Source organism: Streptomyces sp. T12, assembly GCF_028736035.1.
In the GTDB taxonomy this organism is placed as follows: Bacteria; Actinomycetota; Actinomycetes; order Streptomycetales; family Streptomycetaceae; genus Streptomyces.
This window is the reverse complement of the sequence record NZ_CP117866.1, coordinates 9,919,695-10,033,318: the sequence shown is the minus strand read 5'-3', so window position 1 is coordinate 10,033,318 and position 113,624 is coordinate 9,919,695. Positions and strand designations below refer to the sequence as shown.

Here is a 113,624-nt window from a genome sequence, read left to right as displayed (position 1 = left end):
GCTCGAACAGGACAGCGACGAGGGCCTGCTGACGGCGCTCCTCGACGAGGTCGTCTTCCGCCTCGACGTGGACGGCCGCGTGCCCGTCGACCTGGAGGCCGACCCCACGGACGGCGACCTCGACGTGCGCCTCGCACTCGTCGAACTGACGGACGTGGAGATCACCGGCGCCTCCCCGAAGGGCGTCTCCTGGCACGGGCTGCACATCGGGCCGGATCCGTACGGGTGGTCGTGCGCGGTGACTGTGGACGTGTGAGGCGGGGGGTGGCTCTGGCTGGTCGGCGTGGCCGGTCGCCATGGCCGGTCGCCGATCACCGTTGGCCGGTCGCCGCGGCCAGTGGCCGATCACCGTTGGCCGGTCGCCGCGGCCAGTGGCCGATCACCGTTGGCCGGTGGCCGCGGCCAGTGGCCGACCGCCATGGCCCGTGGCCGACCGCCGTGAGCCGGTAGCCATGGCCGGTCGCCGATCACCGTTGGCCGACCGCCGTGGCCGGTCGCCGACCGCCGTGGCCGGTCGCCGACCGCCGTCAGCCGGTAGCCGGTAGCCGTGGCCAGTGGCCCACCGCCGTCACCCGGTGACCGACGGCCATGGCCGGTCGCCGGTGGCGTGAGTCTGGGGGTGTGAGGCGTACGGGTCCACGGGCCGGTGCGCGAGGCTTACGGCCGTACGACCGCCCGCCGTCCCCTCCCCCTCAGCCCTTCACCACCCCCAGCGGCACCAGCCGAGCCACCGTCCGGCACAGCCGTGCCCCCTCGCTCGCGGCCACCACCTCGCTCACGTCCTTGTACGCCTCGGGCGTCTCCTCCGCGAGGCTGCGCAGCGACCGCGGGCGTACCGCTATGCCCGCCGACTCCAGCCGGGCCCGCAGTTCACGGCCGCCCACCGCGCGAGCGGCCCGGTGGCGGCTGAGGACGCGGCCCGCGCCGTGACAGGTGGAGGAGAACGCGTCTCCGCCCGCCACACCGACCAGGACGTAGGAGGCGGTGCCCATCGTCCCCGGGATCAGCACCGGCTGGCCGACCTCGCGCAGGTCGTCGGGCAGGTCAGGATGGCCGGGCGGGAAGGCGCGGGTGGCGCCCTTGCGGTGGACGCAGAGGGTGCGGCCTTTTCCGGCCACCTGGTGGGTCTCGATCTTGGCGAGGTTGTGGGAGACGTCGTACACCAGGGACAACCGGATGCCCGCGGCACGGCGGAAGACCTCGCGGGTCGCGTCGGACAGCAACTGGCGGTTGGCGCGACCATAGTTGGCCGCGGCCGCCATCGCGCCGAGGTACCTCTGGCCCTCCGGCGACTCGACCGGCGTGCAGGCCAGTTGGCGGTCGGGGACCTTGATGCCGTAGCGGGTCATCGCGCGGTCCATCAGCCGGACGTGATCGGTGCAGATCTGGTGACCGAGGCCGCGGGAACCGCAGTGGATCATCACGCACACCTGGCCGACGGCGATCCCGAACGCGGCGGCGGCCGTCTCGTCGTACACCTCGTCGACGCGCTGCACCTCCAGGAAGTGGTTGGCGGACCCGAGGCTTCCGACCTGCCCGAACCCGCGCTCTCGCGCCCGCGCGCTCACCTGGTCCACGTCGGCGTCGGCGACCGCCCCGCCGTCCTCGCAGCGCGTCAGATCGCGCCCCTCGCCGTGCCCCTCCCCCACCGCGTACCGCGAGCCGCCCCGCAGGATCCGCTCCAGCTGCCCGGGGCCGCTCAGGTGCCACACCCCGCCGGGCCCGGCGCCGCGCGGGATGGCCCGGTCGAGGCCGTCCATCACCTCGGTCAGCGCGGACTCCAGCCCCTGCTGATCGGTGTCGGCGGCGAGCAGCCGTACGCCGCAGGAGATGTCGAAGCCGACCCCGCCGGGCGAGACGACACCGCCGTCGGCCACGTCGGTCGCCGCGACGCCGCCGATGGGGAAGCCGTAGCCCCAGTGGATGTCGGGCATGGCGTACGACGCGCTGACGATGCCCGGCAGCGTGGCCACGTTGACCACCTGCTCCAGTGACTTCTCGGCGTCGTGCAGCAGCTTCCGGGACGCGAACACCACGCCCGGCACCCGCATCGGGCCGTGCGGGTCGATACGGAAGCGGTGGGGAGCTTCCTCGACCAGTTCCATGGCAGCCTCCCGCGCTTCGGCCGGCGGTCTCCCGCGCCCGGCATCGCAGGTGCGGGGTACCCGCGTGGGGGGCTCCGTATCGCGGCGGGCGCCGGGGACATCGGGTGCGCCTGCCGGGGCGGTGCGAGGTGGTGACCTGCGGGTCGACGGGTCCGGTCGCGGCCGGGAGGTCCGGCGCGCGGCACGCCCCGGGCACCACCGGCATCCCGGCGACACAGGCGACACAGGAGACACAGGAGAGCGACAGGCCCCGGGATCCCGGCCACCATGCCCGCGCCGGGCCTGGCGACCGGCTGCGCCTCGGCGGCGGCCCGCACAGCGCCCTCGCGCCCGAGGCGCCACCGACGCGCACCACGCGCCGCCACACCCCGCGACGAGATCTGCGGCCTGCACCACCACCGCTCGCCCCCCCCGCACGCCGAACGGCCCTGGCCGGCGACGCGATCCCCGCCCCACCACGACCTCGTACCGTTGAGACATGAGCGGCGGCACAGTGACGCTGTTCGTCTGTGGCGACGTGATGCTCGGACGCGGCGTCGACCAGATCCTGGCCCGGCCCGGTGACCCGGTGCTGCGGGAGGGATACGTCACGGACGCCCGGTCCTACGTGAGCATGGCGGAGGCGGTCAACGGCCCCATCCCGGCGCCGGTCGACCCGTCCTGGCCGTGGGGCGAGGCGCTGCGGCTGCTGGAGGCGAGCGCCCCGGACGTCCGGATCGTCAACCTGGAGACGGCCGTCACGCGCAGCGACGCGTTCGCGCCCGGCAAGGCGGTCCACTACCGCATGCATCCGGCCAACCTGCCCGCCCTCACGGTGGCCAGGCCCGATGTCTGCGTCCTGGCCAACAACCATGTGCAGGACTTCGGCCGCGCGGGCCTGCAGGAGACGCTCGACGTGCTGCACGGGGCGGGTCTGCGGACCGCGGGCGCGGGGCGGAACACCGAGGAGGCGTATGCGCCCGTGGCGCTCCCGCTCCCGCACGGCGGCCGCATGCTCGTGTTCGCCCTCGGTGCCGACGACAGCGGCATCCCCGCGGACTGGGCCGCGACGGCGGACCTGCCCGGCGTCGCCTACGTGCCCGAGCTGTCGCCCGCCACGGCCGCCGCCGCGGTACGGCACATACGGCGGGTGAAGCGGTCCGGCGACCTCGTAGTCGTATCCGTGCACTGGGGCTCCAACTGGGGCTACCTCGTCCCCCGTGAACAGCGCCGCTTCGCGCACGCCCTGGTCGACGGCGGCGCCGACGTCGTCCACGGCCACTCCTCGCACCACCCCCGGCCCATCGAGGTCTACCGGGACCGGCTGATCCTGCACGGCTGCGGCGACTTCGTCGACGACTACGAAGGCATCCCCGGATACGAGCAGTACCGCGACGATCTCCGCATCGCCCACCTCGTGACGGTCGCGGCGGACACGGGCGAACTCACCGAGCTGCGGATGGTGCCCCTGATCGCCCGCCGCATGCGCCTGGAGCCCGCCCCGCCCGAGGACCGCGGCTGGCTGCACAGCACCCTCGACCGCATCAGCCCCGGCGTCCACCTTGCCCTGGAGGCGGACGGCGCGCTCACCCTGACGAAGCCCGCCGCCCGAGCCACCCGATGACGGCTGCCCCTTCTCCCCCCCTCTCCCTCACTCGCCGCGCAACGCCTCCAGCACATCGGCGTCGGTCAGCTGGCCGAAGTCCTGGTACCACTCGCCGACCGCGCTGAACAGCCTCGGCTGGTGCAGGCAGACGAACTCGTCGACCAACCGGCGCAGTTCCTCGGCCGCCTCCGGTGCGCAGACCGGCACGGCGAGGACCAGACGCCCCGGCTCCTGCTGGCGCACGGCGCGCAGGGCGGCGCGTGCGGTCGAGCCGGTCGCGACACCGTCGTCGACGACGACGGCGGTACGGCCGCGCAGCTGGGGAGCCGGCCGGCCCCGCCGATAGCGTTCCTCGCGCCGCCGCAGCTCCTTGCGCTCCCGCTCCACCACCGGCGCCAGGTCGGCCTCGCTCAGCCCCAGCCGGTACAGCGTCGCCTCGTCGAAGAGCGGAGGGCCGTCGCCCGCGAGCGCGCCGACCCCGAACTCCTCGTGGAACGGGGCCCCGATCTTGCGTACGACGAGCACGTCCAGCGGGGCCTCCAGGGCCCGCGCGATCTCCCGGGCGACCGCGACGCCACCGCGCGGCAGCGCGAGGATCACGGGATGCGGAAGGGTGCCCTTGTCCTGCCGGATGCGCAGCTGCTCCGCCAGCTCCTGCCCGGCCTCCTTGCGGTCACGGAACTGCATGGGCTTCCCCTTCCGTCCGTCGCCGCGTACCCCGCCCTCCGGCAACGGACACACCAGGGGCCTCGCCCGGCTTCCGGCGCCGCAGGGGTCTGGACCGCCCGGACAGGACTGGCCTAGGGTTCCGGATGGCAAGCGCTTTCTAGCCCCTCCTCTCTAGCCCTTGCCTCCTGGCCTGGCCACGCAAACGCACGCACGCTCACGTTCGTCCCCTCGCACCACGCCCCGTTCAGTCATGTCCTGCCATGTCTGTCAGTCATGCGCGGAAAGGAAGCGTCTCGTGCCGCACCGCGAATCGCCCCGCCCGTCCCAGCCCTGGTCCCGCAAGGCGTTCCTGCGGGGGCTGGCCGCTGCCGGAGCGGCCCCGCTGCTGCCCGGCGTCCTCCCCGCGGCCGCCCCCGCCCGGGCCGCGTCGCAAAGGCCCGACTTCCCGCTGGTGCGGGGCGGAGGCGCCGTCGAGCTGTACGTCGACGCGGCGGACGACCCCGCGGTGATCCGCGCGGCCGGCGATCTCCAGGCGGACGTCGAACGGGTCAGCGGTGTCCGGCCCGAGCTGAGGCACACCCTCCCGGAGACGGGCGCCGCGGGCCTGGTCCTGGTGGGCACCCTCGGCGCCAGCCCGGTCCTCGACCGGCTCGTGGCACAGGGACGCCTGGACGTCTCGCGGGTGAAGGGCCGCTGGGAGGCGTCGGTGACGCAGGTGGTGGAGCGTCCGCTGCCCGGGGTGGAGCGGGCTCTGGTGATCGCGGGCAGCGACCGGCGCGGCACGGTCTACGGCATCTACGACACCTCGGAGCGCATCGGGGTCTCCCCCTGGTACTGGTGGGCCGACGTCCCCGTCCCCCGCCGTGACTCGGTGGCGGTGCCCGCGGGGCCGCTCAAGCGTTACGAGCCGTCGGTGCGTTACCGGGGCATCTTCATCAACGACGAGCAGAACCTGACCACTTGGTCCCACCGCACCCAGGAGCCGGACAAGAACATCGGCCCCGAGACCTACCAGCGCGTCTTCGAGCTGCTGCTGCGCCTCAAGGCCAACTACCTGTGGCCGGCGATGCATCCGTACTCCGACTTTTTCAACAAGCACCGCGAGAACCCCGAACTCGCCGACCGCTACGGCATCGTCGTCGGCTCCAGCCACCCCGAGGCACTGCTGCGCAACGGCGTCCACGAGTGGGCGCCGTGGGCGGAGGAGCATCGCGGCGCGGACGGAAGCCTGCCGGTGTACGACTACACGGTGAATCCCGGTGTCATCTCCGACTACTGGAGAGCCCGGGCGAGACAGAACGCCTCGTACGAGAGCAGTTGGACGATCGGCATGCGCGGCCTGCACGACAGCGCGCTGGAGACCAAGTACGCCACGACCGTTCCCGAGAAGGTCGCGGTGATGAACGACATCATCGCCGACCAGCGCCGCATCCTGGCCGAGGAGGTCGGCGCGGCCGTCGAGCCGCAGATCTTCATCCCGTACAAGGAGGTCCTGGAGCTGTACAACGCGGGCGTCCGGGTCCCCGAGGACGTCACGCTGATCTGGCCGGACGACAACCACGGCAACATGCGCCAACTGCCGAACGACGCCGAGCGCAGCCGTGCGGGCGGCAACGGCATCTACTACCACCTGTCCTACTGGGGCCGCCCGAAGAGCTATCTGTGGCTGGACACCACCCAACTCGCCAAGGTCTGGCAGGAGTTGCGGCGGGTGTACGAGCACGGCGTCGACCGCATGTGGATCTTCAACGTCGGTGACGTCAAGTCGATCGAGACCGGTCTGTCCTTCTCCATGGACATGGCCTGGGACGTGGACCGGTGGGACGCCGACGGCGTCGAGGACTTCCTCGCCGAGTGGGCCGGGCGGCAGTTCGGGCGGCGGTACGGCCGGGAGATCGCCGCGATCCGTACCGAGTACTACCGGCTCGCGGCGGAGCGGCGTCCGGAGTTCATCGACCGCGGGGTGTTCTCCGTGGTCCACCACGGTGACGAGGCGGGCCGGCGGACGGCCGCGTACGAGGAGTTGCTCACGCGGGTACGGGCGGTGCGGGCCGAGGTGCCCGAGCAGTACCGGGACGCCTTCTTCGAACTGGTCGAATACCCGGTGCACGGCGCGTACTTGATGAACCTGAAGTACTACTGGGCGGACCGCAACGCGCTCGCCGTCCGGCAGGGACGCGGGGCCGGGACCAACCGCTTCGCCGACCTGGCGGAGGCGGCCCATGCCGAGGAAGCGGCGCTCACCAAGCGGTACAACACCGAGGTGGCGGGCGGTAAGTGGGACGGCATCGTCAACCCGTATCCCTCCCAGATCCCGAAGGCGCCCGGCCGTCCCGCCGTCACCCGGGTCGCCCGGCAGGAGACCGCCGGGCTCGGTGTGGCTGCCGAGGGCAACGAGACCGGGACGGAGCGCCCGCTGTCCTTCTCCTCCTACACCCGGGACAGACGTTTCCTCGACGTCTTCAACACCGGCTTCCTGCCGCTGGACTGGTCGGCCGAGGCGAGCCACCCCTGGGTGCTGCTCAGCACGGCGGGCGGCTCTCTGACCGAGCAGACCCGGGTGTGGGTGGAGCTCGACTGGGCGCGGATGCCGGAGGGGACGCACGACGCCACGGTCGCCGTCAGCGGGGCGGGGCAGCGGGTCGAGGTGCTGTTGCGGGTGGTCAACGACGGGGAGCGGGCGCGCCGGCGGGCCCGTGGGTTCGTGGAGGCCCACGGGTACGTCTCGATCGACGCCGTACACACCGATCAGCGGGTGGCGCGCGGCGGGGCGCGCTGGCGTGTGGTGCGCGGGCTGGGCCGCCGTACGGGCGCCCTGGAGGCCGTGCCGTCGACGGCGGCCCCGGTCACCGCCGACTTCGCCACCAGGGCGCCTGAGTTGAGCTACCGGGTGCGCTTCGGCGGTGCGGGCACCTTCCCCGTCACCGTCTTCCGGCTGCCGTCCCTCGACGAGCGCGGCCACCGCCGGCTGGCCGTCGCGCTCGACGACCGGCCGGCCACCGTCCTCGCGGGCCAGGCCGTCGCCACCGGCAACCGGGGCGACGCCTGGGCCCGCAACGTGGAGGACGGCGTCGAGAAGCTGACCGCCATGGTGACGGTGGACGAGCCGGGTGAGCACGTCCTGCGGATCTTCATGGTCGACCCGGGCATCGCCGTCGACCAGATCGTCATCGACACCGGCGGGCTGCCCGTCAGCTATCTGGCGCCGCCGGAGAGCTACCACCCGGTGTTCCGTCCCGACCCGGATCGGGCACCGGGCCGGTAGCCGCTACTGGATGGTCCAGCCCACGCTGCCGACACCCGAGCTGTAGACGGCACAGACGCCCGAGGACTCGCTGTACTGCCCCGGCGCCAGCGTCACCCACTGGCCGGAGACGTCCGGCGCCCAGCCGCAGACGACCTCGGCGCGGAAGGTGACGGTGCGATCGGTGTTGTTCTGGCAGCCCGCGATGCCGTGGTCCGGGTTGTTGTTGTGCACCCAGCCGTCACAGTCGACGGTCCCCGCGGCCTGTGCGGGGGCGGCCATGCCGCCGAGGGTGAGGGCCAGGGCCGAGACGGTGGTGGCCAGGCCGGCTGCGAAGATGCTCTTCCTGCGGTTCATGTGTGTCCCCGTGATGTCGTGGTTCCGTTCGGACTTGCCGCTGCCAGTCAAGGTCAGCGGCGCTCCGACGGGAACCTCGGACATCCGAGGGTGGCGTCCGCGCCGTACGCGGGTGCCGCCTGCGTTCACCCGTTCGCCGCATCGGGTGTGTCGGGCGTGTCGGGTGCATCCGGCGTGCCGGGCGTGTCCGGGCCGTTCCAGTCGTACGGTCCGCCGCCGAGCCACTCGATCAGCTCGGGGTCGTCGACGGCCCGGTCCTCGCCGGGCAGGCCCGCGCGGTGCACCAGGTCCAGCACGTCGAACAGGCTGTACGCGATGCCGGTCGGCTCACCGCGGATCGTCACCTGACGCCCGCCGTCCGACGCGGGCGGCTGCACCACCACTGGGGGACGCGTGCTCATGCCACCACCATGCGCTCTGCGCGGCGCAAACGCAGCCCGGCGTACCGGCCGGACCGGCCAGTCCGTCGCGCGGCTCGTGACCGGCCGGGGTGCGGCGGCGTCAGCGTTGGTAGAGGCCTACAAGCGTTCCGGTGGCCAGCTGCTGCCGGTCGAGCACCTGGTGTGCCTCGTCCGACGTGGCCGCCTCCGGGACGGAGACGGGGCCCGGGAGAGCGTAGAGGCGGAAGTAGTACCGGTGCGCGTCGTCGCCGACCGGGGGCAGCGGACCGCCCCACCCGGATTCTCCGTAACCGTTCCTGTGCGGGTGGCTGCCCGGCGTCGTCTTGCCCGCCGCGAGCCCGTCCGCGTGCGGATCGATGCCGGTGACCAGCCAGTGGACGAAGGTCCCCGACGGCGCGTCCGGGTCCTCGCACAGCAGGGCCAGCTCCACCGCCTCGTCGGGCACGCCGGACCAGGTCAGGGGCGGAGAGACGTTCTGCCCCTCCAAGGCGTGACGACGCGGGATCATCGCGTGATCCTCGAACGCGGAGCTCGTGAGTTCGATGCCAGTCATGCGCGCCGCAGTACCCATCCGGGCGCGGGCCACACGCGATGCCGGCCCGGCGCGCGGGCACACCCCTGGTCGCCGACGGCCGTGGCCCGTTTCGCCCTGCCCCACGCCGGGAACTCGGCGGGCTGCGCCGACCTCGAGGGAGGACCGCCGTGTCATTCCGCGACCGTACTCACGCCGGACGGGAACTCGCCCTGCGGCTGGTCGAGTGGGCCGACTCCGGCGATCTGATCAATCCGCTCGTGCTGGCCCTGCCGAGCGGCGGCGTGCCCGTCGCCGCGGAGGTGGCCCGCGCGCTGCACGCTCCGCTGGACGTGCTGGTCGCACGCGAGATCAGCACCCCGATCCGTCCGGAGACGGCGATCGGCGCGATCGTCGCCGACGATCCGCCGCTGTACGACCGGCAGAGCCTGGCCATGATGCATCTGTCCGAGGACCGGCTCGGCGATGTCGTCGCGAGCGAACGGGGCGAGCTGCACCGCCGCGAGTACGTCTACCGCGGCCGCCGTCCGACCCCGTCCGTGGGCGGCCGCACGGTCGTCCTCGTCGACGACGGCCTGACCACCGGCCTCACCGTCACGGCGGCACTGCGCTACCTGCGCCGCCACGGTCCGGACCGGCTGATCCTGGCGGTCCCCGTCGGCAGCCCACGGACGACGGCCGCCCTGCGCACCGAGTGCGACGACCTCGTGTGCCTGGTGCAGCCGCCGTCCCTGCACGCGGTCGGTGAGTGGTACGAGGACTTCGGCCAGGTCTCCGATACCGAGGTCGCGGACACCCTGCACACGTTCCACGCCACGGCGTGACGGACGAACGACGGGGCGGTGCGCCCGGCCGCGTGACATCGTGGGGCCATGGCCATCGATGTGCGTCCGGCTTCGGTCTTCGAGGACGTCCGTGCGGTGCTGGGCCCGAAGTCGCCCCAGGCGAGCGTGTGTTACTGCCTGAGCTACCGGATCCCGTCCAAGGTGAACAAGGAGCTGCGCGGGCCGGCCCGCGGTGAGTACGTCGCCGACCTGTGCCGTGCCGATCCCCCGCCGGGGGTGCTCGCCTACGACGGGGACGAGCCGGTCGGCTGGGCCGCCGTGGCGCCGCGCTCGGCGACGTCCTTCGCGCGCAACCGGAAGATCCCGCACGTCGACGACCTGCCGGTCTGGTCGCTGTGGTGCGTCCGCGTACGCCCCGGCCACCGAAAGCAGGGGATCACCCACGCCCTCATCGCCGGCGCGGTCGACTTCGCCCGCGAGCGGGGCGCGCCGATGATCGAGGCGTACCCCCTCGACAACGGTGATGCCAGGGTCGATCTGACGATGGCGTACGCCGGGCTCCGGAAGAACTTCGAACGCGCCGGGTTCGTCCACGCGGCCGACACGACTTCGGTCCTGGCCGGCCATCCCCGCATCCTGATGCGGCTCGACCTGCGGGGCTGACGGATCGGCCGCGCCGGGCTAGGGCGTGTTGCGAAAGTCCCGTCGTCCGCCCGGAGGGCGGGCCGGGCGGCGTCTGGTGCGTACTCTCGGCGTGCCGGGCGGAAGCCCTCGTACTGGACGTACTTGGGCTTTCGCCCGGTGCGGCGAGTGGGGGCGCCCCCTCTGGGGGAGCGTGCCAGGCGTCGCCCGGCAGACGGGACTTTCGCAACACGCCCTAGTGCACGGAGAGCCCGCCGTCGACGAAGAGCGCCTGCCCGGTGACGTACGCGGAGGCGCCGCTCGCGAGGAACACCGCCGCGCCGGCGAAGTCCTCGGCCAGCCCGTTGCGCCCGACCATCGTGCGCGCGGCGAGCGCCGCCACCTTCTCGGGGTCGGACGACAGGCGTGCGTTCAGGGGCGTCATGACGAACCCCGGCACGAGCGTGTTGCAGGTGACGCCGTACGGCGACCATGCCTCGGCCTGTGAACGGGCCAGCGATTCCAGCGCCCCCTTGGAGACTCCGTAGGCGCCGCTCTGGACGAACGCCCGGTGCGCCTGCTGGGAGGTGATGTGGATGATCCGCCCGAAGCCCCGTTCGGCCATGCCGGGCCCGAACCGCTGACCCAGCAGGTAGGGCGCCTCCAGGTTCACGGCCATCGTGGTGTCCCACACGTCCTCGCCCAACTCGCCCATCGGGGGCCGCAGGTTGATCCCGGCGCAGTTGACGAGGATGTCGGGCTCCCCGAACGCCTCGACCGCCTCCTCGGCCGCCGCGCGCACGCCGTCGCGCGTGCTCAGGTCGGCGCTCACCCAGGCCGCTCGGCAGCCGTGGGCGGCCAGTTCGCCGACGGTCGCGGCCAACTCCGCCTCCTTGCGGGCCACGACGACGACGCTCGCTCCGGCGCGTGCGAGGGCTTCGGCGATGGCGCGGCCGATGCCGGAACTGCCGCCGGTCACCACGGCGACCCGGCCGTCCAGCGAGAAGAGTTCGGAGAGGTAGGGATGCGAGGTCATGCCCGCACCCTAGGCCGCGCGCTCACCTCGACAGCGCTCGGGGCGTCAAGTGCTCGGGGCCTCAAGTGCTGGGTACGTCAGCCGCGTTGCTGCACGGGTTCCCGGGGTTCCAGGCTCAGGTGGGCGCCCTGGCGCCGCAGCGCGCGCTGGACGAGGTGGTAGGGCACGTCGCGGGGACTGCGGCCGAGCCGTACGGACAGCGCGGCGCAGACCCCGGCTGCCTGGCCGGTCGCCATGGAGATGGGCATGACGCGGTAGGACGAGTGCGCCACGTGCGAGCCGGAGATGCAGCGCCCGGCGACCAGCAGGCGGTCGGTGTCCTTGGGCAGCAGACAGCGCAGCGGGATGTCGTAGAAGCGTCCGCGGGGCACGCGCTTGAGGACGGTGCCGCTGCCCCTGGGGTTGTGGATGTCGACGGGGTAGGCGCCGTGCGCGACGGCGTCCGGGAACGCGCGCGCCGCGAGGATGTCATGGCCGGTCAGGTGGTAGTCGCCGAGGATGCGGCGGGTCTCCCGTACGCCGATCTGGACGCCGCTCTGTGCCACGTACGACTTCTTGAAGCCGGGCACGTGTCCGCGCAGGAAGCGGTCGATCTGTTCCATCTGGCGGCGCGCGACGTACTCGGCGCGGCTCAGGTCCCACACATCGGTGCCGAGCACACGGGTGACCCGGGTGCTGTTGACGCTGACCTCGCGTGAGTGCGGGGTGCCGAAGAACAGCATGTCCTCGCGGGGCAGGCGCAGTTCGCCCGCCTCGGTGGCCTCCTGGACCAGGTCCCACAGCCCGTGCACGCCCCGCCACTGGTCGGGATGCTCGCCGACGTACTCGGAGAACTGCGGCTGCAGGAAGTCGACGACGCGGAACATGAGCGTCATCGGCTGCACCAGCCCGTCCTCCGGCCGCCCGATCTCGTACGGCGCCCCGCAGGCGGCGGCGATGTCGCCGTCCCCCGTGCCGTCGACGACGACACCGGCGTCGATCACCACCGGGCCGGACTTGGTCTCGAACACCACCCGCCAGCCGTCGTCGAGGGGCAGCGCGGTGGAGGCGAAGGAGTGGAACAGCATGCGCACGCCCGCCTCGTCGAGCAGGTCGAGGAGGACGAGTTTGTAGATCTCCGGGTCGAACGGCACGGTGTAGCCGGTGTCGGGGGACGGCGGGACGCAGCCGCCGCGGGCGGTGAGCCGGTCCAGCAGGAGCCACAGGAAGCCGGCCACCACCGGTTCGCCCTCCCCGTGGTCGGTGGGCAGCAGCCTGCTGTGGTGGCCGCTCTCGTCGAACACGGCCTGTTTCTGCTCGTTGTGGAACGACATCAGCGGCATGACCAGCGCCACGGTGGCGTTGCCGCCGAGGAAGCCGTAGCGCTCCACGAGCACGACGTCGGCGCCGGCCTCGGCCGCCGCACAGGCCGCGGCGGTGCCGGCCGGGCCGCCGCCGACGACCAGGACGTCCGTGCGGCCGCCGTGGCGGGCCTCCCGCGGTGGCAGGGTGACGGTCCGGACGGGGCGGGACGGTTCCAGGATCGGCATCGCTTCTCCCGTCGACTGGGTCGGTTGCGGACGGCGCGTTCCGTGACGGCCGACGCCCGCGGCGGAACCCGGCGTCACGCGCCGTGGTCCCTCAGGTCGGCCGTGGGCGTGCCCGGGGTCAGAATCAGGTCGGCGCCCTCCACCCGCCCCGCGGCGCGCGCGCCGCCGTCGATGCCGACGGAGTCCAGGAGGGCCCCGCAGCGGTCACAGGTCTCCCGGGCCAGCGCCCGCAGCCCCCGCACCCGGGCTTTCATGTCCTCCTGCCGCCGCGGGAACTCGTCCCAGAGCCGGTCCACCTCGGCGAGCAGCAGCCCGGCCTGCTCCCGCGCCACACCCACCAGCGCGGGCGCCCCCGTACGGCGGGCGAAGTCGAAGACCTTGCCCGAGTACGGCAGCGGCAGCACCGGCAGGCCGGAGAGCGCGGCGAAGATCACGACGTGCAGGCGCATGCCCACGACCAGGTCCAGGTGGCTCATGAAGCCGAGGACCTCGCCGGGGCTGTAGGTGTTGTGCAGGATGCGGCCCTGGTCCGGGGCGCTCATCCGGGACAGCACGCCGTGGGCCTGCCGGACGTCCTGGCGTTCCATCGGCACGAAGACCACGTGGGCGTCCAGGCGCCGGGCGAGGAAGTCCGCGACGTCGGCGAGCAGCCCGTGATAGTCCTCCTCGTCGAGTTTCTCCGCCGCCCGGCCGGGCTCGCGCACGGACATCCCGACCAGCCGGGCGTTCAGCGGAAGCCCCTCCTGCCGCATCATCTGCTCGGTGAAGGGTTCCGGCGTGAGCAGCAACGCCGGGTCGGCGGTGACGGTGAGCTCGCGCTCGACGCCGACCTCCTCCAGGACGAGGCGTGACTCCTCGTCGCGGACGACGACCTCGGTCATCTCCGGCAGCACGGTGCGCACGGCCTCCCGGTCGTCCGCATCGCGCAGCGGGCCCGCACCAACCGCGTAGGCGAACGTGGGGACGCCGCGCTCGTGCGCCGCCTTCACCAGCCGCAGATAGCGCCGCGCCTCCCCGTCGTAGAGGATCCCGCCGCCGCCCAGCACCAGCAGATCCAGTCCCGCGAGGGCGTCGAGGACGGGCTTTTGCGGTACGCCCTCCCAGTCGACCACCTCGTCGGCATCCCACTGATGGGTGCGGGTGTGGTCCGCGTTCCGGCTGAAGACGACGAGCCGGGCCTGCGGCCGATGGGCGCGCAGACAGCTCAGTACACACATCAGAATCGCTTCGTCGCCGATGTTGCACCCGCCGTACGAGCCGAGCAGGCCGATCCGCAGATCCGACGAGGCGGCCGGGACGGGCGACGGGTGCTGGTTGATCGTCATCCGGAACTCCCGTTCGAAGGAGGCGGGCGGGACCCACGGGGCGGTCCAGGACGGCTCGTCCGTCGGCGGGACCGCGAGCGGGGTCTTGGAGCGGTGGCAACACGCCGTCGTGGCGTCGGGCCCGAGTTGCCCGGGCCTTACGGAGGAAACCTCACCTGGGACTTTCCGGTGTCCGCCGGTCCGGAAAAGGCGGCGGGGCACGGGCGAGGAGACGTGCTCGTATGCGCCCGTAGAGCCAGTATGGGCGCTCACACACCGCCCGTCCTTCCGCCGCGGCTGCCGCTGAGCCCTGCTGCCCTGCTGCCCTGCTGCCCTGCTGCCCTGCTGCCCTGCTGCCCTGCTGCCCTGCTGCCCTGATGCGGGTACCCGCTGTCCGGCGGCGATGCCCGCGGACGGCACCGTGTCGCCGTCAGGGCCAAGGGGTACCCGGTCCTGTGCTCGACGGTGCCGGGTCCCTCCCCGCCCCGAGGAGGGCCGACCGACCCGTCCCGTGCGAGGAGGGACGACACGATGAGCGTGAGCCACCACACCCCGTCGCAGGCCGAGGGCGAGCGCGAGGACGCCGACGTCCCACGGGCCGACCATCCCACTCCTGAGTACACGACGCCCTCCCAGGCCGAGGGCGAGCGTGACGACGTCACCGAAACGACCACGGACACCGACCGCCCGGGTGGACGTGCCTGACCGTGTGAGCCCGGCGCCCGCGGGCACTCGGGGCCGCGGCGGGCCGTCCGTTCGATGCTGGAGGTGGAGGACATGGGTCATGGTGGGGACGTCATCGACGAGCTGGTGACCGATCACCGCGAGGTCGAGGAGTTCTTCGGTCGGATCGAGGCGCTTCCGTCCGGTGACAAGGACCGCAAGCTGTACGCCGACCAGGCCACGATCGAGCTGGTCCGCCACTCGGTCGCCGAGGAGGCCTACCTGTATCCGGCCGTGCGGGAGCACCTGGCGAACGGGGACGCGCTGGCCGACAAGGAGACCGACGACCACTCCAGGGCCGAGCAGACGATGAAGGATCTGGAGGCGTACGACGCCGACGATCCCGAGTTCGACCGGCTCATCGGGATGCTGATGACGGAGATCCGCTCGCACATCGCCGACGAGGAGCAGAACCTCTTCCCCCAGCTGAGCGCGGCGTGTCCCAAGAACACGCTGGACGCGCTGGGCAACAAGGTGCGCCAGGCGAAGAAGCTGGCACCGACCCGCCCGCACCCCTCCGCGCCGGACAAGCCGCCGGCCAACAAGCTGCTGGCCCCGGGTGTCGGCCTGATCGACCGGCTGCGCGACGCGCTGACGGGGCGCGGCAAGAAGGACTGACGTCGACGTCTCACGACTCAGGCGATGAGTGCCCGGCCCGGGTCGAGGCGCTCGTGGAGAGCGGGGCGGTGCAGGGCGGCCACCGGGGCGAGGAGGTCGGGGTGGCGCAGGAGGGCCGCCGCCTCACGGTCCCGCGTGTCGGGTGACACCAGGCGGCGGAACTCGACCGGCACACCGGTCGCGTGGCCGCCGTCGGCGAGCGCGGCGACCGCCAGCCGGGCCAGCTCGCAGTCGCTGAGCAGGCAGGCCGCCCAGCTCGCCACGACCTCGTCCACCCAGGTGCGCCAGGCGAAGTCGTCCGCCTCGTCGTGGGCGGTAGCATCCGCGCCGGTGATCCAGTCCAGGCCGGCCGAGCCGCCGGGGCCCGCCATCCCGACCAACGCGGCGTCCGTCTGCGTCGGGTAGCGCAGCCACGCCGCGACGGTGACGGCCTGCCGGGCCTGCACCTCGCCCAGGGCGGCGGCCAGCGCGCCGCCGCACGCCGGGTAGGAACGCGTGAGCCATTGGGTGGTCGCCGCGATGAGCGGGGAGAGATCTACGAGCACTGCCGGGCCGTCCGAGGTACTGGCGAGCAACGGGAATCCCTCGAACGGTAGCCCGCGGCACCGGGCCGCGAACATGCCCGCGGTCGCCTGAGCGGCGTGGCCTCGCCCACACCGGAACACACCGCGACGGCGCGTGCTCAGCCCGCATGGCCGCCCGAGGAGCCCGGGGCCGCGGCCGTCGCCGGCTCCGGTCCCGCAAGGTGGTAGACGTGGAACGCCCGGCCGATGACCGGCTGTGCGACGTTGCGCACTTTCACGCCGCCGCTGGTCATGCCGTGCTCCGTGCCCAGGTGTGCGTGCCCGTGGACCGCGAGGTCGGCGCCTGCCGAGTCGATCGCCTCGGCCAGCAGATAGCTGCCGAGGAACGGGTAGATCTCGGGTGCCTCGCCGGCCAGCGTGTCCGGGACCGGGGAGAAGTGGGTGAGGGCGATGCGTACGTCGCAGTCCTGCGCCCGCAGTTCCAGCAGGGAGTCCCGCAGGGTTTCGGCGCGCCAACGCGAGTACCTGACGAACTCCTTCATGATCGGCTCGCCGAACTCACCGGCGCAGCGGCCCACGAATCCGCCGCCGAACCCCTTCGTACCGGCCACGCCGATGCGCGCGTCGCCGTTGACCACCACGGTCGCCTGTCCTTCCAGGACGCGTACACCCGCGTCCCGCAGCACGGCGGCGACCTCGTCGGGGCAGTCGGCGTGGTGATCGTGGTTGCCCAGGACCGCGACCACCGGGACCGCCAGGCCCTCGACCTCGCGTGCGACCACCCGGGCCTCCTCCGGGGTGCCGTGGCGGGTGAGGTCCCCGGCGAGCAGCAGGACGTCGGCGCTGTCGGGCAGGGTCTCGAACGAGGGACGGAGCCGGCCCTTGCTCTCGGGCCCCATGTGGATGTCCCCGACGGCCGCTATCCGGATCATTCGACCTCCTCGGCGTGGTCGGGCGCGGAGGCGTCCGCGACCACGATGTCGCAGTGGACGGGGATTGACGGCAGCTCGTCCCGGGCCATGCGCAGGACGTCGTCACGACACTGCGCGGACGGCACGGTGCCGGTCAGCAGAACCGCCTCGCCGCGGATCTCGATCCGCACACCCAGCTCGCCGAGGTCCCCGGCGGCCAGGTGGTCGGCGAGATGGGCCACGCGGTAGTCCAGGTTCTGCGCTCCGCCGGCGCCGGGAGCGGGCCGGGCGGCGTATCCGCTCATCGGGGCTCCTTCCGTGGGGCGATGACGTTCAGTCGTTCCAGCAGGAAGAAGAACGCGGCGGGCATCGGTCTGTCCCCGCAGGAACTTCGTACGTCCTCCCAGTCGACCTTCTCGCGCAGGGCGCGGGCCGCGGCGAGCACCGGCCCGAAGTCGCAGTGGTGCTCCGAGAAGGGCTCGATCAGCGCCCGCATGAGATCCGTCGCCGCCAGGACGGGCATGTGCACCGAGTCGACCGGGAGGTCCTGGGCCCGGGCCAGCATGTCGGAGGTGACCGAGCGGTGCCCGAGCTCGAAGAGCAGGTCGACCTCCTGGCCGAGGCACGTGGTCTTCAGCAGCCAGTCCTCCGGCGGTGTACGCACCGTGAGGCCCGCTTCGGTCAGCGTGTCCGCCACTGCTTCGGCGTCTGCGCGGCGTACGCAGAAGTCGGCGTCGTGCTGCAGGTGACCGCTGCCGCCGTGGGCGTAGACGGCCACGCTTCCGGCCACGGCGAACGTGTGCCCGTTGCGTTTGAGGAGAGCGCCGACCTGCTTCGCCGCCTCGAGAATCGCCTGGCTGCGGTCACGGGGCGGTTCCTGGTTGTCGGGCGCGTGCGGTTCCCGCGACCCCGGCCGAATCGGGCTCTCCCCGACCGGGCGCAGCCGGGGAGCCCCGGCTCGCCGGGCGGGCGTCGCACTCTCCCGGTTCCGCGTCATGACGACTCCGTTCGCCGTCCGGCCGTCCGGCGCGGGCCCCTGCCGGGGCCCGGGGCGGGCTGGAAAGGCTCCGGGTACCCCGGCACGGTGACTTCGATACGGCACGCATGCGTGTACCGGCGTGCCGGGCCAGGGTCGGCACGCCCCGTCCCCTCACGCCGCTGTGTAGCCCAGCTGGCGTCGCATGTACGGGGTCATGAGGGTCTTCGCCTTGGCCATGGTCGTGGTGCGGCTGCCGAGGACCGCCGTCTCGCCGCCCGGCACGGGCAGCATCGTCACTCCGTCGGCCGGGCCGAACGGCACGATGAGCGGGGTGCGGTGCACCGGCCGGTAGAAGCGGGGCTCCTTGCGGTGCTTGCCGCCGCTGTTCAGGTAGGCGCGGATGTTGTGGGCGGCCAGGTCCGCCTGGGCCAGCGCGGCCGGGGTGATCTTGACCTCGGTGGCGTCGTTCACGTCGCCGACCGCGAACACGTCCAGCCATCCCTGGACCCGCAGTGCCTGGTCGACCTTCACGTGTCCCGTCTCGTTCAGCCAGTCCCCGTGCCCGGCCAGGCGCAGCCAGAGCGTGTTGGGCGTGGTGCCGGTCGCCCAGAAGGAGCGGTCGGCTTCGATGACGTTTCCGCCGGCGTCGCGGTAGGTGCCGAAGTCGTTGCCGGGGGACATGAAGGCGTCGAGCCACACGTTCACGTCGTGGGACTCCAGCCAGCTGCGCGCCTTGCGCCCGGCCCGCGCGCTGCCCGTGGAGTGCAGCAGCTCCGGTCCGGAGTGGGCGAGCGTGACGCGGGCGTCCGGCCGGGCGAGGCGGATCTCGGCGCTGAGCTCGACCCCGGAGGGCCCGCCGCCGACGACGAGGATGTGCTCCGCCGAGGCGATGTGCTGCTGGTGCGTGGCGAAGGACTTCACCGCCTCCTCGGTGGTGGTGCCGGAGAAGCGGGCCGGTTCGGGGTAGTCGGCGCCGGTGGCGATCACCAGCACGTCGTACGGGAGCCGCTCCCCCGTGGCGAGCATGACCTGCCGTTCGGCGGTGTCGATGCGGACCGCCTTGCCCACGACCACGCGGCCGTTGCGCAGCAGCCGGTCGTACGGGATGAACGGGCTGTGGGACCAGTCCGGACGCACCCCGGCGCGCAGGGAGGCGATGCGGTGGAAGAAGACCTCCTTGCGGTCCACCAGCGTGACCCGCGCCGTCGTGTCCAGTCGCTTCGCCAGACGGACGCCCGCATAGCCGCCGCCGATCACCACTACGTCGCCGTCATGCACGCCGAGTCTCCTGTGCTGGTGGGGGAGAGAAGGAGCGAGTGGCGCGGCGGGTGGGCGCCGTCGGCCACTCCCCTGTCGGCGAGCCTATCGTTTGAAAGTTAAAGAGTTAATGGAGCTCGGTGTGCGTTCTGTGAAAGGTGCGCCCTGTGAGGTGCCTGCGCGCAAACGACGACGTCCAGGCCGACCCGTGCGGGCCGGCCTGGACGTCATGCTCGGAACGGATCAGACGAGGTCGAACCGGTCCAGGTTCGAGACCTTGACCCACGCCGCGACGAAGTCGTTCACGAACTTCTCCTTGGCGTCGTCGCTCGCGTAGACCTCCGCGAGCGCGCGCAGCTCGGAGTTCGAGCCGAAGACCAGGTCGGCACGGGTGCCGGTCCACTTGACCTCGCCCGAGGCGTCACGGCCCTCGAAGACCGTCTGGTCCGCGGAGGTCGACTTCCACGTCGTGCCCAGGTCGAGCAGGTTGACGAAGAAGTCGTTGGTCAGCTTGCCCGGGGTGTCGGTGAAGACGCCGTGCGTCGAGCCGCCCTGGTTGGCGCCGAGGACGCGCAGGCCGCCGACGAGGACGGTCAGCTCGGGGGCGCTCAGGGTGAGCAGGTTGGCGCGGTCGAGCAGCAGGTACTCGGCCGGCAGGCGGTTGCCCTTGCCGAGGTAGTTGCGGAAGCCGTCCGAGGTCGGCTCCAGCGCGGCGAAGGACTCCGCGTCGGTGTGCTCCTCGGTCGCGTCCACACGGCCCGGCGTGAAGGGGACCTCCACGTCGACGCCGGCGTCCTTGGCGGCCTTCTCGACCCCGGCGGCACCGCCGAGCACGATCAGGTCGGCCAGGGAGACCTTCTTGGCGCCGGAGTTGAACTCGGCCTGGACGCCCTCGAGGACGCGCAGGACCTGGGCGAGCTCGTCCGGGTCGTTGACCTCCCAGCCGCGCTGCGGCTCCAGGCGGATACGGGCGCCGTTGGCACCGCCGCGCTTGTCGCTGCCGCGGAACGTCGAGGCCGACGCCCACGCGGTGGAGACCAGCTGCGAGACCGTCAGGCCCGACTCGAGGAGCTTGGCCTTCAGGGCCGTGACGTCGGCGGCGTCGATGGTCTCGCCCTCCGCCTGCGGCAGCGGGTCCTGCCACAGCAGCGTCTCCGCCGGGACCTCCGGGCCGAGGTACAGGGACTTCGGGCCCATGTCACGGTGGGTCAGCTTGTACCAGGCGCGGGCGAAGGCGTCCGCGAACTGGTCCGGGTTCTCGTGGAAGCGCTTGGAGATCTCGCCGTAGATCGGGTCGAAGCGCAGCGAGAGGTCGGTGGTGAGCATCGTGGGCCGACGCTTCTTCGACGCGTCGTGGGCGTCGGGGATGATCTCCTCGGAGTCCTTGGCCACCCACTGGTTGGCGCCGGCGGGGCTCTGGGTCAGCTCCCACTCGTAGCCGAAGAGGATGTCGAAGAAGTCGTTGCTCCACTGGGTGGGCTTGGTGGTCCAGGTGACCTCGAGACCGGAGGTGATGGCGTCGCCGCCCTTGCCGGTGCCGTAGGTGGACTTCCAGCCCAGGCCCTGCTCCTCCATGGAGGCGGCCTCGGGGTCGTTGCCCACGTGGTCGGCCGGGCCGGCGCCGTGGGTCTTGCCGAAGGTGTGACCACCGGCGATGAGGGCGACGGTCTCCTCGTCGTTCATCGCCATGCGGCGGAACGTCTCACGGATGTCGCGGGCCGCGGCCAGCGGGTCCGGGTTGCCGTTCGGGCCCTCGGGGTTGACGTAGATCAGGCCCATCTGGACGGCGCCGAGCGGGTTCTCCAGCTCGCGGTCGCCGGTGTAGCGCTGGTCGTCGAGCCAGGTGGTCTCGGGACCCCAGTAGACGTCCTCGTCGGCCTCCCAGACGTCGGCGCGGCCACCGCCGAAGCCGAAGGTCTCGAAGCCCATCTGCTCCAGCGCGACATTGCCCGTGAGGATCATGAGGTCGGCCCAGGAGATGGACTGGCCGTACTTCTTCTTGACCGGCCACAGCAGACGGCGGGCCTTGTCGAGGTTGCCGTTGTCCGGCCAGCTGTTCAGCGGCGCGAAGCGCTGCTGACCACGGCCGCCACCGCCGCGACCGTCGCTGATGCGGTAGGTGCCGGCGCTGTGCCAGGCCATCCGGACCATCAGCGGGCCGTAGTTGCCGAAGTCGGCGGGCCACCAGTCCTGCGAGGTGGTCAGCACCTCGGCGATGTCCTGTTTCACGGCCGCCAGGTCAAGGGCCTGGAACGCCTCGGCGTAGTCGAACTCCTCGCCGAGCGGGTTCGCGACGACCGGGTCCTTGGCCAGGATCTTCAGGTTGAGCCGCTCCGGCCACCACTGACGGTTGCCACCGCCCTGCGTCGGGTGGGGGGCACGATCGTGCGCGACGGGGCAGCCACCGGCGCCCTCCGTCTTCGCGTCAGTGACGATCGCATCGGGGTTCTCAGCCATGGGAAACCTTCCGAACTAGGTGGATCACAGTGCTCGGGGTGCACTGCTGGCGGTGGAACAGTCGGGGCACAGGCCCCAGTAGATGACCTCGGCCTCGTCGATGGCGAAGCCGTGGTCATCGGACGCGGTCAGACACGGCGCCTCGCCGACCTCGCAGTCGACGTCGGCGACGACACCGCACGACCGGCACACGACGTGGTGGTGGTTGTCGCCGATACGCCCCTCGAACCGGGCCGGACTGCCGGCCGGTTCGATACGGCGGATGAGTCCCGCCGCAGTGAGTGCGTGGAGGCCCTCGTACACGGCCTGCAGGGAGACATGGCCTACGCGATCACGCACCCCGGAGGCGATGGCCTCGACGCCGAGGTGGTCACCGGCCCGGACGGCCTCCAGCAGCGCGACACGCGCGGCGGTCACCCGCAGGCCGGCACCGCGCAGCTCCTCGGCGGGGGTCGGGGTCTGGGATGCGGTCATGGGAGACAACCTACCTCGCTAAACACGAATGATTCAAGAAAACGAGTGATGAAGGTTTGGTGATCCACACGGGACCGGGTGCCACGGCAGTGATGCACATGGCACCACTCGGAGCCCCCCAAAGCGCGAAAAAACGTCTCTTACGGCATCGGTGCACGCCTTTGCGTCAAGGCCTTGAGCTGGTCGACATCCCACTCGTACTCGATGGAGGTACATCGCATGCTCGGCAGACATACCGCGGCCGGTCGCCGCGGCGCCGCCCTGACCGCTCTCGGCGCCCTCGTCCTCACCGGGGTCACCTCGGCCGCCGCGGCCGAGCCGCCGCCCGCGTCCACCGCCGCACAGACGCTCGGCGCCGACCGGCCGCCGGCCGCGGTGCTGCGTGCCGTGGAGCGTGACCTGAAGCTGAAGCCCGGTCAGGCGGCCGAGCGGCTGGTCAACGAGGCGGAGGCGGGCGTCCGCGCGGGTCGCCTCCGCAACGCCCTGGGCGAGCACTTCGCGGGGGCCTGGCTGCGGGGGGCGACCTCCGCGGAGCTCACCGTCGCGACCACGCACGCCGCCGACGTGTCCGCCATCAAGGCCCAGGGCGCGAAGGCCGCGGTCGTCAAGCACCCGTTGGCCGAACTCCGGGCCGTCAAGAAGAAGTTGGACACGGCCGCCGCCCGCGTCAAGACGCGCGACACACCGGTCTGGTACGTCGACGTACCGACGAACCGGGTCGTCGTCCAGGCGACCAAGCGCTCGGCCGCCACCGCCTTCATCAAGGCCGCCGGCGTCCAGGGCAAGGGCGTCGGCGTCCGCCTGTCGGCGGACCGGCCCCGGCTGCTGGCCGACCTCGTGGGCGGCGACGCCTACTACATCGAGGGCACTGCCCGCTGCTCCATCGGGTTCTCCATCACCAAGGACCAGCAGCAGGGCTTCGCCTCGGCGGGCCACTGCGGGACCAAGGGCGACACGACCGCGGGCTCCAACATGGCCCAACAGGGCACGTTCCAGGCCTCCACGTTCCCCGGCAAGGACATGTCCTGGGTCGGCGTCAACAGCGACTGGACCGCCACGTCCGACGTGGAGGGTGAGGACGGCGAGCGGACGCAGGTCACCGGCTCGGTCCAGGCGCTCGTCGGGGCGTCGATCTGCCGCTCCGGTTCCACCACCGGTTGGCACTGCGGCACCATCGAGCAGCACGACACGAGTGTCAGCTACTCGCAGGGCACCGTGGACGGCGTGACCGAGACGACCGTGTGCGCCGAGCCGGGCGACTCCGGCGGCCCGTACATCTCGGGCTCTCAGGCACAGGGCGTGACCTCGGGCGGCTCGGGTGACTGCACGGACGGCGGGACCACCTTCTACCAGCCGATCAACCCGATCCTCAGCGAATTCGGCCTCGTGCTGAAGACCTCGTCCGGCCAGGCCGGAACTCCCGCTCCGGAGGACAACGACGCAGCGGAGACATGGGCCGCGGGCCGCGTCTACGAGGCCGGCACGACGGTGACCCACGCGGGCGTGCGCTACCAGTGCGTGCAGACCCACCAGGCGCAGGGCGCGTGGTCGCCGAGCTCCACTCCGGCCCTGTGGGAGCGGTTGTAGGAGCGTACGTCGCAGGAGTCGTACGTCGTGGAAGTCGTACGCCGTAGGACTCTTCCGGTGCGGGGCTCGGCTCCGCACCGGCCGCTCCGCGGGGACTACTCCTCCGCGAGGAGCGCGTACGCGGTGGCGATGAAGGAGTCGCGGGCGCGGAAGCGGCGGGTGCACAGGGCGACCAGGGCCGTGCCCGTGTCGGGCCTGAAGCCCAGGAAGGCCTGCTGACCGAGGGTCGCCCCGCTGTGGAAGTACATCGGGCCGCCGTTCGTGGGGTGCCGGAACCACGCCATCGTGTGCACGTGCCGGTGTCCCGGGCCGCGTCGGAGCACGGGGGTGCGCACCGCCCGCAGGGCGTCGGCCCACGGGGAGCCCTCCGGCGCGAGGTGGGCTTCGAGGAACGTCAGCAGGTCGTGCGGGGTGGCGCGGACGGCGCCCGCCGCCTGGAAGCCGCCCGCGTCGAAGGCGAGGGTGGGCGTACGGCCGTCCTTGCCGTGCCCGACGGCGTCGGTCTTCGGGTCCTCCGCCTGCAGTGCGGTGCCGCTCAGGCCGAGCGGCCGCAGCACGTGCGCGCCGAGCAGCTCCTCCCACGCCGTGCCGGTCACCGCCGCGACGGCGTGACCAAGCACGGCGACGCCGAAGTTGGAGTAGTGCCACCTGGTGCCGGGCCGGTGCCGGGGGCCGCGGCGGCGGAGAAAAGCGTCGGCCACCCGCTCGGCCGGATAGCGGCCGTAGGGGTTGGTGCGCCAGGCGGGCAGCGCCCGCGGGTAGAAGTCGGCCGGCAGGGCCGGCAGTCCGGCGGTGTGCGTGACGAGGTGAGCCAGCGTCACCGGGTCCGCGTCGGTCCGTCGGCCCGGGTCCAGGCAGGCGGCGGCCGACTCGCCCCCGGTCAGCAGGCCGCGCTGGATGAGCTGGGCCAGCAGCAGGCCGGCGAACGCCTTGGAGGCCGAACCGATCTCGTAGCGCAGGTCCTGCCGCGGGACGCGTGGGGGCGGGGCGGTGCCACCGCAGTGCAGGATGCGGCGGCCGGAGCGGGACACGGCGAAGACGGCGTCGGGCGCGTCGATGGCGCCGACGGCGCTCTCCAGCCGCTCCCGCAAGGTGTCGTCGGTGCCGAGGAAGCCGCCCGCAAGCAAGTGGTCCCTGTCGTCCTCGGCACCCGGCCAGGGCGTCGACGGGCCGGTCATGAGGGGGCGTGCGTCAGCTCGGTGAGGGCGCGGGAGGTGGCCAGCACCGAGGCGAAGGCGGCGACCAGCGTCGGGTGGTAGACCATGTCGAACACCTCGTCCGGTTCGCCCTCGGGCATCGTCCGCACGGCGGGCATGGCCCCGTCGGGCTGCTGTGCGGCGGCGAAGCCCTCCCAGGCCCGTTCGTCCAGGGTGGGGCGGGGCAGGCAGGCGTCGACGACCAGGAGTTCGCCGAGCAGGTCCCAGCGTTCGAGGTCCAGCCAGTCGTCGATCCAGACGGGCAGCCACATGGCGAGGTAGTCGGCGATGTCCGGCGGCAGGCCGTCGGGGTGCTCTCCCCAGTCGGTGAGGTGGAACACCGTGTGGGTGACGTCGTAGGCGATGTGCCCGCTGACCGTCCAGGGCTCGGGGGTGCGGGCCAGCCAGGTCGAACCGACGATGCCCGCCTCGGGCATGCGGGGCGTGAGGCCGAAGCGGCGCTGGAACGCGGACAGGCCGAGGCGGCGGGTCGGGTCCAGTTCGAGGGCCGCCCAGCTGTCGAGCCGGTGGTAGAGGACGGTGGCACGCTCCACCTCGGGCTCGCTGTACCCGAGTTCCTTGTACGGGAGGTACACCTCGAACGGGATGGGCGACAGCGGCTCGATGCGCTGGCCGCGCACCAGCATGCGACCGCCGTCCAGCGTGTGCCGCCACGTGTGGTCGAGGAGCTTGCGCGCCAGTTCGGCCTGCCGTGATCCGGCCACGCCCTCGCGGAACAACACCCTGCAGATCAGGGCCAGTTCGCCGACCGGTTTGAAGCGCTCCAGGAAGCCCACTTCCGGATCGACGTCGGGCTCCAGGCGGAATCCGTCGCGATGGGCCCACAGCCACTCCAGGGCGCGGACGCCGACGGTGTGCATCAGACGGGTGTCGGTCATCCGGGCACTCCTTGTCCCCTGTACCGGTTCTGCGTGCCGCCCACGTGCGCTGCGCGGTCCTCGGCACCGTCCTCGTGGCCTTCGCCGGCGAGGTACTTGACGGTCTGTGCCGCCGCGAAGGCCGCCATCAAAGTGGAGTGGTAGCACTGGAGGAAGTCCGGCTCCGGGTCCGCTGCGGCGTCGTCCCAGGAGTCGGCTCCGGCGTCGCCCCGGGCGCCCGGGGCCTGCTGCGGGAGCGCGCCGGAGTCGTGCTGTGCCCGGGCGATCCGGGTCCAGGCGTGCTGAAGGGTCGTGTGGTCGGGCCGGCACGGCAGGCTCGTGGCCACGACCAGCAGCTCGCAGCCGAGGTCCCACATCCCGGCGTCCAGGCAGGTGTCGAGCCAGGGCGGCAGCCAGTGGGCCAGGTAGGCCGCCAGGTCCGCGGGGACGCCCGCGGGGGTGCGGCCCCAGTCGGTGAGGTGGAAGACGACGTGGGTGAGCGCGTACCCGGAGGAGCGCTCGAACGTCCATGGTTCCGGCAGTCCGCCCAGCCAGGTGCGCCGCAGCACCTCCGCGTCCCGCTCCGGGCGCCGGATGCCGCTGCGCCGCTCGGCTTTCAGGACGCCGAGCCGGCGGGTCGGATCCTGCTCGGTGAGCCGCCAGCCCCGGGTGCGGGCCGTCGTGGCGGCCGCGGCCTCGTATCCGGGATGCCGCAGCCCGGCCGAGGCGAAGACGGAGTAGATCTCCAGGGGGTACGTCGCGAACGGCTCCGACTGCTGGAGCCGCAGGAAGAGCTCGCCCCGGCCGGTCTGCTGCCAGGCGAAACGCAGCAGGTCCTGCGCACACGCGTGCAGCGGATCGGACGGCGGGGTGTGCGCGCGTACGCTCGCACAGGTCTGCGCCAGTTCGCCGAGCGGTTTCCAGGTGGCGTCCACGTGGCCGTCCGCGGTGAGTGCGTCCTCGCCCAACGCGAAGTCGCCCCGGTGCGCGGACAGCCAGGCGAACGCGGCGGCTCCCACCTCTCGGACCTCGCCGACTCGGATCTCGCCGGCTCGGATCTCCCTGGCGCCCAGGGCGGTCATACGAGCGCTCCGGCCGCCCGCATGACCCGTGCCGCCTGGACCTGCAGGGCCACCCGGGGGTCGCTGCCGCCCATCAGTTCCACGAAGTCCAGCCCCGCCTCCAGGCCGAGTGTGTCCGGGACCCCGTCGAGCAGGGTCAGCCAGCGTCCCGCCCCGGCCGCCTGCTGCCAGTCCCTGCGGCGGACGGCCCGTACGAAGCCCCGGGCCACGTCGACCGGGCGGCGCTGGGCGGCGCGGACCACCGCGCAGTCCTCACCGGGCACCGCGAGCGGGGCCAGGACGGCGAGTTGGTGCGTCAGCACCTGCCACGTCGCCTCGTCGAGCCAGCCGGCGGCGTCCGGTTCCGCGGCCGGGTCCCCGGCGGGTGCTCCGGTCAGGGGTGTGTCGAGCCGCCGCAGGGTCCGACTCATCGCCCAGTGGCTCCACTTGACGGTGGGTGCCGCGTCGGCGCGCGGCGGGAAGGCCTCCACCGTCCTGCGGAACACGGCAAGTACCTCTGGGGCGGGCGGAGTCGGAAAGAGTACGTGCGGCAGCAGCAGGTCTGCTCCCAACACGCGTACCGCCGCGAGGGCGAAGTTGCCCTCGAGGTCGTCCGTCGCCCCCGTGCCGGACATGCGCACGTGGTCCCCACCCCGAAGGGCGGAGACCACGTCGGCCGCAAGGTCCTGCACCGCGCCCTGCAAGAGGGCCGAAGTGCCTGACTGCTCCATTCAGCTGCTCCCGTCGGTCCGCTAGCCCTTCTTGGGGCGAGGGGTCGGCGGGGACAGCAGCAGCTTGGTGTCTGCGGAGAGCAGCGCCAGCGCGGCACACTCCCGGCTGTCGCGGTAGACACCGTCGGGCTCGGCGGGGTCAAGTGCCGCCTCTAGGTCACTCCGGACGCCCTTGATGTCCTCGATCGCCTTGTCAATGGAAGGCATATCACCATCTCCTCTGGGGTCAGCCATAGCCTCCACAACCAAGGTCACCACACGGCCACAAAGCACGCATCTTTTCCCAGAAGGCGCGTTACCTACGTCGTCATCCGATCAGTGGTGCGTACTCCCTGAAGAGCTGCTCCTGGACGCCTTCTCCCCAGAGTTTGCCTGTGAGCTCGCCGTAGGTGGAGAGGTTGGGCAGCTCGGCCGGGGCTGCGGCGACCTTGGTGAACTGTTCGCCGAAGCTGAGGACTTCCTGCACATTGACCAGCTCCTGATCCGGTCCGGCGGCCAGCTGCAGGAGGTCGTCGGCCACGGCCTGCACGCCGCGGCCACCATGGGCGGGCTGTAAGCTCCCCGGCGCTGGGGCTGGGCGGCGGCCTGCCCTTCGAGAGCGCCGAGTTGGCCGACGGCAGCAGCACCTCACCGCACCTGCGCCGGCGGCCGACACCGACGAGGGCGGGCGGGGCCTGTTCCTCGTCGCCCCTTCACGCAGCGCTGAGGCACCCGCTACCTCGCCCGCGGCAAGGTGATCTGGACCGAGCAGGCGCTCCACAGCACGACGGCCGGGCCCGACGCAGACATGTCCGAAGCGCTGCTGGACCAATGGAGCGACGCGGACCGGTGATCACATACGCGCGTCAGGTCCGAGCCTGACCGGCGCCCGCGCTGTGGGGCTCAGAACGCCGTGTAGCCTCCGTCCACGGGCAGGACGGCACCGGTGACGTACGCCGACTCCGGGCAGGCGAGGAAGAGAACCGCGTCGGCGACCTCCTCGGGTGTGGCGAGCCTGCGGAGCGGGATGGAGTCCTCTCTGGCGCGCCGGTAGGCAGCGGGGTCGGGGCGTCGCTGGAACGAGTCCTCGATGATCGGCGTCATGGTCAGACCGGGCGCGACCACGTTGACGCGGATGCTTCGGGGCACCCATTCGATGGCGGCGCCGCGCGCGAGCGCGATGAGGCCGCCCTTGGCGGCGGAGTACAGGGTCTGGTTCGGCATGCCGACCATGCCGAGGCGAGAGCTGACGCACACCATCGACGCTCCCGACACGGGAGCCAGCGGCATCAGGTGCTTCATGACCAGGAACGCGCTCAGCAGGTTGCTGTGGAGCAGATCGCGTGCGTCGTCGGCAGTCGTCTCCGCGAGCGGGCCGGACTTCTGAAGTCCGTGGCACAGGACGACCACTCCCACGTCTCCGAGGTGATCCGCCGCTCTGGCGGCGAGCTCGGAGGCGAAGGCCTCGTCGTTGAGGTCGCCCGCGAGGTAGAGATCGTCCGGATGGCTCTCGCGCAGCTCGGGTCGCCGTCCGGTGAGCAGGAGGTTGGCGCCCTCGCGGCGGAAGTGGGAGGCGACCGCCTGACCGATGCCGCTCGATGCTCCGGTGATCACGGCGTTGACGTCCTGCAGTCTCATATGCGTTCCTCGTCTGTCGCGGGCGAGCCGGAGCTCCGGGCCGGTACTGGTCTCGGCTGCCGTCAGGCCAGTGCCTGACCCCTGCCGGCCACGACCTCGGGCCGCAGCAGGTCGGTAAGGGTCTCGGCGGGCAACAGGCCCTTCTCCAGGACGAGTTCGGCCACGCCACGGCCGCTGACGAGGGCCTCCTTGGCGATGTCGGTGGCGGCCGTGTATCCGATGTGCGGGTTCAGGGCGGTCACCAGGCCGATGGAGTTCTCCACGGTCCGGCGCAGGGCCTCGGTGTTGGCGGTAATGCCGTCCACGCAGCGCTCGGCGAGGGTCACGCAGGCGCTCTGCAGGTGCGTGATGGACTCCGACAGGGAGTGCAGGATGATCGGCTCGAACGCGTTGAGCTGGAGCTGTCCGGCCTCGGCGGCCATGGTGATGGCGACGTCGTTGCCGATCACCTCGAAGGCCACCTGGTTGACGACCTCGGGGATCACCGGGTTGACCTTGCCCGGCATGATCGACGAACCGGCCTGCACCGGCGGCAGGTTGATCTCGCCGAGCCCCGCACGCGGCCCGGACGACAGCAGCCGCAGGTCGTTGCAGCTCTTGCTGAGCTTGACGGCGATGCGCTTGAGCACGCCGGACATCTGCACGAACGCCCCGCAGTCCTGGGTCGCCTCGACCAGGTTGGCGGCGGTGACCAGCGGCAGCCCGGTGATCTCGGCGAGATGGCGACGGGCCGACTCCGCGTATCCGGCGGGAGCGTTGAGGCCGGTACCGATGGCCGTGGCACCCAGGTTGATCTCATGGATCAACTCCACCGCTTCCGCGAGTCGGCTGCGGTCCTCCTCGATCATCACGGCGTATGCGGAGAACTCCTGCCCGAGCGTCATCGGCACGGCGTCCTGGAGCTGGGTGCGGCCCATTTTCAGTACATCGCGGAACTCGACGGCCTTGCCGGCGAAGGAGTCCTGGAGGACGAACATCGCCTTGAGCAGACCGCGCACCGCGAACACCGTCGCGATCTTCACGGCGGTCGGGTACACGTCGTTCGTCGACTGACCGAGGTTCACGTCCTCGTTGGGGTGCAGGTGCTGGTACTCGCCCTTGGCGTGACCCAGCAACTCCAACGCCCGGTTGGCGACGACCTCGTTGGCGTTCATGTTGGTCGAGGTGCCCGCGCCGCCCTGGATGACATCGACGACGAACTGCTCGTGCAGCTTGCCGGCGCGGATCTCCCGGCACGCGGCGACGATCGCGGCGGCCTTCTCAGGATCCAGCAGCCCGAGCTCCTCGTTCGCGAGGGCAGCGGCCTCCTTGACCGCGGCGAGAGCGTCGATCAGGTGCGGGTACGCGGAGATCGACATCCCGGTGATCGGGAAGTTCTCCGTGGCACGCAGGGTGTGAACACCCCAGTAGGCGTCGGCGGGAACGTCCCGGTCGCCGAGCAGATCGTGCTCAATGCGGGTGACGGCGGTCATGGAGCTGGGGCCCTCTCGGGAGGCATGGTGGGGGGCCTTCCGCACCGCTGCGCGGAAGGCCCCCGCGGTGTCACCGGTGTCGGTACCTGCTCAGAGCAGGCGGTCCTTCGCCTTGTAATAGGCGCCGCCGAACGGCAGAAACCAGGCGGTGCCGTTGTAGAAGGGGACGGGCACCTTCGGGAAGCCGAAGCCGCGCATCGGGTTGGCCTCGGGGTTGCCGTCCATCATCTCGGCGACCGCGCGGCCCATGTAGGTGGCCATCTGGACGCCATGGCCGCAGTAACCCATGGAGTAGTACAGGCCGTTGACCTCGCCCGCGTGCGGAATGCGGTCCCAGGAGAAGCCGACCATGCCGCCCCACACGTAGTCGATGCGCACCCCCGCCAGCTGCGGGAAGATCTCGGTCATCTCCCGCTTGAGGATGTCACCGCTCTTGATGTCGGAGGCCGGGTTGGAGGGGGCGAAGCGGGCCCGGCCGCCGAAGGCGAGGCGGTTGTCCGGGGTGAGACGGACGTAGTGGCCGACGTTCTTGTGGGCGACGAGCAGGCGGCCGTTCGGGATGAGCTCCTTGGCGCGCGCCTCCCCGAGCGGCTCGGTGACGATGATGAAGCTGCCGACGTTGATCAGCCGCTTGCGGAACCACGGCATCGCCTTGTCGGTGTAGGCGTCCGTCGCTGCCATGACCTGCTTGGCGCGAATGGTGCCGTGCAGGGTCTCCACCACGAAGCCGCCGCCGGGGAGGCGGGTGAGGCCGGTGGCGGCGTTGCGCTCGTGGATGTCGGCGCCGGCCCGCTCGGCGGCGTCCGCCAGGCCGCCGACGAACTTGCCCACGTGCAGGCCCGCGCTGAGCGGGTCGAGCAGGGCGCCGTGGTAGTAGTCCGTACCGAGCTCAGCGCGAAGTTCGCTCTTGCTCAGCACGATCGTCTCGTGGCCGAAATTGTCGGCCAGGTCGCGCTGTTTGGCCCGCAGACCGTCGAAGTGGCCGGGCTTGCAGACCGCGCCGAGGCGTCCGGAGCGGTTGAAGTCGCAGTCGATGTTCTCGGTCCGGGTGAGCTCCTCGACGACGTCGACCGCCTCGCGGAAGGCGTCGTACAGCTCACGGGCCCGCTCCTGCCCGTAACGCTTGCGCGCCTCGGCGGGGCTGATGGTGATGCCCTGCGTACACATGCTGCCGTTGCGCCCTGAGGCGCCCGAGCCGACCTTGTCCTTCTCGACGAGGACGACCCGGGCGCCCTTGCGGGCGACGTGATAGGCGGTGGACAGCCCGGTGAGGCCGCCGCCGATCACCACCACGTCCGCCTCGTCGGGCAGGTCTTTGCCGGAACGGTCGGGCAGGGCGGGAGCGGTGTCCAGCCAGTAGGGGATCTGCTTCATGGCGTGCGTCCTCTGTCTTTCTCAGTCCTGTGTCGCCGGTGCGCCGTAGGTCAGCAGCCGAGCAGCTTCGGCAGGCCGGACAGGTCGGGCAGCTCGTCGTAGGGCTGGTAGTCGGCGCTGCCCGGGCGGCCGTAGCGGTTGATCCACACACGGCGCTTCAGGCCGAGGTCGCGGGTCGGGATGTGGTCGTACTCCCAGCCCTGGGCGGTGTGGATGACCTGCGACGGCTCGACGCCCATGGTCCTGAAGGCGTGCTTGAAGGTCTGGCGGTCCGGCTTGTAGGCGCCGGCCTGCTGGGCGGTGATGACGTAGTCGAACTCGACGCCGATGTTCTCGACGTTCCGCGCGATCAGGTTGTCGTCGGTGTTGGAGATGATGGCGATCTCGTACTTGGTCTTCAGCTGCCGCAGGGCCTCCGGGACCTCCGGGAAGGGGCCGAAGGTGGGGACGGCGTCCACGAGGGCCTCGCCGTCGGAGTCGCGGTACTCCAGGCCGTGCAGGCGCATGGCGTTCCGCAGGCTGGAGGGCAGGATCTCGTGGTAAGGGCGGTAGGCCTCCAGAACGGCCTGGAAGCGCATGACGCGGAAGTCGTCGAGGAACTCGTCGACGTCCAGGTTGTCCAGGTCCAGCCGGCCGGAGTCGGAAAGGATCTTCAGGGTGGTGGGGCCGAGCTGGAAGTCGACCAGGGTTCCATAGGCGTCGAAGGTGACGATCTCTCGCATGGTGTTCAGCCTCGATCTCGCGGGTTCACGGATTTTCCAGGGGGTGGGGGTTTCAGACGACGCGTTCGCCTGGGGTGACGATTGCGTCGAGTGCAGCCAGGTCGGCCGGGCTCGGTATCCAGTCGGCCGCCGCCGCGTTGGCGGTGACCTGCTCGGGGGTCATGGCTCCGCAGATCACGGAGCCGACGGCGGGCAGGGCTGCCAGTGCGCCGACCGCGACCTGGAGGAGGGTCAGGCCGCGTTCGGCGCCGTACGCGGTGAGCGCCTCGACCTTGTCGAGGGCCGCGTCAGTGAGCCAGCCCTGCCGCCAGGACAGCCGGCTGCCGGGCGGGGGCTCCTGGCCGCGCCGGTACTTGCCGCTGAGCAGGCCGTTGGCCAGCGGGTAGTACGGCAGCAGGCCGACGCCATGGCGCAGGCAGGCCGGGATCAGGTCCCGCTCCACGGTTCGGTCGAGCAGGTGGTAGCGGGCCTGGGTGGAGACGAATGCGTCGGTGAGATCCTCGGCCGGGAGGTTGGAGCAGCCGATGTACCGGATCTTGCCCTCGTCGACCAGCTCTCGGAGCGCGGCCACCGTCTCCTCCAGCGGGGTGACGCCGTCCGGCTCGTGGTACTGGTACAGGTCGATCCGGTCGGTGCCGAGCCGGGTCAGCGATGCCTCGACCGCGTACCGGATGTAGGCCCGGGCCCCGCGCGGCCCGTACAGGTCCGCGTCCCGGCCCATCTCCATGCCGAACTTGGTGGCCAGCACGACCTCGTCACGTCTGCCCTTGAGGGCCGCGCCCAGCAGCCGTTCACCGTCGCCGCGCGAGCCGCCCCGTTCCCCGAACCCGCCGTACATGTCGGCGGTGTCGAACAGGGTGATCCCCGCATCGAGGGCGGCGTGGACGACGGCCTTCGTGCCGTCCTCGTCGAGGCGGGCGCCGAAGTTGTTGCCGCCGACGCCGACCGTCGAGACGGTCGGGCCGCCCTCTCCGAGCGTGCGGTATCTCATGACCGGTTCCCGAATCCGATGCAGACGTTCTTGGTCTGCAGGTAGCTGGCCAGGCCTTCGAGGCCCTTCTCCCGGCCCCAGCCGCTGTGCTTGTAGCCACCGAAGGGCAGTTCGACGCCGGTGCCGATGCCGGTGGCGTTGACGTAGACCTGGCCGGCCCGGATGCCCTCGGCCATCCGCATCGCCTTGTCGATGTCGCGGGTCCACACGTACGAGGCGAGGCCGTACGGGCTGTCGTTGGCGATCTCCAGCGCCTCGGCCGCGTCGTCGAACTCGATGACCGTGACGACGGGGCCGAAGATCTCCTCGCGGGCGCACCGGGCTTGGTTGTCCAGTCCGGTGAGGACGGTTGGCTGGACGTAGTAGCCGTCGGCCAGTTCGGGGTCGGCGGGGGCGCCTCCGCCGGCCCGTGCCATGGCGCCTTCCTCCCGGGCCAGTTCCAGGTAGCCGAGGACCCGGTCCCGCTGCCGTGCGGCGACGAGGGGGCCGACGTCCGGGTCGCTGAGACCGGGGCCGAGGCTGAGGGAGGCGGCGTGCGCGACGAGCTTGTCCAGGAACTCCTCGGCGCCGCGCTGGAGCAGCAGCCGGGTGCCGGCCGAGCAGGTCTGCCCGGCGTTGCCGAACGCGGAGGCGGCTACCGCGCCGAGCGCCAGGTCGAAGTCGGCGTCCGAGAAGACGACGACCGGCGACTTGCCGCCCAGTTCGGTGACGGAGGGCACCACGTTGGCGGCGGCCGCCTGGGCGACCTTGATACCGGTGGGCACGGACCCGGTGAAGGTGACCTGGTCGATGTCCGGGTGGCCGGCGAGGGCCGCGCCGGTCTCGCCGTCGCCGGGGACGACGTTCAGAACGCCCGGCGGAAGGCCGCACTCCAGGGCGATCCTGCCGATCTCCAGCGGGGTGAGCGGCGCCTCGGGGGACGGTTTGAGCACCACCGTGCAGCCGGCGGCCAGCGCCGGGGCGGAGCCCCTCGCGGTGTTCTGCAGCGGGTAGTTGAACGGGATGATCTGGCCGGAGACGCCGATCGGCTCGCGGACGGTGTAGTCGAGCAGGCCGGGGCCTAGCGGGATCGTCGAGCCGCCGAGCTTGTCGGCGACGCCCGCGTAGAACTCGAAGTAGCGGGCGGCCGCTTCGACATCCGCCTTCGCCTGGCGCAGCGGCTTGCCGACGTCCTGGCTCTCCAGGCGGGCCAGACGTTCGCCCTGGTAGCGGATGGCCTGCGCGATCCGGTACAGGATGCGCCCCCGGTCGGCGGCACGCATCCGGGCCCACTCGGGAGCGGTGAAGGCCGCGCGCGCGGCGGCCACCGCCTGGTCCACGTCCGCCTTGCCGCCCAACGCCACCTGGGCAATGGCCGTGCCGTTCGACGGGTCGAGGACGGTGAAGGAGCGACCGTCGGCGGCGGGGACCTGCTTGCCGTCGATCAGCAGCTCGCTCAGCTGCAGTTCGTCGCTCATGACCGGATCTCCCCCAGCACCTCGCCGAAGATGACGACCTCGTCGCCAGGGCGGACCGTACGGATCCGGCGGACCCAGAGCACGATGCCGTCCTGCGGCGCGGTGACCTCTTCCAGCGTGTTGCCGTAGTGGTCGGTGATGGTGGCGATCAGATCGCCTTCCTTGCAGGTCTCTCCCGGCTCGGCGCGGGCGACGAAGAAGCCGCCGGCGGCAGAGCGGGCGAAGGTCCCGGAGACGGTGGTGTAGGTGTCCCGCAGCTCCGCCTCGCCGTCGGTCATGCCGAGGCTGCGCAGGACGTTGCGGACCGAGTTCATGTGCGTCTCGACATTGGCCTCGCGGTAGGTGCCGCCGCCGACCTCGATGGTGATGGCGGGCTTGCCCGCCGTGAGAGCGGGGTGGCGGACCGTGCCTCCCCACTTGCCGCCCTTCCAGACCAGCTCGTGCCCGGCCGCCAGCGCCAGGTCGGTGGCCAGGTCCTCGTAGCCGCCCTGGAGGATGACCAGCGGGGCGATCTCGCCGTAGGCACCGCCGGTGTGCAGGTCGACCAGGGCGTCGACGGCCGGCACGACCTGCTCGACGAAGGTGGCGGCCAGCCGCTGGGAGTACGAGCCCTCCGCGTCGCCGGGGAAGATGCGGTTGAGGTTGAGGTGGTCGATGCCGCTGGCGCGGGCGGCCGCCTCGAAGGCGGGGGTGTTCAGGCAGGGGATGCCGACGACGGTGCCGCGCAGGGTGGCCGGGTCGATCTCGGCGAGCACGCGCCGGACGGCCTCCTGGCCGTCGTACTCGTCGCCGTGCACGCCCGCGTCCACACACAGGACCGGGCCGTCCTGCACGCCGTTGACGACGATCAGCGGAATGCCGAGCTCCACACCGTAGGTGCTTGTGCCGACCGGGATGAGGCCCTGTGCGCGCTCGCCGGGGGCGACGGTCAGCGTACCGATGGAGTACATGTGGTTCCTTCCCAATACGTGGATCAGATGCGGGCGGACGCCTCGGCGAGAGTGCCGGCGACGATCGCGGCGATACGGTCGAGCAGAGCGCGGTCGCTGATCAGCGGGGGCGCGATCTGCACCAGCGGCGCGGACCGGTTGTAGACACGGGCCAGCAGGCCGGCCTCACGCAGCCGGCGCGGGATCAGGTCGACGATCAGATCGGCCCGGGCGCGGTCGCTGAAGCCGCCGCCGTCGAGGTCGCCGACGAGTTCGCAGGAGTAGAAGAACCCGGTGCCGCGGACATCGCCGACGATCGGCAGGTCCGTGAGGGACGCCATGTGTTTCGCCAGGTCGTCCTGGAGACCGCGGACGTTGTCCAGGATCCGGTCCCGCTCCATGATCTCCAGGTTGCGCAGGGCGATGGCCGTGCTCAGCGGGTGCCCGGCGAAGGTGTAGCCGTGGTTGAGGACCGCGCCGGGCCGGTTGATGACCTCGGTGACCTTGGTGCCGACCAGGGTCGCGCCCAGGGGGGCGTATCCGGCGGTGATGCCCTTGGCGACGGTGACCATGTCCGGACGGGCGCCGTAGCGGTCTGCGCCGAACCACTCACCGACCCGGCCGAACGCCGTGATGACCTCGTCGGCGACGAGCAGGAAGCCGTACCGGTCGGCCAGCGCCCGCAACCCCTGCCAGTAACCCTGGGGCGGGGTGATGCAGCCGCCCCGGTTCTGCACCGGCTCGGCGATCAGCATGGCGATCGTCTCCGGGCCCTCGGCCAGGATCTCGGCCTCCAGCTCGGCCAGCAGGTGCGCGGTGAAGGCGGTGTCGTCGGCGAACTCCGGTGCGAGGCCGAAGCGGTTGGTGTTCGACACGAACCGGGTGTCGATCGCCGGCGGGCCGTACGGCTCCGTCAGGCCGGGGTCGTCGGTGAGCGAGAGGGCGCCGACGGTCAGGCCGTGGTAGGCGCCGCGCCGGGCGATCGCCTTGGTGCGGCCCGGCTCGCCGCGCAGGGCGTGGTAACGGCGGGCTATCTTCCAGGCGGTCTCGACAGCTTCGGCGCCACCGCTCGAGAAGAAGGTGTGCTCGATGTCGACGGGGGCGATCCGGGACAGCCGCTCGGCGAGTTCGATGGCCGAGGGGTGCGCGGAGCCGCTCCACAGCGGGCTGTAGCACAGCTCGCGCAGTTGCCGTTCGGCGGCCTCGGCGAACTCGGGGCCGTAGGAGTAGCCGAGCTGGCAGCAGTACAGCCCTGACAGGCCGTCGATGTAGCGGTTGCCGTCCGCGTCGTCGACGTACGGGCCCTCGCCGCGGCGGACGACGAACAGTTCCTGACCCGGCATCGCGAGCGAGCCGTTGTCGGTCATGTGCAGCAGCAGGTGCCGCTGAGCGGTGGCGGTGGTCATACGGCTTCGCCTCCGGGGTTGGCGACGCCGACGGTGTTCTCGACGGAGAGCAGGGAGTCCTGTTGTCCGGAGCCGAGCCAGCGCACCAGGGCGACGAGGCCGAGGGCGAGGATGGCGAAGGCGATGAGGATGGCGCTGACGGCGGTCACGCTGGGGTCGATCTCGAAGGTGAGGGAGTTGTAGACCTGGACGGGGAGGGTGACGGTGTCGACGGAGGAGAGGAATTGGGAGATGTAGAACTCGTCGAAGCTGGTGATGAAGGAGAAGATCGCTGCGGCGATCATGCCGGGGGCGGCGAGGGGGAAGGTGATGCGCCGGGCGATGGTCAGGCGGCCGGCGCCCATGCTGGCGGCGGCGTCTTCGAAACGTTCGTCGATGCCGCGCAGGGTGGCGATCAGGATGAGTACCGCGATGGGTGAGGCGAGCACGGTGTGGCCGAGGGCGATGGCGATGGGGCTGCCGAGCATGGCGGCGGGTTCGAAGAGGAGGAACAGGCCGAGTGCGGTGACGATCTGGGGGATGACCAGGGGGCCGAGGACCAGGGCGTAGACCGCGGAGCGCAGGGGGAGTTCGCTGCGGGTCAGGGCGGTTGCCGCGGTGACGCCGATGATGAGGGAGAAGACGGTGCTCAGGGCGGCGACCAGGGCGCTCAGGGAGAGCGCGGCCGGCCACTTGCTGCCGTCGGCGAACAGCGCCTTGTACCAGTTCAGTGTCCACGCCTCCGGCGGGAACTGTGCGAAGGCGTTGTTGCTGAAGGAGGTGACGAGGATGACGACGATCGGCAGCGCCAGGAAGAGCAGGATGACGGTGGCGACTGCTGTGAGGGCGATCCGTCCGGCGAGGGTCTTGCGTAGTTCCATCATGTGGCGCTCCTCTTCTTACGGCTGGCGCCGAGCGAGGTCACGGCCTTGACCAGCAGCAGTCCGGCGAGGGTGAGGACCAGCAGGATGACGCCCTGGGCGGCGGCCCCGTTCCACTGGTTCTCCTTGGTCACCTGCTGGTTGATGAGGGTGGCGATCATGGTCTGGTTGGGTCCGCCCATCAGGGCCGGGGTGATGTAGTAGCCCAGCGAGAGGATGAAGCTGAGCAGTCCGGCGCTGGCCAGGCCGGGGGCGACCAGTGGCAGGTAGATGCGGCGGAAGATGGTCACGCGTCCCGCGCCCATGCTGGACGCGGCCGCAAGCAGGCGGCGGTCCACCCCGCGCATCACCCCGTACAGCAGGAGCACGGTGTAGGGGAGCATCATGGAGGTGGTGCCGATGACCACGCCGAGTTCGTTGTAGAGCAGTGAGTACGGGGCTCCGGGGACCGACATGGCGGTGAGGGTCTCGTTCACCAGGCCCTTGTCACCGAGCAGGATGATCCAGCCGTAGGTGCGTACCAGGGCGCTGATGAAGTGCGGGACGACCACGACGAGCATCGCCAGGCCCGCCAGGATGGGCCTGAGCCGGGAGATCGCGTTCGCCAGAATGAACCCGAAGACCAGGCTGAGCACGGCTGTCTCGGCGGAGATCCGCAGCGTGGTGATCAGCACGGAGAGGTTGACGCCCGTGAGCGCGTCGGCGTACCAGTGCAGGGTGAACGATCCGTCGGCGTCCTTCAGGCTGAGCAGCAGCGTGGAGAAGATCGGGTAGACGAACAGCACCAGCAGATAGACGACGACCGGCAGCGCGTACAGGATCCCGACCCGGGTCTTGCGCGAGGCCAGGAGCTTGCGGGGACGGGCGGGAGGGTTGGCGGTGAGGGTGGCGGCCATGGCTCACCCCGCCTGTTCGGTCGGGAAGAGGTTGACGTCCTCGGGGTCCGCGCTGATGCCGATTCGCTCCCCGGCGACGGGGCCCCGGCCGGCGGGTACTTCCAGGCGCAGCAACGGCCCGTCACCGCCGTCGATCCGCACCCCGGCGCGGACCAGGGTGCCCACGTAGGTGGCGGTTTCCACCGTGCCGGTACAGAACCCGTCATCGGTTGCACAGGCCCGCAGCCGGCCCGGCTGCACGGCGACCTTGACCTGACTGCCGGAGGGCAGCTGGTGACGGCGCGCCTTGATCAGACCACCGGCCTTGTCGAGGCGGACGAGGGTGTGCTCGCCGTCATGCTTGTCGATGCGGCCGGGGAGGAAGTTGGCCGCGCCGAGGAAGTCCGCGACGAAGGGGGTCTTCGGCCGCTCGAACAGCTCCCTGGGGGTGTCGAACTGCTCGATCAGGCCGTTGCGCATCACCGCGATGCGGTCCGACATGACCAGCGCCTCTTCCTGATCATGTGTCACATAGATGACGGTCAGGCCGAGTTCCTGCTGAATGGACTTGATCTCGACCTGCAGCTGGTCACGCAGCTTCTTGTCCAGGGCACCGAGCGGCTCGTCCATGAGGATGACCGGCGGGCGGTAGACCAGCGCCCGGCACAACGCGACCCGCTGCTGCTGACCACCGGACAGCTCACGCGGCTTACGGCCGCCGAACCCGGACAGGCCCGCGATCTCCAGCGTCTCCCCCACCCGCCGGCGGATCTCGTCCTTCGGCACCCCGCGCAGCGTGAGCGGGAACGCGACGTTCTCACTGACCGTCATGTGCGGGAAGAGCAGGTACTGCTGGAAGACGAAGCCCAGGCCCCGCTTCTGCGGCGCCAGCCGCGTCACGTCACGGCTTCCGACGGTGATGGTGCCGGAGTCGGGTTCGCAGAAACCGGCGATCATCATCAACGTCGTGGTCTTGCCCGACCCCGAGGAGCCCAGGAAAGTGACGAACTCACCCGCCGCGATCTCCATCGACGCCTCGTCAACGGCGACGACATCACCGTAGGTCTTACGCAGGGCCACTACCGACAGCGCTTTGCCGGTCGCGGTGGCCGGCTTGCCGCCGGCCACCTTCACCGACGGTGCGGCGATACCGAATTCAGCCACGAGCCCACTCCAACCAGCGCTTGGTGACGGCCGATTCGTTCTTCAGCCACCAGTCGATGTCCGTGTCGAAACCCTTGTCGTAGTACTCCGGCGCACCCGCTAGCGTGGATCGCTCCTCGTTGGTGAGCTTCGTGTAGGCCAGCGGGGACGACGGGTTCGACGGGAAGGCCTTGGCCAGGGCGGCCTGGCTCTCCGCCCGCAGCGAGAAGTCCATCAGCTGGTAGGCGGCGTCCACGTTGGCCGCGCCCTTGGCGATGGCATAACCCTGGAACTGGCGGCGCATACCGTTGAGCTGCCGCTCCACCGGGACGCCCTGCTTCTGCAGATCGGCGATCCGGCCGTCCCACACGGTGGACATCGTCACTTCCTGGCGGCTGAGCAGCACACCGGGGAGCGGGCCGCTGTCCCAGAACTTCTTGATGTCCGACCGCAGCCGCGTCAGTACCTTGAAGGCACGGTCCACATCCAGCGGGTACAGCTTGTCCATGGGGACGCCGTCGGCCAGCAGCGCGAACTCCAGCTCCGGCAGGTCACCATCCGGGTTGCACATCGAACGCTCGCCCTGGAACGCCCTGGTGTCCCAGAAGTCCGCCCACGACTCCGGCTTCTTACCCCCGAAGGCGTCCGTGCGGTACGCCATACACGCGCCGTAGAAGCTGCTGCCGATGGCATGGTCGGTGATCTGGTTGTCCGGGATCTTCGCGCTCTCAAGGCTCTTGATCCGGTCGCGGTCCAGCGCCTCCAGGGCGTCCTGGGCCACGTACTTGGTGTGCGACATCATCGAGTTGTTGATGAGGTCACACTGCGGGCGGCCCTGCTTGATCTGCGCCAGCAGCGGGGCATCGTCCAGGTTCAGCACCTTGACGCTGATGCCGGTCTCCTGCGTGAACGGCGTGTAGATCGCCTTCTGCAGAGCCGCACCATAGGAACCGCCACTGTCACGGACGACCACCGTCTTCCCGCCCTTGCCACCGCTGCCGGCGCCGGACCGGCTGGTGCCGGTACCACAGGCGGAGAGGGCGGTCGCGGCGGCGACACCCGCCGTGACACCTCCTATTCCGCGCAGGAACAGTCTGCGGTCTATTCGGGCATCTTTCATTTGGTGCCTCCTGGTGGTGCTGGCCGTGAGAAGGGGCGGCTGGGGACGTGGAAAGGGGGGCGGCTGAAATGGGGTTTAGGGGCGGGGATCCGCCTCGTCGGATCCGGCGCCCAGACCGGGAGCCCGGAGGGTGTCGGCCCGCGCGGCCGTGTCGGGGTCCCACGGGATGGCGAGGGCGGCGAGCTCGGCGCCGGGGGCGACGGTGAGGCCGTGCATGCCGTAGAAGATCCGGCCGTCGGCCGGGGCGTGGACGGTGTACTCCGTGCCGTCGGTCGGGTCGACGATGCGGCCGAGGAGGTCGCCCTCGGCGACTTCGCCGATGACGTCGGCGTCGAAGGAGAACTCCGGGTACCACAGGCCGGTGGCCTCGGCGGTGACGCCGGCGGACCAGACCCATGCGCGGATCGGCGCCGGGGCGGAACCGTCCTGGTCGAGGACGCCCAGATGGCGAAGTGCCTTCAGCAGGCCGTGGACGCGGCGGAGGGCAGTGGCCTCGTCCCGCTGGCCGAGCTGGCCGACCTCGACGAGGACCGCCGAGACGCCCCGGCGGGCGGCGGCCGCATGACTGTTGCCGCCCTCGGGCGTCAGCCCGAGGATGACGTCCTCGATACCGAAGGAGCCTGCAAGTTCGGCCGTCGCCTTGTCCAGGTCCGGTTCACCGGTGAGGCGGTAGCCGACGAAGTCCCGCAGGACCTGGTCGATGCCGCCGCAGTGCAGGTCGATGTAGACGTCGGCGGCGTCGACCAGGTGGGTGAAGAGCCAGGCGGCCAGCCGCTCGGTGGGGCCGCCGACCGGATCGCCGGGGAAGACGCGGTTGAGGTTCACGCCGTCGACCGGGGAAATGTTGAGCCGCCCCTGGTACACGGCGGGAGGGTTGGCGACCGGACAGATGATCAGCTGTCCGTGCACCTCGCCGGGTTCCAGCCCGTCCGCCAGTCGCACGACGGCGTCGATGGGAGGGAACTCGCCGCCGTGCACACCCGCGGTGATGACGACCCGGGGGCCGGGGCGGGCGCCGTTGACGAGGGTCAGCGGGATGTCCACGGTGAGGGTGCCCAGGTCGGCGCGGACGGTGCCGCGTGCCTTGGTGCCCGGCTCGGCGACCAGGGTGCCGACGGAGAGCGTGGTGTCGTGCATGGTCATGCCTCCGTACGGCCGACGGTGGAGAGGAAGTCGATGGGCTGGGGCGAGGCGCCGTCCAGCGCGAGGTCCGCGGCGATGTCACCGAAGGCGGGCGAGAGCTTGAAGCCGTGGCCGGAGAAGCCGGCGAGCAGGATGACGTTCTCGGCGCCGGGCAGCGGGCCGACCAGTGGGCGGCTGCTCTCGGTGTAGCCCTCCATGTAGACGGAGAGGCGCGTCGGGTCCGGATGCAGGTCGGGCATGTGACGCCCGATCAGCTCGGAGAAGATCTCCAGCTCATCCGGCCGCACGGTGCGGTCCAGCTGGTTGGGGTCGCCGGCGAGCCGGTGCAGCGCGCGGGACAGTCCGAGCTTGACCGAGATGCCGTCCGGGGAGGGCAGGCCGTAGCAGTGGGTGGGTGCCGTACGGATGAACGCCGGGCGCTCCTCGCCGAACCAGGCGTCGGGGGCGGTGGGCACGTACCAGGCGCTGACGAGGCGGCGGACTTCCACCTCCCACGGCAGGTCGGGCAACAGGTCGTTGACCCAGGGGCCGGGCGTGACGACGGCGGTGTCGAAGCGCTCACTGCCGGAGTCGGTGCGGATCTCCACGCCGTCGCCGACGGGGACGATCTCCCGGACCGTGCTGTAACGGTGGATCACGGCGCCCAACTGCTCGGCGCGGCGGGCGGCGGTCTGGATCGTCAGCTCCGGGCGGATGAACCCGGCACGGCGGTCGAGAACGGCCGCGTCGCCGTCCTCGATCCGGTACTGCGGGAACCGCTTGGCCAGGTCGTCGGTGTCCAGCACCTCGTGGTCCAGGTCGTGCTCGGCGATGGACTGAAGAACGGTGGCCATCTGTTGGTGCTCGGTGGGCCCCATCAGGAGGCATCCGGTCAGGCGGCGCAGCTCGCGGCCGGTCTCCTGTTGGAGCTGCTCCCAGAGGGCATCGGCGTGCTTGAGGAGCGGGACGTACCGGGAGTCCTCGAAGTGCGCGCTGCGGAAGATCCGGGACTCGCCGCCGGCGGCGCTGCGGTCATGGCCGGGTGCGTAGCGGTCGTATCCGACGACCTCGGCGCCGCGGGCCGCCAGCCGCCAGGCGGCCTGGCTGCCCATCGTTCCGACGCCGACCACCGCGACGCGCTTCCTGGCAGCTGACACAGGACTTTCCTTTCGTATCGCCGAGGCGCATGCTGGGCCGTCGACGTGAGGCTGTTCGATTCGAGATGGTTTGGGCGGGAGCCAGGCTCTTCTTGTGGGCCTGCGGCTCGCTGACCGCCGCGTCTCTCGCAGTCCGGCTCGCTTCGGGGGGATCCCTCGGAGGGCCGTGCCACTATGTGGAACGCTGTGCTAGAATCTGGCACAGAGAATGGCAGTGGCTCAGACGGGAGTCAAGAGGGTGTCCGGCAACAATATTGAGGATTAACAGGGGGAAATCGGATGGAAATGAAGAGCGTCACCAGATCGCTGCGGATCCTGGAGGCGGTCGCCCAGCATCAGCCCGTGACCGTGGGAGAGTTGACGAAGCTCTTCGGACTGCCGAAGTCCACCGTGCAGCGCACCCTGGTCACGCTGGCGGAGGCCGGCTGGCTGCGCGCCAACCGCAGGGACACCACCCGATGGGAGATCGGCGCCCGCGTCCTGGCCGTACGACCGGCCGCCCTGCAGGGCTCCAGCCTGTTCGCCGCCGCGCGCGAACCCATGATCCGGCTCCGCGACGCACTGAACGAGACCATCCACCTGTCGGTACCGGACGCCCTGCAGTGCATGGTCGTGGTGGACCGCGTCGACTCCGATCAGGCGGTACGCACCTTCCACACGATCGGCGACACCTCACCTCTGCACGCCACCGCCGTCGGACGGGCCATCCTCACCCACCTGCCGAGGCGGGACGTCGAAGAGCTCATCGCGGCGGGTCTGGAGCGGTTCAGCGACTCCACGCCCGTCGAGCCCGACGAGCTGCGTGCCGAGCTGGACCGGATCCGCACCGACGGCTATGCGGTCAACCGCAACCAGTACCGGCCGGGAGTCTGCGCCGTCGCCGCCGCCGTGCTCGACGAGGACGGCACCCCCCTGGCCGCCATCGCCGCCTCGATGCCCGAGGCACGGTACGACAGTGAACGTGCACCCAGCTGGGGCCGCCTCGTCGCCGACACAGCCGCGGAGATCGCACAGCGCCGCCTGGGCGCCTGAACGCAGACGACGGCCCGCAAGCCGTCGACCGAGGGCCGGCTCGCACGCATCAGCGCGCGAGCCGGCCCTCGGCTTTGCATCACTGCAGCCACCGCCCTGTGCCCGGCCGGGGCCCACCTCAAGGCCGGTCCGCTGATCGGCCGAATCCAAGCATCGTGCCGTATTGTGGCACGCTATGCTAGAATCCGGCACGGATCATGACCGTGACTCCGTGCTGGAGTCAAGAAGTGAGAACCAGGTCCACAGGTCTGAGGGGGCACCGAATGGAAATGAAGAGCGTGACCAGGTCGCTACGGGTTCTGGAGGCGGTCGCCCGACATCAACCCGTGACTGTCGGGGAGTTGACGAAGCTCTTCGGGCTGCCGAAGTCCACCGTGCAGCGCACCCTGGTCACACTCAACGAGGCGGGCTGGCTGCGCGCCAACCGCAGGGACACCACCCGATGGGAGATCGGCGCCCGCGTCCTGGCCGTACGACCGGCCGCCCTGCAGGGCTCCAGCCTGTTCGCCGCCGCGCGCGAACCCATGATCCGGCTCCGCGACGCACTGAACGAGACCATCCACCTGTCCGTGCCGGACGCCCTGCACGGCATGGTCGTCGTCGACCGCGTCGACTGCGACCACGCCGTACGCACCTTCCACGCCATCGGCGACACCTCGCCCCTGCACGCCACCGCCACCGGGAACGCCGTCCTCGCCCACCTGCGGAAGTCCGAGATAGACGAGGTCGCCGCGGGAACGCTGGAGGGCTACGGCGAGGAGACCATCACCGACCCGGGGCAACTACGCGCGGAGCTCCACCGCGTGAGAGAGCGTGGCTACGCCGTCAACCACAACCAGTACCTGCAGGGTGTCTGCGCGATCGCGGCACCCGTGCTCGACGGTGAGGACACACCGCTGGCCGCCGTGGCCGTCTCCCTGCCCGACTCCCGCTTCGAGCCCGGCCGGCTGCCCGAGCTGGGTCGGCTGGTCGCCGAGGCGGCGGCGGAGATCACCGCCCGGCACCTGGCCTGACGACGGCCCCGGCTCCGGGTCCTCACCCCGGCTGACGGCCGCACTCCCAACCCGACCCGGTCCCGCTCCCTCCCCGCTCTGGACGCGGTTGAGCAAGCTCAACCCGCCAGCGGCTGTCACCGGGCAGATCGCCGACGCGGAGGCGGGCGTCGCCCATCGGCATCACTTCACGATCACGTAGATCTTGCGCACGGTTTCGATGGTCTTCCAGACACCGACGAAGCCCGGCTTCATGACGAAGCTGTCGCCCACGCGGGCGGCCCGTCACGGTGCGTGATGCGGAGCAGCCAGGGCATGACCACCTTCATCGCACGGGCACCGCGAGGTACTGGTACTCCAGGAACTCGTCGATCCCCACCCGGCCCCCCTCACGGCCCAGCCCCGACTGCTTGACGCCGCCGAAGGGTGCGGCCGGGTTGGACACGAGACCCGTGTTCAGCCCCACCATGCCCACCTCCAGCCGCTCGCTCACCCGCAGGGCACGGTCGAGGCCCTCGGTGAAGACGTAGCCGACCAGGCCCCAGGGGGTGTCGTTGGCCCGGCGGATCACCTCGTCCTCGTCGTCGAAGGTGAGGATCGCGGCGACGGGGCCGAAGATCTCCGTGTCCATCAGGCGGCTTGCGGGATCGACGTCGGCCAGCACGGTCGGCGGGTAGAAGCAGCCGGGGCCTTCGGGCGTCCTGCCGCCGACGAGCACCCGGGCGCCGCGCTGCACCGCGTCGGCGACCAGCTCCTCGACCTTGGCGCGCCCCGTCCTGTCGATCAGCGGGCCGACGTCGACGCCGTCCCGGGTGCCCGGGCCGACGACCAGCGCGCCCATCCGCTCGGCCAGCCGGCGCCCGAACTCCTGCGCCACCGAGCCGTGCACGAAGAAGCGGTTGGCGGCCGTGCACGCCTCGCCCATGTTGCGCATCTTGGCGACCATCGCCCCGTCCACCGCCTTGTCCAGGTCGGCGTCCTCGAAGACGACGAACGGCGCGTTGCCGCCCAGCTCCATCGACGTCCGGACCACCGCCTGAGCGCTCTGGGCGAGCAGCAGCTGCCCGACGCCCGTGGAACCGGTGAAGGAAAGCTTGCGAATCCGCCCGCCGCGCAGGAGCGGTTCGCACACCTCCCCCGCACGGGAGGTCGTGACGACGTTCAGCACGCCGTCCGGCAGCCCGGCCTCCTTGAGGATCGCGGCGAGAGCCAGGCTGGACAGAGGGGTCTGCGGGGCAGGCTTGAGCACCATCGTGCAGCCCGCGGCGACCGCCGGGCCGATCTTGCGGGTGCCCATGGCCAGGGGGAAGTTCCAGGGGGTGATGAGGAGGGAGGGGCCGACCGGACGGCGGGAGAGCAACATCCGGTTGCGGCCGTCCGGCAGGGTGCTGAGGCCGCCGTCGATACGGACGGCCTCCTCGGAGAACCAGCGGAAGAACTCGGCCGCGTACGCCACCTCTCCCCTGGCCTCGGCGAGCGGCTTGCCCATCTCGGACGTCATCAGGTGGGCGAGCTCGTCGGTGCGCTCGATGATGATCTCGTAGGCGCGGCGCAGGATCTCGCTGCGCACCCGGGGTGCCGTACGCGCCCACTCCCCCTGCGCCTGCACGGCCGCTTCCTCGGCGAGCTTGGCCTCTTTCGGGCCCGCGTCGGCCACGTGGCAGAGGACCTCGCCGGTGGCAGGGTCGTCGACGGGCATGGTGGCGCCGTCCGCGGCGTCCACCCAGTCGCCACCGATGAACAACTGCGTGGGTGTGTCGGTCATGAGTTCTCTCCTGGTTGTCCGGGTCGGTGGGCGGCGGGGTCGAGCAGTTCCGCGAGGTGCAGGGCGCGGATGCCCCGGTCTCCGGCGAGGTGGTCGATCTGGGTGGCGCAGCTGAAGCCGTCGGCGACGACGACGGCCGGTGTCCGCGGGTCGATGTCGTCGAGGCGTGGCCTCAGAGCGAGGTCGGCGACAGCCATCGAGGTGTCGTAGTGCTGTTCCTCGAAGCCGAAGTTGCCGGCGAGTCCGCAGCAGCCCTCGGCCTCGTCGACCTTCCGTACGCCGAGGCGGCCGAGCAGGTCGCGGGGGTGGTGGCCCTTGAAGGTGGCGTACTCGTGGCAGTGGGTCTGCAGGACGACGTCGTCCGGCAGCGCGGGCGGGCGCCAGCCGGGTGTGGCGAGGTCGGTCAGGGCTCCGGTGAGGGTGTGGACGCGGGCCGCGACGCGCCGGGCGGCGTCGGTGCCGAGGAGTTCGGGCACGTCACGCTTGAGGGCTGCGGCGCAGCTGGGTTCGGCCACGACGATGGGCCGGTCGTCGCCGTTGTCCAGGCGGGCGACCGTGCGGGCCATGATGCGGCGCGCGAGCGACAGCTGGCCGGTGCTCACCCAGGTCAGGCCACAGCACAGGTCGTCCTCCGCCGTGCAGGCAATGCCGGCGTCGGCGAGTACGCGGCTCGCCGCCCCGGCCACCTCGGGGCGGAAGGCGCGGGTGAAGCTGTCCACGAACAGCAGCGTCTTCGCCGGTTCGCCGGTCCTCGCCGTGCGCAGGGCCCGGCGCAGTGCCTGCCGGGAGGCGAAGGCAGGAATCCGGCGTTTCGTGGTCACGCCGCCGAGGCGTGCGAGCAGGTTCCCGAGGGGGCCGCGCAGCAGCACGTTCACCGGGCGGGCCGCGTATCCGACGAGCTTGGACGTCAGGGGCAGCCAGCCCAAGGAGTAGTGGGAGCGGGGTCTGACTCTGCCCTTGTAGTGCTGGTGCAGGAACTCCGCCTTGTACGTGGCCATGTCGACGCCGACCGGACAGTCGCTGGAGCAGGCCTTGCAGGACAGGCACAGGTCGAGGGCGTCACGGACCTCGGTGGAGCGCCAGCCGTCCTGGACGGTTCCGCCCCGCACCATCTCCTGGAGCAGGCGGGCGCGGCCGCGGGTGGAGTCGTTCTCCTCCCCCGTGGCCCGGTAGCTGGGACACATCACGCCGCCGGCGTCGCTGCGGCAGCGGCCGACACCGACGCAGCGGCGTACCGCTCCCGCGAAGCCGTCCTCGTCATGCGGGAAGGAGAACAGCGTGTCGACGGGCAGCACCTCGGAGGGCGTGTGCAGCGCCAGGTCGGCGTCGAGGGGGGCCGGGGCCACGATGACGCCGGGGTTGAGCAGCCCCTCGGGGTCGAAGATCTCCTTGAAGTCGGCGAACGCCCGGATCAGCCGGTGGCTGTACATGACCTCCAGCAGCTCGCCCCGGGCCCGCCCGTCGCCGTGCTCGCCCGACAGGCTTCCGCCGTGCTCGACGACCAGGGCGGCGGCCTCCGTCAGGAACCGGCGGGTGGTGTCCCGGCCGGTGTCCGTGGCGAGGTCGAAGTCGATGCGTACGTGGACGCATCCCGCGCCGAAGTGGCCGTACAGCACGCCTGTCAGGCCGTGCGCGGCCAGCAGCTTGCGGAAGTCGCGCAGGTAGGCGGCCAAATCCTCGGGCGCGACGGCCGCGTCCTCCCAGCCGGGCCAGGACTCCGAGCCGTCGACGAGCCGGGCGGCGAGCCCGGCCCCGTCCTCGCGGACCCGCCACAGCGAGCGCCGCTCGGCCGGACCGTGCACGACCCGCCCACCGGTCATCCGGCCCTGCGCCTTGAGCACGTCCAGCAGTTCGTCGGCGCGGGCGTCGACGGCCGCCTGGTCGTCGCCGTCGAGCTCGACGTACAGCCAGGCACGCCCCTCGGGGAGGCCGGTGACGGAGTCCGGGCCACGCCGGGCACGCATGGTGGCGACGATCGCCTCGTCCATGCCCTCCACGGCGGTGGGGTTCCAGCGCAGGATCTCGGGGACGTCCTCGGCGGCGTCGACCACGTCGTCGTAGCCGAGGGTGAGCAGGGTGGAAGCCTGTGCGGTCGCCACCAGGCGGACCGTCGCTGCGGTGACGACCGCACAGGAGCCCTCGGTGCCCACCAGGGCGCGGGCCATGTCGAAGCCGTGCTCGGGCAGCAGGTGGTGCAGCTGGTAGCCGGAGACCTGGCGCGGTACCCGGCCCAGCTCGGTGCGGATCGACGCCAGATTGCCGTCGATCAGGCGGCGCACGTCCGCTTCCAGAGCGGCGACCCGCCGGACGGCGTCCGTGTCGTCCGGGTCGGCGGCCCGCAGTCCGGTGCGGTCGGCGACGGCCCGCACGCCGTCGGCCGTCACGATCTCCAGTGCCTCGACGTGGCCGCTGGTGCGCCCGTGCCGCACGGATCGGTTGCCGCACGCGTCGTTGCCGATCATGCCGCCGATGGTGCAGCGGCTGTGCGAGGAGGGGTCGGGGCCGAAGGTGAGCCCGTGCAGGGCGGTCGCGGACCGCAGCGCGTCCAGGATCACTCCGGCCTCGACGCGCGCGGTGCGGTCCACCGGGTCGATGTCCAGGATGCGGTTCATGTACCGGGAGAAGTCCAGCACGACGCCGGGCCCGACGGCGTTGCCCGCCATGCTGGTGCCGCCACCGCGTGCGGTGACGGGAACGTGTGCCTCGCGGCAGGCCCGCAGCACCGCGACGACGTCGTCGGCGCTGCGGGGGAAGACCACGGCCCTCGGCGGGACCCGGTAGTTGGAGGCGTCGTAGGCGTAGAGACCGGTGGAGCCGGGGCCGGTCTCCACCCGCAGGCCGGGAGCGGTCTCGGCGAGCCGCGCGACCAGCGGCTCCAGGGCCGTGGTGGTGCCCGTCATCGCCGTGCCGCTCCCGATGTGCCGGCCTCGACCGCGGTCGCCCACGCCTGCAGGCCCTCGTCCACCGCCGTCTCGTCGATGACGAGCGCCGGGATCATGCGGACGACCTGGTTCCAGGCGCCGCACAGCAGCAGGAGCAGGCCCTCCTCGACGGCGGCGCGCTGGACGCGGGCGGCGGTCTCGGGGTCGGGGCTGCCGTCCTCGGTGACGAACTCGGTGGCGAGCATGAGGCCGAGGCCGCGCACGTCGCCGATGCCCGGCGTCCGGTCGGCGACCGCCTCCAGGCCCTGGCGCAGCCGCTTGCCCATCGCCTCGGCGTTCTCGACGAGCTTCTCATCGCGTACGACGTCGAGCGTGGCGCAGGCCGCGGCGCAGGCCACGGCGTTGGCGCCGTAGGTGCCGCCCTGCGAGCCGGGCCAGGCCTTGGTCATCAGCTCCTCGGAGGCGGCAATGCCCGACAGCGGGAAGCCGCTGGCCAGGCCCTTGGCGGTGACGAGGATGTCGGGTGTGACGCCGAAGTGGTCGTGGCCCCAGAAGCGGCCGGTGCGTCCGACGCCGGTCTGCACCTCGTCGGCGATCAGCAGGAAGCCGTGCCGATCGGCCCGCTCCCGCAGTCCTTCCATGAACGCGGAGTTGGCGGGCACGTACCCGCCCTCGCCGAGCACCGGCTCGACGATGATCGCGGCCGTGTCGGCGGGCGAGGAGATCGTCTGCAGCGTGTAGTCGAGCTCCTGCAGGGCGAAGCGGGTGGCGGTCTCCTCGTCCCAGCCGTACCGGTAGGCGGACGGGAAGGGAGTGACGACCACGCCGCTCATCAGCGGGGAGAAACCGGAGCGGAAGCGGGTGCCGGAGGTCGTCATAGAGGCGGCGGCGACGGTACGGCCGTGGAAGCCGCCGTGGCAGACGATGACGTTCGGCCGGCCGGTGGCCTGGCGGGCCAGCCGCAGCGCCGCCTCGACGGCCTCACTGCCGGAGTTGGTGAAGAACAGGCTGTCCAGGCCGGTCGGCAGCACCTCGCCGAGCTTGTCGACGAGGCGGCGCAGCGGCTCGTGCATGACTGTCGTGTACTGGCCGTGGATCAGCGTGCCCACCTGCTCCTGGGCCGCAGCGACGACCTTGGGGTGGCAGTGCCCGGTGCTGGTGACGCCGATGCCGGCGGTGAAGTCGAGGTAGCGGCGGCCGTCCTGGTCGAAGAGGTGGACGCCCTCGCCCCGGGCCGCCACCACGGGCGTGGCCTGGCGAAGGTGCGGCGACAGTGCGGTCATGTTCGTCTCCCGGCCTCGGTGTTCGGTCTCCTGTGGTATCCCGAGCATGTCCGCGGGCTGGGGGTGCGCCAATGTGCGATCTGTCCGGCCGGGACGCGACATCCGGACGATGTGTCAGCCTCCCCGGGACATGCCGGGCCCCCGCTCACGGACCCCTCTTGCGCTGGTCAGCGCCGCTTGTCAAAGTGGCCGGGTACTCCCGGGCGCTGGGCCCGTGCTCGGCAGGGAACCCATGGAGACGCCGTGAACGACAACCACCCGGCCGGCCATGGGCCCACCCGTGCGCTCACCGTGGCCGACGTCCTGGCCCTTCCGGTCCTGGCCGCGGGACAACCCCAGGTCGTGACCGGCGTGCCCCACCTGGACCGGCCGGTCAGATGGGTCCACATCACCGAACTGACCGACCCCGCGTCCTTCCTCAAGGGCGGCGAACTCGTCCTCACGACCGGCATGCCGCTTCCGGAGGATGCGGCCGGTGTGCGCCGGTACGTCGACGAACTCGCCGACGTCGGGGCCGCGGCGCTGGTCATCGAACTCGTACGCCGCTACCACCGCCCGCCGGACGGACTCGTCGACGCCTGCCGCCTGCGCGGCCTCCCCCTGGTCACCCTCGCCAAGGATGTCAACTTCCTGGAGGTCACCCAGGTCGTGCACGCCCTGCTGCTCGGCAACCAGACGGACGCTATGCGCCGCACCCACCGCATCCACGAGGCATTCACCGCCCTGACCCTGCGCGGCGCCGGCCCGGAGGACGTGCTGCGTGCGGCGGCGGAGATGAGCGGCCGCACGGTCGTCCTGGAGAACCTGGTGCACCAGGCCCTGATCTGTGAACCGTCCGGGCTCACCGTCGAGGAGGCACTCGCCGACTGGGAACAGCGCTCCAGGGCAACCGAGCCCGGCGACAGCGCAGCGACCCGCGGGCCGGAGGGCTGGCTCACCGCCTCCGTCGAGTACCAGGGCGAGCGCTGGGGTCGCGTGGCCATGCTCCCGGCACGCACCGACGGACCGGCGTTCGGGCCGGAGGACGTCACCCTGTTGGAGAGGACCGCGATGGCACTGACCGTCGCGCGCCTCATCCACCCCACCCCATGGGAACGCACCGCACACCGGAACGCCCTGCTCGACCTCGTGGAACAGCGCCACCGTTCCGCGGATGACGCCCTCGCCCGCTGCTCGGCGCTGGGCCTGCCGGCCGATCGAAGCCGCTTCGTCGCCACCCTGGCGGACCTGCGCGCCGGGAAGGGGGGAGCCGAGACGGAGTCCCGTCTGCTGCAGGAACTGAGGACGGCAGGCATCCCGGCCCTCGTCGGCGAACTGACCCCCGACCGCCTCGGCATCCTGCTGGCTCTGCGCACCTCCCAGCCCTCGCGTCCCATCGTCGAGCGCCTGTCGGGCATAGTGCTGAGCCTGGCCCCGGGAGCAGTCGTGAGTGCCGGCTCCGAGGTCACGGACCTCACCGACACCGCCCGCTCCTTCCGCGAGGCGGCCCGCGTCGCCGAGGCCACCCCACCCGGCCAGCCCCTCCCCCCGGACCGCTCCTTCCACGAACTGTCCGACATCGGCCTGCGCCGCCTGCTGTACGCCCTCCGCGAGGACACCCGGATCCAGGACTACACCGAACGCCGGCTACGGCGCCTCATCGACCACGACACCCAGCACGGCACCGACCTGCTGACGACCCTGCGCCACTACCTCGACGCGGCCGGCAACAAAACCACCGCCGCCCGCCGTGGCGGCCTCTCCCGCGAGACGATGTACCAACGCCTGCGCACCATCGAGCGCCTCCTCGCCCGCGACCTCGAATCGGGCGACCAGCGCACCGAACTCCACGTCGCCCTCACCGCCCTCGACGTGATGCGAGCCAACTGACGCAGAACCCCGGGGAGATGTGCGTCCGGCAGTCGGGGGCAGCTGTGGTGCTCGCCGCGGCGGTCGCGGCCCTGGTCTCGTTGGCGGCGATGCTCGTCGCCACCCCGGCTCAGGCGGCCACCACCAGCGCCGTGCGCGGCATTGGTTCCGGCCGGTGTCTCGACGTGCCGGGCGCCGACCAGACCGACGGCACGAACCTGCAGATCTGGGACCGCAACGGCGGGACCAACCAGCAGTGGACGTTGACGGACAGCAACCAGCTGACCGTGTACGGCAACAAGTGCCTGGATGTCCCGGGCCACGCCACCACGGCCGGGACCCGGGTGGCGATCTGGTCCTGTAACGGCGGTACGAACCAGCAGTGGCGGGTGAACTCCGACGGCACGATCGTCGGCGTGGAGTCCGGGCTGTGCCTGGACGTGTCGGGCGGCGCCACGGCCAACGGCACGGCGGTGCAGCTCTGGTCGTGCAACGGCGGCAACAACCAGAAGTGGACCGGCCTGTCCGGGGCGGGCAACTCGTGTGCTCTTCCGTCGACGTACCGGTGGACCTCGACGGCTCCGCTGGCGCAGCCGTCGAACGGCTGGGTCGCGCTGAAGGACTTCACCACCGTGACGTACAACGGCAAGCACCTGGTCTACGCGACCACCTCTGACGGATCGTCGTGGGGCACGATGGCGTTCAGTCCCTTCACGAACTGGTCGGACATGGCGACGACCACCCAGACCGGGATGAGCCAGGGCGCGGTGGCGCCCAAACTGTTCTACTTCGCGCCCAAGAACATCTGGGTGCTGACCTCAAATGGGTGGGGCACCGCCTGGCCCTTCACCTACCGCACGTCCAGCGACCCCACCAACCCCAACAGCTGGTCCGCCCCGCAGCCGCTGTTCAGCAGGCCGACACCGAGAGCAACCCCATCGCGGGCAAGGCCAACAGCGGTGCCACCTGGACCAACGACATCAGCCACGGTGACCTGGTCCGCAACAACCCCGACCAGACCATGACCGTCGACCCCTGCAACCTGCAGTTCCTCTACCAGGGCAGGACCCCCACATCGGACGGCTCCCCCTACCTGGAACTGCCGTACCGGCCGGGCGTGCTCACCCTGCAGCGCTGACCCGCGCCCACATGATCAAAAGCTCGTGACCATGCCCATAAGGCCCGCCATGGTTCCCATACACAGACGACTGATGCGTACGCCCCTGTCTCCCGCTGCTTCACGCTGGCGAGCGCCGGCCATCCCCTGCCGCTGATCGCCCTCTACACCGACGGGCTGGCAGGCCACCACGTCGCCGAGTGGGACATCGAGCCCGAGATATGGCGAGCCGCCGATCAGCTGCGGCTGATTCGCGATACCTCCCTGATCTGCGAGGTCTCCGACGCCAGCAACATCGCTGCGCACCTGCGCCGGGCCCGCGCCTTCGACGAGGGCGGCCGGGGCCTGTTGCTCGTCGCCCAGCTCACCCAGGGGTGGGGCACCCGGCACACCACCAACGGCGAGACGATCTGGTGCGCGCAGACCCTCCCCCAGCCTGAGCCGCACTGAGATCCAAGCCCGCGGACCGTCGCCCGCCGCGCGGCAGGGAACGGCAACGGCACCGCATGTCGGTGCGGGAGCCCGCCGCCTCGCGAGGGCGGGCACCACAATCCGGCCGACGGGGCCTGGTACGCCTTACCGAAGCGGCCCGAGCACGGTGGCAGGGGTCGGCATTCTCCACCGTCGGGGTGAGCCGCGCGGTTTCAGGAATCGGATGTTCCCGGTCGGATCCATGATGCTCTTGGTCGGTCGTGCCGTCACCAGCCTGTCGGCAGACCGGCGATGAACGAGGTGAGCCGGTCGGCGATGAGTCGGTCGTCCTGGGCCGAGCAGTGCCAGTCGCAGCCGAGGAAGTCCAGGCCCGAGTCGTCGAGGAACCAGTAGCGGACTCGGCTGTCGCCGGCGTCGTTGCGCGGTCCTACTCAGGACGGCCGACGGCCGACGGCCGGACACAGGCCGCTCGCCACCCGCCTGGGAGACAGGACGTCACTTCGGCCATCCGTCGATCGTCGGGGCCCCCGCCAAGTGGCTGGAGAAGATCGCCGTGCTGCCTGAAGGGAGGCCGGGGGCGCCTCACGAATAGGGCAGGACCGCCTCCCCGGTGCCGGCCGGACTGACGTGCAGGGAGCTGTCCGGGCCGCCGATCCGCACCTGCCAGGCGTGGGCGCTGTCGGTGGTGACCCGCAGGCGGTCGCCCGTACGACGCAGGTGGAAGCGGGCCGTCTCACCGGGGCCGTCGCTGCGCGGGATCACGACGGTGCGCTCGGCGCCGTCGGCGAAGGCGTGGACGCGCAGCTCGACGCCCTCGGCCCAGGCGGAGACCGGGCGCTGGTCGTCCGCACCGAGCGGGATGACGGAGTCGGGGCGGGCGAGCAGCGGCAGGGTGTGCAAGCCGTGCTGTTCGCGCACCCAGCGCGGGCCGGTGACCTGGCCGCCGGTGAGGATGTTGGTCCACGTACCCTCGGGCACGTAGTACTCGACCGTGCCGTCCTCGGTGAAGACCGGAGCGACGAGCAGATCGTCGCCGAGCATGTACTGCCTCTCGAGCGTGGCGGCGGCCGGGTCGTCCGGGAACTCCAGCACCATCGCGCGCATCACGGGGACGCCGGTGGCATGCGCCTGCTGGGCCGCGTGCTGGAAGTAGGGCGCCAGGCGGTGCTTGAGCAGGGTGAACTCGCGGGTCACGTCGACGGCTTCCTCGCCGAAGTCCCACGGCACGCGGTACGACTTGCTGCCGTGCAGCCGGCTGTGCGAGGACAGCAGGCCGAACTGCGTCCAGCGCTTGAAGACGGCCGGGGTCGGCGTGCCCTCGAAGCCGCCGATGTCGTGGCTCCAGAAGCCGAAGCCGGACAGGCCGAGGGAGAGACCGCCGCGCAGCGACTCCGCCATGGCGTTGAAGTGCGACTCGCAGTCGCCGCCCCAGTGCACGGGGTACTGCTGGCCGCCCGCGGTGGCGGACCGGGCGAAGAGCAGGGCCTCCCCCTCCCCGCGCTCCTCGCGGAGCAGCTCGAACACCGCCTGGTTGTACAGATGGGTGTAGTAGTTGTGCATGCGCTCCGGGTCGGAGCCGTCGTGCCAGACCACGTCGGTGGGGATGCGCTCGCCGAAGTCCGTCTTGAAGCAGTCGACGCCGACGTCCAGCAGGGTGCGCAGCTTCCCGGTGTACCAGTCGCGGGCCGCGAGGTTGGTGAAGTCCACCAGGGCCATGCCTGGCTGCCACAGGTCCCACTGCCAGACGCTGCCGTCCGGTCACCGCACCAGGTAGCCCTCGCGCATGCCCTCGGCGAACAGTTCCGACTTCTGCGCGATGTAGGGGTTGATCCAGGCTGAGATGCGCAATCCCTGCTGCTTGAGCCGGGCCAGCATGCCGGCCGGGTCGGGGAAGGCGTCCGGGTCCCACACGAAGTCGCACCACTGGTACTCGCGCATCCAGAAGCAGTCGAGGTGAAAGACGCTCAGCGGGATGCCGCGCTCGGCCATGCCGCCGACGAAGCGGTTGACGGTGGCCTCGTCGTAGTCGGTGGTGAAGGAGGTGGTCAGCCATAGGCCGAGCGCCCAGGCCGGGGGCAGTGCCGGGCGGCCGGTGAGGGCGGTGTAACGCTCCAGAATCTGCTTGGGGGTCGGACCGTGGACGACGAAGTACTCGATGGACTGGTCCTCGACGCTGAACTGGACCTGGCCGACGGACTCGGAGCCGACCTCGTAGCCGACTTTGCCGGGGTGGTTGACGAAGACGCCGTAGCCCCGGTTGGTCAGGTGGAACGGGACGTTCTTGTAGGCCTGTTCGCTGCTGGTGCCGCCGTCCGCCTGCCAGATGTCCACCGCCTGGCCGTTGCGGACGAGCGGGGTGAACCGCTCTCCCAGGCCGTAGACCAACTCACCTACGTCGAGGGAGAGTTGCCCCAGCATGTGGTGGCGTCCTTCGCCGTCGGTGACGAATCCGGTGCCGCGCTCGCCGACGGAGGTCAGCATCCGGCCGTCGGCGGTGAACTCCAGGCGCCATGGCCGGGAGGTATCCACGCGCAGCGTCGTCCGCCTGCGCTCAGCTCCACCACCTCGCCGTCCCGGCGCACTTTGCCGGCACCCGGCTCTGCGCCGGGCAGCACGAACTCCGGCCCGCGACGCACCGAACCGGCGCCACCTGATCGGCCTCGGCCACCGGCGCATCGCCATGATCAGCGGCCCCGATCACGCGTTCTGCCTGGCGCGGATGGCCGGTTACCGCTCGGCCCTGGAGGCGGCCGGGCTTCCGGTGGACCCGGAGCTGATCGTCAGCATGCAGCTGACCCGGGAGGATGGGCACGCCGCGGCGGCCGAACTGCTGGCCCGCCCCGACCGGCCGACCGCGATCTTCACCGCGAACGACATGCAGGCGCTCGGCGTCTACCAGGCCGCACGCGAGGCCGGCCTGCGCATCCCGGAGGACCTGAGCGTGGTCGGCTACGACGACGTACCGGTCACGGCCTGGGTGGACCCGCCACTGACGACCGTGCACCAGCCGCTGAACGAAATGGCCGCCGCCGCGACGGAGTTGGCCCTGCCCCTCGGCCGCGGCGAGAAGATCCCTCAGCTCGGCCTCGAGATCGCCACCCACCTCGTGGTCCGCGAGAGCACGGCCCCGCCGCCGCAGGACTGAGCCTCCGGGGACGGGAGGAGTGCCCTCCGGGGACGGGAGCAGTGCTCCGCAGCACCGCCGGCGCAGAGTCATCTTGTCGGTCACGGCCGAGTGACCCCCGAGCCCGGCCGGACAGGGCGGGGCCTTCATCGGCCCCCTGCTCGCCGTTGACTCCAGTACCGCCTGCCTCGCCGGAGCCGCTGTTTTCGTCCTCGTCCTGGCCGGGCACGTATGGCTGATGCCGCAGTAGATCCCCGGCCGGGTCCGCACCCGGCAGCAGGCCGGCATGCGCGCGCGGCCGGGTCCCAGGCGGCTGTGTGAGAGGCAGCTGGGCGGAGACGACCAGCAGCGAGGAGAGGGCGAACAGCCAGGCCGACTTCTCGGTCATGACTGCTGCCCGACCCGCCGACTGGACGGGCATGGCGAGGCTGCGGCCCGCTGCCGGGTACGTCGTCCTGCTCACACTCGGTCAGATGCTGGTCGTTCCGGCCGCCCACGCCTGGGTTCCTGACCTCGCCGACGCCGGTCGCGACGGCCTCCACACCGGCGCGCTGTCCTCGGTCTTCGGTCTGATCGTTCCAGTCGGCAGCTCGGTCACCGGCTCCCTGCTCGACCCAGGCCTGCCTGCCGCAGTGCCTGGCTGATCCTCGCCGCAGTGCCGACCCTAGCGGTGGCGCTGCCACCCGAGGGCAGGTCTACGGATCCGCTTGGCGCATCCGGGTACTGGCTGCCTTCCCGCTCCGACGTCCATGAGGCGGCGACGGTGATCAGAGCTGCAGGTGTGCGTCCAGGCCCGCGAAATCATCCACGAACACCACGAACTCCTTCGCGATCTGTGCGCCGAGTACCGGGTGGGCCTGCTGCGGCCGCGCCGTCAGCTCCGCCGGACCGCCCCGAGCTGGGCCCGGTGCAGGTCCGGGGCGGTGAATCGTTGCGCAACCGTGCGCAGGACGCGGGCCATCGCCTGGGCGGGTGGGGTGGCGGGGCGTGCCGCGGCGCGTGCGAGGAGGATGCGGCGGGTGGGGGCCGGGACGTCGGAGGCGAACGGCAGGAGGCGTACGTCGCTGCGTCGGCTGGTGAGGGCCAGACGGGGGGCGAGCGCGACGCCGAGACCGGCGGCGACCATGGCCTGCGCCTCCTGGTAGTCGTGCGATGAGTAGGCGATGCGCGGCTCGAATCCCGCCTGGCGACAGCTTCGGCGCAGGACGTCGGCGACGGGGTGGTTGTCGGCACGGATGATCCACTCCTGGTCGGCGAGGTCGCCCAGGCGCACGGAGGGATGTGTGCGCAGGGGTGAGTCGGCGGGGACGACCAGCACCGTGGGGTCGTCCAGCAGGTGGGTGAGGGCGAGCGCCGGATCGTCGAGGCGGTTCCATTCGTAGTCCCAGAGCAGCCCCTGCTCCACCTCGCCGCTGTGCAGCATCTCCCGGAGCTCCGCGAGGACCCCGGCGCGTACCTCGATGCGGATTCCTGTGTGGCGGCGGCGGAAGCGGGTGAGCGCGAGCGGCAGCAGGGACGCGCTCGCAGTAGGGAAGGAACCGAGCCGCAAGGTGCCCTGGTCGAGGGCCGTGAACGAGTCCAAGTCGGCTTGCGCTGCGCGCAGTTCACGGCGGATCGCCTGACCTCGCTCGGCCAGCGCGGCACCCGCCGGGGTGGGGCGGATACCACGTGGCAGCCGCTCGATCAGGGGCTGCCCTGCCTCCTGCTCCAGCAGCGACATCTGCTGGGAGGCGGCGGACGTGGTCATACCGAGGGCTTCCGCCGCGGCAGTGAGTGAACCGCGTTCGGTGGCCTCGGTGAGCAGCAGCAGACGGCGCACGTTGAGCATGCCGTCGACTTTAGCTGAGCTAAACCCAGGTGAAGCGAACTGCGATTGTTCCGAAGTCATGCCTCTGCGAAGGTCTGCGCAATCGCCGAGCGGTTCACCGGCCCGCAATGCGCCCGTAACCGCTGCCTCGGCGCTTCTCCCTATCTCCGTTGATCCAGGAAGAGCCTCAGACGTGCACATTCCCGCGACATTGGTGCGTGGCGGCACAAGCAAGTGCTGGCTGTTCAACCAGGTCGAAGTCCCTTCCGACCGTGGCGACCTCGAAAGGCTGCTGGTCGCCGCGTACGGCGCCACCGACCCCGTGGAGCTGGACGGGGTGGGCGGCGCAACCCCCACCACCTCGAAAGCGGCCGTGGTCAGCGCCTCAGCCCAGCCCGGCGTCGACGTCGACTACCTGTTCGCTCAAGTCGGCATCGGAACGGGCTCGGTGGAATGGACGAGCAACTGCGGCAACTGCGCCACCGGCGTCGCCCTGTACGCGGTGACCAAAGGAATGGTTCCGGTCACCGGCGACCGGACGCGCGTGGTGATGCGCAACACCAATACCGGCGCGGTCCTCGAAGGGACCGTCGACACCCCCGGCGGCGTGGTGCACCACTTCGGCCGCCAGACGGTACCCGGCACGCGTGCCGGCGGCGTCGCGGTCGGCCTCACCTTCCGCGACCCGGCCGGTGGCACCACCGGATCGCTGCTCCCCACCGGCCAGGCCGCCCAGGACCTGCGGGTCGGCGCCGCCGAGCCGGTTCGCGTGAGCATGGTGACCGCAGGAGCTCCGGTCGTCTTGGTCGACGCCGCCAGTGCAGGGCGTACCGGTGCCGAGTCACTGGAGCGGATGAGCGCAGACGTCCCCTGGCTGCGCACCGTCCGTCATACCGCCGCACCCCTGATGGGTCTGGACCAGCCGGGCGAGGAACCGGGCGACGCGGTGCCCAAGGTGGGCCTGGTCGGCCCGCCGGTGCCGTACAGCACCACCCTCGGCGAACCGGTCGGTGCCGAGGACTACGACGTCTCGGTGCGCATGCTCACCATGAACGCCCCGCACCCCGCGATCGGCCTGACCTCTGCCGTCGCCGTCGCGGCGGCCGGGCTCCTGGAGGGGTCCGTGGTCTCCCGGGCCACGGGCGGCCCGACCGACGAGTGGTTGCGCCTCGGCACGCCCGCCGGCGTCGTCGCGGTCCGCTGCACCGATGTGAGGGACGGCCTGCCGCACCGGGTCACCGTGCAGCGCGCGGCCCGACTGCTCGCCGACGCCCGAATCTACGTACCGGAAGCAGGCAGCCCGCAAGCCGCCTGAGCCGCGACGAACATCACCTCGGTCAGGCCGGCTCCCAGCCGTCCGCACCGGGATACCCTCGCGCCCCCGGGGCGCGCCACCCCGTCCCCACCGCACCAAGGACAAAGATGTCTGCTGAAGTGATCTCCATAGGCGCCCTGCTGGTGATGTTCGTGGTCGGCACCGTGCTGCCGATCAACCTGGGCATCCTCGCCTTCGTCGCCACCTTCGCCGTCGGCACGGCCTCGCTCGGCCTCACCGAGGACGAGATCTTCGAGGGGTTCCCGGCGAAGCTCTTCGTCACCATCGTCGGAGTCACCTACCTGTTCTCCGTCGCCCGCCGCAACGGCACCATCGACTGGCTCGTCGCGGCCGGGGTGCGGCTGGTACGCGGCAAGGTCGCGCTGATCCCCTGGGTGCTGTTCCTGGTGGCCGCCCTGCTGACGGCGTTCGGTACGTTCACCCCGGCCGCGGTCGCGATCCTCGCGCCGATCGGCATGAACTTCGCCTACCGCTACAAGCTCAATCCGCTGGTCGTCGGCATGATGGTGATCAGTGGCGGGCACGCGGGCGCCTTCTCCCCGCTGGCCGTCTCCGGTGCGCTGGTGCTCGGCCTCGTCGACAAGACCGATCTGCAGGTCTCCGCCGTGGCGCTGTTCAGCGCCAGCTTCGTGATCAACCTGGTGCTCTCGATCCTCACCTACGCCCTGCTCGCCAAGCGTCCCGCACCCCTGGCCGAGGGCGCCGCACAGGCAGCCGACGACGAGGACCTCGCCGTCTCCGGCAGGCCCGATTGGCGGCAGTGGCTCACCCTCGCCTCTCTGGCGGCCCTCGTCGTCGGCGCGCTCGGCTTCCACCTGGAGATCGGCTTCCTTGCGCTGGCTGCCGGCGCCCTGCTGGCCCTGGTGGACATGAAGCGGCAGGAGAAGGCCGTGGACGGCGTCAGCTGGTCCACCCTGCTTCTGGTCGCGGGCATGATGACGTACATCGCGATGCTGGAGAAGGCCGGCATCATCGAGGAGATCTCCGAACACGCGGCGGGCCTCGGCGCCCCGGTCGTCGTCGCCCTGCTGCTGTGCTTCACCGTGGCCATCACCTCCGCCTTCGCCTCCTCCACCGCGATCCTCACCGCGATCATCCCCATCGCCGTACCGCTGCTGCTCTCCAGCCACCTCAGCGCCGCCGGACTGATCGCCGCGCTCGCCGTCTCCACGACGATCGTCGACACCTCTCCTTTCTCGACCAACGGAGCACTCGTCCTCAGCAACGCTCGCGGGGTGGAACCCCGCCGCTTCTACCGCCAGGTCATCGGCTACACCGGTGGAATCGTCGCTCTCGGTCCTGTCGTCGCCTGGGGCGCGCTGGTCCTGCCCTGGTCGTAGCGCGATAGGGAACTGCGGACGTCGGGCTGGCGTGGGCACGGGGGCTCCAAAGGACTCGGGAGGATTCTGTAACGGCACAGCGGTTGGGCGCCCCGGCTACTCCGGGCGGACGGAGAGGCGCAGCAGCACCGCCGACGGGGCCGACGGGACAGAGACGTCGAGGGCCGAGGCCTTCGCGTCCCAGGCGGCCTGGACCTTGGTGATGGAGGGGTACAGGGCGTCGATGTCGACCCGCGCACCGCGAAGGGTCGGGAACGGAAGGACGGCCGACTCCTCGGAGCCGTCGCCGGGGCGCCGCCAGACCGTGACGTATGTGGTGCCCGGGGTGTGCAGGGCCAGGGCGATCCACGGGTCGTACCAGCCGGGGAGGCCCAGCGGCCAGGCGGGGGTGGCGGTGGCCAGGTCGGCGCGGATCGACTTGTGGACGGTGATCGCCTCGTGCACCAAGGCAAGGGCGTCGGGGGCGAGTTCGGGGAGGAGGCCGGAGAGGTGGACGCGGCCGAGGAGGGCGCCGGCCATGGTGAAGGCGACCTCGTCTAGGGAGTTGTCGGGCACCGGGTAGGCCCACACCGCCCCCTGCTCCGGGGTGACCGCGGTGGGCGCCGCCGCCGCGATCGGGGCGTACAGCTCCAGGTTCTGTTGGTCGGTGGTGGAGTGCAGTTGGACGCGGGAGAGGAGGGCGTAGTCGGAGCGCATGCCGCCGGAGGCGCAGCTCTCCAGGACGAGGTCCGGGTGACGGTCGAGGACGCCGTCCAGCCAGTCGAGGTAGGCGCGGTTGTGGCCGAGCAGGCCGTCCGCCGGGGACTCGCCGGGGTGGCTGCTGGTGCCGGGACCGGCGTCGACGTTGTAGTCGAGCTTGAAGTAGCCGATGCCCAGGTCGGCGACGAGCCGGTCCACCACCTGGTCCAGGTGGGCGCGGGCGGCGGGGTGGCGCAGGTCGAGGTGGTAGCGGCCGTTCGCGTTGACGCGGGCGCCGTGACGGCGGAAGAACGCCTCTTCGGGCAGGGTGGTGGCGATCGGGCTGTGCACTCCCACCACCTCCGGTTCCAGCCACAGTCCCGGGACCATGCCGCGCTGCCGTATCCGGTCCATGACGTCCCCCAGGCCGCCCTTCCCGGGGAATCGGGAGGTGGAGGGCTCCCACGCGCCGACGGTGGTCCACCAGCCGCCGTCCTCGTCGTCGTACCAGCCGGCGTCGATGACGAAGTACTCGGCGCCGGCCTCGGCGGCGGCGTCGATGTGCGGCAGCAGGCGGGCCGTGGTGGGGTCGCCCATCAGGCAGTTCATGTAGTCGTTGAAGATGACGGGGAGGTGCTGGTGGTCGGAGTGCGGGCGGCGGATCGCCCGCCGGTAGCGGGTCAGGGCGGCGAACGCCTTGTCGATGCCGCCGGTCTCGGTGAGGGCGAGGGCCACCGGTACGGTCGTGAAGCCCGCCCCCGGCTCCAGCCGGTGCGACCAGCCGTGACGGACATTGCTGGGGCCGGACAGGGACAAGAACCCCGTGTCCGCGTTCTCCCCGCACTCCCACTGCCAGCCGCCCCCGCTGGTCTCCAGCTGCCACAGCCAGGTCCGCCCCGTGGTGCGATCGCTGAGGGCTCCCAGAGGCAGGTGACCGGCGCTGGACCAGGAGCCCTTCCCGGCCAGGGTGAAGACGCTCTTGCGGTAGGGCTGGTGGACGAGGCGGCCGTTGATGTCCGGGACGGCCTGGCGCAACGGGCGCCGCTGCCAGCGGTACTCGCCCATCCACTCGTTCTCCGCCCACAGCAGGTCCGCGGTCTCCAGCTGTGCGGGGTCCGTGGTCAGCACGCCGAGGACGAGGGAGGTGACCGACTCCAGGTCGATCGGGTGGCCACCCCCGTTGCGCAGCTCCACATGGCTGCGCAGGACCGGGATGCCGTCGGGCGAGCGATAGACCACGTCCACGGCAAGGTCCGTCTCGGGGTCGTGCAGGCAGACGGTCAACTGGTGCCACTCCCCGTCGCGCCGGGCGTCGTGGCCGAGGTAGCGCAGTCGCGCGCCGACGCTGTCAACCTGGCGCCGACTCGACGCGTCCCGGCCCTGCCCGCTCACGACGGACTCGACCAGCGGCTGCGCCCCCCTCGCACCGGCCGGCCTGGGCGCGGTGTCGGAGGTGCCGAGGTGGCGGAGGCGTGGACGGCCGTCCTGGTCGGCATCGATGACGAGGCTCAGGGCGTCGTGGCCCCAGGAGACGAGACTGCGGATGTCACTCATGTTCAGGTGCTCCTTCAATTCTGCGGTGTCAGCGGGCAGCTACTTCGGGTTGAAGGTGACCCGCATGTGGTTGTCGAACCTGACGTCCCGGACGAGGTAGCCGTCGCCGGGGTTGATGGCGATGCAGTCGAGGTGCTCGGTGAGCTCGGAGTTGCTCAGGAAGCAGCCGTCGATGGTGGCGTTCTGCGCGCAGGGGGACGGTCGGGAGGAACGAGTTCGAGTAGGGCTGCCCCACGTCGTACCGGTCGCTGTCTTCGCATGCCGTCGGGGCCCCCGTAGGTGGATCAGGTCCCTGCGGTTGACGCCCGCGGCCCGTCCCCGTCGCCGACGCGGAAGCAGACCTTGAGGGTCGCCGAGTGGGGGTGAAGACGGTGCTGCGGGAAGGTGTCCGGGCCGCAGGAGGCACTGCCGAGCCCGTAGTGGGCCAGATCAAGGGTCAGCCAGAGGATGCCGTCCGGGACGAGATCGCTGGTGTGCCGTGCGGCCTCCATCGCCTCGGCCGTCCACGGCCGCAGGGACACGTCGATGCCAGTGGGTGCGGAGAGGCCCAGGACCTGGCCGTCGGCCCAGCGGATCGCCGCATCACGCACTCCGCTGCGGTTGCCGTTCTCCTGCGGCCGCACGTAGGGCGTCTGCAACTGTTCCACGGTGGCCCGGAACCTGCCGAGACGGGCGGCCCGCCCGCTGTCCCGGTAGGACTCGCCGGGCCCGTACCCGTACCAGTCGAGGCTTGCGGCGCCGCCGGGCAGACCGAGCCGGATCCCGAGTTTGGGCAGGGTGGCCGGCTGCGGCGGCCCGTCTGCGTGGCGGCGGTCCTCGTAGTCGGTGGCGAGCCGGCCGACCGGCGTGAGGTCCAGCTTCAGCTCGAGGGCTCCTGAGTCGTAGGCGCTCCAGGTCCAGCGGCCCGACATGCCTGCGTCCTGGCCGACGGCCCGGCTGACGGTGTCGACGACCAACTGCTCACCTTGAACGGTGCAATCGACGGTGCGGTGCACCAGCCGGTGCAGCCCCAGCTCCCGCCACATCCGTTCCTGTCCCTCGCCCCCGCGGTCGTTGTCCGTGAGGGCTCGCCAGAGGTCGAGCCGGGGAGCTGCCAGCGCCAGGTTACCGAGTCGGCGGAGTTCGCCGTGGGCGGTGAACTCGGCCTCACCCAATGACCATCCCCCTGCCGTCCGCTCCGGGCGGACGGGGACCGGGTCGTGGCGCGGCTCCTCGTGCGTCGGCAGCACCAGTTGCGTGAAGGCGATCTCGTGCCCGGCCGGGACCCCGTTGTGGTCCTTGGCGAACAGGGCGCGCACGGTCAACACGTGTTCGCCGCCGGCCGACGGGGCCGTGGTCACAGGTTCGTCGAGGCTCACCTCATGGCTGGTACGGGCCGCTATCGGCGGCAGGTCCAGGACGCCGTCCGCGACCAGGACCCCGTCAACCTCCAGGCGCCAGTCGAAGGCGAGGCAGGAGGTGTCGAGGAAGTCGAAGTCGTTGCGGATCCGCAGCGCAAGCCGATCGGACACTCGCTCAAGTCGCATACGTACGGGGGCGATGACGGCCTTGTACTCAACGAGGCCGGGCGAGGGCGTGCGGTCGGGGAGGACGAGTCCGTCGGCGATGAAGTTGCCGTCGTGGACCACCTCCCCGAAGTCGCCTCCGTAGGCGTAGAACGGCCGGCCGGCGTTCGGACCCTCGGCGGTCTTCTGGAGGATGCCGTGGTCGATCCACTCCCATACGAAGCCGCCGTGCAGCCGGGGATACCGGTCGAACAGCTCCTCGTACTCGCACAGGCCGCCCGGGCCGTTGCCCATCGCGTGCGCGTACTCGCAGAGAATGAACGGCAGTTGTCGGCGGTGCGCGTCAGCTGCGGCGTCGGTGGTGCGGGGCTCGGTGTGCGTCCCGATGAGGGCGGCCTCGTCGAGGGGGACGTACATCCGGCTGTAGACATCCACGAAGGAGCTGTCGTAGTCGCCCTCGTAGTGGATGAGACGGTCCGGATCGCGGCGACGGGTCCACTCGGCCATCGCCCGGATGTTGTCCCCCTTGTCGGCCTCGTTCCCCATCGACCACATGACGACGCTGGGGTGGTTCTTGTCGCGTTCGACCATCCGCTGCACACGGTCCACGAAGGCGTCGCGCCAACGGCCGTCGGCGGAGGGGTTGTTCTTCCAGCCGAGCAGTCCGAACCCGTGTGTCTCCAGGTCGCATTCGTCGATCACCCACAGGCCGTACTCGTCGCACAGGTCGAGGAACCGGGCGTCGGGCGGGTAGTGGCTGGTGCGGACCGCGTTGATGTTGTGCCGCTTCATCAGCAGCACGTCGGCACGCATGGTCTCCAGATCGAGAGTGCGGCCGGTCTCCGGATGCCATTCGTGGCGGTTGACGCCCCGGAAGCGGAGGGGCGAGCCGTTGACGGTGATCAACCCGTCGACGATCCGGACGGTGCGGAAGCCGACGGAGAGGGTGACGGTCTCTCCCGCGGAGCGCAGCGTGCCCGTGTACAGCCGCGGCGTCTCGGCCGTCCAGGGCTCGACGTGGGCGATCCGGTGCGGCTCGCCCACGGGCAGGCCGGTGATGCCGAGTTCGGGGAGGTCCACCACCGCGGGGACATCGCACTCGACGCGCAGCAGTCCCTCGCCGGTGCGGTGGTCGAAGTCCGCGTGCACGAAGTGGTCGCCGATCGCCCCCGGACGCCGCTCCGTCAGGTGGACGGAGCGGAAGATACCGGAGAGCCACCACATGTCCTGGTCCTCGAGATAGCTCCCGGCGGACCACTGGTGGACCCGGACGGCCAGTACGTTGCGGCCCTCCCTCAGTGCTGGGCCGGCGTCGAACTCGGCCGGCAGCCGGCTGCCGGTCGACCAGCCGAGCTCCATGCCGTTCAGCCAGACCGTGAAGTGCGAGTCCACGCCCTCGAACCGCAGGACCCAACGGGAGCCGGGAGCGACGGAGTCGAGGCCGAACACCCGGCGGTACTCCCCCCTGGGGTTGTCCTGCGGCGGGTGCGGCGGATCCACCGGGAACGGGTAGGCGATGTTGGTGTAGGCGGGCAGCCCGAAGCGGGCCTGGCTCACACCGAGGAATTTGCCGTGCTCGTCCCGCAGCCCTTCCATCTGCCACATTCCGGGAACGCGCAGATGGTCCCATCCCGAGTCGTCGAACCCGGGCTCCTGGAATCCTTCGGTCATCTCCCCGACGGACGGGCTCAGCCGGAACCGCCACCGGCCGTCCAGATCGATCCTCCGGGCATCACTGGGAGCGCTCGCCCTGGGCGCCAGACGGCCCTCGCCCGGGCTGAACGAGGCAAGCCGCCGACTCGTCGGGGTGTGCAGGGTCATGAAGCGCCTCCCTAGCGGGGTCAATGGTCGGTTGTGACGTCGGCCGCAGGTCGGCCAACGGCCCCTTCCAGTACGCGAGTTCCGGTCACCCGGCCATGGGGCCAGATCCATTTCGGACGGGCTCGTCGCGGTCGCAGCGCAGGCTGCCGTCGACCACCCGTGCGGCGCCTCCGCTCCTGGAGCCGGATACGCCGCGGATGTAGCTGACGTACATGTGGTGCAGCCCGTCGTGCCAGATGATCTCCGGTGCCCAGAAGGTGTTCCTTCCCCACTCGGTGTCCAGGCCGGTGAGGGTGCCCCGGTACGTCCAGGTGCGGCCGCCGTCCGCGGACGCGGCCACGCCCCGCGGCCTGCGCTTCGGCGTTCACCAGTGAATTTCCTTGCCTGTGGAGGATTTTCGCCGTACGGAACACGAAGGGGCGGCGGCGCCTGCCTGTGGCCGCCCGCCTGTTGCGACACAGCGACGCGCAGGAGCCGCGGACACCGGCGCCAGGCGCGCACACCGAGCACATGGAGCACGCCCGCGCACGCGTGATGGACGGCCTGAGCCACTCCGCGGAGCTCGGGGTGGCTCGCCTGCATGGTCCGGCCGGTCACCGAGCATCTGGACATAAAGCAGCCACAGCCCATGGGGCTGGCCAAACCCATCCAAGGCCGAGCCCTGCACATCATCCAGGCCTCATCACCGCCACCAAAGCACAAGACCACAAGGCAGCACTCAGAACCACGCAATGCGCTCCCCCACCCCATCGGCGCCGCAAGGCACCACCGCGGTTCACCATCACCGCGCAAGGTCGAAAGGGTCGGATTCCTCGTCCTTCAAGAACAGGACCGCAGCGAACACATCCCCACCGACAAGGAACTCGCCGAGATCGCACAAGAAGTCGGCCTCCGTGGCGAAGCCGCGCAACGCAAACGCCTCGCAGACCAGAAGCCAGGGAGGCACGGAGCGAACTCCGCCCAAGCGACGAAACTGCCCACACCGCCGAAACCTAGCGGCGCCGACCTCGAGCCATTCCTCGGCCACTGGAGCCCCTACGGACCCCGCCCCTACTGAGCCCTGACAGCGCACCAGAACGAGCGTCATTTCAGCGTCAAGATATCGCCCCTAACGCCCACAGCGCACATAACACGCACCGACAAAACCACAGGTCAGGAGCCCTTTGCCGCCGACTCAAGAATCGCCACACACTCCACATGATGAGTCATCGAAAACAAGTCCATTGAGGTCTTCTCGACAACGTGATGGTGGCGGTGTGTGACGGGATGCGGGTTCCCGTTCGCGGCCTAGTTCTGCGGTGCCAGGGTGCGTAGGACGTCGAACTCGTTGCCCTCGGGATCGGCCATGACCACCCAGTTTCGGTCTGAGCCCTGGCCCACATCCGTCGTGGTGGCGCCGAGGCCGAGCAATCTGGTCACCTCGTCCTCGGTGCTGCCGTCGATCGGGCTGACGTCGAGGTGAAGCCGGTTCTTGACGGTCTTACCCTCGGGCACCTGGATGAACTGCAGGGTGGGCGGCATCTGGCGGGCCCGAATATCCTCGACGGTCGGCACCCAGGAGCCGATCTCGACCTTGCCCTCGCTCCGGTCGATCACCTTGAAGTCCAGGACTGCACACCAGAAGGCCGCGAGCCTCTCTGGATCACGGCAGTCAACGGTCAACTCGGTGAACCTACTTGTCATGACTCTCCCAGAAAGTGCGGACGGGGCTCAGAGTATGCCGCCCGTCCGACAGATCCGAGATCTTTCTGACCAGGGACAGGCTTGCCCCGGCATCAGATACGCGTGAAGCCCCTGGTAGGAACAGGTCTGCGAAGGTACACGGTTGATTCGACTCGCCCGCGACAACCGGATCTCCGTCCCGACGGCCTACCGATACCTCCACGAAGGGCTGACCGTGCTCGCCGACCACGCCCCAGACCTGTCCAGCGCACTGGAGCGCGCGGCCGCGGCCGGCTTTACACACCTCAACCTCGATGGCACCGTCATCCGTACCGATCGTGTCGCCGTCCCCGGCCCGAACAAGGTCGAACTGTGGTGGTCGGGCAAGCACAAGCACCACGGTGGCAACGTCCAGGTCATTTCCGCACCCGACGGCTGGCCGCTCTGAGTCTCGCCGGTCCGGCCCGGCCGCGAACACGACACCACCTGCGCCCGCACCCACGGCCTGATCGCCGCCCTGAGCCAGCTCGCCGACACCCTCGATATCCGTCCTCCTGTCTGGGATAGACGTCGACGGAGTGGAGCCAGGATTGCCCTGGCTCCACTCCGTGGTGCGGGCGTGTCACTGGAACTGTGCGAAGAACCTCCAGATCTCTGCTTTGGTCCAGGTGGCGACGCCGCTCTCATCGGGGGAGCCGTCGACCGGACCGGGTATGTGGTCTCCGTCGAACGCGGCCCATTGGACCGGGTATCCGGCACGGCAGCCCGAGTAGGTGGTGGTGATGTGCGTTCGGCTGCCCGGGGCGGGCTCGCGCGGGCTCTGGGCAGTGCAGCCGTTGTTGCTGACGAATCTGTCGCGCAGGGACCGTCCTTGGGCGATGTTGAGGACGGAGTCGCTGATGCCGTGGATTCCGAAGTAGGCGATGGGCCGAGTGCCGCCGCTGCACCCGCTGATCTGAGCGCCGGAGATGACCGCGACGGCCCTGAAGACGTTCGCCCGGCTGCATGCGAGTGCGTAGCTCATGCCGCCGCCCCAGCTGAATCCCGTGGCGAAACGCTGTGCCGGGTTGACACAGAGGCCGCCCTCGATGCGCCGGATCATGTCGTCGACGAAGGTGATGTCCTCACCGCCCGAATTGGCCCAGCCGTTGCCGAGGCCTTGCGGGGCGACGAGGATCGCACCGTTGTTCGATTGTTCCTGTTGGCCGTAGTAGGACCAGGCGTTCCCGCTCGTGCCGCCCGAGGCGACGTCGCCGGCGGTTCCGCCTCGCCAGTGGAACGCGAAGATCAGCCGGTATCGGTGGCTGTTGTCGTAGTTGGCCGGAACCCTGAGGATGAAGCTGCGGTTCTTGCCGCCGCTCTGAATCGTGTGCGTACCGCTCGCCAGAGTCGGGGCGCTGCCGCATGCGCCGCCGCCACCGGACGACAGCTTGATCATCTGCCATTGCTGGTTGGCGCCGCCCCAGTCGGTGTACTGGACGACGTTGCCGCCGTCGGCGGTGGAGGCGCCCTGCACCTCCACCGCCTTGCCGCTGGTGCGGTTGATCAGCCGGACGTGGCCCGCGTCGGAGTCGGCCAGGCGGAACTGCTGGTTGGCCCCGTTGTGGTCGGCCCACTGCTGGATCGCGGCACCGTCTGCGGTCGAGGCGCCGGCCACGTCGAGAACCTTGCCCGAATGCCGGGCCTTGAGGCGGTAGAAGCCGCCGCCGGAGTCCACGAACTGCCACTGCTGGTTGGCTCCGTCGTTGCGCGTCCACTGGCTCACCCGCGCGCCGTCGGCGGTGGATGTGTCAGAGACGTCCAGCGCCTTGCCGCTGTTGCGATTGACCAGGACGTACCAGGCGTTGGTGTCCACCGTCGCCGCCTCGGCGGGCGCCGGATTCACCACGGCGAGCATGCCGATCGCGAGGGTCGCCGCCACCACGGCGGCGACCCGGGACCACCAGCGATGTCTCAGTGGAGGGGTGAGGGAAGCCGCACCATAGATCTTCATCGATTCACCTTTTCGTTTGTGGCAGGTCCCATCAGGTGCGGGTCCAGCGTTGGTTGCTGCCGCTCGAGCAGGAGTAGAGCTGGATCAGGGTGCCGTTGGCGGTGCCGCCTGCGACGGCGTCGAGGCAGAGGCCGGACTGGACGCCGACGATGGATCCGTCGGAGTTGAGGCGCCATTTCTGGTTGTCGCCGCCCCAGCAGCTATAGATCTGGACTTTGGCGCCGTTGCCGGTGCCGGCGGCGTCCAGGCACTTGTTGCCGTAGACCCTGAACTCGCCGGCAGCGGTGTACGTCCACTGCTGGTTGGTGCCGTTGTGGCAGTCCCACAGGTGGAGCTGGGGGCCGTCGGTGGTACTGGTGCCGGGCACGTCCAGGCAGCGGCCTGAACCGACGCCCTTGATCGGTCCGGAATCCGAAGGGGGCGTAGAGGAGCCGCCGTTGAGTGCGTTGAGGACGGCGGTGTAGGCGGGCTTCTTGCTGCCGTCGGAGTTGAACAGAAGCGGCGTGTGCTGCGGTCGCCAGGAGTCGCTGTCGCGCACACCCCAGACGGTGATGCCGAGGCAGCGCGGGACGACCAGGCAGTCGTTGGTCACGTTGGCGTAGGTCGTGGGCGAGGCGCCCTGGATGTCGAGTTCGGTGATGGCCACGTCGACGCCGAGGGCGGCGAAGCTCTGCAGGGTGGTGCGGAAGTTGCTGTTGTAGGGGCTGTCGCTGTTGAAGTGCGACTGGAAGCCGACGCAGTCGATCGGCACGCCGCGCTGCTTGAAGTCTCGGACCATGGCGTACATGGCCTGGGTTTTGGCCCAGGTCCAGTTCTCGACGTTGTAGTCGTTGTAGCAGAGCTTGGCGGCCGGGTCGGCGGCGCGCGCGGTGCGGAACGCGACCTCGATCCAGTCGTTGCCGGTGCGTTGCAGGTTGGAGTCGCGCCGGGCTCCCGAACTGCCGTCGGCGAACGCCTCGTTCACGACGTCCCACTGGGCGACCTTGCCCTTGTAGTGGGCCATCACGCCGTTGATGTGGTTGATCATCGCCTGACGCAGCGTGCTGCCGCTGAGGCTCTGCATCCAGCCGGGCTGCTGGGAGTGCCAGGCCAGGGTGTGGCCACGCACCTGCTTGCCGTTCTGCACCGCCCAGTTGTAGACGCGGTCACCGGCGGTGAAGTTGAACTGGCCCCGCTGCGGTTCGGTGGCGTCGATCTTCATCTCGTTCTCGGCCGTCACCGAGTTGAACTCACGGCCCGCGATCGTCGTGTACGCCGAGTCGCCCAGCCTGCCCGAGGCGATGGCGGTGCCGAAGTAGCGGCCGCTCTGCGCCGCCGCGGCGCCGAGCGTGTTCTCGGCGGCGTGTGCGGTCGGCGGCGCGACCAGCGGGGCGACCGCACCGAGCATGCCGACGACCAGCGCCAGCAGCGGGCCGCGGATCTTCCGGCGGACAACGGGTCTGGGAAGGGCATACGAGCCCATGACTGTGCCTCCAAGGTAGAAAACACGGAAGGACTGAAGCGCAGGGGAATGCGTCGTCCGCTCCCACGCGGCGACGGACGGGGCGGGCCGGAACTCGGGCAGCACGGAATCACCGGACACCGCGGCCATGGGGCCGGGACGATCTCGACCGGCACGGACGGCACCCGGTCGGCCGTCGGGTGACGTACGGCGGGCGGCGGCGGTGTTTCGACACAGGCACGGGGCACTCCATCGCGGCTCAGCCGGGGGACCGCCACGCGGCGTCGCGTACCTCTCCAACTGCGCGAAGAGCCAGGATGCGCTGGTGCGAACCTCACCGGAACGAAACGGGGTGGCGCAGGTGATCTGGTGCGCGGATCTGTCGTGCATCTGTGCGTGGATCTGCCGTGCGGCACAGATTGCTCAGGGCCGAGTGGTTCGACATCTCGAACTACGGTCGGGCCTCAGACACGGATGATTGAGGCATTGACGATGGATCGTCAATACTCCCCGCAGAAGAAGTTTCGGCTCTTCTTCCGAAACATTCGGAATCCGGCGAGCCGGACGGCGAACCCCCGGCGCCACCGCCGGAGGATGCCTGAGGGCCGGAGCCGGGACGAGTGTGCGGACGCCGCTTACTCGGCTTCTCTCCTTCGTGCGCACGCCTTGGACCAGCGCGCTGCATCCGCAGACTCCGGAGTGTTTCCGGTCGGCGCGACAGCTTGTCTGGCCCAAAGGGGAGGCGCTTTTACGGACAGATCGGCGACGGGCCTTGACCAGAGGCCCCCACATTCCTAGCTTGTGGCGTCGAAGCATCCGGGAATTCATCGAAACTTTCGAGACTGCCCCTGTCCCCCGGCACGTCCGCTCCGCGGTTCATCGGAGTCCCCTCGCCCCCGCCCCCCAAAGGAGGCCCTCTGATGTGGTTTCGCCACCCGTCCCCGGTCCGTCCAAGACGCTTACTCGCCGTCCTTGCTCCCTTGCTGCTCGTGGCTACCTTCCTCGGCGCCCAGCCCGCCGGCGCTGCGACCATAGACCCCAACGCCGCGTATGTGCTGGTCAACCGCAACAGCGGCAAGGCCCTGGACGTCTACAACCTGGCGACCAACAACGGCGCCCGCATCACGCAATGGACCAGGAACGATCAGAACCAGCAGCAGTGGCAGTTCGTCGACTCCGGCGGCGGTTACTACCGCATCAAGTCGCGCCACTCCGGCAAGGTGCTGGACGTCCATAACTTCTCCACCGCCAACGGCGGCTCGATCGTCCAGTGGGCGGACCTGAATGGCAATAACCAGCAGTGGCGGCTGGCCGACAGCTCGGATGGCTACGTGAGATTCATCGCGCGCCACAGCAACAAGGCCCTGGAAGTACAAGGCGCCTCCAGCGCCGACAACGCGAACATCGTCCAGTACGACGACTGGGGTGGCACCAACCAGCAGTGGCAGCTCGTCAAGGTCGGCGGCGGCAACCCCGGCCCGTGCGACCTTCCGTCGACATACCGCTGGACATCAACGGGCGCGCTGGCGCAGCCCAAGGCCGGGTGGGCCTCGCTCAAGGACTTCACCGTCGCCCCCTACAACGGCAAGCATCTCGTCTATGCGACGACGCACGGCGCGGGACCGGGAACGGGCTGGGGTTCGATGAACTTCGGCCTGTTCACCAACTGGCCGGAGATGGCCTCGGCCAGCCAGAACACGATGTCGACTTCCACCGTCGCGCCCACGCTCTTCTACTTCGCGCCGAAAAACATCTGGGTGCTCGCCTACCAGTGGGGGGGTGGGAGCGCTTTCTCCTACCGGACGTCGAGCGACCCCACCAACCCCAATGGCTGGTCAGCACAGCAGGTGCTCTTCTCCGGAAGCATCCCCGGCTCCGGAACAGGACCCATCGACCAGACACTCATCGCTGACGGCACGAACATGTACCTGTTCTTCGCCGGTGACAACGGCAAGATCTACCGGGCCGGCATGCCGATCGGGAACTTCCCGGGCAGTTTCGGCTCGACCTACACAACGATCATGAGCGATACGACGAACAACCTGTTCGAAGCCCCGCAGGTCTACAAGCTCCAGGGCCAGAACCGCTACCTCATGATCGTCGAAGCGATCGGCTCGCAGGGCCGCTACTTCCGCTCGTTCACGGCCACCAGTCTGAACGGCTCATGGACACCCCAGGCCGCGACCGAGAGCAACCCCTTCGCCGGCAAGGCCAACAGTGGCGCCACCTGGACCAACGACATCAGCCATGGCGAACTGATCCGCACCAGCGCCGATCAGACCTTCACCGTCGATCCCTGCAACCTGCAGTTCCTCTACCAGGGACGCGACCCCAACTCCGGCGGTGACTACGGCCAATGGCCCTACCGGCCGGGTCTGCTGACACTGCGGCGCTGACGGCGTGAATCGAGTCCGGCTCCGGTACGGAGCCGGCATGGCGGGCTCGGCGGAAGGCCGAGCCCGCCCGGGTCACGCGACAACGTCAGCGCTCATACGGCGACGGAGCGCGGGGGCGGGCAACGCTCACCGGCCCGAGGGCCATCCCGTAGCGCGATGCCGCCGCCGATGGCGCTTGCGGGAGGCGGACGGTGGTGAGCCAGTCGTGCTCGGCCTCGTACCGTTTCAGCCCGGCCGCCAGGTGAGTGTTGCCGGGATGTCCGACCTCGCACTCCGGCCCGTCATTCGAGGATCCCCAACGCGGTATCCGGCCGGCACACTGGACACGGATCACCGGCGGCGTGCACGTGGCTCCAGCAGATACACGCCCGGCCGTGCAATGGGACGTTCGAGGCGCTCGCGGCGCTCCCGGCGGACGGGGCGCGGGCGCTCGGCTGTGGCCAGGGCGCGCTGCACGGCGTCGCGCTGAAGGCACAGGTAAACGCCGACGGTCTCGATGTCAGCGAGTTGTTTGTCGAGGTGCGCCAAGATCACGCGCGGGCGCGCAGGATCCGGCGGCGACTCGTTCACGCGTCCGATTCCATGCCGAGCAAACACCCTCGCACTTGTGACGTTCAGCGATAGTTGGCCATGTGCAGCGATAGTCGGCCACATGCAGGTAGAAGACGCTTTCGCCTTTCACCCTGGAACGTTATAGGTACACAACGCGGCGAAGGACCTTGAGGCTGACCAGGCACGCCTTCTGCATGGCGTGTCGGCCTTGTCTGCAATAGGCATGAGTGAGTCGGAAGGGAACTGCATGCGAGTGTCACGAATAGCCGCCGGATCGATGGCCATCATCACTGCTGCTCTCGGGTTGAGCATGGCGGCCGCCGGTCCCGCCTCGGCCGCCGACGGCGTGGGCACGTGGGTTCATTACGGCAACACGAACCCGATCACTTCCAGTGCCAGCACGTGGCGTTGTGGCCCCACCCAAACGGTGGAGGAGACCGGCATGGTCGCGCAGGTCTGCGCAATCAGGTCGGCAAGCGGGAACTCCGCACAGGCGGCGGTGATCGTGCGTAACAACCTAGGTACTTCCCAATCCACCGATGCATGGATGCGCCTGCGGAACTCCGCTGATAGCAGCATCGCGGGTACCTGGGATTGCGACTCCACAGGAGTCGCGGCGAACTCGTGGAAGGTGTGCTTCGGGGAAACCCTCTACCCCAAGCTCGCTTCGGTGTACGCGCGAGGATTCGCCGGTATCGAAATCCTCGAACGGTCACCGGATGTCTGAGCCCGAGCTCGCCAAAGCGGTATCGGCGAGCCGGGTTCCCAACGTCCGATACGGTTGTTGAGCTGAGAAGAGCCTTCTCGCGGCGCGGGAGTTGGTCCTGGATGTGGTGGTGGTCCCGAGATCAACGGGGCCACCACCGTCGCGTCCCCACTGCTCAGGTACGCGCTTCCACCAAAATTCGCCTCCACTCAGCTCCGCGATGACGTCGAGACCGCAGTGCCAACTGTCTTTGAGCGCAGCCCGGTCATCAGCGGTCTTGCCACCGCCGCTGGCCAAGAGCCGGGACACAGGGTTCCCGCTTGGTGCATCCCTGAAGTCAGACCTCGTCGAGCGCCAGCGTGAAGCCCTCTGGTCTGCTGATGAAGAGCGAGGTCGCAGCCCGGAGATACTGGTCCAACGCCGCGGACGTGGCGCTAGCCATTTGAATGGCCTCAGCGAGAGGCTCCGTTGACCCGCCCGTGGCGGCGTTCAGCAAGTGCTGCCGTACGCGCCGATTCCTTTCGATGAACTCGTCTGTGAAGAGCCCGAAGCGACTCAGTTCCACCGGCGCCCCCGCCTCGGCATCTTGGAGGCTCCGCTCCAGGAGAGCCAGCAGCGCGCGGTTGACGGTACGGGCAGAGGCGATGGTCTCAAGGGCCAACTGCTCGGCAAGCCGGACATGCTCTCGTTCGGCATCCGCTCGCTGCAACGACGCTGCTGTGGCTTCCTGCCGACTCTTCGAACGCTGCAGCAGGCTCCCGCCAATTGCACCGATAGCTGCCGCACCCAGGGCGCCAACCAACCCTAAGACTGCCGTCATGTCGGTCATGGACAGAGATGATCCGGGCTTTGCCGATGTGCCTGCAAGGAGCGGGCAGCGCCTCCGAGGCCGCAGAGGCCGACTTTCCCTGAGCAAACTGGCCAACTGTCCTTGAGTACAGGCCGGTCACCAGCGTTCTTGCCACCGTCTCTGGCCAACTATCGCTGGGGGTCACAGTCACTGAGCCTTTTCAGCGGTGCCGCTCCAGGGTGAGGACGGCCTTGGTGATTGACGTCATGCGGTTCGGGCTGCACCGGGCGTGACGGAAGATTCGCCAGCACTTCAGGCGGGCGATGCCTCGTTCCACGGGTACGCGAGCGGCGGCCAGGGCCCGGTTGACCGTCTGCTCGGTTGTGGTGAGTTCGCCTTGGGGCGGCCGGCGCCTGGGGGTGGTGACCCACTCGCCCGCGCCGATGTAGGCCATGTCGGCAAGGACGGGGACGCCCTGGCGCTCACAGGTCCTGACGATCTTGTGTGTGCGGGCGGCGGTCAGGTCGTGTGTGCGTCCGGGCAGGGCGGGCGAGAGCCACAGCGTCCGGCCGTCCGGGTCCGTGATGACCTGCACGTTCACACCATGCCGCTTGTGCTTGGTCGAATAGTCCGCGCGCCCGTCGCCGACCCGGTCGCACTCGGCGAGCGTGCCGTCCAGGAGAACGTAGTCGGGGTCTGCCTCGCGCAGGACCTTCAGCAGGCCCGGCGCCTTGTCCGCGAGGTGTTCGATGACAGCGGTGACGTAGGTGTGGGCGGTGCCGACAGAAATGCGGAAACCCGAGGCCAGTTGAGCCAGGGGTCATGTCGGCGCAGGTACGACAGAGCGAGCACCGCACGCGCGGACGGTCGGAGCTTGCAGCGCCGGTCACCCTCCCGAGTGACGATCAGCATCGTCACCCACTCCACGAGTGCGTGCGGCAGATCGAGTGCGGCAGGGTACGGGACCCACAGGGCTCCTGAGCTGGAGAGTTGAGACCTAGACACCTCTCTCAACGGCACATGAGCCCTGTCCGTTGCCTACGGCCCGGTCGTCACCCATCCGGGGCCACCCTGAAAACCCTCACTGTGACGCTCAGCGATAGTTGGCCATGAGCAGAGCTACTTGGCCATCGATGGGTTCGGCTGCAGTCGACCTTGGGCGAGATGTCGTCGCCGGTTGCTGAACTGCTGGGGTGCGCAAGTGTCCCGCTGGTACGGTCCGATCATGCCGCGCTTGGTGGATGTCCAGGGGTACATACGCTTTTGGACCGCCTCCGCGGTTTCGGCCTTCGGTTCGCAGGTGTCCGGGCTTGCCCTTCAGATCCTCACCGCCGTCACGTTGAGTGCATCTGCCACGGAGGTGGGCCTGGTCAACGCGGCCCGCTGGGCTCCCTACCTACTCTTCGGCCTCGTGGCCGGGGTGCTTGTGGATCGTTGCCGGCGCAAGCCGATGATGGTGGGCATGGATCTCGGCAGGGCTGCCCTGCTCGGCCTGATCCCTCTGCTGTATGCGGTGGAACGGCTCAGCATCGCGACGCTGTGTGTGTGCGTCTTCGGCGTCGGGGTGCTCTCTCTGTTCTTCGAATCGGCCAATCAGTCCTACGTGCCACAGTTGGTGCCGAAGGAACTCCTCAACGCGGGATATGCGCGTGTGGGGCAGGCCGACGCAGTGGCGGGATCGACGGGGCCGCTGATCGCCGGAGTGCTGATCAAGTTCGTTGGTGCGCCGCTTGCCTTGCTCGTGGACGCCATCAGCTATCTGATGTCCGGCCTGCTGCTTACCTCGGTACGGGCCCCTGATCCCGTTCCGGATCGAGGCGCGCGGCGCAGCCTTGGCAGGGAGTTGCGTGAGGGGATGGCCTGGGTCTACCGCCATCGGACGCTGTCGTCCATTGCGCTGACCTCGCACGCGATGCTTCTCTTCAACACCATCGTGAGTACCGTCTTCGTGGTCTACGCACTGCGTGAGCTGAGGATCGGGGACTTCGGCCTGGGGGTTACCTATGCCTGCGCGGGGCTTGGTGGGGTGCTCGGTGGTGCGCTCTCCGGGTGGGTGTCGCGGAAGCTGGACGTCGGGGTCACCTTGATTGCGTTCCGCCTCCTTGCCGCCGTCGGTTGGCTCCCGCTGGTTCTTGCTGGGCGTGAGTTGTGGGGGGCTGGTCTCGGTATCGCTGGCTTTCTTCGTGGTGTCCTTGGCGATCTCGATCGAAAGCCCGGTGGAGATGAGCTATCGCCAAGCGGTCACGCCCGACCGGCTGCGGGGGCGGATGAATGCCACGATCCGCTCGTTCAACTGGGGGATGGTGGCGGTTGGGGCGCCGATAGGCGGATACCTCGCCGACCAGGTCAGCTATCGGTTCGCTTTGTGGGTGGGTCTGTCTGGAGCGGTCATTCAGGCGCTTGTGCTCACGGTGTCCCGCACGCGGGAGGCGCGTGCTGCCGATGAATTCGAGCCGTTCGCGGCTGTTTGAAGGCGCGGCGCGGACGGTGAGCGGACGGTGGCTGGGGGCGGGTGCTTGTGCACCGTTCGCTTCGTGGCCGAACTCGGTCATGCCTGCTCGCCGAAGAGGTGCGGACCTGATCGGCTGGATGCGTGTTGTGACCATGTCGCGGGAGAGCGCCAGCGACGGCCGATCCGGTGGCTGATGCATCACCCGGACTGCCGTCCTTCGCGGGTGTCTGCGACTTCTGAGGGCGGTTCGTGCCAGCTCGCGGAGAAGACGGATCTGACCGAATCGCAGCTGGAACGGGCCCGGTTGCGGGCGGCTCACATGCTGGAGGCGCAGACCGGCTACCGGAGCGGCCACCCGGCACGGGCTCTGCCGGGTGAGCCGCGACCGGCCTACGACCCGGAGCGGACGACGCTGGCCCAGCGTCGCCGGGCGAAGGCCGAGGAGCTGAAGGCGCTGGCCCGGAGGAGGCCGCCCTTCTGGGCGTGGATCGCATGAGCGAGCGCACTCTGCGGCGACTAGCTGTTGCGGGTCAGGACGTTGGTGACGGCGCATAGTGGTGGGCAAGATTGGTGGCGAGGTCGCGGAGGTGAGCCCTGGCTTCGGTGGGGCCGTGCACAGTGATGGCGCTCCCGAACGGCAGTAGTGCTCGCACGTCCTCCAGATGCAGGAAGCGGATCGTCACCTTGCGGCCGGTGGCGGATTCTTCATGGTCGTCCCGGACGAGTCGTAGGCCAAAGATCCGTTGCGCCCGCTCGATCTGGGTCTGGTCGATGGTGGCGCTGACCTCTATCGCGTGGTTGTGCTCCCACTGATCGATGAGCGCGGCAGCGACGGTGGCCAGGGTCTGGCTCTCTCGGATCCGTCGTGGCTGGTCGACTTCTTTCCACGTCGTGATCCGTTCGAGTCGGTACATCCGTGGCACTCGGGCACAGTCGGCGACGAGGTACCAGATGCCGGCCTTGGCGAACAGCCCGTAGGGATCCACGACCAGGTCGCGTGGGCATGACTCGCGTGGGCTGTCGTACTCGATCCGTAGCCGGCGACCTCGCCGCACTGGGCCGATCAGCGAAGCCGGAGTCGTGCCGGAAGCTCGTGCCTGACGCCAGGGACGGCTGTCCACGTGCACTACGTCGGTGAGCGGCAGGAGCTCATGAACTCGACGTGGCTGTGTAGCGGCGATCTTGGAGAGCGCGCGCTGGCTTTCGGCCGATGCGTTGAGCTCCGCACGTTGCTTCTCATCCAGCCCAGTGAGCGACAGATGATCACGCTCGCCCGGTGTGAGTCGCGTGAGGTCGAGTCCGGATCCGGGCAGCATGGTCACGCCTCCGAGGCGGCCCCGGTGTGCGGTCACCGGCAGACCGGCGTCGCGGAGCCAGTTCAGGTCTCGGGTGATGGTTCGAAGGGACACCCCGAGCGCTGAGGCGAGTTCCTGTGTGGTCACGGCATCCCTCGATTTGAGGAGCAGCATCAGGGTGAAGAAGCGATCTGGGGTCACACACCAATTTTTTCAGGAATTGCGACACGATGCGGCGCATATCCCGGTCAGGCTGGTGGATGCGTACCTACGACCTGTGAGAAGGAACAACCATGACCACATCCGTCGTGTCCATCGTCTACGTGAACGACGCTCCCGCCGCAGCTCGTTTCTACGGCGACCTCCTCGGCATGAGCCCCTCGTTCGAGACTTCGGGATACATCACCTTCGACCTCGGGCCAGGCGCTGACCTCGGTGTGTGGTCTGGCCAGTTCGAGGATCTGTCACCGGACATCCCGCGCACCAGTGAGGTGTGCCTGGCCATCGACGGCGGACCCGACGAGCTCAACGCGACCTTTGAGCAGTGGAAGTCCAAGGGGGTCACGATCCTGCGCGAGCCTCATGATGCTGGGTTCGGGCTGACCTTCCTCGCAGCCGATCCTGACGGGAACCGTATCCGCGTCGCACCGCAGGACTGAAAGGCCGCAATGCGGCAGGCGCGCACGATAGGTGTCGCGCCTGCCGTCGTCTGACTTCGAGAGGACGATGAGTGCCCCACGCGCATGCGCCCCTGAGCGTCGAGGGCCGTAGGCGGCTCGTGAAGCGGTGCCAGACACGTCCCATCGCCCACGTCGCCGCTGAGATGGGCATCTCTCGCGCATGCGCCGGCAAGTGGGTAAATCGCCGGCGGCTACACGGTGATGCGGGATGGCAAGACCGGCCGTCGAGTCCGCACCGGAGTCCGAACACGACTCCAGCATGGGTCATCGAGCAGATCGAGTCCTGGCGCCGCGAGCACAAGTGGTCCGCGCAACGGATCACCGGCGAACTTGTCAGTATCGGTTTTGTGATCAACCGGCGAACCGTCAGCCGACACCTGACCCGGCTCGGCCTCGGCGAACGCCGCTTCATCGACCCAGGCGGTGAGAACAACCGGAAGCCGGGGAAGATCACTGCCCGCTGGCCCGGACACATGGTGCACCTGGATGTGAAGAAGGTCGGCCGGATCCCTGATGGCGGCGGGTGGCGGATCCACGGCCGGGACAGCGATCAGGCCAAGGTCGCTAGTCGGGCGAAGTCGGCCGGGGCGAAGCGTGGCTACGTCTACCTGCACTCCGTCGTCGATGGTTTCTCACGGCTCGCCTACACAGAACCGCTGGGTGATGAGAAGGGCGCGACGGCTACTGCTTTCCTCGCCCGGGCGAAGGTCTGGTTCGCCGCCCACGGCATCAACCGCATCCACCGGGTCGTCACCGACAATGGCGCTTGCTACCGCTCCGGCGACTTCGCCCGCATCGTCGGGCAAGGCACCCGGCATCAGAGAACCAAGCCATACACACCTCGGCACAGCGGGAAGGTGGAGCGCTACCAGCGCATCATGGCCGAGGAAGTCCTCTACGCCCGCGAGTTCACCAGCGAGGACGCCCGGTCAGCCGCGATCGCAGTGCGGAACATCCACTACAACTACCACCGGCCGCATAGTGCTGCCGCCGGAAAGCCGCCAACAGCACGCCTCCGCGAGAGCGTCACCAACGTCGAGCCCTCATACAACTAGCCACGGCAAGCATCGAGGACATCGTGGCTGGCTGCGCTGATGGCCGTTGGACCCGGCGAAGCGGCGGGCACCCGAGCATCACCGAGGAGATCCGGGAAGCGATCTTCGCGGTGACGAGGGAGAGTCTCCAGCGGTCGCGGATCAGCATGCGGGCCAAGCGTCGCTTGCTCCATCAGTACATGCGCGAGACGTTCCCCCTCTTCCCGCCGGAGAAGGTGCCGTGCTGCAACACACTGCGGACGGTCTGGAGGCAGTGGTTCGGGCCGGATGGAGCCCGGCAGCGTTACACCCGGTCCGCGGATGCGGCCCGGGACGCCTCGCAGCGGGTGGTGGTGCACCGGCCGGGGCAGGTAGTTGCCCTGGATACCACGCCGCTGCCGGTGAAGGTGCGCGAGTCGGTGTTCGGTGAACCGGTCTCGGTCATGCTCACGCTGGCGTTGGACCTCTTCACGCACTCGATCGTGGCGTTTCGGTTGACGCTGGTGTCGGACACGTCGGTGGACATTGCGATGTTGCTGCGGGACGTGATGCTGCCGATGCGCGAGGGCTGGGGCGAGGACATGGAGTGGCCATACCCGGGCGTCCCGGTCACGGTGGTTGCCCACAAGAACCACCACGTGGTGGAAGCGGAACGGACGCTGGGCTGCAACATCCTTCCCGCCCGCACCCTGCGGCCCACCGACGAATTCGCCGTCGAGCGGGCCTTATCCGCGATCAACAGCCTGCTGCTGGAGCACCTGCTGGGCTTCACCGGGGCGGACGTCGCCGAGCGCGGCGCCGACCCGGGAGCCGACGCGGTGTTGTCGATGTCCCAGATGGAACACCTGATCGCGACCTGGGTGGTGAAGACATGGCAGAACCGGATCCTGGGCGAGTACGCCCCGGCCTGGGGACCCGGCGAGGACCACAGCCCCAACTCGCTGTTCGCCGCGGCGATGCAGCAAGGCGGTTTCGCCCTGCAGATCCCCAGGCCGGAGCTCTACTACCGCCTCCTGAAGGCCCACTACGTCAAGATCCACCCCCGGCGCGGGGTGAAGATCGGCGGACTTTGGTATCACGCCGTCGTCCTGGACGACCCGCGTTTCCACCTGCCCTCCACCCGGGGCGGCCGGCACAAGGGCAAGTGGCTCATCCGTTCCGATCGCCGTGACCGGCGCACCATGTTCTTCCAGGACGACGCCGAGCCCGACCGCTGGCACGTGTTGAGCTGGACCGGGCTACCTCGCGCGACCGAGATCCCGGCATTCTCCGACCGCGCCGCCGAGACGCTGCTCGCCGAAGCCCGCAACCGGGGCCTTGCTCCCCGTTCCGATGCCGAACTCCTTCCGGTCCTGCTGGAGTTGCTCGGCTCCGCCATCCCGGTCGCCCAGTGGCCGACCCAGATGACCAAGCGTGAACGCAGCAGACGGTCCCGGCAGCACGCGCAGACCGAGGCGGTCGCGGTCGACTGCCGCGGGCCCTGGCTCCGCTGCCCGGGGAAGGACTGCCCGGGCTCACCCTGAGGCTGTCCCACCGCCTGGATCTGTCGCCCACCATGCTGTTCGCACGAACCGGCCTCCAGACGTCCAAAGGCTCCTACACCTCGGGCCGGCTCCTTCTTGGCCTGGGCGATCGCCTCACGGCGTTCGCCCAGGCCACTCAGCTCACTCCCGTAAAGCCGCACGTCTCACCCTCGCGCCCGACACCGAGCGATACCCACCGATCTCCATGTCCCTGCACCCGCGACCCAATCGGTTCTTCCCCTACGACCTTTGGGTGTTCACCGCCTTCACGCGGTACTGCCCGCGCTGCCTCGCTGGAGACGGCTCAGTGAAGGTTTCTCATCCTGCGCGCCAGGCGATGCAGATCACGGAGTACCCGCCAGTCGGAGACAGGAATGTGTTGATCCTTGCCGCGACCGCAGGTGTGCCGCAGGATCCTCAGCGGCGAGATTGCATCCGCCGCAGTCAGCAGGTGATACCGGCGGCCGGAGCGCCGGTGAAGCCAGGGAAATCCGTCATGTATCAGGTCCGCCACCAATCGGAGGAATGACCACGCCTGACGTTGACACCAGCTTGTCGCGGCTCAAACCCATCTGGCCAGGTCGTTGCCTCGTTGGCCACTGCACCGTCGAGTTGCGCTCCCCCAAGCTCGGCTTCTCGAAGTGACGCGCCCTCCAGATGCGCTCCGTGCAGCACAGCGCCCGCCAAGTCGACGCCTTTGAGGCTGGCACCGGCAAGATTGGCCTCACTCAAATCTGCATCATTGAGATCCGCACCATCCAGTCGGGCATCCGGCAACCACGCCCAGTTGAGGTGGGCACCTTCCAAATCCGCGCCGGCAAGATCCGCCTTAGTCAAGTCGGCCCGGCGTAGATCCACACCGATCAGCCGGAGGGGCTCCTCGTCGTCGGGTCGAGCAGCCCGACGAACAAGCACGGTGAGGGCCGCCTGCACATCAGGGGCTCTGGCAACCAAGTGCGGCACGTCGCTGCCTGCAGTAGGCGTATCGGGCGCGGGCGCATGCTGGCGGAGATAGGAGCAAAGGATCCCGGCGATGATCCCGGCATCGGCTGGTGAATCCTTGGCAATACGCTCCAGCGCGTAGATGCCCCCCAAGCGGACGACGAGTTGGTCGCTACCGAGTTGATCCATGGCTCGGGTGAACCGTTCGGTGATCTGACTCTGGCGGGCGACAGTCAGCTGATCTTGGGTGGCCTGAAGCTGTTGGGCCGTTGCCCGCAGGTTGAGCTGAAGCTGTTCGCGGCTTATCTGGAATTGCCTCCAGGTGATATACGCACCGAGCAGCAGCGCCAGTCCACCCAGCCCCTGCAGAATGAGTGCTCGTTCCTCATGCTGAGCCCGAACGGCGTCTGCGGCGTTGCCGAATGAGCTACGCGGCGCGAGGAGCCGGGGCAACACAGCCAGCGCCACACCCAATACAACCAACGCTACGATGCCGATGAGTAGCCATATGAGCCAGCGGCGCAAAGCACGCCGCCCCAGCCGGTGATCCATGGCGCTATGGTCGCACCCCTACGGGCTGTTCCACAGATCTCGACGCTTGAGCCCAGGCGATCTCGATCGCGTGAACGGCAGCAACGGTTCGCCCGATACGGTTGGTGCTGCAGCGGGCCTTCTGGAGGATCCGCCACTGCTTCAGGCGGGCGAAGGCCCTTTCCCCAGGAGCTCGCAGGCGGGCGTGATCCCGGTTGAACTGTGCGTACCGTTCGGGCAGTTCGCGGCCGTAGTACGGGGTGCGGACAGTGGCCCCGGCTCCGCGGTAGGCACGGTCCGCGAGTACCAGGAGTTGCCTCGAAAGGCATGCCTGGATCACGCCGTGCGCGCGGGCCGCGGTCAAGTCGTGTGTGCGGCCAGGCAGGGCCCGTGAAAACCACAGAGGGGTGCCGTCCGGGGCGGCCAACACCTGCACGTTCAGCCCGTGCCGACGGTGCTTCATCGAGTAGTACGGTTCGTCCGCCGCGATGCGGTCAGTGGCGATCAGAGTGCCGTCGAGGATGACGAACTCCTCCGTCGGCAGCTCGCGTAGGGCGGTGTGCAGGTCGGGGGCGTGCTCGGCGAGCACCTCGACGGTCTCGGTCACGTACCGGCCGGCAGTGGTGGTGGAGACCCCGAAGGCGGCCGCCACCCGGGCGAGCGTCTCGTTCTTGCGCAGGTGGACCAAGACGAGCAGGGCCTGCTCAAAACAACTCAGCCTGCGCCAGCGGGAGTTCAGATCACCCCTTCGGGCGTAGATCAGCCACGAGACGTGCTGTACGACCTCGTGCGGTACATCGAGCATGGCCCGATACGGCACCATCAGGGCTCCTATGTCAGGACGTTGGCGAGTGAGAGGGCGGGATGTGAGTTGATGTCCGTTTCGTCGTTGTGGATGAAGTAGCCCTCGCCTGACGACTACGGACGTGGCAGGGTGAACAGCCTCGGTTCTGGCTCGGTCAGGATGTTGCGCCCGGTCAGGCGCTTGAGCTTCAAACGGACATTGTTGATGTTGTTCGGAGCCGGGTCCAGGTCCATCGCCTCGCACACGCCCCGTGCCGTAATCGCCCGTGGTCTGCAGGTGGGCATCGTCTACGCGGTCTGGTCGAGTCTGGGCACCACCCTCATCGTGCTCGTCGGCGCATTGTTCCTGAACGAACCGTTGACACTGGCCAAGGTGACCGGGGTCGCCCTGGTGATCGCGGCGGTCGTGATCCTCAACCTCGGCGGTGCGCATTGACCGGCACCGGGCACAGGAGCCTCGATCAGAGAGCCTTCGCCAACTTGAAGTACCAGGTCAAAGGGCTGGTGCGAACGATTCTCGGGGTGCTCACGCTGGTCGTCGGCGGCTGTGTCTGCGGAGTATGGTTTGTCAGCGGTTGACTTCGAGGTTCGTCAGGACGAGCAGGGCGCGCAGGAGGCGGGTTGCGTGGGCGGGGTCGGTGCGGAGTTTGGTGAGGGTCCGCCAGTTCTTGAGGTGGGCGAAGCCGTGCTCGACCGGTGCCCGTCCGACGGCGAGGACGCGGTTGGCTTCCTTCTGGCCGGGCGTGAGCTTGTGGGTGCGGCTGGCGTGGAAGCCAGTGACGATCACGGGGTCGCGTACGTCGTTGTCCACGCCGCGGAAGCCGAGGTCTGCGAGGGCGCCGAGGCCGGCGGCGCGCAGGTGGGCAAGGATGTGGTCGTGGCGGGCGGCGGTGATGTCGTGAGTGCGGCCGGGCCGGGCGGCGGATATCCAGAGCAAGCGGCCCTTCTCGTCTGTCAGGGCGAGGAAGTGCAGGCCGTGATGGTGGTACCACTACGCCGTGCTCAACTCGGCCACGGCGCCACTGTTCGCACTCGTTTCCTGAGCCTCTGCCTGCTGTACAACCCGCTGCAGGACCGGGACGACAACGGCGGACGGCGCGTTCTGGCAAGGGACGATGACAGGGGTGATCGCCAGCGGGCGAGAAGGTCGCCGTCTCCGGGTATCCGGGTTCATGGAGGGCACGGCCCCGGGCGGACTTCAGCGGGCGAGCAGCCCGCGGAGAACCACCCTTTCCACAGCTGCGACGAGTTCCGTCAAGTGGGAGGCGTCAGCGCGGAGTCGGTCCGCGCGCCAGGAGAGGCCGAGAACGCCGTTCATGGCAGCCCACAACGCGGTGGCGGTGGTGACGGGATCGAGGTCGGCGGCGAGCGAGCCGTCGGCCACCCCGTCGGCCAGGGCGGCGGCGAGTTTGGCGTTCTGCTCGTCGACGAGCGCGGCGACCCGTTCCAGGGCCGCGGGTTCGTCCGGCGGCTCGGCTAGCAGGCGGAACTGGTGTGGGCGCTCGGCGGCGAAGCGGACGTACGCGGCCGAGGCGGCCCTGATGCGTTCCACGGGGGTGCCCGGGGCAGCGTAGGCGTCGTTCATGTAGGTCCGGTTGTCCTCGAGTGCCCGCTCGGCAACCGCGATGAGAACGGCCGCGCGGCCGCCCACGCGGTTGTACACCGTCTGCACGGCGACATCCGCGCGTTCGGCGATGCCCTCCAAGGTGACCGCGTCGGGGCCTCCGGAGGCCAGCAACTCCTCGGCGGCGTCGACGATGGCCGCACGGGTTGCGGCGGCCCGACGTGTCGTGCGTGTGACCTTGATTGTCATGGTCTCCGCTACTTTACGAGGTGCTCGAACGGCCAGACCCCCTGGGCCGCTTCCTTCAGCCCGGAATCTCAGCGGGAACCGGCCTGGTGGCGCTCATGCACCGCCGGGTCGTGCCAGCCCGACGCCGAGGCGAGGCCGAGGGCGCGCTGGACCGTCTGAGGGCGGAAACCGACACGTTCGAGTGCCGGCCGGAACAGGCCGGGAGCGTTCGCGGTCAGGGTGAGGGACCTGGGGACGACGACGCGGTCCGCACGGCGCTCGATGCCGCGGACGATACCGGCGATGACCTTTTCCAGCGGCACCATCTTCCACAACCCCTTGGAGTTGCCGCCCCAGAGGGCGTGCCCGGCCGGGTCCGCGGTCACGTCGTCCATCATCGGAGTGCGGAAGAACGTGGGGTGGGCGCTGCCGACACCGACACCCAGGTGGCGAACCTCCAGGCGAAGGCTGTCGCACATCGCCCACACGCCGGCCTTGCTCGCGGTGTAGGAGATCTGGAGCGGCGAGTGCACGAAGGCGGCCATGGAGGAGATCGCGAGGAGATAGCCGCGTTGGGGCTCGACGTGGGGCAGAGCCGCGCGGAAGGTGCGCCAGACGCCGTTGAGGTTGATGTCGATCACGCGCTCGTAGGCGGCAGGGTCAATGGTAGCCAGGGGGGCCATGGTGTCGATGCCCGCGCCGGCGACGGCGACATCAAGGCGCCCGAAGTGCGCGGCGGCCTCGTGCATGGCCGTCTGCAGTCCGGCGAGGTCGCGGACGTCCACGCCCCAGCCCCGGGCGACTGTGTCGCCACCCAGTTTCTCCGCCTGGGCCTGGGCCGCCTCGGCGTCGAGGTCGAGCAGTGCGAGGTTGGCACCCCGGTCGCGCAGTGCGTTGGCCAGGGCGATGCCGAGGCCGCCGGTGGAGCCGGTGAGGGCGACGGTGCGCCCTGTCAGGTCGTAACGGGTCATGACGGCCTACCTCGGTGTGTCGGTCTGCGGGGACTTGCCTGCGGGGCCGGCGGATTCCTCGAGTCGGCGCAGGAGTCGGCGCAGTTCGGGGTGGCGTTCGGCGATGAGATCGGTGACTGGGTTAAGGACGCCGCGCAGGGCCGAAAACGGTACCCACCTGCGGGGGACCATGACACGGGCCGAGCGGTTCTCGATGCCGCGGACGACGGCGTCCGCGACGCGCGTGGGGGCGATGGCCTTGCCGAGCAGGGACGGGAAGGCGATCTCGCGCATGCGGGTGGTGATGTCGTTGCTTCCGAAGGCTGCTCCAGCGATGGGCGTGTGGACCCAGCCGGGGTAGAGGACCCCGGCGCTGGCGCCGTGGATGCCGAGTTCGGCGCGCAGGGCGCGGCCGAACTGCTCGACGCCGGCCTTCGACATGGCGTAGGGGGCGTTGGTCATGCCGTTGAAGTAGGCGTACACCGAAGCGGTGACCAGGACGTGCCCGCGCGCCGCGATGACGTGCGGCAGTGCGGAGCGAACGGTGCGCCAGACGCCCAGCAGGTCCACTTCGACGACGCGCTCGAACATGGCCGGGTCGATGGTGGCGATCGTCGCCGGCGGATCGGCCGCGATCCCCGCGTTGGCGAAGACGACATCCAGGCCGCCGAACCGGTCGACGGTACGTTCCACCGCGTCGGCCAGTGCGGCGCTGTCGGTGACATCCACCGACAGCGCCAGTGTCCTGTCGCCGCCGAGGTCGCGGGCGAGGGCCGATGTGGCGTCGATGCCCCGGTCGGCGAGGACCACGTTGGCTCCGCGCGAGTGCAGCGTGCGGGCGGTGGCCGCACCGATGCCTCCGGCTGCGCCGGTGATGAAGACGGTCTTCCCCGCAATCGGGTAGGTGAGCATCTCGTACCTCTTTCAGGGTGTCGTGGGTCCCGGGGCTTCACCGGATGCGGAGCCGATGGGGACGTGCCGCGCCAGGAAGGCGAGCTGGTCCGTGACAACGCGTTCGAAAGGCTCGCCGAGGTAGATGTCGAAGTGGCCGTCGGGGTAGAGGCGGATCTCGCCGCGCGGGGCCCTGCGGGCATGGCGCAGGGTCGGCCGCGCGGGGGCCACGCTGTCGTGCTCGCATACGCAGAACAGCACCGGGCATGCGATCTTCGCGGTCCGGCGGCCCGGCCGGTAGCGGAGGATGTCCAGGGCGAACCGCGCCGCAACCTGGTTAGAGAAGAGCGCGTCGTTGGGCACGAGGGCCAGGTAGCCGGGCTCGGCGTCCGCAGCGGTCATCAACGCGGCGGATCCGGGCGGCCCCGCCGTCGCGACCATGACGGGAGGGTGCCCAAGGCGGGCGCCGACCACGTCACGGACCGCGCGGGCCATCACCTTCACCGAGGTGTCCGGGCGCATCGCCAGGGCAGAGGCGACACCGTCGGTGAACAGGCCCTGGGCGATGACGGTGGCGACGGCCGGGTCCTGGGCGGCTGTCGCCAGGACATGGCCGCCGCCGAAAGAGGTGCCCCACAGGACCACGCGCCGGGGATCGGTCTCCGGCCGGGAGCGCGCGTACGCCACGGCGGCGCGCCAGTCCTGGAGCTGTCGTCTGATGCTCAGGAGCTGTCGCGGCTGACCGCCGCTGGCCCCGAAGTGCCGGTAGTCGAACACCAGGCACGCGTAGCCGGCGGCGGCGAAACGCTCGGCATAGGCGTCCAGCCGCATCTCGCGGACCCCACCGAGACCGTGTGCCATGACCACCACGGGACGCCGACCCCCGCCCTCGGGCAGGTACAGCCAGGCGTGACACTCGTCCGGCCCCGAAGGGAACGTCACATTCAATCGGTCGGTCATCGGACCTCCGTAACACCGCTCGCATCGTGGGGCTCGCGGAGAGTTGGAACTGCTTCCAATGTTGGAAGTTAATCCAACGTTGCGGGGCTGTAAAGCAAATCGACGGCAACGAACCCGTCACGTCTCCGCTGGGTCCTGAGCCACGCCCTACTTCAGCGCCGCACCGACCGACTGGGAGGCGAAAGGGACGATGCCCGGCGGAACAGCGGGGCCGGCGTGCCCCTCGGAGACAGGGCCGCCATGTCCTTGGCGGACGTCGCGACGCGCGTGCGACCGAACGCTGTCGGCCCACAGGCCGGTCGGTGCTGTCGGCGAAGAACGGCCGACGGTCCGAGTGCGCCGTACGACGCACAGAAGGACCGGTCAGCCGCGCAAGTAGCGCCGAGCACAAGGTGCGACCATGGGCCGGACCCGAAGCGGCCCGGGAACCGGCTCCTGGTCCTCGGAGAGATCACCGCGCCGACCCCGAGGCGAGGCGCTCGTCGGGGCCAGGCCCGCCGCAAGCAGAGCGCCGGCCTCCGCCGGTGTCAGAGGGCTCTACGTTCTTGGACGGGTCGGTCCCCCCCATTCGTAGGGTGGGGACGCCCAGGGGTGCAGGGTGTGGCTATCAGAGGGCTGCCGCTTGTGGCTTTAGATGCTTCGCCGCCCGGCGCCCCCCGACGACTCGGCCGCCGATTAGGAAGTGCGAGACAGTCGCTGCGTAGAGCAATACCGGCGAGGTGGTCCGTGGCAAGAACATCACGAACACGCACGTCAGGAGCGCAATGAGTCGAATATGGGCGAGGATCGACAGCGGCAAAGGCCACCACCACAGCCTCGCCCTGGACGCCGAGGGCACCACGTTGCTGTCGCGGCGGCCAACGACGAGCCCGAGCTGCTCACGTTCATCGGCGATGTCTTGGCCCTGGCGGACGGAAGCCCGGTGACCTGGGCGATCGACATGACCGGCGGCGAACCGGCGTTGCTGCTCGCCCTCCTGCGCAACCACGGCTAGGAGGTCCTCTACCTGCCTGGCCGCCTGGTGAACCGGGCCGCCGACGGTTACCGCGGCGAGGGCAAGACCGACGCCCGGGACGCGTATGTCATCGCGGACCAGGCCCGAATGCGCCGTGATCTGCGGCCGATCCGCCCCGGCCCTCGCCTGACGACTACGGACGTGGCAGGGTGAACAGCCCCGGTTCTGGCTCGGTCAGGATGTTGCGCCCGGTCAGGCGCTTGAGCTTCAAACGGACGTTGTTGATGTTGTTCGGAGCCGGGTCCAGGTCCATCGCCTCGCACACGCCCCGTGCCCGTAGCGGACCGCCTGCCTGGGCGAACACCGCCATGATCTCCTGGTAGGCCGCCCCGTCCGGCAGCTCCGGGGCGGACGCCGACGGCGCGGGCGGGCCGGGGTCGGGCAGTTCCAGCAGCGTCTTGCGGGTGATCCGCACTTCCTCGGCGGCCCGGCCGAGTTCGTCCAGCACGGCGGTGAGCCGCGTGATCTGCTCACGGGTCTCTTCGGCCTGCTCGGCGATCTCCCGCTCGCGCTCCTCCAGACGTACCAGCACCGCCCCCAGGGTCGGGTCCCCGCTGGTCATGCGCCGCGCCAGGAGGTCGCGCTGCCGGTCAGCCGACGGGCCATCACGTCGCTTATCGCCCAGTAGACCCGGGACTCGGCCGAGGCGGGTCGGTGCTCGTAGTCGCGTACGAGTCGCCGGTGCAGCATCAAGATCCCGTTCGTCTGCTCCACCCGCCAGCGGATCGGCTGCGGGACGAACCCGGTCTCGGCCGGGTTGCGCTCGACGACTTCGACGTCGATGCCCACCCGCTGACCGTGGTCCACGACGGTCTTCTTGAACCCCTGGTCCACCAGAGCCTTCGTCACGGTGTGGCCGCTACCGGCTGCGACCTTGTCGAGCAGAGCGGTGCCGAAGGCGTTGTCGTGGACGGAGGCGGCCAACACCACCACGGCGATCACCAGACCCAGCACGTCCACGGCAAGCCCCCGCTTACGTCCCGGCACCTTCTTCGCCGCATCGCGTCCCGTCGTCTCGGCCGGCACCCCGGCCGCTGCGTGCAGGCTCTGGGTGTCGAGCACCACCAGGCTGGGGTCGGCTAATCGGCCCCTCTTCTCGCGGACCTGCCAGCGCAGCAGGTCGTGAATGACCTGGTCAGTGCCATCGTCACGCCACGTGTAGAAGTAGTACTTCACCGCCCCGGCAGGCGGCAGGTCGTGCGGAAGGTACTCCCACTGGCAGCCGGTCCGGGACTGGTAGAGCAGCGCGTTGACGATCTCCCGCATCGCGTAGCGGCCCTCATGTCCGCTGACGGAGGGGTGCTGGGCCTTCCATGCGGTGATCACCGGCTCGACCAGCGCCCAGCGTTCGTCGGATAAGTCGCTCTTGTAGGGCTTGCGGTCACTCACGCAGCCACCTCAGCACGGCGCCAGCCACACGTTCAGGCGACGACAGGACGGACATCACCTCTCATTCCGCCCTCTGAGAAGGATGGCCAACCACCGTTGAGTGCCCGCCGCTCACCAGCGGACTGCCCGCCGTCTTTGGCCATCTTCGCGCGGCGGCCGTATCGCTGGAGGTCACACGCGCTTGTGACCGTCAGTGACCTGTGCAAGTGAACGTTGATCGATTGCCGCTGAAGGATGATCGATGGCTGTCTGTGTCAGTGAAGGATGACGACTTGCAGATTCGTGTCAGCCAAGGACAACCGTTGGTGGCTCTGTCGTTTCGCACTGACAGGTCTCGTTAGGATCTCCTGATCATGGACGTGATGATGGGGAACGAGATGATCGCCATCCCACCGGGGCAGGTGACGCTGTCGGACCGGCGGACACAGCGCAGTTGGTCGGTCGAACTTGCGCCCTACCAGCTCGCGGCATCCCCGGTCACCCAGGCGTTGTACACACAGATCACAGGCCAGCGGCCGAGTACCACCCCTGGGGACCAGTTGCCCGTCGAGTGCGTCTCCTGGTGGGACGCGGCGCGGTTCTGCAACGCCCTGTCCCAGTGCGCCGGCCTCACGCCCGCGTACCACTTCCGTGCCGAGGCCGAAGACATCGAGTGGGACGCGTCCGCCGACGGGTATCGACTGCCGACCGAAGCCGAGTGGGAGCACGCCTGCCGTGCCGGGACGACCGGGCCGCGCTACGGGGAGCTCGACGAGATCGGCTGGTACCGCGGTAACTCGCACGAGCGCATCCACGAGGTGGGCGGCAAACGCCCCAACTCGTGGGGGCTCTACGACATGCTCGGCAACGTCTGGGACTGGTGCTGGGACGTCTACGACGCCGAGGTCTATGGCGCGTACCGGGTGCTCCGTGGCGGTGGTTGGTTCGATGAGCACTGGAGTTGCCGGGCCTCCGCGCGGCGCCGCAGCCACCCGACTTTCCAGGTCGACGACGTGGGATTCCGCGTCGCGCGTTCCGTCGTGCGCTGATCTACGTCGCGTGCGAAGGCCGGCGCGGCCGCCGGGAGGGGTCAGATTGGGGGTTCCCGTGGCCCCTGGGCTGTGTCCCTGCAGGCATGGCTTGGGTGGCCCCGATCTTGCGTGTGAGCCTTGGGCGCTTGTCTGTGCCGAGTTTGCGGCCCGGACCGCGCGGGGTCGACCTGGCGATAGCGTGATCCTCATGACGGCTGAAGACGAGGCCCTGGTCGGCGGGATGGTGAACGCGGGGGCGGTCTTCCGCCGGGGGGAGTTGGTGGAGCGACCGGCACCGCGCAACGCGCGCGCCCTGCATGCCTATCTCCTTGCGCTGAACGAGCACGGCTTCGACGCGGCGCCGGCCCCTGCCGGTCTCACCGCGGATGGCCGTGAGCAGCTGACTTTCATCCCTGGCGACGTGGCTCTGCCGCCGTTCCCGGACTGGGCGATGACGAGCTCTGCCCTCGAATCGGTGGGGAGCCTGCTGCGGCGTCTGCATGAGACCAGCGCGGCCGTCGCGGTCGACACCCGTGCCGGGTGGCCCCCGGACCTTGCCGACCCGGAGGGGGGAACGATGTTGTGCCACAACGATGTGTGCCCGGAAAATGTCGTCTTCCGCGACGGTCGTGCCGCGGCCCTGATCGATTTCGACTTGGCGGCCCCGGGCCGTGCCCTCTGGGACATCGCCATGACCGCCCGCTATTGGGTGCCCATGCTCGATCCCGGGACCGCGGCCGCTCTCCATCCCCCCGGGCTGGATGCGGCCGCACGGCTGCGGATCCTTGCCGACAGCTACGGCCTCTCAGCGCGGGACCGCGCCGAGTTGCCCGGCGTCATCGAGCAGGCCACGGAGGTCTGCCGGGCCTTCGTCGCCCGCCGTGTGGCCGACGGTGACCCCGTCTATCTCCAGGCGTTGGCCGAGCGTGGTGGATGGGAACGCTGGGACCGCATGCAGACCTGGCTGGTGGACCACCGCAAGACGTTCACGGCTGCCCTGCTGAACTGACCGGCCCGGACGTTCGAGGACAAACTCACCGGGCGTTCTTGGTGCCGCGTTCGTCCTCGGTGGCCTGGAACCGGTACGAGTCGGTTCCGGTCTGGATCAGCGTGCGGCAACGCTGGGAGCACGTCCGGCGCTGTGACCTGCTGCGTCCTTCGGACAGGACCCGAACAGACTGCGCAGGGCGGTGTTTCCGGGAACGCGTCTTGGACTGGGGCGAGGGCATCAGCCCTCGCCCCAGTCGTGCTGGGTGAAGCTGCGGGTCCGCGCCCTTGAGGAGCCGGTCGAACTCGGACGGGTACGCGGGGGCATCGCCCGTGAGGTAGTTCGCCCGCATGCACGGCAGGTTTTCCCCTTCAATGACTGTCATGGCGACGGACGGGCCGTGGTACATCAGCGAGTCTCGTGGTTGTGACCGCGTTTCCGTGACGACTACGCCATAAGGACGGCCCGCGTCCACGCCGGGCCGCCGCCGACCACCGTCTGAACAGCATGGAACGCTGTCGTCGAAGGCTGTCGGGCCCGGCGACAGGCTGAGCCTTCACGGATGGCGGCCAGAACAGCGTGAGCGATGAGTTTGGGCGGCGGATCGGGTCTGCCCTGGCATGACTCGAATTATCGCTGACATCTCGGTCTCTCTCGACGGCTTCGTCACCGGACCCGACCCCAGCCCGGACAACGGTCTGGGCACCGGCGGTGAGGCCCTGCACACGTGGGCGTTTTCCGAGGACCCCGACGACCGCCGGGTCCTGCGCGAGGCGACCGCCCGCTCGGGCGCCGTCGTCCTCGGCCGCCGGCTCTTCGACGTGGTCGACGGGCCGAAAGGCTGGGACGACAACGTCGGCTACGGCGCCGGCGAGGTCGGCAAGCCCGCGTTCGTCGTCGTGACGAGCTCGCCGCCAGAGTCGGTGCGGACGACCAACCTCGACTGGACGTTCGTCACCACCGGTCTGCTCGACGCCGTCACCGCCGCGCGCGAGCGAGCCGAGGTGGCGTCGTCGGACAGCGGCAAGGACCTCGACGTCATCCTCATGGGCGGCGGCGCCACGGTCGGCTCGGCGCTCGACGCCGGGCTGGTCGACGCGCTGACGCTGCACCTCGCGCCCATCGTGCTGGGCGCCGGGACACCACTGTTCACCGGCGGAGCACCACGCACGCTGGTGCAACGGAGCGTGACCCCGACATCGACCGCGACGCACCTGACCTACGACGTCCTGGGGTGATCCGATGACCACCGTCAACGCCAATGAGATCGCCTTGGGCATCGAGTCGTTCGGTGACGACGACGCACCACTCGTCCTGCTCGCGGGCGGGACGACGATGCTCTCCTGGCCCGACGCGCTGTGCGAGCGCCTCGCCGCCGGCGGACGCCGCGTGGTGCGCTACGACCTGCGCGACAGCGGGGAGTCGACGACCACGGATCCGGAAGCGCCCGCCTACACCCTGCGCGACCTCGCCGCCGACGCGGCGGCCCTTGCCGACGCGCTCGGCGGCGGGCCCGCGCACCTCGCGGGGATCGGCGTCGGTGGAATGGTCGCCCAGGTGGCCGTGCTCGACCATCCGGGCGCGTTCTCGGCGCTCACCCTGGTGGGCACCCGCGCGGTTGCCCCTGGCCCGCCCGACGATGACCTCCCCGACCATGACCAGGCGACGATGAGCCGGCTCTTCGCGCGTCCGATGCCCGACTGGACCGACCGCGAGGCGGTTGCGGAGTTCGCCGCCGCCGGCGCGGAGATCCGCGGCGACGACCCCGTCGCCGCGCGCGCAATCGCTGCGCGCATCTGGGACCGCACGCCCGACACCGCACCCCCGGTCCAGATGGCCAACCAGATGGGCATGGTGTTCTCCAGGCTCGACTGCAAACCCCGCTGGCGCGAGCGCCTGCCCGAGATCGAGGTCCCCACGCTCGTCGTCCACGGCCGCCGCGACCGGTTCTTCCCCGTCGGCAACGGCGAGGCGATCGCGCGCGAGATCCCCGGGGCACGGCTGCTCGTCCTCAAGACGGCCGCCACCGCGATCCCCGATGCGGCGGTCGGCGAGGTCACCGAGGCGATGCTCACGCTCGGATAGAGGACCGCGCGTGCCGCGCGGGTACGGCATCCGCGCAGCAGCGGGCGTCGGAGGCTCGATCCGGCCGCGCACCCGCGGAACTCTCGAAGGCGGTTCCGATAGCCGCGGTGCCCACGCCTCGGCCTGACGCCACGCCGACCTGGATGAGGCTGGCAGGGCCGGATGTGTGGGCGACATGCCAGGAGTTGATCCCGGCCGGGTACGGCATGGCAATGCTGCTGTTCAGTGCGGGGCGTGGGGTTGCGACGGTTGTGGTTGGTTGCGGCGCGGTAGGCCGGATGGAAGGCCGTCGACGGGCGGGAGGGTGTTGCGGGTGCGGTGATGGAAGGTGAGAAGACTGACCAGAGCGGCTGCGGCGAACCACAGGATCTGGACGCCGAGGTAGGCGGGGGCGGCGATGGTGGAGAAGCCGGCGGCCGTGGCGGTCTGCATGGCGCCGTAGGAGGGCAGCAGGCGGATGAAGGGGCTGTCGGCTCCTGAGCTGGCCATGGGGTTCTGCAGGGCCACGTCGACGACACTGGTCATGATCATCAGGAACATGCCCTCTACTTCGCGGCGCAGCAGGGAGCCGTAGACGACTCCGAGGGCACCGTAGGTGAGGGCGGCTCCGAAGAGGGCAGTGGCGAGTTGGACGGGCTGTTCAGGGGACCACGCGGCGCAGATGACGGCGGTGGCGTAGGTGGCGACGGCTGCGGAGACGAGGGCCAGGGAGGTCGTCTTGGCGAGGACCAGGTGAGTGCGCGGGTAGCCCGCAAGGGCCAGGCGCCGGTCGAAGCGGCCGCTGTTGAAGGTGGCTGCGAACATCATGAAGCCGGTGATGAGCGTGACAGCGTTGAGGGCACCGGTGATCTGGGTGAGCAGGTTGCCTGCCGGGGCCAGCCGCTCGCCCGTGGCATTCAGCCGGAACGGGACGGGTTTGTCAGGAATGACGAGGTAGGCAAGGCTGACCCAGACGGGGACGTACAGGGCGACCAGGAGCATGGCGAAGGTGTTGCGGGCGTGCTCGATCAGGTCGTAGCGGGTGGCGGTGGTGTAAAGAGCGAGGTGCCGTTTCACGCCGCCACCGCCGTGCCGCGGGTGAGGATGCCGCCGTCCAGGCGCCAGAGTTCATCGAGGCGTTCGATGTCGTAGGCCAGGTGGGACACGACCAGCACGGAGCGGCCGGCATTGCGCAGGCGGCTCGCGAGGCCCCAGAACTGCTGGTACGTGCTCCAGTCGAAGCCCTGGTAGGGCTCGTCCAGCAGCAGGACCTGCGGGTCATGCATGAGGGCGAGGGTCAGGTTGAGTTTCTGCCGGGTGCCGCCGCTGAGGTCGCCGGAGCGTTCGTCGGCGTACTCGGCGAACCGCAACTCTTCCATGATCGCCTCGGCATGGTGCAGGTCGGGCAGGCCGAACGCGGCCTGGAAGAACTTCAGGTGCTGGTGGACGGTCAGGGCGTCATTGAGGACCACATCCTGCGGGCAGTAGCCGAAGCGGCCCTGATGGCGGACCGTTCCGCAGTCCGGGCGCAGTTCGCCGGAGAGGATTTTCAGCAGGGTGGACTTGCCTGCCCCGTTCTCACCGACGATTCCGACGAGGGCACCGGGCTTGAGGTCCAGGTGGATTCCTCGCAGCACTTTCCGTTGACCGTATGCATGGTGCACATCTCTGACCTCCATCGGACTCGGTCACTGGGTCCGGTCGACGACCGTCGTGGTCAGTTCTTCCAGCCTGTCCCTGGCAGCCGAGGGCGGAAGTTGGGCCAGTGCGCCCCGCGCGTTCGCGGCATGCGTCCGGGCCATTTCGGTGGCCTGGTCGAGAGCACCGCTGCGGATGAGGACCTCGGACAGCCGCCGGTGAGCGGTGGCGGCATCGGTCTGTTCGACGAACAGGTCGTGGAGCGTGTCCCGGTCGGCGCCGTCGGCGGCGTCCCGCGCGAGGAGGACCGGCACGGTGGGCTGCTGGTTGGCCACATCGCTGAGCGCGCCGGGGTTCTCGGTGCCGTGCGCTCCGGTTGCGTAGGGAAGGAGATCGTCGCGGATCTGGAAGGCCACGCCGAGTTCCTCGCCGTAGGTGCGCAGTGCCGCCTCGCGGTCGGCCGGGGCGTCGGCGAGGATCGCGCCGGACTGGCATGCGGCACTGGTCAGCGCTCCGGTCTTACCCCGGATGATTTCCAGCACGGTCGCCAGTGCACAGGTGAGATCCCCGCGGACAAGAGACTCCTGGGCGATGGCAGCAGCCGTGCGCTTGAGCGCGTCCGCCGCGACGCGCCCCGCCCGCAGGACGCGATCGGCGGGCAGTCCTGCTTCGGTGCCGGCGAGCATCGCCACGTACGCGGTGGAAGCCAGCCCGTCACCGGCCATCAGCGCCATGCTGATCCCGAAGTGCTCGGCAGCCGAGGCCCGGCCGCGGCGGACGGGGGCCTGGTCGACGACGTCGTCATGCATCAAGGTCGCCACATGCAGGCATTCCAGACCGGCGGCGAACGACAAGACCTCCTTTGCCGTGCCGCCTGATGCGGCCGCAGACCACACGCACAGCCTGGGGCGCAGCAGTTTGCCCGACGGGAACAGCGCGTCCAGGCACGCGACGCTCATCAGGTCTTCCCCGGCGCCCACCCAACGCCGGATCTCCTGTTCCACCAGCTGGTTGACGGTCCGGTCATCCAACTCGCTGCCTGTCGTACCGGCGGTGTCCGACACCTTGGTCGTCATGGGTTCCTCCCCCAGTTCTCACTCAACGTAGTCAGGCTCCCGCCTCAGCCCGCCAGGGCGGCACGCCACAGGCCCAAGCCCGCCTGAACCATCGGTCCTGTCGGCGGAACGGCGACGCACCGCAGGATGGCGGGACCCGCCGCGGGGACGGCGGCGCACAGCGCGCGGGTCATGGTGTCGAACGCAGGCGCGTACCGGTGCAGCCATGGGTGCTGCCGTGCGCTGTCCGACAAGGCCGGCAAGCGACTGGTGATGCGTGCCACTTCGAACGCGATCAGTTCCCTGGTGGCCTCCGTCCATCGCCCGGCCTCCAGATCCTCCCTGCGCACGCCGAACCGGTCGAGGTCCTCAAGCGGCAGATACAGCTGCCCCTCACGCAGGTCCTCCGACAGATCGGCCAGACAATCCACCATCTGGAACACGTCACCGTAGCCGCGCACGATGCGCTCGCCGACCTGGCCGGCCCTGCCGAGCTCATCCCACGTCGACATGATCAAAACAGCGGAGGCGCCGCTGCTGCCGGTCGCCCAGGTCTGCCAGTCCTCGTAGGTGGCGAACTCGGTCGCCTCCCAGCTGCGGCGGAGCGCAGCGAAGCACTCCTCCATCAGGTCCAGGGGTGGGCTGTCGAAAACAGTGCTGCACGCGTGAGCCGCCGCGTGCAGGACCGGATCGGAACTGCCCCCGGATTCCAGAGCGGCGTACCAGGCGTCAATCCACTCGTCCAGACGCCGAAGGCGCCCCTCGGGTGGCCCTGTGTCCACCCGGTCATCGGCTTCGAGGATCACCATGGTCACGGCGGCTGCGTGGGCGCGCCTCTCGGGTGGCGCCGCGAGAGTCCCTACCCAGCCCACACCGCCACGCTCCCGCAAAGCGGCGCGGGCGCAGACGGTGTAACACTCCCGCAGCAACGGATCTGTGATTCCCGCTGCGTCCAGCCAGCGTCGTACCAGCACGGAACCCCCCACTCGACTCCACGGCCAAGCGGGACTCTCACAGGTCCGGCCGGGCCGATTTGGGCGAGGCGAGGCGGCTTGACTCAATGAGGTGAACTGATTCACCCCTCAGGGCGTCCGACCGCTGCAACATTGACCAGGAGCCCGCTGGTGTCCTGAGTCGACAGTTCTCTGGCTACGCAGGAGTTCTTCGATCTCGGCCCTCTGGTTCGAGATGGGCTTCTTGAGCTTGCTGAGGACTTCGCGGAGCCCCTTCGCGGTCTCAGGGACCGCTGCGTCTCTTCGCGGACGCTTTCGTACAACGAGCAGCGCCCCTGCCATCGGGCAGGACGTTGCGCGAGATGGTCTGTTTCAGGATGCCTTTTGGCCGGCGGGCTTCTCGATCTCGGTGGTCACCCGTGCCCCTCGGAAGAGCACCGGGAGCCACAGGAGACATGCCAGCAGGGGGACCGCGGCGTAGGTGGCCATGCCCACACTGGAGCCCAACCCGTCCATGAGCGCGCCGAGGACGAGATAGCCGATGCCGATGAGCGCCGACTCCACGAATGCGATCATCGAAAGCAGGCTCGCCCGGTGGCGCGACGGCACTGCCTCGTTGAACACGTTGTCCACGATCACGGCGGTGATCTCGGGAATCCCGGCCAGGACCAGGAACGCGGCGATGGTGACCCAGACAAGGCCGAGGCCGCTCAGGCCGAGCGCCACGGCGAGCGTCAGGAGAGACACCGGGACGATGACCCGATACCCGATGCGCCGGTCCGCGCGGTCCGACAGCAAGGGAGTGAGCCCGCCGACGAAGAATCCCGCCGCTATGACCACGCTGACCAATGCGGTGCCCGCTCCCTGATCGGAGAGGGTCTTCTGCGTAAAAATGATGTACGGCGTCAAAGTCGCATGCATCAATCCGGACACCACGACAAGCGTCACGAGCGCCGGCGTGGCGACCCGAAGCATCGCCCGCCATGCTGTGGCGTCGCCGTGCTCCTCGGCTCCGTCCTGCTCGTCCACCGCGTCCGCGCCGCGGATCTCGGGCACCCCTGACATCAGCACCACCATGGCCAGGACGAGGCACGCCGCCGAACCGACGTAGACGACTCCCCAGGAAATCTGCTGCAGTTGGCCGCCGAGGACGATGGCGGCTCCCGAGGCGACCGTCCCGAGCATGGTGAACCGGGACTTGATCTTGACGTAGCCGGCCGTTGCACCACGACGCACGAGCAGGTCGTACAGCAGGGCGGTGTCCGAACCGGACACACATGCCATGCCCACGCCCTGCCCGATGAACAGCGCCAGGAACACCCAGTAGTTGGAGAACGCCACCTGGCCGAGCAGACATCCAGCTATCAGCATCTGGCCGATCACGATGCTGGCACGCCTGCCGATTCGGTCGGCGATGACTCCCGTCGGCAACTCCGCAAGTCCACTGACCAGGTAGAGCAGTGTCTGCAGCAGGGCCACTTGCCCGACGGAGAAGCCGCGCTGATAAAGGAAGAGGACGAATACGCCGCGCTGGAACAGCGTGTTGGCGAGCACGGCGTATACGTAGAACGGGCGCGTGACACTTCGTGCCGCACCGTCGACTGCAGCCGACCCGCCAAGGGCCTCCGTGGTGCCGGTCATGCTGCGGTCTCCCCCTGGTGACTCCGGTGATCATTAGTGTTGGGACTCCGCCGCCGACCGGAACCTCCAGTCCATACCTCGCGCAGGATATTGGGCAGCGCCGCGGCCATCCTCGGTGGAGGTGTCAAATGTTGGGAGCAGTAGCGTGCATCTCCTGAAAACGGTTGCGTACATCTTGGAGCCAGCGTGGTCGTGAAGTCAGGGAAATCCCAGACCTAGCCACGGAGAAATGATCTTCGCTAAGCTATGTGAACCGCTCGATTCGGGACGGGTGGGGGCAGGTTGGCCCCGATCGTCGAGAGACGTGAAGCCCCTGGTAGGACGGTTCTCACCACAAGATCGTCCGCGGAACCAGAGGCTTCAGGTTGGTCACCTGTGCTGCCACGCTCGATGTCCCGCGCCACATCGTGGTGCACCTCTCCCGGCTGCTTGCCGCGCATCGCCGTCGTCTGGGCACCCCGCGGGCTCGCGCGCACTGGGCACGTTCCGGCAGGCGGTCCTCGTGCTGCGCTGGTTCCGTGAGCGGGGCTGCGTGCACTGCCTGGCCAGGACGCCGGCATCTCCCAGGCCACCAGCTGTCGCTACCTGCACGAGGGCATCGACATCCTCGCCGCCCAAGCACCCGATCTGCACGAGGTGTTGGACCGCTGCCACGAGGAGGAGATGAGTCACGTGATCCTCGACGGCATGCTCATCGAGAGCGACCGCCTGGCCGGCACTCGGGACAACGGCAACGACCTGTGGTTCAGCCAGAAACACAAGAGCTTCGGCGGCAACGTCCAGTTCCTGTCCGCCCCGGACGGCACCCCGCTGTGGCTCTCCGATGTCGAGCCGGGCTCCACCCCGGACATCGGCGCCGGCATCGGCATCCGCGTCCCGGTCCGCCGCCCGAAGGGGAAGTCGGAACAGGCCCTCGACACCGACACCCGCACCACGAACTGCCTGGTCAGAGACCTCCGCGCCCTCGGTGAGACCTCATCACCGACAGGAACGGACTGCCGTTGCCCCTTGGCATCTCCGGTGCGAACATGCACGACAGCCAGGGCCTGGAGCCGCTCATGCGCGGCATCCCACCCATCCGGTCCCGCCGCGGCCTCCGGCGCCGGCGGCCAGCAAATCTGCATGCCGGCAAGGGATACGACTACGACCACTGCGCCGATGGCTCCGCCGTCGGGGAATCCGCCACCGCATCGCCCGCAAGGGCGTCGAGTCCTCACAACGGCTCGGCCGCCACCGATGGGTAGTCGAGAGAACCGTGTCCTGGCTTGCAGGCTGCCGACGTCTCCACCAGCGCCACGAACGCAAGGCCGAACACTTCCTTACCTTCGTCGGCATCGCTGCATCCCTCATTGGCTACCGCCGATTGGCTACCCTGCTCAAGGCCTGAGCCGGTCCTGCTGCACGTCGAAACAGACCAGCCCCATGGACTCCGCCACGGCTGCCGCGTAGGCCGACGCCGCCTCGGCCATGCTCCACCGCATCGGGAAGTAGATCAGCGGACCACTGGCCTCGCTGATCAACGGGCCGGTCGACCAGGGCGAGGTGTCCTCCTCGCCCTCGGTGATGTTGCACCACCGCTCAAGGAGCGCGGCGACGTAGGCCGCTATGCGTTCGGATGGAGGGGTACGCCCTGTGGTGCTGGGGGCCCAGAGGCTCCAGACGGAACTGCGGAGTGATCAGGTCCGCGGGGCGCATGGGCGGCTGATCACCTCACCGCGTGCTGAGGCCGTCGATGGTCGCACGCGGTGCAGTTGTGGCGGCGAGGGCACCACACGGCAGCCGGGAGCACGATGTTCAGCACCGGCGACCTGCCGCAGCACCATTACTCGGGCACCTCTTCCAGCGCGGCCGCGATGCCCGCCCGGTCGGCGGCGTCGACAAGCGCCTGGCCGATCACGGAGACCGGCTCACGCGCCGGCAGCACCAGTGCGATCCGCTCCGTGCGGACGGGCCGGACCAGGTGGACGGCCCGCATGCCCGTGGGTACGCCGAAGACATGCAGCCAGGCGTGCGGCACGATACTCGCCCACTGGCCGGACCTGACCTGCGCGAACAGGGAGGCGATGGAGTCGGTCTCGACGCGCGGGGCCACGGAGACACCTACGGATTCGAACACCGCGTCGAGAACCTGGCGCCCCTGCATCATCGGGTGCAGCAGACAGAGCGGGTGCTGGGCGGCCTCCTCCCAGGTGACCTCGACGGGGCCGGTGTCGGTGGCGGGCCATTGGGTCAGGAACACGTAGCGCTCCTGGTACAGCGGGACGACCTTCAAGCCATGCTCCACGGCGGAGCTGTGGTAGGTCACGGCGGCGTCCAGCTCGTACGACCGAAGCCTGTTCACGATGTCCTCGGCCCGCAGATCGGCGAACACCTGGACGGTCGCCAATGGGTTGGAGGCGCAGAACCGCTGGGTCAGCAGGGCGACCGCCGTGGACGCGGTCGGGACGGTCCCGATGCGCAACCGGCCGCTCAGCCCCGACCGCAGTGCCTGGATCTCGCCCTGCAACGCGTCCCGGTCGGCGAGGATACGCTGCGCCCACAGAACGACCCGCTCGCCCTCCGGTGTGAGCCCGTCGAACCTGCGCCCCCGCTGGACCAGAGGGATGCCGAGTTCCTCCTCCAGTTTGCGGATCCCTTCGGACAGAGCCGGCTGGGAGACGTAGCAGGCCTGCGCGGCCTGCGCGAAGTGGCGAGCGCGGGCGAGGGCGACGAGGTATTCGAGTTGGCGCAGCAGCACCCCTCAATGATCCACCCACGCCTCGATGATCCACCACTGACGGTCGGGCTTCGTTTCCCGAGGTCACGCCTCGCTGACGCCCACTGACTCGCTGACGCCCACTGATCGGCGGTACCTATCACGCGATAACACCTGCCACTTTGACACGCTTCGCTCCCTTGCCGAAGAGTCAGTGCGAACGGTCGGCGAGACCTGTTCCGCTCGCGTGCGCTTCGATCACACGCCGGCTGTCCCGTTCCCGGGAGCGACGGACAGCGCCGAGCGAGCTCGCCGCCCAGGACGGAAAGGGCATGAGGCTCGATGCGGGACTTCGACGAACCGGATGAGGACGAGCTGTCCGTGACGGCTCCCAAGACATGGGCCACGGGCGCTCCCGCGGTGGTGCACGCCCTCAAGTACGCGCTGGGCCAGACGTCACCGAAGCGCACCGCGCTGACCCTGCTCAACATCAACCAGGCGAAGGGCTTCGACTGCCCGGGCTGTGCCTGGCCCGAGCCCGCGCCGGGCGAGCGACACCGCAACGAGTACTGCGAGAACGGCGCGAAGCACATCAGCGACGAGGCCACCTCGCGGCGGGTCACCGCGGACTTCTTCCGGCGGTACTCGGTGGACGAGCTGAGCAGGAAGTCGGACTACTGGCTGAACCAGCAGGGCCGACTGACCGAGCCGATGGTGCTGCGCGAGGGCGCGACCCACTACGAGCCGATCGGCTGGGACGAGGCACTGGACCTGCTGACCGACGAGCTGCATGCCCTGCAGCACCCGGGCGAGGCCCTGTTCTACACCTCCGGGCGGCTGGCGAATGAGCCGGCCTTCCTGCTCCAACTGTTCGCGCGGGCCTTCGGCACCAACAACCTGCCGGACTGCTCCAACATGTGCCACGAGTCCAGCGGCTCGGCGCTGAACGAGACGCTGGGCATCGGCAAGGGCAGCGTCAGCCTGGACGACATCTACGACGCCGACCTCGTCTTCGTCGTCGGACAGAACCCGGGGACCAACCATCCGCGCATGCTGAGCGCGCTGGAGGAGACCAAGCGCCGCGGCGGTCATGTCGTCGCCGTCAATCCGCTGCCCGAGGCGGGGCTGCTGCGCTTCAAGCACCCGCAGAAGGCGCGCGGCGTGATCGGCCGCGGCACACAGATCACCGACGAGTTCCTGCAGATCCGCCCCGGCGGCGACCTCGCCCTTTTCCAGGCGCTCAACCTGCTCCTGGTCGAGGCGGAGGACAAGGAGCCGGGCACCGTCCTCGACCGGGAGTTCATCGAGGAACACACCACCGGATACGACGCTTTCGCCGAGCACATACGCCGGACCGTCTGGGACGACGTCCTGGAGGCCACCGGGCTGAGCCGTGACCAGATCGAGCGAGTGCACGAGCGGGTTCTGGGCAGCCGCGGCGTCATCGTCTGCTGGGCCATGGGTCTGACGCAGCACAAGCACGGCGTTCCCACCATCAGGGAAGTCGTCAACTTCCTTCTGCTGCGCGGGAACATCGGCCGTCCGGGCGCGGGGGTGTGCCCGGTCCGCGGGCACAGCAATGTGCAGGGCGACCGCACGATGGGCATCTGGGAGCGCATGCCCCAGCCGTTCCTGGACCGGCTGGGGCGTGAGTTCCGCTTCACCGCGCCGACGGCACACGGCCTTGACTCCGTCGACTCGATCCGGGCCATGCGCGACGGACGGGCCAAGGTGTTCGTGGGCGTCGCGGGCAACTTCGTCCGGGCCACCCCGGACAGTGACGTCACCGAGCGCGCCCTGCGCAACTGCTCGCTGACCGCGCACATTTCGACCAAGCTCAACCGCTCCCACGCGGTCTGCGGGCGTACGGCCCTCATCCTGCCCACGCTCGGCCGCAGCGACCGCGACGTCCAAGCGAGCGGGGAGCAGTTCATGACGGTCGAGGACTCCATGAGCGAAGTCCATGCCACCCGGGGCCGCCTCGCCCCTGCCTCCCCGCACCTGCTGAGCGAGGTGTCCATCATCAGCCGCCTCGCCCGCAGGGTGCTGGGATCCGAACCGGACATCCCCTGGGAGGACTTCGAGGCCGACTACGACCTCGTCCGGGACCGCATCTCCCGGGTCGTCGAGGGGTTCGAGGACTTCAACGAGCGCGTACGGCGCCCCGGCGGCTTCCGCCTGCCCAACCCGGTCAACAGCCGAGTGTTCCGCACGCCCGCCAAAAGGGCCGTCTTCACCGTCAACGACTTCACCATGCTCCAGGCGCCCAAGGGGCATCTGGTCCTGCAGACCCTGCGGTCGCACGACCAGTGGAACACGATTCCCTACGCGATGGACGACCGCTACCGCGGCATCAAGGGCGGCCGACGCGTCGTCCTGGTGAACAAGGCCGATCTCGCCGACCTGGGCCTCGCGGACGGCGCCGTCGTCGACCTCGTCAGTGTCTGGTCCGACGGTTCGGAGCGCCGCGCGGACGACTTCCGTGTCGTCGCCTATCCCACTCCCCCGGGTTCGGCCGCCGCCTACTACCCGGAGACCAATGTCCTGGTACCGCTCGACAGCGTCGCGGACATCAGCAACACCCCGACGTCCAAGGCCGTGATCGTCCGTCTGGAACGCCCTGAGGAGCGGGGACCGGCGTGAGCCGTCACGGGAGGGGCTTCGGGGCGAACCCGGGGCCCGTGCGGCGGCCACGGGAGCGCCGGCATGAGGGGAGGTCGCTTCCCGCGCCTCGCCCGACCGCGGATTGGGCGGGAGCCCGGGTTTACGCCGTACTGCCCCTGGTCGGCGCCCCTGTGGGGGTCTACTCGGTCACCTTCAGTCTCAAGCTCGGCTGACCGGGCCCTTGCCCCTCCGCCCCTGACCCCGCCGTCCCAGGCGACCGTCCCTCCGGAACCCGCCCGCGCACCCGCGCAGCACAGGAGCCGAGAACATCGATCGGCTGGGCAGGCCGGGAGGGAGGCGATTCCGTTGGCCAAGATCCGCCGCATCAGAGTTGCGGGCATCGTCGAGCGACGGCATGCCCCCCCCCTCGCGGATCCCACCCCGGCCGGGCTCAGGTTCGGCCGGGGCGGGTGTCAGATGGTGCGCGACTTCCCGCGGAGGAGGGCCGTGCGGAGGGCGGAGTGCAGGCGGGGTGTGTTCGTCCACTCGTGGCCGCGCGACGGGGAGACCCGCCAGTACAGACCGGGGCGCGTGACGCGGTGGAGCGGAGGGATCGCCACGTGGCAGCCCCGGCCCAGAACACGCACCTGCGGGAGCTCCCAGTCGGCGGCGGAGCCAGGAGGGATCAGCCAGTACAGGCGTCCGCCGAAACCGTCCCCGATCACGGCTCCCGTCTCGTCCCCAAGGTTGCGGAGTGCGTCGATCCCCAGGTCGTGCGGTACGCGTACGGCGTCCCACCAGCCACCCGCGGCCACGATCCGCACCTCGACACTGCCCGGTTGCAGCCACCACGGGGTCCTGAAGACTGTCATCGCACTCACCGGCTCTCCCATCCGACACCCCGGACCGTAGGGCGAAGACAGACCGCCCACTTGCGTCCGCGCGCAAGGAAGTTGTCCCCGTGCGCAGCACGCGGGGACCGCTCTGACCCGAACACACTACGTTCAAGTAGCTTTACGGGTCGTATTGATGTGCGAGCGTCAGGAGGCTGCCGTGGGACACCCCCACCCCTTAGTGATCGACCCGACCGGCCGCGACATTCACGGCGAGGCCGCCCGGTTACGCGAGCGCGGACCGGTGACCCTCGTCGAACTGCCCGACGGTGTGCGGGCCTGGGCCGTGAGCAGTCCAGACCTCCTCAAGCGCCTGCTCACCGATCCACGCGTCTCCAAGGACCCGCGCCGGCACTGGCCCCGGTGGATCAACGGCGAGATCTCCCCGGAATGGCCGCTGTTCACCTGGGTGGCGGTGCAGAACATGTTCACCGCCTACGGAGGCGAGCACAAACGGCTGCGTGCCCTCGTCTCCAAGGCGTTCACCGCACGCCGCACCATGGCGCTCCGACCCCGTGTCGAGGAGATCGCCACCGCCCTGCTGGAGCGGGTCGAGGTGGCCGGACGGCACGGCCAAGTCGTCGATCTGCGCGAGGCGTTCTGCTATCCGCTGCCGATCCAGGTGATCAGCGAACTCTTCGGCCTGCCCGAGGAACAGGGCGCGGAGCTTCGAGCCGTCGTGGACGGCGTCTTCCACACCTCCGCCACCCCGGAGGAAGTCACCGACATCTACGTACGGTTCTACTCGGCGATGGGCGAACTCGTCGCGCTCAAGCGGCGGTCGCCGGGCGACGACCTGACCTCGGCGCTCATCGCGGCCCGCGACGACGGCGACACCGGGCTGAGCGAGCAGGAGTTGCTCGACACTCTGGTGCTCATGGTCAGCGCCGGTCACGAGACCACGGTCAACCTGATCGACAACGCCATTCACCTCCTGCTGACCCATCCGGACCAGCTCGCCCACGTCCGCTCCGGCCGCGTCTCCTGGGAGGACGTGGTCGAGGAGGCGCTCCGCGTGGAGGCGCCCGTCGCCAGCCTGCCGCTGCGGTATGCCGTCGAGGACCTCGTGATGAGCGAGTTCGGCGGCCCGGACGGGGTGGTGATCGGCAAGGGTGAGGCCATCCTCGCCGCCTACGCGGCCGCCGGACGTCACCCCGGGAAGTACGGCGAGGACGCCGACCGCTTCGACGTCGCCCGCGCCGACAAGGAGCACCTCGCCTTCGGCCACGGCGTGCACTTCTGCCTGGGCGCCCCGCTGGGGCGGCTGGAGGCCCGCATCGCGCTCCAGTCGCTCTTCGACCGCTTCCCCGGACTCCGACTCGCCGTTCCTCAGGACGAGTTGGAGCCGGTCGACTCGTTCATCTCCAACGGCCACCGCTCCCTCCCAGTACTCCTGTCCTGATCACTCGCCACGCCACCACGCCAGCAGCCGGGCGCCCCATCCTCGCCGCACGCGGCCTGCCTCGGGCACCGCGGACGGCCGGGGCGCCGGCGCGGTGCGCTGCACGGGCGCCTCGTCGCCGACGGTGGCGGGGGTGGAGGAGGTGACGGCGGCCGGCGGGAACGTCACCGGCAGCGCGGCCAGCGCGCGGTGGAAGGGGCCCGGCCGCCAGGCCAATTCCTCCACGGGTACGGCGAGTTCGACGTCCGGAAGGCGGTCGAGCAGCTTCTCCACCGCGACCGCCGCGATCAGCCGGGCCGGACCCTGCGCCGGGCAGTTGTGCGGGCCCGCGCTCCACGCCAGGTGGGCGCGGTTGCCCGCGCGCTGATCCGCCGTCAGGGACGGGTCGGTGTTCGCCGCGGCGAGACTGACCATGAGCGGATGCCCCGCCCGCAGCAGCACCCCTTCGTACACGACGTCATGGATCGGGTAGTGCACGGCGTAGTTGGCGATGGGCGGGTCGGTCCACAGCACCTCGTCGAGGGCGTCCTCCACCGGCATGCTGCCGCCCGAGAGACTGCCCGCGAACCGGTCGTCGGACAGCAGCAGCCGCAGGCCGTTGGCGATCAGGTTCTGCTGGGGCTCGGTACCCGCGCCCATGAGCAGGACGAGGGTGTGCACCATCTCCTCGTCCGTGAGCTCGGCGGGATGGGCCATGAGCCAGGACGTCACATCCGGCCCGGGCCGCCGGCGCTTCAGTGTGACGAGGTCCAGCAGCGTCGTCGCGAGCAGTTCGTTCGCCTTCTCGGCGTCCACTCCGTCGAAGATCCCGGACATCCCCTGCACCAGCCGTTCTCCGTAGTCGGCCGGGCAGCCGAACAGGCGGTTGAACACCAGCAGGGGAAGCACCTGGGCGTACTCGCCGAGCAGATCGGCCCGCCCGGCCGGGGCGATGCGGTCGATGAGCGTGTCCGCGCTCGCCTCGACGTAGGAGCGCAGGGTGGCGGGGGCCACCCTGGCCACGCTGTCCGTGATCGCGCCGCGCAGCCTGCGGTGTTCCGCGCCGTCGGCCCACAGCGCGTTCGGCCGGTACATCATCATCGGCACGACCGGGCTGTCCGGGGGTACGGTGCCGTCCGCGAGGTCCTTCCAGCGGCGGGCGTCCTTGGAGAACGTCTCGGTGCTGCGCAGCACGTGCAGGGCGGCGTCGTATCCGACGACGAGCGAGGCCCGCACGCCGGGCGCCAGTTCGACCGGTGCGATCGGGCCGACGTCGCGCAGCCGCCGATAGACGGCTGCCGGGTCGGTGGCGAACTCGGGCCCGTGCAGGGACTCGTGCGCGGGGTGCGCGGGGTGCGCGGGGCAGCCCGGCGGCGGGTAGGGCGGTACGGAGGTCACGCATGCTCCAGGTGGCCGGTGCGGGTGAGGAGGTACTCGACGAGACGGATGAGTGCCCGCGTGGCCGAGACCCGGTCGCGGGCGTCGCAGCGGACGAGGGGAGTTTCGGGCAGCAGGTCGAGGGCCTCGCGCACCTCGTCGAGCTCGTACGCGGGGGCGTCGTGGAACTGGTTCAGGGCGACCGCGTACGGCAGTCCGTGCTCCTCCAGTACGCCCATGACCTCGAACGACTGGCTGAGGCGGCGGCTGTCGGCGAGGACGAGCGCGCCGAGCGCGCCCCGGGTCATGTCCTGCCAGAGCCGGGTGAAGCGCTGCTGACCCGGGGTGCCGAAGAGGTAGAGCACCAGGCGGTCGTTGAGGGTGAGCCGGCCGAAGTCGAGGGCGACCGTGGTGGTCGTCTTGTCCCGCATGCCGGCCAGGTCGTCGACGAGGGCGCCGGCCTCGGTCATGACCTCCTCGGTGCACAGGGGCCGGATCTCGGAGAGCGTGCCGACGAACGTGGTCTTGCCGACCGCGAAGTGGCCCACGATCAGCAGCTTGACCGCCGTCTGCACACTGGGCCGCAGGTAGACGTCGTCAGAGGCAGGCGCGGAGTCCATCGAGCACCTCCTGGAGGATTTTGGCGTCGGTCGGCCGGGCTGCGGGGATCGGGGCGCGGGTGACGATGTGGCCGCTGTCCATGAGATCGGCGATCAGCACTTTGGCCACGCCGACCGGCAGCGACAGGTGGCCGGCCACCTCGGCGACCGACAGGGCTCCGGGCCGGCACAGTTCCATGAGCCTGCGCTTTTCCGGGTTGAGTCCGGTCAGCGGCAGATCGTCGGTGGCGATCAGCAGCGTGACCAGGTCCAGGGTGTTGCGGGTCGGGTGGGCGCGGCCGTCCGTGACGACGTACGACCGCACCAGCCTGTCTGCGGGGCGGCGCCGGGGTGTCATGCCGGGCTGCCGGTGTCCTGCCGGGCGGGGCTGGTCAGCTCCTTGCCGAGCCGGTCGACGAGTTTGTGCATGCGGTAGGTGACCGCCTCCATGTCGACGTCCTCGCCGGTGGAGACGGCGAGGTAGGCGCCCTCGCCGGCGGCGACCAGGAAGACGTAGCCGTGCGCGAACTCGATCATGGTCTGCCGCCACGGGGTGTGCGCGGAGCCGCAGAACTCGGCCGTGCTGCGGCTGATCGACTGGAC

General features: G+C 69.9%; 99 protein-coding genes and 9 pseudogenes (2 of these 108 cut by a window edge). 34 read left to right on the top strand and 74 right to left on the bottom strand.

Features of this window, described 5'->3' with window-relative positions; all coding sequences use genetic code 11:
• On the top strand, window positions 1-256 hold the 3' portion of the coding sequence (locus tag PBV52_RS44975) for an archease (RefSeq protein WP_274247215.1). It extends 200 nt beyond the left edge of the window; only the last 256 of its 456 coding nucleotides appear in the window; its start codon lies off the left edge, out of view; the stop codon is at window positions 254-256.
• Between the two features lie 436 nt (window positions 257-692).
• Here PBV52_RS44975 and PBV52_RS44970 read toward each other — a convergent pair whose 3' ends face one another.
• The gene (locus tag PBV52_RS44970; RefSeq protein WP_274247213.1) at window positions 693-2,105 is read right to left on the bottom strand and encodes an RtcB family protein; all 1,413 of its coding nucleotides are present in this window, start codon (window positions 2,103-2,105) and stop codon (window positions 693-695) included.
• Window positions 2,106-2,583: 478 nt separating this feature from the next.
• Here PBV52_RS44970 and PBV52_RS44965 point away from each other — a divergent pair, with 478 nt between their 5' ends.
• Complete coding sequence (locus tag PBV52_RS44965) at window positions 2,584-3,708, top strand: CapA family protein (RefSeq protein ID WP_274247211.1); 1,125 nt, start codon at window positions 2,584-2,586, stop codon at window positions 3,706-3,708.
• A 27-nt stretch (window positions 3,709-3,735) separates the two neighbouring features.
• Here PBV52_RS44965 and PBV52_RS44960 read toward each other — a convergent pair whose 3' ends face one another.
• Window positions 3,736-4,377: a phosphoribosyltransferase gene (locus PBV52_RS44960; protein ID WP_274247209.1), complete on the bottom strand. Its 642-nt coding sequence runs from the start codon at window positions 4,375-4,377 to the stop codon at window positions 3,736-3,738.
• A 340-nt stretch (window positions 4,378-4,717) separates the two neighbouring features.
• Between PBV52_RS44960 and PBV52_RS44955 the strand changes: the two genes are divergently transcribed.
• Window positions 4,718-7,624 carry a glycosyl hydrolase 115 family protein gene (locus PBV52_RS44955; RefSeq protein ID WP_274249957.1) on the top strand — a complete coding sequence of 969 codons (2,907 nt, stop codon included), beginning with the start codon at window positions 4,718-4,720 and terminating at the stop codon, window positions 7,622-7,624.
• Between the two features lie 3 nt (window positions 7,625-7,627).
• On the opposite strand, the gene PBV52_RS44950 is transcribed toward PBV52_RS44955, so the two are convergent.
• The 3 genes from PBV52_RS44950 to PBV52_RS44940 all read right to left on the bottom strand — a co-directional run bounded on the left by PBV52_RS44950 (window position 7,628) and on the right by PBV52_RS44940 (window position 8,914).
• A complete protein-coding gene (locus tag PBV52_RS44950; protein ID WP_274247207.1) occupies window positions 7,628-7,960 on the bottom strand; it encodes a hypothetical protein in 333 nt (110 codons plus the stop codon).
• Window positions 7,961-8,085: 125 nt separating this feature from the next.
• The gene (locus tag PBV52_RS44945; protein WP_274247206.1) at window positions 8,086-8,361 is read right to left on the bottom strand and encodes a hypothetical protein; all 276 of its coding nucleotides are present in this window, start codon (window positions 8,359-8,361) and stop codon (window positions 8,086-8,088) included.
• A 100-nt stretch (window positions 8,362-8,461) separates the two neighbouring features.
• Complete coding sequence (locus PBV52_RS44940) at window positions 8,462-8,914, bottom strand: YbhB/YbcL family Raf kinase inhibitor-like protein (RefSeq protein WP_274247204.1); 453 nt, start codon at window positions 8,912-8,914, stop codon at window positions 8,462-8,464.
• Between the two features lie 149 nt (window positions 8,915-9,063).
• Between PBV52_RS44940 and PBV52_RS44935 the strand changes: the two genes are divergently transcribed.
• Entirely contained in the window at window positions 9,064-9,717 is a 654-nt protein-coding gene (locus PBV52_RS44935; RefSeq protein ID WP_274247202.1) for a phosphoribosyltransferase, read from the top strand.
• A gap of 48 nt (window positions 9,718-9,765) precedes the next feature.
• Window positions 9,766-10,341 (top strand): GNAT family N-acetyltransferase, encoded by a 576-nt coding sequence (locus tag PBV52_RS44930; RefSeq protein WP_274247201.1) that lies wholly within the window; start codon window positions 9,766-9,768, stop codon window positions 10,339-10,341.
• Between the two features lie 214 nt (window positions 10,342-10,555).
• Here PBV52_RS44930 and PBV52_RS44925 read toward each other — a convergent pair whose 3' ends face one another.
• The 3 genes from PBV52_RS44925 to PBV52_RS44915 form a co-directional block, all read right to left on the bottom strand.
• The gene (locus PBV52_RS44925; protein WP_274247200.1) at window positions 10,556-11,335 is read right to left on the bottom strand and encodes an SDR family NAD(P)-dependent oxidoreductase; all 780 of its coding nucleotides are present in this window, start codon (window positions 11,333-11,335) and stop codon (window positions 10,556-10,558) included.
• Window positions 11,336-11,412: 77 nt separating this feature from the next.
• A complete protein-coding gene (locus PBV52_RS44920; RefSeq protein ID WP_274247198.1) occupies window positions 11,413-12,864 on the bottom strand; it encodes an FAD-dependent oxidoreductase in 1,452 nt (483 codons plus the stop codon).
• 74 nt (window positions 12,865-12,938) lie between these two features.
• Window positions 12,939-14,189, bottom strand: a complete 1,251-nt coding sequence (locus tag PBV52_RS44915; RefSeq protein ID WP_274247196.1) for a polysaccharide pyruvyl transferase family protein — start codon at window positions 14,187-14,189, stop codon at window positions 12,939-12,941.
• Window positions 14,190-14,699: 510 nt separating this feature from the next.
• Here PBV52_RS44915 and PBV52_RS44910 point away from each other — a divergent pair.
• Together PBV52_RS44910 and PBV52_RS44905 are read left to right on the top strand one after the other, a co-directional pair.
• Window positions 14,700-14,873, top strand: a complete 174-nt coding sequence (locus tag PBV52_RS44910) for a hypothetical protein (RefSeq protein WP_274250034.1) — start codon at window positions 14,700-14,702, stop codon at window positions 14,871-14,873.
• A 72-nt stretch (window positions 14,874-14,945) separates the two neighbouring features.
• Window positions 14,946-15,509 (top strand): hemerythrin domain-containing protein, encoded by a 564-nt coding sequence (locus PBV52_RS44905; protein ID WP_274247194.1) that lies wholly within the window; start codon window positions 14,946-14,948, stop codon window positions 15,507-15,509.
• 17 nt (window positions 15,510-15,526) lie between these two features.
• On the opposite strand, the gene PBV52_RS44900 is transcribed toward PBV52_RS44905, so the two are convergent.
• The 7 genes from PBV52_RS44900 to PBV52_RS44870 all read right to left on the bottom strand — a co-directional run bounded on the left by PBV52_RS44900 (window position 15,527) and on the right by PBV52_RS44870 (window position 22,111).
• Window positions 15,527-16,054 (bottom strand): hypothetical protein, encoded by a 528-nt coding sequence (locus PBV52_RS44900; protein ID WP_274249956.1) that lies wholly within the window; start codon window positions 16,052-16,054, stop codon window positions 15,527-15,529.
• Between the two features lie 137 nt (window positions 16,055-16,191).
• Window positions 16,192-16,965 (bottom strand): metallophosphoesterase, encoded by a 774-nt coding sequence (locus PBV52_RS44895; protein WP_274247192.1) that lies wholly within the window; start codon window positions 16,963-16,965, stop codon window positions 16,192-16,194.
• On the bottom strand, window positions 16,962-17,249 hold the full coding sequence (locus PBV52_RS44890) for a BON domain-containing protein (protein WP_274247191.1): 288 nt from the start codon (window positions 17,247-17,249) through the stop codon (window positions 16,962-16,964). Before PBV52_RS44890 ends, PBV52_RS44895 begins: the two co-directional genes overlap by 4 nt.
• Window positions 17,246-17,941: a hypothetical protein gene (locus PBV52_RS44885; protein ID WP_274247189.1), complete on the bottom strand. Its 696-nt coding sequence runs from the start codon at window positions 17,939-17,941 to the stop codon at window positions 17,246-17,248. Before PBV52_RS44885 ends, PBV52_RS44890 begins: the two co-directional genes overlap by 4 nt.
• A 153-nt stretch (window positions 17,942-18,094) precedes the next feature.
• Window positions 18,095-19,201, bottom strand: coding sequence for an NAD(P)/FAD-dependent oxidoreductase (locus PBV52_RS44880; protein ID WP_274247187.1), 1,107 nt, complete (start codon window positions 19,199-19,201; stop codon window positions 18,095-18,097).
• Between the two features lie 222 nt (window positions 19,202-19,423).
• A complete protein-coding gene (gene katG / locus PBV52_RS44875) occupies window positions 19,424-21,637 on the bottom strand; it encodes a catalase/peroxidase HPI (protein WP_274247185.1) in 2,214 nt (737 codons plus the stop codon).
• A 24-nt stretch (window positions 21,638-21,661) separates the two neighbouring features.
• A complete protein-coding gene (locus tag PBV52_RS44870) occupies window positions 21,662-22,111 on the bottom strand; it encodes a Fur family transcriptional regulator (RefSeq protein ID WP_274247183.1) in 450 nt (149 codons plus the stop codon).
• Between the two features lie 219 nt (window positions 22,112-22,330).
• On the opposite strand from PBV52_RS44870, the gene PBV52_RS44865 reads away from it, so the two are divergent.
• Window positions 22,331-23,698: an alpha-lytic protease prodomain-containing protein gene (locus tag PBV52_RS44865; RefSeq protein ID WP_274247181.1), complete on the top strand. Its 1,368-nt coding sequence runs from the start codon at window positions 22,331-22,333 to the stop codon at window positions 23,696-23,698.
• A 95-nt stretch (window positions 23,699-23,793) separates the two neighbouring features.
• Here PBV52_RS44865 and PBV52_RS44860 read toward each other — a convergent pair whose 3' ends face one another.
• The 20 genes from PBV52_RS44860 to solA all read right to left on the bottom strand — a co-directional run bounded on the left by PBV52_RS44860 (window position 23,794) and on the right by solA (window position 43,809).
• Window positions 23,794-24,876, bottom strand: a complete 1,083-nt coding sequence (locus PBV52_RS44860; protein WP_274247180.1) for a serine hydrolase — start codon at window positions 24,874-24,876, stop codon at window positions 23,794-23,796.
• The gene (locus PBV52_RS44855) at window positions 24,873-25,793 is read right to left on the bottom strand and encodes a hypothetical protein (RefSeq protein ID WP_274247178.1); all 921 of its coding nucleotides are present in this window, start codon (window positions 25,791-25,793) and stop codon (window positions 24,873-24,875) included. The genes PBV52_RS44860 and PBV52_RS44855 overlap by 4 nt, the downstream gene beginning before the upstream one ends.
• Complete coding sequence (locus PBV52_RS44850; protein ID WP_274247177.1) at window positions 25,790-26,854, bottom strand: hypothetical protein; 1,065 nt, start codon at window positions 26,852-26,854, stop codon at window positions 25,790-25,792. The genes PBV52_RS44855 and PBV52_RS44850 overlap by 4 nt, the downstream gene beginning before the upstream one ends.
• Window positions 26,851-27,564, bottom strand: a complete 714-nt coding sequence (locus tag PBV52_RS44845) for a hypothetical protein (protein WP_274247176.1) — start codon at window positions 27,562-27,564, stop codon at window positions 26,851-26,853. Before PBV52_RS44845 ends, PBV52_RS44850 begins: the two co-directional genes overlap by 4 nt.
• Before the next feature lie 21 nt (window positions 27,565-27,585).
• Window positions 27,586-27,771, bottom strand: coding sequence for a hypothetical protein (locus PBV52_RS44840; RefSeq protein WP_274247174.1), 186 nt, complete (start codon window positions 27,769-27,771; stop codon window positions 27,586-27,588).
• A gap of 100 nt (window positions 27,772-27,871) precedes the next feature.
• A complete protein-coding gene (locus tag PBV52_RS44835) occupies window positions 27,872-28,093 on the bottom strand; it encodes a hypothetical protein (RefSeq protein WP_274247173.1) in 222 nt (73 codons plus the stop codon).
• A 353-nt stretch (window positions 28,094-28,446) separates the two neighbouring features.
• A complete protein-coding gene (locus PBV52_RS44830; RefSeq protein ID WP_274247171.1) occupies window positions 28,447-29,181 on the bottom strand; it encodes an SDR family NAD(P)-dependent oxidoreductase in 735 nt (244 codons plus the stop codon).
• A 62-nt stretch (window positions 29,182-29,243) separates the two neighbouring features.
• A complete protein-coding gene (aspA, locus tag PBV52_RS44825; protein ID WP_274247169.1) occupies window positions 29,244-30,653 on the bottom strand; it encodes an aspartate ammonia-lyase in 1,410 nt (469 codons plus the stop codon).
• A 90-nt stretch (window positions 30,654-30,743) separates the two neighbouring features.
• Window positions 30,744-32,027 (bottom strand): FAD-binding oxidoreductase, encoded by a 1,284-nt coding sequence (locus PBV52_RS44820; RefSeq protein ID WP_274247167.1) that lies wholly within the window; start codon window positions 32,025-32,027, stop codon window positions 30,744-30,746.
• A 50-nt stretch (window positions 32,028-32,077) separates the two neighbouring features.
• Window positions 32,078-32,749, bottom strand: coding sequence for a haloacid dehalogenase type II (locus PBV52_RS44815; protein ID WP_274247165.1), 672 nt, complete (start codon window positions 32,747-32,749; stop codon window positions 32,078-32,080).
• A 52-nt stretch (window positions 32,750-32,801) separates the two neighbouring features.
• On the bottom strand, window positions 32,802-33,740 hold the full coding sequence (locus PBV52_RS44810; RefSeq protein ID WP_274247163.1) for an aldo/keto reductase: 939 nt from the start codon (window positions 33,738-33,740) through the stop codon (window positions 32,802-32,804).
• Complete coding sequence (locus PBV52_RS44805; RefSeq protein ID WP_274247161.1) at window positions 33,737-35,197, bottom strand: aldehyde dehydrogenase; 1,461 nt, start codon at window positions 35,195-35,197, stop codon at window positions 33,737-33,739. The genes PBV52_RS44810 and PBV52_RS44805 overlap by 4 nt, the downstream gene beginning before the upstream one ends.
• Window positions 35,194-36,147: a succinylglutamate desuccinylase/aspartoacylase family protein gene (locus PBV52_RS44800; protein ID WP_274247159.1), complete on the bottom strand. Its 954-nt coding sequence runs from the start codon at window positions 36,145-36,147 to the stop codon at window positions 35,194-35,196. Before PBV52_RS44800 ends, PBV52_RS44805 begins: the two co-directional genes overlap by 4 nt.
• Window positions 36,148-36,170: 23 nt before the next feature.
• Window positions 36,171-37,532 carry an aminotransferase class III-fold pyridoxal phosphate-dependent enzyme gene (locus PBV52_RS44795; protein WP_274247157.1) on the bottom strand — a complete coding sequence of 454 codons (1,362 nt, stop codon included), beginning with the start codon at window positions 37,530-37,532 and terminating at the stop codon, window positions 36,171-36,173.
• Window positions 37,529-38,395: an ABC transporter permease gene (locus PBV52_RS44790; protein ID WP_274247156.1), complete on the bottom strand. Its 867-nt coding sequence runs from the start codon at window positions 38,393-38,395 to the stop codon at window positions 37,529-37,531. Before PBV52_RS44790 ends, PBV52_RS44795 begins: the two co-directional genes overlap by 4 nt.
• Window positions 38,392-39,288 (bottom strand): ABC transporter permease, encoded by an 897-nt coding sequence (locus PBV52_RS44785; protein ID WP_274247154.1) that lies wholly within the window; start codon window positions 39,286-39,288, stop codon window positions 38,392-38,394. The genes PBV52_RS44790 and PBV52_RS44785 overlap by 4 nt, the downstream gene beginning before the upstream one ends.
• 3 nt (window positions 39,289-39,291) lie before the next feature.
• Window positions 39,292-40,431, bottom strand: coding sequence for an ABC transporter ATP-binding protein (locus PBV52_RS44780; RefSeq protein ID WP_274247152.1), 1,140 nt, complete (start codon window positions 40,429-40,431; stop codon window positions 39,292-39,294).
• The gene (locus tag PBV52_RS44775) at window positions 40,424-41,530 is read right to left on the bottom strand and encodes an ABC transporter substrate-binding protein (RefSeq protein WP_274247150.1); all 1,107 of its coding nucleotides are present in this window, start codon (window positions 41,528-41,530) and stop codon (window positions 40,424-40,426) included. Before PBV52_RS44775 ends, PBV52_RS44780 begins: the two co-directional genes overlap by 8 nt.
• Before the next feature lie 75 nt (window positions 41,531-41,605).
• Window positions 41,606-42,673: a succinylglutamate desuccinylase/aspartoacylase family protein gene (locus PBV52_RS44770; RefSeq protein ID WP_274247149.1), complete on the bottom strand. Its 1,068-nt coding sequence runs from the start codon at window positions 42,671-42,673 to the stop codon at window positions 41,606-41,608.
• On the bottom strand, window positions 42,670-43,809 hold the full coding sequence (gene solA, locus PBV52_RS44765; protein ID WP_274247147.1) for an N-methyl-L-tryptophan oxidase: 1,140 nt from the start codon (window positions 43,807-43,809) through the stop codon (window positions 42,670-42,672). Before solA ends, PBV52_RS44770 begins: the two co-directional genes overlap by 4 nt.
• A 285-nt stretch (window positions 43,810-44,094) precedes the next feature.
• On the opposite strand from solA, the gene PBV52_RS44760 reads away from it, so the two are divergent.
• Complete coding sequence (locus PBV52_RS44760; RefSeq protein WP_274247146.1) at window positions 44,095-44,841, top strand: IclR family transcriptional regulator; 747 nt, start codon at window positions 44,095-44,097, stop codon at window positions 44,839-44,841.
• 269 nt (window positions 44,842-45,110) lie between these two features.
• On the top strand, window positions 45,111-45,854 hold the full coding sequence (locus tag PBV52_RS44755; protein ID WP_274247144.1) for an IclR family transcriptional regulator: 744 nt from the start codon (window positions 45,111-45,113) through the stop codon (window positions 45,852-45,854).
• Window positions 45,855-46,016: 162 nt separating this feature from the next.
• Here the strand turns inward: PBV52_RS44755 and PBV52_RS44750 are convergent, their stop codons facing one another.
• The 4 genes from PBV52_RS44750 to PBV52_RS44735 are packed head-to-tail and all read right to left on the bottom strand — an operon-like array spanning window position 46,017 to window position 51,763.
• A complete protein-coding gene (locus PBV52_RS44750; RefSeq protein ID WP_274247142.1) occupies window positions 46,017-46,106 on the bottom strand; it encodes a cupin domain-containing protein in 90 nt (29 codons plus the stop codon).
• A gap of 52 nt (window positions 46,107-46,158) precedes the next feature.
• On the bottom strand, window positions 46,159-47,598 hold the full coding sequence (locus PBV52_RS44745; RefSeq protein ID WP_274247141.1) for an NAD-dependent succinate-semialdehyde dehydrogenase: 1,440 nt from the start codon (window positions 47,596-47,598) through the stop codon (window positions 46,159-46,161).
• A complete protein-coding gene (locus PBV52_RS44740; protein ID WP_274247140.1) occupies window positions 47,595-50,498 on the bottom strand; it encodes an FAD-binding and (Fe-S)-binding domain-containing protein in 2,904 nt (967 codons plus the stop codon). Before PBV52_RS44740 ends, PBV52_RS44745 begins: the two co-directional genes overlap by 4 nt.
• Complete coding sequence (locus PBV52_RS44735) at window positions 50,495-51,763, bottom strand: aspartate aminotransferase family protein (RefSeq protein ID WP_274247138.1); 1,269 nt, start codon at window positions 51,761-51,763, stop codon at window positions 50,495-50,497. Before PBV52_RS44735 ends, PBV52_RS44740 begins: the two co-directional genes overlap by 4 nt.
• A gap of 243 nt (window positions 51,764-52,006) precedes the next feature.
• On the opposite strand from PBV52_RS44735, the gene PBV52_RS44730 reads away from it, so the two are divergent.
• From PBV52_RS44730 to PBV52_RS44720, 3 genes and pseudogenes are all read left to right on the top strand, one after another.
• The gene (locus PBV52_RS44730) at window positions 52,007-53,632 is read left to right on the top strand and encodes a PucR family transcriptional regulator ligand-binding domain-containing protein (protein WP_274247137.1); all 1,626 of its coding nucleotides are present in this window, start codon (window positions 52,007-52,009) and stop codon (window positions 53,630-53,632) included.
• A gap of 17 nt (window positions 53,633-53,649) precedes the next feature.
• A pseudogene (locus PBV52_RS44725) lies at window positions 53,650-54,749 on the top strand (non-reducing end alpha-L-arabinofuranosidase family hydrolase).
• Between the two features lie 184 nt (window positions 54,750-54,933).
• Window positions 54,934-55,178 (top strand): annotated as a pseudogene (locus PBV52_RS44720) (ATP-binding protein); the annotation flags it as partial.
• A gap of 564 nt (window positions 55,179-55,742) precedes the next feature.
• Here the strand turns inward: PBV52_RS44720 and yicI are convergent.
• Window positions 55,743-57,805 (bottom strand): annotated as a pseudogene (gene yicI / locus PBV52_RS44715) (alpha-xylosidase); the annotation flags it as partial.
• Between yicI and PBV52_RS44710 the strand changes: the two are divergent.
• A pseudogene (locus tag PBV52_RS44710) lies at window positions 57,805-58,305 on the top strand (LacI family DNA-binding transcriptional regulator); the annotation flags it as partial. The pseudogenes yicI and PBV52_RS44710 overlap by 1 nt on opposite strands.
• 296 nt (window positions 58,306-58,601) lie before the next feature.
• Window positions 58,602-58,928, top strand: coding sequence for a hypothetical protein (locus tag PBV52_RS51505; RefSeq protein ID WP_306801473.1), 327 nt, complete (start codon window positions 58,602-58,604; stop codon window positions 58,926-58,928).
• Window positions 58,929-59,158: 230 nt separating this feature from the next.
• On the opposite strand, the gene PBV52_RS44700 is transcribed toward PBV52_RS51505, so the two are convergent.
• Window positions 59,159-60,112 (bottom strand): LysR family transcriptional regulator, encoded by a 954-nt coding sequence (locus PBV52_RS44700; RefSeq protein ID WP_274247136.1) that lies wholly within the window; start codon window positions 60,110-60,112, stop codon window positions 59,159-59,161.
• A gap of 172 nt (window positions 60,113-60,284) precedes the next feature.
• Here PBV52_RS44700 and PBV52_RS44695 point away from each other — a divergent pair, with 172 nt between their 5' ends.
• Both PBV52_RS44695 and PBV52_RS44690 read left to right on the top strand, forming a co-directional pair.
• Entirely contained in the window at window positions 60,285-61,406 is a 1,122-nt protein-coding gene (locus PBV52_RS44695) for a PrpF domain-containing protein (protein ID WP_274247135.1), read from the top strand.
• A 107-nt stretch (window positions 61,407-61,513) separates the two neighbouring features.
• On the top strand, window positions 61,514-62,767 hold the full coding sequence (locus PBV52_RS44690) for an SLC13 family permease (protein WP_274247134.1): 1,254 nt from the start codon (window positions 61,514-61,516) through the stop codon (window positions 62,765-62,767).
• 96 nt (window positions 62,768-62,863) lie between these two features.
• Here PBV52_RS44690 and PBV52_RS44685 read toward each other — a convergent pair whose 3' ends face one another.
• The 5 genes from PBV52_RS44685 to PBV52_RS44665 form a co-directional block, all read right to left on the bottom strand.
• Window positions 62,864-64,999: an alpha-galactosidase gene (locus PBV52_RS44685; protein ID WP_274247132.1), complete on the bottom strand. Its 2,136-nt coding sequence runs from the start codon at window positions 64,997-64,999 to the stop codon at window positions 62,864-62,866.
• A gap of 284 nt (window positions 65,000-65,283) precedes the next feature.
• The gene (locus tag PBV52_RS44680; RefSeq protein WP_274247130.1) at window positions 65,284-68,325 is read right to left on the bottom strand and encodes a glycoside hydrolase family 2 TIM barrel-domain containing protein; all 3,042 of its coding nucleotides are present in this window, start codon (window positions 68,323-68,325) and stop codon (window positions 65,284-65,286) included.
• Window positions 68,326-68,410: 85 nt separating this feature from the next.
• Window positions 68,411-68,665: a hypothetical protein gene (locus PBV52_RS44675; RefSeq protein WP_274247129.1), complete on the bottom strand. Its 255-nt coding sequence runs from the start codon at window positions 68,663-68,665 to the stop codon at window positions 68,411-68,413.
• 441 nt (window positions 68,666-69,106) lie between these two features.
• Window positions 69,107-69,271: a hypothetical protein gene (locus PBV52_RS44670; RefSeq protein WP_274247128.1), complete on the bottom strand. Its 165-nt coding sequence runs from the start codon at window positions 69,269-69,271 to the stop codon at window positions 69,107-69,109.
• Between the two features lie 341 nt (window positions 69,272-69,612).
• Entirely contained in the window at window positions 69,613-70,008 is a 396-nt protein-coding gene (locus PBV52_RS44665; protein WP_274247126.1) for a VOC family protein, read from the bottom strand.
• A gap of 130 nt (window positions 70,009-70,138) precedes the next feature.
• Here PBV52_RS44665 and PBV52_RS44660 point away from each other — a divergent pair.
• Window positions 70,139-70,531, top strand: a pseudogene (locus PBV52_RS44660) (transposase family protein); the annotation flags it as partial.
• A gap of 78 nt (window positions 70,532-70,609) precedes the next feature.
• Here PBV52_RS44660 and PBV52_RS44655 read toward each other — a convergent pair.
• Window positions 70,610-71,911: an RICIN domain-containing protein gene (locus PBV52_RS44655; protein ID WP_274249955.1), complete on the bottom strand. Its 1,302-nt coding sequence runs from the start codon at window positions 71,909-71,911 to the stop codon at window positions 70,610-70,612.
• Between the two features lie 100 nt (window positions 71,912-72,011).
• Window positions 72,012-73,442, bottom strand: coding sequence for an endo-1,4-beta-xylanase (locus tag PBV52_RS44650; RefSeq protein WP_274247124.1), 1,431 nt, complete (start codon window positions 73,440-73,442; stop codon window positions 72,012-72,014).
• Between the two features lie 899 nt (window positions 73,443-74,341).
• On the opposite strand from PBV52_RS44650, the gene PBV52_RS44645 reads away from it, so the two are divergent.
• Window positions 74,342-75,817, top strand: coding sequence for a non-reducing end alpha-L-arabinofuranosidase family hydrolase (locus PBV52_RS44645; protein ID WP_274247123.1), 1,476 nt, complete (start codon window positions 74,342-74,344; stop codon window positions 75,815-75,817).
• A gap of 330 nt (window positions 75,818-76,147) precedes the next feature.
• Here PBV52_RS44645 and PBV52_RS44640 read toward each other — a convergent pair whose 3' ends face one another.
• Entirely contained in the window at window positions 76,148-76,387 is a 240-nt protein-coding gene (locus PBV52_RS44640; RefSeq protein ID WP_274247121.1) for a hypothetical protein, read from the bottom strand.
• 259 nt (window positions 76,388-76,646) lie between these two features.
• Here PBV52_RS44640 and PBV52_RS44635 point away from each other — a divergent pair, with 259 nt between their 5' ends.
• Window positions 76,647-77,096: a hypothetical protein gene (locus PBV52_RS44635; protein WP_274247119.1), complete on the top strand. Its 450-nt coding sequence runs from the start codon at window positions 76,647-76,649 to the stop codon at window positions 77,094-77,096.
• Between the two features lie 316 nt (window positions 77,097-77,412).
• Here the strand turns inward: PBV52_RS44635 and PBV52_RS44630 are convergent, their stop codons facing one another.
• Together PBV52_RS44630 and PBV52_RS44625 are read right to left on the bottom strand one after the other, a co-directional pair.
• Complete coding sequence (locus PBV52_RS44630; protein WP_274247117.1) at window positions 77,413-77,904, bottom strand: hypothetical protein; 492 nt, start codon at window positions 77,902-77,904, stop codon at window positions 77,413-77,415.
• Between the two features lie 181 nt (window positions 77,905-78,085).
• Window positions 78,086-78,777 (bottom strand): annotated as a pseudogene (locus tag PBV52_RS44625) (transposase family protein).
• A 313-nt stretch (window positions 78,778-79,090) separates the two neighbouring features.
• On the opposite strand from PBV52_RS44625, the pseudogene PBV52_RS44620 reads away from it, so the two are divergent.
• Window positions 79,091-80,336 (top strand): annotated as a pseudogene (locus PBV52_RS44620) (MFS transporter).
• A gap of 204 nt (window positions 80,337-80,540) precedes the next feature.
• Window positions 80,541-80,813, top strand: a complete 273-nt coding sequence (locus tag PBV52_RS44615) for a hypothetical protein (RefSeq protein WP_274247115.1) — start codon at window positions 80,541-80,543, stop codon at window positions 80,811-80,813.
• Between the two features lie 34 nt (window positions 80,814-80,847).
• Here the strand turns inward: PBV52_RS44615 and PBV52_RS44610 are convergent, their stop codons facing one another.
• Window positions 80,848-81,813, bottom strand: coding sequence for a YafY family protein (locus PBV52_RS44610; RefSeq protein WP_274247113.1), 966 nt, complete (start codon window positions 81,811-81,813; stop codon window positions 80,848-80,850).
• A 92-nt stretch (window positions 81,814-81,905) separates the two neighbouring features.
• Between PBV52_RS44610 and PBV52_RS44605 the strand changes: the two genes are divergently transcribed.
• The 3 genes from PBV52_RS44605 to PBV52_RS44595 all read left to right on the top strand — a co-directional run bounded on the left by PBV52_RS44605 (window position 81,906) and on the right by PBV52_RS44595 (window position 84,849).
• Window positions 81,906-82,271, top strand: a complete 366-nt coding sequence (locus PBV52_RS44605; protein ID WP_274247111.1) for a VOC family protein — start codon at window positions 81,906-81,908, stop codon at window positions 82,269-82,271.
• 71 nt (window positions 82,272-82,342) lie between these two features.
• Window positions 82,343-83,347, top strand: a complete 1,005-nt coding sequence (locus tag PBV52_RS44600) for an IS481 family transposase (RefSeq protein WP_274247110.1) — start codon at window positions 82,343-82,345, stop codon at window positions 83,345-83,347.
• A 179-nt stretch (window positions 83,348-83,526) separates the two neighbouring features.
• A complete protein-coding gene (locus PBV52_RS44595; protein ID WP_306801472.1) occupies window positions 83,527-84,849 on the top strand; it encodes a hypothetical protein in 1,323 nt (440 codons plus the stop codon).
• A 501-nt stretch (window positions 84,850-85,350) separates the two neighbouring features.
• Here the strand turns inward: PBV52_RS44595 and PBV52_RS44590 are convergent.
• The 3 genes from PBV52_RS44590 to PBV52_RS44580 all read right to left on the bottom strand — a co-directional run bounded on the left by PBV52_RS44590 (window position 85,351) and on the right by PBV52_RS44580 (window position 87,372).
• Window positions 85,351-86,343 (bottom strand): pentapeptide repeat-containing protein, encoded by a 993-nt coding sequence (locus PBV52_RS44590; RefSeq protein WP_274247108.1) that lies wholly within the window; start codon window positions 86,341-86,343, stop codon window positions 85,351-85,353.
• A 4-nt stretch (window positions 86,344-86,347) separates the two neighbouring features.
• On the bottom strand, window positions 86,348-87,145 hold the full coding sequence (locus tag PBV52_RS44585; RefSeq protein WP_274247106.1) for a transposase family protein: 798 nt from the start codon (window positions 87,143-87,145) through the stop codon (window positions 86,348-86,350).
• 95 nt (window positions 87,146-87,240) lie between these two features.
• Window positions 87,241-87,372 (bottom strand): hypothetical protein, encoded by a 132-nt coding sequence (locus PBV52_RS44580; RefSeq protein WP_274247105.1) that lies wholly within the window; start codon window positions 87,370-87,372, stop codon window positions 87,241-87,243.
• 31 nt (window positions 87,373-87,403) lie between these two features.
• Between PBV52_RS44580 and PBV52_RS44575 the strand changes: the two genes are divergently transcribed.
• Window positions 87,404-87,562 (top strand): multidrug efflux SMR transporter, encoded by a 159-nt coding sequence (locus PBV52_RS44575; RefSeq protein WP_274247104.1) that lies wholly within the window; start codon window positions 87,404-87,406, stop codon window positions 87,560-87,562.
• A 132-nt stretch (window positions 87,563-87,694) separates the two neighbouring features.
• Here the strand turns inward: PBV52_RS44575 and PBV52_RS44570 are convergent, their stop codons facing one another.
• The 5 genes from PBV52_RS44570 to PBV52_RS44550 all read right to left on the bottom strand — a co-directional run bounded on the left by PBV52_RS44570 (window position 87,695) and on the right by PBV52_RS44550 (window position 91,719).
• The gene (locus PBV52_RS44570) at window positions 87,695-88,063 is read right to left on the bottom strand and encodes a transposase family protein (protein WP_274247102.1); all 369 of its coding nucleotides are present in this window, start codon (window positions 88,061-88,063) and stop codon (window positions 87,695-87,697) included.
• 261 nt (window positions 88,064-88,324) lie between these two features.
• Window positions 88,325-88,939, bottom strand: a complete 615-nt coding sequence (locus PBV52_RS44565; RefSeq protein WP_274247100.1) for a TetR/AcrR family transcriptional regulator — start codon at window positions 88,937-88,939, stop codon at window positions 88,325-88,327.
• Window positions 88,940-89,007: 68 nt separating this feature from the next.
• Window positions 89,008-89,889 carry an SDR family NAD(P)-dependent oxidoreductase gene (locus PBV52_RS44560; protein WP_274247098.1) on the bottom strand — a complete coding sequence of 294 codons (882 nt, stop codon included), beginning with the start codon at window positions 89,887-89,889 and terminating at the stop codon, window positions 89,008-89,010.
• A 6-nt stretch (window positions 89,890-89,895) separates the two neighbouring features.
• Window positions 89,896-90,780, bottom strand: a complete 885-nt coding sequence (locus tag PBV52_RS44555) for a short-chain dehydrogenase/reductase (protein WP_274247096.1) — start codon at window positions 90,778-90,780, stop codon at window positions 89,896-89,898.
• Window positions 90,781-90,792: 12 nt separating this feature from the next.
• Window positions 90,793-91,719: an alpha/beta hydrolase gene (locus tag PBV52_RS44550; protein WP_274247095.1), complete on the bottom strand. Its 927-nt coding sequence runs from the start codon at window positions 91,717-91,719 to the stop codon at window positions 90,793-90,795.
• A gap of 764 nt (window positions 91,720-92,483) precedes the next feature.
• Here PBV52_RS44550 and PBV52_RS44545 point away from each other — a divergent pair.
• Window positions 92,484-92,854, top strand: a pseudogene (locus PBV52_RS44545) (IS110 family transposase); the annotation flags it as partial.
• Between the two features lie 13 nt (window positions 92,855-92,867).
• On the opposite strand, the gene PBV52_RS44540 reads toward PBV52_RS44545, so the two are convergent.
• Both PBV52_RS44540 and PBV52_RS44535 read right to left on the bottom strand, forming a co-directional pair.
• Window positions 92,868-93,296: a hypothetical protein gene (locus tag PBV52_RS44540; RefSeq protein WP_274247094.1), complete on the bottom strand. Its 429-nt coding sequence runs from the start codon at window positions 93,294-93,296 to the stop codon at window positions 92,868-92,870.
• A complete protein-coding gene (locus tag PBV52_RS44535) occupies window positions 93,293-94,123 on the bottom strand; it encodes an IS5 family transposase (RefSeq protein WP_274247092.1) in 831 nt (276 codons plus the stop codon). The genes PBV52_RS44540 and PBV52_RS44535 overlap by 4 nt, the downstream gene beginning before the upstream one ends.
• Before the next feature lie 353 nt (window positions 94,124-94,476).
• Here PBV52_RS44535 and PBV52_RS44530 point away from each other — a divergent pair, with 353 nt between their 5' ends.
• The 4 genes from PBV52_RS44530 (at window position 94,477) to PBV52_RS44515 (ending at window position 98,206) form a co-directional block, all read left to right on the top strand.
• Window positions 94,477-95,151: an SUMF1/EgtB/PvdO family nonheme iron enzyme gene (locus PBV52_RS44530; RefSeq protein WP_274247090.1), complete on the top strand. Its 675-nt coding sequence runs from the start codon at window positions 94,477-94,479 to the stop codon at window positions 95,149-95,151.
• A gap of 190 nt (window positions 95,152-95,341) precedes the next feature.
• Entirely contained in the window at window positions 95,342-96,142 is an 801-nt protein-coding gene (locus tag PBV52_RS44525) for an aminoglycoside phosphotransferase family protein (RefSeq protein ID WP_274247089.1), read from the top strand.
• 599 nt (window positions 96,143-96,741) lie between these two features.
• Window positions 96,742-97,359, top strand: a complete 618-nt coding sequence (locus PBV52_RS44520; RefSeq protein ID WP_274247087.1) for a dihydrofolate reductase family protein — start codon at window positions 96,742-96,744, stop codon at window positions 97,357-97,359.
• A gap of 4 nt (window positions 97,360-97,363) precedes the next feature.
• On the top strand, window positions 97,364-98,206 hold the full coding sequence (locus PBV52_RS44515) for an alpha/beta fold hydrolase (RefSeq protein WP_274247086.1): 843 nt from the start codon (window positions 97,364-97,366) through the stop codon (window positions 98,204-98,206).
• 222 nt (window positions 98,207-98,428) lie between these two features.
• Here PBV52_RS44515 and PBV52_RS44510 read toward each other — a convergent pair whose 3' ends face one another.
• The 5 genes from PBV52_RS44510 to PBV52_RS44490 form a co-directional block, all read right to left on the bottom strand.
• Window positions 98,429-99,262, bottom strand: a complete 834-nt coding sequence (locus PBV52_RS44510; protein WP_274247084.1) for an ABC transporter permease — start codon at window positions 99,260-99,262, stop codon at window positions 98,429-98,431.
• Window positions 99,259-99,864: an ABC transporter ATP-binding protein gene (locus tag PBV52_RS44505; protein ID WP_274247082.1), complete on the bottom strand. Its 606-nt coding sequence runs from the start codon at window positions 99,862-99,864 to the stop codon at window positions 99,259-99,261. The genes PBV52_RS44510 and PBV52_RS44505 overlap by 4 nt, the downstream gene beginning before the upstream one ends.
• 9 nt (window positions 99,865-99,873) lie before the next feature.
• Window positions 99,874-100,899, bottom strand: a complete 1,026-nt coding sequence (locus PBV52_RS44500; RefSeq protein WP_274247080.1) for a polyprenyl synthetase family protein — start codon at window positions 100,897-100,899, stop codon at window positions 99,874-99,876.
• Window positions 100,900-100,943: 44 nt separating this feature from the next.
• Window positions 100,944-101,750 carry a squalene/phytoene synthase family protein gene (locus PBV52_RS44495; protein WP_274249954.1) on the bottom strand — a complete coding sequence of 269 codons (807 nt, stop codon included), beginning with the start codon at window positions 101,748-101,750 and terminating at the stop codon, window positions 100,944-100,946.
• Window positions 101,751-102,203: 453 nt separating this feature from the next.
• Window positions 102,204-103,472, bottom strand: a complete 1,269-nt coding sequence (locus PBV52_RS44490; RefSeq protein WP_274247078.1) for an MFS transporter — start codon at window positions 103,470-103,472, stop codon at window positions 102,204-102,206.
• Between the two features lie 974 nt (window positions 103,473-104,446).
• Between PBV52_RS44490 and PBV52_RS44480 the strand changes: the two are divergent.
• Window positions 104,447-104,859: pseudogene (locus PBV52_RS44480) on the top strand (IS5 family transposase); the annotation flags it as partial.
• Here PBV52_RS44480 and PBV52_RS44475 read toward each other — a convergent pair.
• Both PBV52_RS44475 and PBV52_RS44470 read right to left on the bottom strand, forming a co-directional pair.
• A complete protein-coding gene (locus PBV52_RS44475; RefSeq protein WP_274247076.1) occupies window positions 104,849-104,992 on the bottom strand; it encodes a hypothetical protein in 144 nt (47 codons plus the stop codon). The pseudogene PBV52_RS44480 and the gene PBV52_RS44475 overlap by 11 nt on opposite strands.
• 302 nt (window positions 104,993-105,294) lie before the next feature.
• Entirely contained in the window at window positions 105,295-106,209 is a 915-nt protein-coding gene (locus PBV52_RS44470; protein WP_274247074.1) for a LysR family transcriptional regulator, read from the bottom strand.
• A gap of 300 nt (window positions 106,210-106,509) precedes the next feature.
• Between PBV52_RS44470 and PBV52_RS44465 the strand changes: the two genes are divergently transcribed.
• Window positions 106,510-108,810 (top strand): FdhF/YdeP family oxidoreductase, encoded by a 2,301-nt coding sequence (locus tag PBV52_RS44465; protein ID WP_274247072.1) that lies wholly within the window; start codon window positions 106,510-106,512, stop codon window positions 108,808-108,810.
• A gap of 434 nt (window positions 108,811-109,244) precedes the next feature.
• Here the strand turns inward: PBV52_RS44465 and PBV52_RS44460 are convergent, their stop codons facing one another.
• Window positions 109,245-109,643 (bottom strand): hypothetical protein, encoded by a 399-nt coding sequence (locus PBV52_RS44460; protein WP_274249953.1) that lies wholly within the window; start codon window positions 109,641-109,643, stop codon window positions 109,245-109,247.
• A gap of 181 nt (window positions 109,644-109,824) precedes the next feature.
• On the opposite strand from PBV52_RS44460, the gene PBV52_RS44455 reads away from it, so the two are divergent.
• The gene (locus tag PBV52_RS44455; RefSeq protein ID WP_274247070.1) at window positions 109,825-111,066 is read left to right on the top strand and encodes a cytochrome P450; all 1,242 of its coding nucleotides are present in this window, start codon (window positions 109,825-109,827) and stop codon (window positions 111,064-111,066) included.
• Here the strand turns inward: PBV52_RS44455 and PBV52_RS44450 are convergent, their stop codons facing one another.
• The 4 genes from PBV52_RS44450 to PBV52_RS44435 all read right to left on the bottom strand — a co-directional run.
• Window positions 111,067-112,374 (bottom strand): cytochrome P450, encoded by a 1,308-nt coding sequence (locus PBV52_RS44450; protein WP_373922046.1) that lies wholly within the window; start codon window positions 112,372-112,374, stop codon window positions 111,067-111,069. It abuts the gene before it with no gap.
• Between the two features lie 65 nt (window positions 112,375-112,439).
• On the bottom strand, window positions 112,440-113,042 hold the full coding sequence (locus PBV52_RS44445; protein ID WP_128429928.1) for an ATP/GTP-binding protein: 603 nt from the start codon (window positions 113,040-113,042) through the stop codon (window positions 112,440-112,442).
• Window positions 113,020-113,379 (bottom strand): DUF742 domain-containing protein, encoded by a 360-nt coding sequence (locus PBV52_RS44440; RefSeq protein ID WP_274247065.1) that lies wholly within the window; start codon window positions 113,377-113,379, stop codon window positions 113,020-113,022. The genes PBV52_RS44445 and PBV52_RS44440 overlap by 23 nt, the downstream gene beginning before the upstream one ends.
• On the bottom strand, window positions 113,376-113,624 hold the 3' portion of the coding sequence (locus PBV52_RS44435) for a roadblock/LC7 domain-containing protein (RefSeq protein ID WP_274247063.1). The gene runs 165 nt beyond the window's last position; 249 of the gene's 414 nt are visible here — the last part of the coding sequence; its start codon lies beyond the right edge, outside the window; the stop codon is at window positions 113,376-113,378. Before PBV52_RS44435 ends, PBV52_RS44440 begins: the two co-directional genes overlap by 4 nt.

Excerpts from the sequence above, each read along its gene's own strand:
- PBV52_RS44870 (WP_274247183.1), bottom strand. The coding sequence starts at position 22,111 with ATGACCGCATCCCAGACCCCGACCCCCGCCGAGGAGCTGCGCGGTGCC.
- PBV52_RS44500 (WP_274247080.1), bottom strand. The coding sequence starts at position 100,899 with ATGACGACCAAGGTGTCGGACACCGCCGGTACGACAGGCAGCGAGTTG.
- PBV52_RS44520 (WP_274247087.1), top strand. The coding sequence starts at position 96,742 with ATGACTCGAATTATCGCTGACATCTCGGTCTCTCTCGACGGCTTCGTC.
- PBV52_RS44895 (WP_274247192.1), bottom strand. The coding sequence starts at position 16,965 with ATGATCCGGATAGCGGCCGTCGGGGACATCCACATGGGGCCCGAGAGC.
- PBV52_RS44635 (WP_274247119.1), top strand. The coding sequence starts at position 76,647 with ATGGCCATCATCACTGCTGCTCTCGGGTTGAGCATGGCGGCCGCCGGT.
- PBV52_RS44505 (WP_274247082.1), bottom strand. The coding sequence starts at position 99,864 with ATGGAGGTCAGAGATGTGCACCATGCATACGGTCAACGGAAAGTGCTG.
- PBV52_RS44860 (WP_274247180.1), bottom strand. The coding sequence starts at position 24,876 with ATGACCGGCCCGTCGACGCCCTGGCCGGGTGCCGAGGACGACAGGGAC.
- PBV52_RS44775 (WP_274247150.1), bottom strand. The coding sequence starts at position 41,530 with ATGAAAGATGCCCGAATAGACCGCAGACTGTTCCTGCGCGGAATAGGA.
- PBV52_RS44605 (WP_274247111.1), top strand. The coding sequence starts at position 81,906 with ATGACCACATCCGTCGTGTCCATCGTCTACGTGAACGACGCTCCCGCC.
- PBV52_RS44740 (WP_274247140.1), bottom strand. The coding sequence starts at position 50,498 with ATGACGGGCACCACCACGGCCCTGGAGCCGCTGGTCGCGCGGCTCGCC.
- PBV52_RS44525 (WP_274247089.1), top strand. The coding sequence starts at position 95,342 with ATGACGGCTGAAGACGAGGCCCTGGTCGGCGGGATGGTGAACGCGGGG.
- PBV52_RS44630 (WP_274247117.1), bottom strand. The coding sequence starts at position 77,904 with ATGACCGACATGACGGCAGTCTTAGGGTTGGTTGGCGCCCTGGGTGCG.
- PBV52_RS44840 (WP_274247174.1), bottom strand. The coding sequence starts at position 27,771 with ATGCCTTCCATTGACAAGGCGATCGAGGACATCAAGGGCGTCCGGAGT.
- PBV52_RS44950 (WP_274247207.1), bottom strand. The coding sequence starts at position 7,960 with ATGAACCGCAGGAAGAGCATCTTCGCAGCCGGCCTGGCCACCACCGTC.
- PBV52_RS44790 (WP_274247156.1), bottom strand. The coding sequence starts at position 38,395 with ATGATGGAACTACGCAAGACCCTCGCCGGACGGATCGCCCTCACAGCA.
- PBV52_RS44865 (WP_274247181.1), top strand. The coding sequence starts at position 22,331 with ATGCTCGGCAGACATACCGCGGCCGGTCGCCGCGGCGCCGCCCTGACC.
- PBV52_RS44550 (WP_274247095.1), bottom strand. The coding sequence starts at position 91,719 with ATGACCGACCGATTGAATGTGACGTTCCCTTCGGGGCCGGACGAGTGT.
- PBV52_RS44540 (WP_274247094.1), bottom strand. The coding sequence starts at position 93,296 with ATGACCAGCGGGGACCCGACCCTGGGGGCGGTGCTGGTACGTCTGGAG.
- PBV52_RS44885 (WP_274247189.1), bottom strand. The coding sequence starts at position 17,941 with ATGACGCGGAACCGGGAGAGTGCGACGCCCGCCCGGCGAGCCGGGGCT.
- PBV52_RS44590 (WP_274247108.1), bottom strand. The coding sequence starts at position 86,343 with ATGGATCACCGGCTGGGGCGGCGTGCTTTGCGCCGCTGGCTCATATGG.
- PBV52_RS44805 (WP_274247161.1), bottom strand. The coding sequence starts at position 35,197 with ATGAGCGACGAACTGCAGCTGAGCGAGCTGCTGATCGACGGCAAGCAG.
- PBV52_RS44555 (WP_274247096.1), bottom strand. The coding sequence starts at position 90,780 with ATGCTCACCTACCCGATTGCGGGGAAGACCGTCTTCATCACCGGCGCA.
- PBV52_RS44925 (WP_274247200.1), bottom strand. The coding sequence starts at position 11,335 with ATGACCTCGCATCCCTACCTCTCCGAACTCTTCTCGCTGGACGGCCGG.
- PBV52_RS44770 (WP_274247149.1), bottom strand. The coding sequence starts at position 42,673 with ATGACCATGCACGACACCACGCTCTCCGTCGGCACCCTGGTCGCCGAG.
- PBV52_RS44800 (WP_274247159.1), bottom strand. The coding sequence starts at position 36,147 with ATGTACTCCATCGGTACGCTGACCGTCGCCCCCGGCGAGCGCGCACAG.
- PBV52_RS44685 (WP_274247132.1), bottom strand. The coding sequence starts at position 64,999 with ATGAGTGACATCCGCAGTCTCGTCTCCTGGGGCCACGACGCCCTGAGC.
- PBV52_RS44855 (WP_274247178.1), bottom strand. The coding sequence starts at position 25,793 with ATGACCGACACCCGTCTGATGCACACCGTCGGCGTCCGCGCCCTGGAG.
- PBV52_RS44650 (WP_274247124.1), bottom strand. The coding sequence starts at position 73,442 with ATGGGCTCGTATGCCCTTCCCAGACCCGTTGTCCGCCGGAAGATCCGC.
- PBV52_RS44690 (WP_274247134.1), top strand. The coding sequence starts at position 61,514 with ATGTCTGCTGAAGTGATCTCCATAGGCGCCCTGCTGGTGATGTTCGTG.
- PBV52_RS44850 (WP_274247177.1), bottom strand. The coding sequence starts at position 26,854 with ATGACCGCCCTGGGCGCCAGGGAGATCCGAGCCGGCGAGATCCGAGTC.
- PBV52_RS44680 (WP_274247130.1), bottom strand. The coding sequence starts at position 68,325 with ATGACCCTGCACACCCCGACGAGTCGGCGGCTTGCCTCGTTCAGCCCG.
- PBV52_RS44735 (WP_274247138.1), bottom strand. The coding sequence starts at position 51,763 with ATGACCGCACTGTCGCCGCACCTTCGCCAGGCCACGCCCGTGGTGGCG.
- PBV52_RS44755 (WP_274247144.1), top strand. The coding sequence starts at position 45,111 with ATGAAGAGCGTGACCAGGTCGCTACGGGTTCTGGAGGCGGTCGCCCGA.
- PBV52_RS44915 (WP_274247196.1), bottom strand. The coding sequence starts at position 14,189 with ATGACGATCAACCAGCACCCGTCGCCCGTCCCGGCCGCCTCGTCGGAT.
- PBV52_RS44645 (WP_274247123.1), top strand. The coding sequence starts at position 74,342 with ATGTGGTTTCGCCACCCGTCCCCGGTCCGTCCAAGACGCTTACTCGCC.
- PBV52_RS44965 (WP_274247211.1), top strand. The coding sequence starts at position 2,584 with ATGAGCGGCGGCACAGTGACGCTGTTCGTCTGTGGCGACGTGATGCTC.
- PBV52_RS44565 (WP_274247100.1), bottom strand. The coding sequence starts at position 88,939 with ATGACAATCAAGGTCACACGCACGACACGTCGGGCCGCCGCAACCCGT.
- PBV52_RS44905 (WP_274247194.1), top strand. The coding sequence starts at position 14,946 with ATGGGTCATGGTGGGGACGTCATCGACGAGCTGGTGACCGATCACCGC.
- PBV52_RS44530 (WP_274247090.1), top strand. The coding sequence starts at position 94,477 with ATGGACGTGATGATGGGGAACGAGATGATCGCCATCCCACCGGGGCAG.
- PBV52_RS44820 (WP_274247167.1), bottom strand. The coding sequence starts at position 32,027 with ATGAAGCAGATCCCCTACTGGCTGGACACCGCTCCCGCCCTGCCCGAC.
- PBV52_RS44815 (WP_274247165.1), bottom strand. The coding sequence starts at position 32,749 with ATGCGAGAGATCGTCACCTTCGACGCCTATGGAACCCTGGTCGACTTC.
- PBV52_RS44960 (WP_274247209.1), bottom strand. The coding sequence starts at position 4,377 with ATGCAGTTCCGTGACCGCAAGGAGGCCGGGCAGGAGCTGGCGGAGCAG.
- PBV52_RS44595 (WP_306801472.1), top strand. The coding sequence starts at position 83,527 with ATGCGCGAGACGTTCCCCCTCTTCCCGCCGGAGAAGGTGCCGTGCTGC.
- PBV52_RS44460 (WP_274249953.1), bottom strand. The coding sequence starts at position 109,643 with ATGACAGTCTTCAGGACCCCGTGGTGGCTGCAACCGGGCAGTGTCGAG.
- PBV52_RS44890 (WP_274247191.1), bottom strand. The coding sequence starts at position 17,249 with ATGAGCGGATACGCCGCCCGGCCCGCTCCCGGCGCCGGCGGAGCGCAG.
- PBV52_RS44785 (WP_274247154.1), bottom strand. The coding sequence starts at position 39,288 with ATGGCCGCCACCCTCACCGCCAACCCTCCCGCCCGTCCCCGCAAGCTC.
- PBV52_RS44795 (WP_274247157.1), bottom strand. The coding sequence starts at position 37,532 with ATGACCACCGCCACCGCTCAGCGGCACCTGCTGCTGCACATGACCGAC.
- PBV52_RS44910 (WP_274250034.1), top strand. The coding sequence starts at position 14,700 with ATGAGCGTGAGCCACCACACCCCGTCGCAGGCCGAGGGCGAGCGCGAG.
- PBV52_RS44920 (WP_274247198.1), bottom strand. The coding sequence starts at position 12,864 with ATGCCGATCCTGGAACCGTCCCGCCCCGTCCGGACCGTCACCCTGCCA.
- PBV52_RS44930 (WP_274247201.1), top strand. The coding sequence starts at position 9,766 with ATGGCCATCGATGTGCGTCCGGCTTCGGTCTTCGAGGACGTCCGTGCG.
- PBV52_RS44465 (WP_274247072.1), top strand. The coding sequence starts at position 106,510 with ATGCGGGACTTCGACGAACCGGATGAGGACGAGCTGTCCGTGACGGCT.
- PBV52_RS44700 (WP_274247136.1), bottom strand. The coding sequence starts at position 60,112 with ATGCTCAACGTGCGCCGTCTGCTGCTGCTCACCGAGGCCACCGAACGC.
- aspA (WP_274247169.1), bottom strand. The coding sequence starts at position 30,653 with ATGACCGCCGTCACCCGCATTGAGCACGATCTGCTCGGCGACCGGGAC.
- PBV52_RS44810 (WP_274247163.1), bottom strand. The coding sequence starts at position 33,740 with ATGAGATACCGCACGCTCGGAGAGGGCGGCCCGACCGTCTCGACGGTC.
- PBV52_RS44940 (WP_274247204.1), bottom strand. The coding sequence starts at position 8,914 with ATGACTGGCATCGAACTCACGAGCTCCGCGTTCGAGGATCACGCGATG.
- katG (WP_274247185.1), bottom strand. The coding sequence starts at position 21,637 with ATGGCTGAGAACCCCGATGCGATCGTCACTGACGCGAAGACGGAGGGC.
- PBV52_RS44970 (WP_274247213.1), bottom strand. The coding sequence starts at position 2,105 with ATGGAACTGGTCGAGGAAGCTCCCCACCGCTTCCGTATCGACCCGCAC.
- PBV52_RS44560 (WP_274247098.1), bottom strand. The coding sequence starts at position 89,889 with ATGACCCGTTACGACCTGACAGGGCGCACCGTCGCCCTCACCGGCTCC.
- PBV52_RS44585 (WP_274247106.1), bottom strand. The coding sequence starts at position 87,145 with ATGGTGCCGTATCGGGCCATGCTCGATGTACCGCACGAGGTCGTACAG.
- PBV52_RS44945 (WP_274247206.1), bottom strand. The coding sequence starts at position 8,361 with ATGAGCACGCGTCCCCCAGTGGTGGTGCAGCCGCCCGCGTCGGACGGC.
- PBV52_RS44830 (WP_274247171.1), bottom strand. The coding sequence starts at position 29,181 with ATGAGACTGCAGGACGTCAACGCCGTGATCACCGGAGCATCGAGCGGC.
- PBV52_RS44490 (WP_274247078.1), bottom strand. The coding sequence starts at position 103,472 with ATGACCGGCACCACGGAGGCCCTTGGCGGGTCGGCTGCAGTCGACGGT.
- PBV52_RS44665 (WP_274247126.1), bottom strand. The coding sequence starts at position 70,008 with ATGACAAGTAGGTTCACCGAGTTGACCGTTGACTGCCGTGATCCAGAG.
- PBV52_RS44760 (WP_274247146.1), top strand. The coding sequence starts at position 44,095 with ATGAAGAGCGTCACCAGATCGCTGCGGATCCTGGAGGCGGTCGCCCAG.
- PBV52_RS44440 (WP_274247065.1), bottom strand. The coding sequence starts at position 113,379 with ATGACACCCCGGCGCCGCCCCGCAGACAGGCTGGTGCGGTCGTACGTC.
- PBV52_RS44515 (WP_274247086.1), top strand. The coding sequence starts at position 97,364 with ATGACCACCGTCAACGCCAATGAGATCGCCTTGGGCATCGAGTCGTTC.
- PBV52_RS44745 (WP_274247141.1), bottom strand. The coding sequence starts at position 47,598 with ATGACCGACACACCCACGCAGTTGTTCATCGGTGGCGACTGGGTGGAC.
- PBV52_RS44445 (WP_128429928.1), bottom strand. The coding sequence starts at position 113,042 with ATGGACTCCGCGCCTGCCTCTGACGACGTCTACCTGCGGCCCAGTGTG.
- PBV52_RS44845 (WP_274247176.1), bottom strand. The coding sequence starts at position 27,564 with ATGGAGCAGTCAGGCACTTCGGCCCTCTTGCAGGGCGCGGTGCAGGAC.